This window comes from Streptomyces sp. NBC_00637 (assembly GCF_045161545.1).
GTDB lineage: Bacteria > Actinomycetota > Actinomycetes > Streptomycetales > Streptomycetaceae > Streptomyces.
Genome location: NZ_CP109046.1, coordinates 687,460 through 802,802, shown reverse-complemented (window position 1 = coordinate 802,802; position 115,343 = coordinate 687,460). Strand labels below are relative to the sequence as shown.

Annotated in this window: 97 protein-coding genes, 2 pseudogenes and 1 riboswitch (2 of these 100 only partly in view); of the genes and pseudogenes, 52 read left to right on the top strand and 47 right to left on the bottom strand. The window is 72.8% G+C overall.

Annotated elements, in window-relative coordinates; translation table 11 throughout:
- Positions 1-1,525 carry the 3' portion of an RICIN domain-containing protein gene (locus OG440_RS03445; protein WP_406005324.1) on the top strand. It extends 434 nt beyond the left edge of the window, so 1,525 of the gene's 1,959 nt are visible here — the last part of the coding sequence; the start codon falls outside the window, past its left edge; the stop codon is at positions 1,523-1,525.
- 92 nt (positions 1,526-1,617) lie between these two features.
- A complete protein-coding gene (locus OG440_RS03440) occupies positions 1,618-1,749 on the top strand; it encodes a hypothetical protein (RefSeq protein ID WP_406005323.1) in 132 nt (43 codons plus the stop codon).
- A gap of 142 nt (positions 1,750-1,891) precedes the next feature.
- Here OG440_RS03440 and OG440_RS03435 read toward each other — a convergent pair whose 3' ends face one another.
- Positions 1,892-2,257: a nuclear transport factor 2 family protein gene (locus tag OG440_RS03435; RefSeq protein ID WP_406005322.1), complete on the bottom strand. Its 366-nt coding sequence runs from the start codon at positions 2,255-2,257 to the stop codon at positions 1,892-1,894.
- Between the two features lie 170 nt (positions 2,258-2,427).
- Here OG440_RS03435 and OG440_RS03430 point away from each other — a divergent pair, with 170 nt between their 5' ends.
- Positions 2,428-2,724, top strand: a complete 297-nt coding sequence (locus OG440_RS03430) for a hypothetical protein (protein ID WP_406005321.1) — start codon at positions 2,428-2,430, stop codon at positions 2,722-2,724.
- A gap of 67 nt (positions 2,725-2,791) precedes the next feature.
- On the opposite strand, the gene OG440_RS03425 is transcribed toward OG440_RS03430, so the two are convergent.
- On the bottom strand, positions 2,792-4,546 hold the full coding sequence (locus tag OG440_RS03425) for an ABC transporter ATP-binding protein (RefSeq protein ID WP_406005320.1): 1,755 nt from the start codon (positions 4,544-4,546) through the stop codon (positions 2,792-2,794).
- A gap of 173 nt (positions 4,547-4,719) precedes the next feature.
- Here OG440_RS03425 and OG440_RS03420 point away from each other — a divergent pair, with 173 nt between their 5' ends.
- The 3 genes from OG440_RS03420 to OG440_RS03410 all read left to right on the top strand — a co-directional run bounded on the left by OG440_RS03420 (position 4,720) and on the right by OG440_RS03410 (position 7,543).
- The gene (locus OG440_RS03420) at positions 4,720-5,805 is read left to right on the top strand and encodes an S-(hydroxymethyl)mycothiol dehydrogenase (RefSeq protein WP_406005319.1); all 1,086 of its coding nucleotides are present in this window, start codon (positions 4,720-4,722) and stop codon (positions 5,803-5,805) included.
- Positions 5,805-6,434 (top strand): MBL fold metallo-hydrolase, encoded by a 630-nt coding sequence (locus OG440_RS03415; protein WP_406005318.1) that lies wholly within the window; start codon positions 5,805-5,807, stop codon positions 6,432-6,434. Before OG440_RS03420 ends, OG440_RS03415 begins: the two co-directional genes overlap by 1 nt.
- A gap of 194 nt (positions 6,435-6,628) precedes the next feature.
- On the top strand, positions 6,629-7,543 hold the full coding sequence (locus tag OG440_RS03410; RefSeq protein WP_406005317.1) for an SDR family oxidoreductase: 915 nt from the start codon (positions 6,629-6,631) through the stop codon (positions 7,541-7,543).
- A gap of 4 nt (positions 7,544-7,547) precedes the next feature.
- Here the strand turns inward: OG440_RS03410 and OG440_RS03405 are convergent, their stop codons facing one another.
- Positions 7,548-8,084, bottom strand: a complete 537-nt coding sequence (locus OG440_RS03405; RefSeq protein WP_406005316.1) for a hypothetical protein — start codon at positions 8,082-8,084, stop codon at positions 7,548-7,550.
- 277 nt (positions 8,085-8,361) lie between these two features.
- Positions 8,362-9,753, bottom strand: a complete 1,392-nt coding sequence (locus tag OG440_RS03400) for a pyridoxal phosphate-dependent decarboxylase family protein (RefSeq protein ID WP_406005315.1) — start codon at positions 9,751-9,753, stop codon at positions 8,362-8,364.
- Between the two features lie 257 nt (positions 9,754-10,010).
- Here OG440_RS03400 and OG440_RS03395 point away from each other — a divergent pair, with 257 nt between their 5' ends.
- Positions 10,011-10,706 carry a L,D-transpeptidase family protein gene (locus OG440_RS03395; RefSeq protein WP_406005314.1) on the top strand — a complete coding sequence of 232 codons (696 nt, stop codon included), beginning with the start codon at positions 10,011-10,013 and terminating at the stop codon, positions 10,704-10,706.
- Positions 10,707-10,790: 84 nt separating this feature from the next.
- On the opposite strand, the gene OG440_RS03390 is transcribed toward OG440_RS03395, so the two are convergent.
- Genes OG440_RS03390 through OG440_RS03375 form a run of 4 tightly spaced genes read right to left on the bottom strand, consistent with a single transcriptional unit; the run spans position 10,791 to position 15,285 of the window.
- On the bottom strand, positions 10,791-11,993 hold the full coding sequence (locus OG440_RS03390; RefSeq protein ID WP_406005313.1) for a Gfo/Idh/MocA family protein: 1,203 nt from the start codon (positions 11,991-11,993) through the stop codon (positions 10,791-10,793).
- Positions 11,994-12,007: 14 nt separating this feature from the next.
- On the bottom strand, positions 12,008-13,348 hold the full coding sequence (locus OG440_RS03385; protein WP_406011243.1) for an ABC transporter substrate-binding protein: 1,341 nt from the start codon (positions 13,346-13,348) through the stop codon (positions 12,008-12,010).
- A gap of 17 nt (positions 13,349-13,365) precedes the next feature.
- Positions 13,366-14,304: a carbohydrate ABC transporter permease gene (locus OG440_RS03380; RefSeq protein ID WP_406005312.1), complete on the bottom strand. Its 939-nt coding sequence runs from the start codon at positions 14,302-14,304 to the stop codon at positions 13,366-13,368.
- A gap of 15 nt (positions 14,305-14,319) precedes the next feature.
- The gene (locus tag OG440_RS03375; protein ID WP_406005311.1) at positions 14,320-15,285 is read right to left on the bottom strand and encodes a carbohydrate ABC transporter permease; all 966 of its coding nucleotides are present in this window, start codon (positions 15,283-15,285) and stop codon (positions 14,320-14,322) included.
- 173 nt (positions 15,286-15,458) lie between these two features.
- On the opposite strand from OG440_RS03375, the gene OG440_RS03370 reads away from it, so the two are divergent.
- Together OG440_RS03370 and OG440_RS03365 are read left to right on the top strand one after the other, a co-directional pair.
- Positions 15,459-16,619: an ROK family protein gene (locus OG440_RS03370; protein ID WP_406005310.1), complete on the top strand. Its 1,161-nt coding sequence runs from the start codon at positions 15,459-15,461 to the stop codon at positions 16,617-16,619.
- 111 nt (positions 16,620-16,730) lie between these two features.
- The gene (locus OG440_RS03365; RefSeq protein ID WP_020129024.1) at positions 16,731-16,901 is read left to right on the top strand and encodes a hypothetical protein; all 171 of its coding nucleotides are present in this window, start codon (positions 16,731-16,733) and stop codon (positions 16,899-16,901) included.
- A gap of 64 nt (positions 16,902-16,965) precedes the next feature.
- Here the strand turns inward: OG440_RS03365 and OG440_RS03360 are convergent, their stop codons facing one another.
- The 3 genes and pseudogenes from OG440_RS03360 to OG440_RS03350 form a co-directional block, all read right to left on the bottom strand.
- A complete protein-coding gene (locus OG440_RS03360) occupies positions 16,966-18,357 on the bottom strand; it encodes a S1 family peptidase (protein WP_406005309.1) in 1,392 nt (463 codons plus the stop codon).
- 119 nt (positions 18,358-18,476) lie between these two features.
- Positions 18,477-18,764, bottom strand: a pseudogene (locus tag OG440_RS03355) (SAM-dependent methyltransferase); the annotation flags it as partial.
- 107 nt (positions 18,765-18,871) lie between these two features.
- Positions 18,872-19,906, bottom strand: coding sequence for a hypothetical protein (locus OG440_RS03350; RefSeq protein WP_406005308.1), 1,035 nt, complete (start codon positions 19,904-19,906; stop codon positions 18,872-18,874).
- A 24-nt stretch (positions 19,907-19,930) separates the two neighbouring features.
- On the opposite strand from OG440_RS03350, the gene OG440_RS03345 reads away from it, so the two are divergent.
- Both OG440_RS03345 and OG440_RS03340 read left to right on the top strand, forming a co-directional pair.
- Positions 19,931-21,109 carry a MalY/PatB family protein gene (locus OG440_RS03345; protein ID WP_406005307.1) on the top strand — a complete coding sequence of 393 codons (1,179 nt, stop codon included), beginning with the start codon at positions 19,931-19,933 and terminating at the stop codon, positions 21,107-21,109.
- A gap of 259 nt (positions 21,110-21,368) precedes the next feature.
- Positions 21,369-21,749 carry a PPOX class F420-dependent oxidoreductase gene (locus OG440_RS03340; protein ID WP_406005306.1) on the top strand — a complete coding sequence of 127 codons (381 nt, stop codon included), beginning with the start codon at positions 21,369-21,371 and terminating at the stop codon, positions 21,747-21,749.
- Between the two features lie 64 nt (positions 21,750-21,813).
- Here OG440_RS03340 and OG440_RS03335 read toward each other — a convergent pair whose 3' ends face one another.
- From OG440_RS03335 to OG440_RS03320, 4 genes are all read right to left on the bottom strand, one after another.
- A complete protein-coding gene (locus OG440_RS03335; protein ID WP_406005305.1) occupies positions 21,814-24,600 on the bottom strand; it encodes a hypothetical protein in 2,787 nt (928 codons plus the stop codon).
- Positions 24,601-24,868: 268 nt separating this feature from the next.
- Positions 24,869-25,282 carry a Zn-ribbon domain-containing OB-fold protein gene (locus OG440_RS03330; protein ID WP_406005304.1) on the bottom strand — a complete coding sequence of 138 codons (414 nt, stop codon included), beginning with the start codon at positions 25,280-25,282 and terminating at the stop codon, positions 24,869-24,871.
- 223 nt (positions 25,283-25,505) lie between these two features.
- The gene (locus OG440_RS03325) at positions 25,506-26,228 is read right to left on the bottom strand and encodes a TetR family transcriptional regulator (RefSeq protein WP_406011242.1); all 723 of its coding nucleotides are present in this window, start codon (positions 26,226-26,228) and stop codon (positions 25,506-25,508) included.
- A 133-nt stretch (positions 26,229-26,361) separates the two neighbouring features.
- Positions 26,362-27,255 carry a bifunctional methylenetetrahydrofolate dehydrogenase/methenyltetrahydrofolate cyclohydrolase gene (locus OG440_RS03320; RefSeq protein ID WP_406005303.1) on the bottom strand — a complete coding sequence of 298 codons (894 nt, stop codon included), beginning with the start codon at positions 27,253-27,255 and terminating at the stop codon, positions 26,362-26,364.
- A gap of 142 nt (positions 27,256-27,397) precedes the next feature.
- Here OG440_RS03320 and OG440_RS03315 point away from each other — a divergent pair, with 142 nt between their 5' ends.
- Complete coding sequence (locus tag OG440_RS03315; protein ID WP_406005302.1) at positions 27,398-28,228, top strand: hypothetical protein; 831 nt, start codon at positions 27,398-27,400, stop codon at positions 28,226-28,228.
- Between the two features lie 57 nt (positions 28,229-28,285).
- A complete protein-coding gene (locus OG440_RS03310) occupies positions 28,286-29,098 on the top strand; it encodes a peptidoglycan-binding protein (RefSeq protein ID WP_406005301.1) in 813 nt (270 codons plus the stop codon).
- Positions 29,099-29,326: 228 nt separating this feature from the next.
- Here the strand turns inward: OG440_RS03310 and OG440_RS03305 are convergent, their stop codons facing one another.
- The 6 genes from OG440_RS03305 to OG440_RS03280 form a co-directional block, all read right to left on the bottom strand.
- Entirely contained in the window at positions 29,327-31,660 is a 2,334-nt protein-coding gene (locus tag OG440_RS03305; RefSeq protein ID WP_406011241.1) for a SpoIIE family protein phosphatase, read from the bottom strand.
- Between the two features lie 148 nt (positions 31,661-31,808).
- Positions 31,809-32,189, bottom strand: coding sequence for a hypothetical protein (locus tag OG440_RS03300; RefSeq protein WP_355702841.1), 381 nt, complete (start codon positions 32,187-32,189; stop codon positions 31,809-31,811).
- A 313-nt stretch (positions 32,190-32,502) separates the two neighbouring features.
- Positions 32,503-33,426: a MurR/RpiR family transcriptional regulator gene (locus tag OG440_RS03295; protein WP_406005300.1), complete on the bottom strand. Its 924-nt coding sequence runs from the start codon at positions 33,424-33,426 to the stop codon at positions 32,503-32,505.
- 99 nt (positions 33,427-33,525) lie between these two features.
- Complete coding sequence (locus tag OG440_RS03290) at positions 33,526-35,184, bottom strand: phospholipid carrier-dependent glycosyltransferase (protein WP_406005299.1); 1,659 nt, start codon at positions 35,182-35,184, stop codon at positions 33,526-33,528.
- A 94-nt stretch (positions 35,185-35,278) separates the two neighbouring features.
- Entirely contained in the window at positions 35,279-37,195 is a 1,917-nt protein-coding gene (locus tag OG440_RS03285) for a phosphatase PAP2 family protein (RefSeq protein ID WP_406005298.1), read from the bottom strand.
- A gap of 236 nt (positions 37,196-37,431) precedes the next feature.
- Positions 37,432-38,340 (bottom strand): BadF/BadG/BcrA/BcrD ATPase family protein, encoded by a 909-nt coding sequence (locus OG440_RS03280; protein ID WP_406005297.1) that lies wholly within the window; start codon positions 38,338-38,340, stop codon positions 37,432-37,434.
- Positions 38,341-38,662: 322 nt separating this feature from the next.
- On the opposite strand from OG440_RS03280, the gene OG440_RS03275 reads away from it, so the two are divergent.
- The 6 genes from OG440_RS03275 (at position 38,663) to OG440_RS03250 (ending at position 46,890) form a co-directional block, all read left to right on the top strand.
- Positions 38,663-39,796 (top strand): ROK family transcriptional regulator, encoded by a 1,134-nt coding sequence (locus tag OG440_RS03275; RefSeq protein WP_406005296.1) that lies wholly within the window; start codon positions 38,663-38,665, stop codon positions 39,794-39,796.
- 278 nt (positions 39,797-40,074) lie between these two features.
- Positions 40,075-41,397: an extracellular solute-binding protein gene (locus OG440_RS03270; protein ID WP_406005295.1), complete on the top strand. Its 1,323-nt coding sequence runs from the start codon at positions 40,075-40,077 to the stop codon at positions 41,395-41,397.
- A 120-nt stretch (positions 41,398-41,517) separates the two neighbouring features.
- A complete protein-coding gene (locus tag OG440_RS03265; RefSeq protein WP_406005294.1) occupies positions 41,518-42,429 on the top strand; it encodes a carbohydrate ABC transporter permease in 912 nt (303 codons plus the stop codon).
- Complete coding sequence (locus tag OG440_RS03260; protein ID WP_406005293.1) at positions 42,426-43,328, top strand: carbohydrate ABC transporter permease; 903 nt, start codon at positions 42,426-42,428, stop codon at positions 43,326-43,328. The genes OG440_RS03265 and OG440_RS03260 overlap by 4 nt, the downstream gene beginning before the upstream one ends.
- A 2-nt stretch (positions 43,329-43,330) precedes the next feature.
- Positions 43,331-45,052, top strand: coding sequence for a hypothetical protein (locus tag OG440_RS03255; RefSeq protein ID WP_406005292.1), 1,722 nt, complete (start codon positions 43,331-43,333; stop codon positions 45,050-45,052).
- A 5-nt stretch (positions 45,053-45,057) separates the two neighbouring features.
- Positions 45,058-46,890 (top strand): hypothetical protein, encoded by a 1,833-nt coding sequence (locus OG440_RS03250; protein ID WP_406005291.1) that lies wholly within the window; start codon positions 45,058-45,060, stop codon positions 46,888-46,890.
- A gap of 166 nt (positions 46,891-47,056) precedes the next feature.
- Here the strand turns inward: OG440_RS03250 and OG440_RS03245 are convergent, their stop codons facing one another.
- Positions 47,057-47,698: a nucleoside/nucleotide kinase family protein gene (locus tag OG440_RS03245; protein ID WP_406005290.1), complete on the bottom strand. Its 642-nt coding sequence runs from the start codon at positions 47,696-47,698 to the stop codon at positions 47,057-47,059.
- 65 nt (positions 47,699-47,763) lie between these two features.
- On the opposite strand from OG440_RS03245, the gene OG440_RS03240 reads away from it, so the two are divergent.
- The 4 genes from OG440_RS03240 (at position 47,764) to prcB (ending at position 52,314) form a co-directional block, all read left to right on the top strand.
- Positions 47,764-48,159, top strand: a complete 396-nt coding sequence (locus OG440_RS03240; RefSeq protein ID WP_406005289.1) for a YybH family protein — start codon at positions 47,764-47,766, stop codon at positions 48,157-48,159.
- Between the two features lie 93 nt (positions 48,160-48,252).
- Positions 48,253-49,023: a beta-phosphoglucomutase family hydrolase gene (locus OG440_RS03235; protein ID WP_406005288.1), complete on the top strand. Its 771-nt coding sequence runs from the start codon at positions 48,253-48,255 to the stop codon at positions 49,021-49,023.
- Positions 49,020-51,362, top strand: a complete 2,343-nt coding sequence (locus OG440_RS03230) for a glycoside hydrolase family 65 protein (RefSeq protein WP_406005287.1) — start codon at positions 49,020-49,022, stop codon at positions 51,360-51,362. The genes OG440_RS03235 and OG440_RS03230 overlap by 4 nt, the downstream gene beginning before the upstream one ends.
- A gap of 88 nt (positions 51,363-51,450) precedes the next feature.
- A complete protein-coding gene (prcB, locus tag OG440_RS03225; protein ID WP_406005286.1) occupies positions 51,451-52,314 on the top strand; it encodes a proteasome subunit beta in 864 nt (287 codons plus the stop codon).
- A gap of 61 nt (positions 52,315-52,375) precedes the next feature.
- Here the strand turns inward: prcB and OG440_RS03220 are convergent, their stop codons facing one another.
- Positions 52,376-53,284, bottom strand: a complete 909-nt coding sequence (locus tag OG440_RS03220) for a sigma-70 family RNA polymerase sigma factor (protein ID WP_406005285.1) — start codon at positions 53,282-53,284, stop codon at positions 52,376-52,378.
- An 82-nt stretch (positions 53,285-53,366) separates the two neighbouring features.
- Between OG440_RS03220 and OG440_RS03215 the strand changes: the two genes are divergently transcribed.
- On the top strand, positions 53,367-53,816 hold the full coding sequence (locus tag OG440_RS03215; protein ID WP_406005284.1) for a carboxymuconolactone decarboxylase family protein: 450 nt from the start codon (positions 53,367-53,369) through the stop codon (positions 53,814-53,816).
- Positions 53,817-54,003: 187 nt separating this feature from the next.
- On the opposite strand, the gene OG440_RS03210 is transcribed toward OG440_RS03215, so the two are convergent.
- Both OG440_RS03210 and OG440_RS03205 read right to left on the bottom strand, forming a co-directional pair.
- Positions 54,004-54,972 (bottom strand): hypothetical protein, encoded by a 969-nt coding sequence (locus OG440_RS03210; RefSeq protein ID WP_406005283.1) that lies wholly within the window; start codon positions 54,970-54,972, stop codon positions 54,004-54,006.
- Between the two features lie 11 nt (positions 54,973-54,983).
- On the bottom strand, positions 54,984-56,456 hold the full coding sequence (locus OG440_RS03205; protein WP_406005282.1) for an APC family permease: 1,473 nt from the start codon (positions 56,454-56,456) through the stop codon (positions 54,984-54,986).
- Positions 56,457-56,782: 326 nt separating this feature from the next.
- On the opposite strand from OG440_RS03205, the gene OG440_RS03200 reads away from it, so the two are divergent.
- Entirely contained in the window at positions 56,783-57,244 is a 462-nt protein-coding gene (locus OG440_RS03200) for a DUF5709 domain-containing protein (RefSeq protein ID WP_406005281.1), read from the top strand.
- A gap of 31 nt (positions 57,245-57,275) precedes the next feature.
- Here the strand turns inward: OG440_RS03200 and sthA are convergent, their stop codons facing one another.
- Together sthA and OG440_RS03190 are read right to left on the bottom strand one after the other, a co-directional pair.
- Positions 57,276-58,679, bottom strand: a complete 1,404-nt coding sequence (sthA, locus tag OG440_RS03195) for a Si-specific NAD(P)(+) transhydrogenase (RefSeq protein ID WP_406005280.1) — start codon at positions 58,677-58,679, stop codon at positions 57,276-57,278.
- Positions 58,680-58,745: 66 nt separating this feature from the next.
- Positions 58,746-58,952 (bottom strand): hypothetical protein, encoded by a 207-nt coding sequence (locus OG440_RS03190; RefSeq protein ID WP_355702865.1) that lies wholly within the window; start codon positions 58,950-58,952, stop codon positions 58,746-58,748.
- A 146-nt stretch (positions 58,953-59,098) separates the two neighbouring features.
- Between OG440_RS03190 and OG440_RS03185 the strand changes: the two genes are divergently transcribed.
- The gene (locus tag OG440_RS03185; RefSeq protein ID WP_406005279.1) at positions 59,099-61,342 is read left to right on the top strand and encodes an MMPL family transporter; all 2,244 of its coding nucleotides are present in this window, start codon (positions 59,099-59,101) and stop codon (positions 61,340-61,342) included.
- On the opposite strand, the gene OG440_RS03180 is transcribed toward OG440_RS03185, so the two are convergent.
- A complete protein-coding gene (locus tag OG440_RS03180) occupies positions 61,299-62,390 on the bottom strand; it encodes a PP2C family protein-serine/threonine phosphatase (RefSeq protein WP_406005278.1) in 1,092 nt (363 codons plus the stop codon). The genes OG440_RS03185 and OG440_RS03180 overlap by 44 nt on opposite strands.
- A gap of 237 nt (positions 62,391-62,627) precedes the next feature.
- Between OG440_RS03180 and OG440_RS03175 the strand changes: the two genes are divergently transcribed.
- Positions 62,628-63,515 carry a GNAT family N-acetyltransferase gene (locus OG440_RS03175; protein ID WP_406005277.1) on the top strand — a complete coding sequence of 296 codons (888 nt, stop codon included), beginning with the start codon at positions 62,628-62,630 and terminating at the stop codon, positions 63,513-63,515.
- Between the two features lie 194 nt (positions 63,516-63,709).
- Here OG440_RS03175 and OG440_RS03170 read toward each other — a convergent pair whose 3' ends face one another.
- The 4 genes from OG440_RS03170 to OG440_RS03155 form a co-directional block, all read right to left on the bottom strand.
- Positions 63,710-64,600 (bottom strand): Gfo/Idh/MocA family protein, encoded by an 891-nt coding sequence (locus OG440_RS03170; RefSeq protein ID WP_406005276.1) that lies wholly within the window; start codon positions 64,598-64,600, stop codon positions 63,710-63,712.
- A gap of 137 nt (positions 64,601-64,737) precedes the next feature.
- The gene (locus OG440_RS03165) at positions 64,738-64,965 is read right to left on the bottom strand and encodes a hypothetical protein (RefSeq protein WP_406005275.1); all 228 of its coding nucleotides are present in this window, start codon (positions 64,963-64,965) and stop codon (positions 64,738-64,740) included.
- Positions 64,966-65,095: 130 nt separating this feature from the next.
- A complete protein-coding gene (locus tag OG440_RS03160; protein WP_406005274.1) occupies positions 65,096-66,475 on the bottom strand; it encodes a diaminopimelate decarboxylase in 1,380 nt (459 codons plus the stop codon).
- A 188-nt stretch (positions 66,476-66,663) separates the two neighbouring features.
- A complete protein-coding gene (locus OG440_RS03155) occupies positions 66,664-68,484 on the bottom strand; it encodes a PucR family transcriptional regulator (RefSeq protein WP_406005273.1) in 1,821 nt (606 codons plus the stop codon).
- Between the two features lie 250 nt (positions 68,485-68,734).
- Between OG440_RS03155 and OG440_RS03150 the strand changes: the two genes are divergently transcribed.
- The 14 genes from OG440_RS03150 to OG440_RS03085 all read left to right on the top strand — a co-directional run bounded on the left by OG440_RS03150 (position 68,735) and on the right by OG440_RS03085 (position 87,843).
- Complete coding sequence (locus tag OG440_RS03150; protein ID WP_406011240.1) at positions 68,735-69,655, top strand: dienelactone hydrolase family protein; 921 nt, start codon at positions 68,735-68,737, stop codon at positions 69,653-69,655.
- A gap of 245 nt (positions 69,656-69,900) precedes the next feature.
- Entirely contained in the window at positions 69,901-72,870 is a 2,970-nt protein-coding gene (locus OG440_RS03145; RefSeq protein ID WP_406005272.1) for a LuxR C-terminal-related transcriptional regulator, read from the top strand.
- Positions 72,871-72,978: 108 nt separating this feature from the next.
- Positions 72,979-74,373 carry a helix-turn-helix domain-containing protein gene (locus OG440_RS03140; RefSeq protein WP_406005271.1) on the top strand — a complete coding sequence of 465 codons (1,395 nt, stop codon included), beginning with the start codon at positions 72,979-72,981 and terminating at the stop codon, positions 74,371-74,373.
- A 437-nt stretch (positions 74,374-74,810) separates the two neighbouring features.
- The gene (locus OG440_RS03135) at positions 74,811-75,713 is read left to right on the top strand and encodes a hypothetical protein (protein WP_406005270.1); all 903 of its coding nucleotides are present in this window, start codon (positions 74,811-74,813) and stop codon (positions 75,711-75,713) included.
- A gap of 80 nt (positions 75,714-75,793) precedes the next feature.
- Positions 75,794-77,992: a glycosyltransferase gene (locus OG440_RS03130; protein WP_406005269.1), complete on the top strand. Its 2,199-nt coding sequence runs from the start codon at positions 75,794-75,796 to the stop codon at positions 77,990-77,992.
- Positions 77,989-79,284, top strand: coding sequence for an acyltransferase (locus OG440_RS03125; protein ID WP_406005268.1), 1,296 nt, complete (start codon positions 77,989-77,991; stop codon positions 79,282-79,284). Before OG440_RS03130 ends, OG440_RS03125 begins: the two co-directional genes overlap by 4 nt.
- A 362-nt stretch (positions 79,285-79,646) precedes the next feature.
- Positions 79,647-80,429 (top strand): ABC transporter ATP-binding protein, encoded by a 783-nt coding sequence (locus OG440_RS03120; protein ID WP_406005267.1) that lies wholly within the window; start codon positions 79,647-79,649, stop codon positions 80,427-80,429.
- Between the two features lie 2 nt (positions 80,430-80,431).
- On the top strand, positions 80,432-81,394 hold the full coding sequence (locus OG440_RS03115; protein WP_406011239.1) for an ABC transporter ATP-binding protein: 963 nt from the start codon (positions 80,432-80,434) through the stop codon (positions 81,392-81,394).
- Positions 81,391-82,287: a branched-chain amino acid ABC transporter permease gene (locus OG440_RS03110; RefSeq protein WP_406005266.1), complete on the top strand. Its 897-nt coding sequence runs from the start codon at positions 81,391-81,393 to the stop codon at positions 82,285-82,287. Before OG440_RS03115 ends, OG440_RS03110 begins: the two co-directional genes overlap by 4 nt.
- Positions 82,280-83,392, top strand: coding sequence for a branched-chain amino acid ABC transporter permease (locus tag OG440_RS03105; protein WP_406005265.1), 1,113 nt, complete (start codon positions 82,280-82,282; stop codon positions 83,390-83,392). Before OG440_RS03110 ends, OG440_RS03105 begins: the two co-directional genes overlap by 8 nt.
- On the top strand, positions 83,389-84,666 hold the full coding sequence (locus OG440_RS03100; protein ID WP_406005264.1) for an ABC transporter substrate-binding protein: 1,278 nt from the start codon (positions 83,389-83,391) through the stop codon (positions 84,664-84,666). The genes OG440_RS03105 and OG440_RS03100 overlap by 4 nt, the downstream gene beginning before the upstream one ends.
- A gap of 169 nt (positions 84,667-84,835) precedes the next feature.
- Entirely contained in the window at positions 84,836-85,696 is an 861-nt protein-coding gene (locus OG440_RS03095) for an aldo/keto reductase (protein ID WP_406005263.1), read from the top strand.
- A 26-nt stretch (positions 85,697-85,722) separates the two neighbouring features.
- Positions 85,723-87,492: an ABC transporter ATP-binding protein gene (locus OG440_RS03090; protein ID WP_406005262.1), complete on the top strand. Its 1,770-nt coding sequence runs from the start codon at positions 85,723-85,725 to the stop codon at positions 87,490-87,492.
- Between the two features lie 105 nt (positions 87,493-87,597).
- Positions 87,598-87,843: a DUF5133 domain-containing protein gene (locus tag OG440_RS03085; RefSeq protein ID WP_406005261.1), complete on the top strand. Its 246-nt coding sequence runs from the start codon at positions 87,598-87,600 to the stop codon at positions 87,841-87,843.
- Between the two features lie 64 nt (positions 87,844-87,907).
- Here the strand turns inward: OG440_RS03085 and tgmB are convergent, their stop codons facing one another.
- The 3 genes from tgmB to OG440_RS03070 all read right to left on the bottom strand — a co-directional run bounded on the left by tgmB (position 87,908) and on the right by OG440_RS03070 (position 89,613).
- A complete protein-coding gene (tgmB, locus tag OG440_RS03080) occupies positions 87,908-88,894 on the bottom strand; it encodes an ATP-grasp ribosomal peptide maturase (RefSeq protein ID WP_406005260.1) in 987 nt (328 codons plus the stop codon).
- 16 nt (positions 88,895-88,910) lie between these two features.
- The gene (gene tgmA, locus OG440_RS03075; protein ID WP_406005259.1) at positions 88,911-89,102 is read right to left on the bottom strand and encodes a putative ATP-grasp-modified RiPP; all 192 of its coding nucleotides are present in this window, start codon (positions 89,100-89,102) and stop codon (positions 88,911-88,913) included.
- Between the two features lie 223 nt (positions 89,103-89,325).
- Positions 89,326-89,613, bottom strand: a complete 288-nt coding sequence (locus OG440_RS03070; protein WP_406005258.1) for a DUF1232 domain-containing protein — start codon at positions 89,611-89,613, stop codon at positions 89,326-89,328.
- Positions 89,614-89,840: 227 nt separating this feature from the next.
- Here OG440_RS03070 and OG440_RS03065 point away from each other — a divergent pair, with 227 nt between their 5' ends.
- Entirely contained in the window at positions 89,841-90,851 is a 1,011-nt protein-coding gene (locus OG440_RS03065) for a hypothetical protein (protein WP_406005257.1), read from the top strand.
- Positions 90,852-90,883: 32 nt separating this feature from the next.
- Here OG440_RS03065 and OG440_RS03060 read toward each other — a convergent pair whose 3' ends face one another.
- The 6 genes from OG440_RS03060 to OG440_RS03035 all read right to left on the bottom strand — a co-directional run bounded on the left by OG440_RS03060 (position 90,884) and on the right by OG440_RS03035 (position 98,559).
- Positions 90,884-93,004, bottom strand: coding sequence for a xanthine dehydrogenase family protein molybdopterin-binding subunit (locus OG440_RS03060; RefSeq protein ID WP_406005256.1), 2,121 nt, complete (start codon positions 93,002-93,004; stop codon positions 90,884-90,886).
- Positions 93,001-94,041, bottom strand: a complete 1,041-nt coding sequence (locus tag OG440_RS03055) for an FAD binding domain-containing protein (RefSeq protein WP_406005255.1) — start codon at positions 94,039-94,041, stop codon at positions 93,001-93,003. The genes OG440_RS03060 and OG440_RS03055 overlap by 4 nt, the downstream gene beginning before the upstream one ends.
- 66 nt (positions 94,042-94,107) lie before the next feature.
- The gene (locus OG440_RS03050; RefSeq protein WP_406005254.1) at positions 94,108-94,668 is read right to left on the bottom strand and encodes a (2Fe-2S)-binding protein; all 561 of its coding nucleotides are present in this window, start codon (positions 94,666-94,668) and stop codon (positions 94,108-94,110) included.
- Positions 94,669-94,790: 122 nt separating this feature from the next.
- Positions 94,791-95,978, bottom strand: coding sequence for a hypothetical protein (locus OG440_RS03045; protein WP_406005253.1), 1,188 nt, complete (start codon positions 95,976-95,978; stop codon positions 94,791-94,793).
- A 434-nt stretch (positions 95,979-96,412) separates the two neighbouring features.
- The gene (locus OG440_RS03040; protein ID WP_406005252.1) at positions 96,413-97,051 is read right to left on the bottom strand and encodes a hypothetical protein; all 639 of its coding nucleotides are present in this window, start codon (positions 97,049-97,051) and stop codon (positions 96,413-96,415) included.
- Positions 97,052-97,122: 71 nt separating this feature from the next.
- The gene (locus OG440_RS03035) at positions 97,123-98,559 is read right to left on the bottom strand and encodes a DUF1996 domain-containing protein (RefSeq protein ID WP_406005251.1); all 1,437 of its coding nucleotides are present in this window, start codon (positions 98,557-98,559) and stop codon (positions 97,123-97,125) included.
- 191 nt (positions 98,560-98,750) lie between these two features.
- On the opposite strand from OG440_RS03035, the pseudogene OG440_RS03030 reads away from it, so the two are divergent.
- The 6 genes and pseudogenes from OG440_RS03030 to msrA all read left to right on the top strand — a co-directional run.
- Positions 98,751-98,885: pseudogene (locus OG440_RS03030) on the top strand (acyl-CoA dehydrogenase); the annotation flags it as partial.
- The gene (locus OG440_RS03025) at positions 98,882-99,958 is read left to right on the top strand and encodes an enoyl-CoA hydratase/isomerase family protein (RefSeq protein WP_406005250.1); all 1,077 of its coding nucleotides are present in this window, start codon (positions 98,882-98,884) and stop codon (positions 99,956-99,958) included. The pseudogene OG440_RS03030 and the gene OG440_RS03025, both read left to right, overlap by 4 nt.
- Positions 99,959-100,046: 88 nt before the next feature.
- Positions 100,047-100,201, top strand: a riboswitch (cobalamin riboswitch).
- A gap of 35 nt (positions 100,202-100,236) precedes the next feature.
- Positions 100,237-100,458 carry a CbtB-domain containing protein gene (locus tag OG440_RS03020; RefSeq protein ID WP_020129103.1) on the top strand — a complete coding sequence of 74 codons (222 nt, stop codon included), beginning with the start codon at positions 100,237-100,239 and terminating at the stop codon, positions 100,456-100,458.
- 22 nt (positions 100,459-100,480) lie between these two features.
- Positions 100,481-101,245, top strand: a complete 765-nt coding sequence (locus OG440_RS03015; RefSeq protein WP_406005249.1) for a CbtA family protein — start codon at positions 100,481-100,483, stop codon at positions 101,243-101,245.
- A gap of 196 nt (positions 101,246-101,441) precedes the next feature.
- Entirely contained in the window at positions 101,442-102,530 is a 1,089-nt protein-coding gene (locus OG440_RS03010; RefSeq protein WP_406005248.1) for an FAD-dependent oxidoreductase, read from the top strand.
- Positions 102,531-102,721: 191 nt separating this feature from the next.
- Positions 102,722-103,234, top strand: a complete 513-nt coding sequence (gene msrA / locus OG440_RS03005; protein ID WP_406005247.1) for a peptide-methionine (S)-S-oxide reductase MsrA — start codon at positions 102,722-102,724, stop codon at positions 103,232-103,234.
- 135 nt (positions 103,235-103,369) lie between these two features.
- On the opposite strand, the gene OG440_RS03000 is transcribed toward msrA, so the two are convergent.
- Entirely contained in the window at positions 103,370-104,716 is a 1,347-nt protein-coding gene (locus OG440_RS03000; RefSeq protein ID WP_406005246.1) for a jacalin-like lectin, read from the bottom strand.
- A 293-nt stretch (positions 104,717-105,009) separates the two neighbouring features.
- Between OG440_RS03000 and OG440_RS02995 the strand changes: the two genes are divergently transcribed.
- Positions 105,010-106,590 (top strand): protein kinase domain-containing protein, encoded by a 1,581-nt coding sequence (locus tag OG440_RS02995; protein WP_406005245.1) that lies wholly within the window; start codon positions 105,010-105,012, stop codon positions 106,588-106,590.
- A gap of 110 nt (positions 106,591-106,700) precedes the next feature.
- Here OG440_RS02995 and OG440_RS02990 read toward each other — a convergent pair whose 3' ends face one another.
- On the bottom strand, positions 106,701-107,168 hold the full coding sequence (locus OG440_RS02990) for a MarR family winged helix-turn-helix transcriptional regulator (RefSeq protein ID WP_406005244.1): 468 nt from the start codon (positions 107,166-107,168) through the stop codon (positions 106,701-106,703).
- Between the two features lie 61 nt (positions 107,169-107,229).
- Here OG440_RS02990 and OG440_RS02985 point away from each other — a divergent pair, with 61 nt between their 5' ends.
- Positions 107,230-107,991: an alpha/beta fold hydrolase gene (locus tag OG440_RS02985; RefSeq protein ID WP_406005243.1), complete on the top strand. Its 762-nt coding sequence runs from the start codon at positions 107,230-107,232 to the stop codon at positions 107,989-107,991.
- Between the two features lie 252 nt (positions 107,992-108,243).
- Positions 108,244-108,729 carry a roadblock/LC7 domain-containing protein gene (locus tag OG440_RS02980; RefSeq protein WP_406005242.1) on the top strand — a complete coding sequence of 162 codons (486 nt, stop codon included), beginning with the start codon at positions 108,244-108,246 and terminating at the stop codon, positions 108,727-108,729.
- Between the two features lie 81 nt (positions 108,730-108,810).
- Here OG440_RS02980 and OG440_RS02975 read toward each other — a convergent pair whose 3' ends face one another.
- Positions 108,811-109,437, bottom strand: coding sequence for a hypothetical protein (locus OG440_RS02975; protein WP_406005241.1), 627 nt, complete (start codon positions 109,435-109,437; stop codon positions 108,811-108,813).
- Between the two features lie 208 nt (positions 109,438-109,645).
- Here OG440_RS02975 and OG440_RS02970 point away from each other — a divergent pair, with 208 nt between their 5' ends.
- Positions 109,646-111,331 (top strand): serine/threonine-protein kinase, encoded by a 1,686-nt coding sequence (locus OG440_RS02970; RefSeq protein ID WP_406005240.1) that lies wholly within the window; start codon positions 109,646-109,648, stop codon positions 111,329-111,331.
- A gap of 93 nt (positions 111,332-111,424) precedes the next feature.
- On the opposite strand, the gene OG440_RS02965 is transcribed toward OG440_RS02970, so the two are convergent.
- The 3 genes from OG440_RS02965 to OG440_RS02955 all read right to left on the bottom strand — a co-directional run.
- Positions 111,425-112,387 carry a DUF1152 domain-containing protein gene (locus tag OG440_RS02965; protein ID WP_406005239.1) on the bottom strand — a complete coding sequence of 321 codons (963 nt, stop codon included), beginning with the start codon at positions 112,385-112,387 and terminating at the stop codon, positions 111,425-111,427.
- 133 nt (positions 112,388-112,520) lie between these two features.
- Positions 112,521-113,885 (bottom strand): FAD-dependent oxidoreductase, encoded by a 1,365-nt coding sequence (locus tag OG440_RS02960; protein ID WP_406005238.1) that lies wholly within the window; start codon positions 113,883-113,885, stop codon positions 112,521-112,523.
- A 132-nt stretch (positions 113,886-114,017) separates the two neighbouring features.
- Positions 114,018-115,343 carry the 3' end of a SpoIIE family protein phosphatase gene (locus tag OG440_RS02955; RefSeq protein ID WP_406005237.1) on the bottom strand. It continues 1,371 nt past the right edge of the window, so 1,326 of the gene's 2,697 nt are visible here — the last part of the coding sequence; its start codon lies beyond the right edge, outside the window; the stop codon is at positions 114,018-114,020.

Here is a 115,343-nt window from a genome sequence, read left to right as displayed (position 1 = left end):
CTACTACTACCCGACCGGGCGGCCCGCGGCCCCCGGTTCCGGCAGTGAGGGCCACTACGACCAGGACATGCTCCAGTTCTCGCAGTGGGGCTTCGACTTCGTGAAGGTCGACTGGTGCGGCGGGGACGCCGAGGGCCTCGACGCGGCGACCGCGTACACGGCGATCAGCGCCGCCGTCTCCAAGGCGACGGCCGCCACCGGCCGTCCGCTCACCCTGTCCATCTGCAACTGGGGCTACCAGAACACCTGGAACTGGGCCCCCGGTCTCGCCCCGATGTTCCGGACCAGCACCGACATCGTCTACTACGGCAACAACCCGTCGATGACGAACCTGCTGTCCAACTTCGACCAGGGGCTGCACCCCACCGCGCAGCACACCGGGTACTACAACGACCCCGACATGCTGATGGTCGGCATGGACGGCTTCACCGCCGCCCAGAACCGCACCCACATGAACCTGTGGGCCGTCTCCGGCGCCCCGCTGCTGGCCGGCAACAACCTGGCCACCATGAGCACCGAGACCGCCGGCATCCTCAAGAACCCCGAGGTCATCGCCGTCGACCAGGACGCGCGCGGCCTCCAGGGCGTCAAGGTCGCCGAGGACACCACCGGACTCCAGGTCTACGGCAAGGTCCTGTCCGGCACCGGCAAGCGTGCCGTGGTCCTGCTCAACCGCACCTCCGCCGCCCAGAACATCACCGTCCGCTGGTCCGACCTGGGCCTGACCGGCGCCTCCGCCACCGTCCGCGACCTCTGGGCCCGCGCCGACGTCGGCTCGTACGCCACGAGTTACACGGCGAGCGTCCCGGCGGGCGGCTCGGTGATGCTCACCGTCACCGGCGGCACCGAGGCGTCGGGCAGCACGTACACCGGCACGTCGAGCTTCTCCGGCGTGGTCGCCGGGAACACCGGCCTGAAGGTCGTCGACGTCGCCTACACCAACACCGCCTCCACGGCCCGTACCGCGACGCTGAAGGTCAACGGCCAGACGGCGACGACGGTCTCCTTCCCGCCGACGGGCTCCGCGCAGGGCACGATCACCCTCCAGGTGGCCCTGTCGAAGGGCTCGGCCAACACGCTCGCCTTCACGGGCGCCCCGACCCTCGCCGACATCACCGTCAAGCCGCTCCCCGGCGCGAACGGCGCCCTCGTCGTCGGCAAGCAGTCCGGACGCTGCCTGGACCTGTACAACAGCACCGTCACCAACGGCACCCAGGCCGAGCTGTGGGACTGCAACGGCGGCTCCAACCAGGCCTGGACGTACACCTCCCGCAAGGAACTCGTGGTGTACGGGAACAAGTGCCTGGACGCCTACAACCTCGGCACCACCGACGGCACCAAGGTCGTCATCTGGGACTGCAACGGCCAGAACAACCAGAAGTGGAACGTCAACAGCGACGGCACGATAACCAACGTCAACGCGGGGCTGTGCCTCGACGCCAACGGGGCGGGCACGGCCAACCGCACCCCGATCGTGCTCTGGACCTGCGGCACCGCCGACAACCAGAAGTGGACGCTGACCTGACCCTCGGGGCGGGGGCCCGACCCGGGCCCCCGCCGCTCGTCCCGGGCGCAGCCGCCACCCACGGACGGCGGGGAACCGGCGAGGACGTCTCCGTGTCCGTCGTTCCCGTCTGCGCCGGTACGGCGGTGGCGCCGGCCGGGCTGGGCACGGTCGTCCGGCGCCTCGGGCGGATCGCCGCCGAGGACGCTCCGTCCGGCCCGGGGAGCGCGTCCGCGCGGGCCTGAGACCGCCTTCACCGCGGCCGACGGGGGCAGCGGCGCGGAGCGAGCCGGAACGTGGCCGCCCCCGTACCGCCCGTACCGTACCGCTCGTGCCGCAAAGGTCCAGGTCAGACGAGAAGTGACCTGGACCCCGCGGTCTTTCTCCCTACTCGTCCCATGCCTGGATCATGGTCTGCTCGACGATCTTGCCGTCCCGCAACGTGATCATCGACTCGGCGAGGACGCGCACGCCGTCCGCGTACCGGCAGGACTCGCTGAAGGCGGCGCGGTCGCCCTGGACGATGCACTCCTCCAGCTTGTGCGTCATGTCCCGGCTGTAGACGTCCTCGAGCATCCGGCCTATCTCGTCCCGGCCGTGCAGCACGGTGGGCCGGCTGGGCTGGGAGTTGTGGTCGATGACGTGTATCTCCGCGTCGTCGGCGTAGAGCGACAGCAGAGCCGTCGCGGTCTGTCCCTCCACGCCTCGGCGCAGGGTTTCGGTGTCGAAGGCGGAGCCTGCCGCGGTGCCCATGGTGACCTCCTCCGAGGGCCGCGGCCGAGCGGAGGTCGAACCGTCCGACCCTCACCTTCGAGGCTCCTCCGGCAGGCCGGACCAGGCAAGCGCAGCCGGTTCCTCCGCCTGTCGGGTGAGCGCCGTCGCCCACCCGTGTCCGCGAGGCCGCCGTGCGCGTTGCTGTAGGCATGATCTCCACTCGACGCATCGCCGCTCTCGCCGCTCTCGCCGCCGGGGTCACAGGCCTCGCGGCGCCCCTGGCGAGCGCGGCCGAAGCCCCGGCCACCGGCCAACTCAACCCGATGGCCGTGCTGGACTCGGTCGCCACGAGCCAGATTCCCGCGGAGTACCGGGCCGACCTTCCGCCGGTCTCCCGGCAGCTGGGCGAACTCAACAAGGTCGGTCAGCTCCAGCAGCTGAACGAGCTGCACCAGATCACCGACCTCGCCGCCCCTGTCACCGGACTGCTGCCCGCGGTCGGCTGAGCGTCTCACCTCGCCCCGTGGGGGCCGTCCGGAGGCCCGGGCGGCCCCCACGCGCGTCCGCCCCGGTTCACTCGACCGTCGCCAGGAACTGCGTGGCGGCCAGCTCCGCGTAGAGCGGGTCACCCGCCACCAGCTCGCGGTGCGTCCCCACCGCGCGCACCCGGCCCGCGTCCATGACGACGATCCGGTCGGCCATCGTGACCGTCGACAACCGGTGCGCGACGACGAGGACGGTGGTCGTCCGGGCGACGTCGGCGACGGTGTCGCGCAGGGCCGCCTCGTTCACCGCGTCCAACTGCGAGGTCGCCTCGTCCAGGAGGAGAAGTCTCGGGCCGCGCAGCAGCGCCCGGGCGATGGCCACCCGCTGCCGCTCGCCGCCGGACAGCTTCGTCCCACGATGACCGACCAGGGTGTCCAGCCCCTGCGGCAGCCGCTCGACCAGCCCTTCCAGACGGGTCGTCTTCAGGACGCCCCGCACCGCGTCGTCGTCCGCCGACGGATTTCCCAGCAGCAGGTTGTCGCGCAGCGAGCCCGACAGCACGGGGGCGTCCTGTTCGACGTAGCCGATGCAGGAGCGCAGCCGGGACAGCTCCCAGTCCGCGAGGTCGCGCCCGTCGAGGGCGATCGTGCCGGACTCGGGGTCGTAGAACCGCTCGACGAGCGAGAACACCGTGGTCTTGCCCGCGCCCGAAGGGCCGACGAACGCGGTCATGCCCCGGGCCGGCACGGTGAACGTCACCCCGTGGTGGACGTACGGCAGGTCGTCGGCGTACCGGAACCGGACGTCGGTGAAGTCCAGCGAGGCCGGTCCGGCGGCGGGCGAGGGCAGCGGCTCGGGCCCGGACACCGGCTCGGCGGGCAGCCGCAGCGCCTCCTGGATGCGGCTCAGGGCCGCCGAACCCGTCTGGTACTGGGTGATCGCGCCGACGACCTGCTGGATCGGCGACATCAGATAGAAGACGTACAGCAGGAACGCCACCAGCGTGCCGATCTGGATGGCGCCCGTCGCGACCCGCGCCCCGCCCACCGCGAGGACGGTGATGAAGGCCGTCTGCATCGCCAGGCCGGCCGTGTTGCCCGCGGCCGCCGACCACTTGGCCGCGCGCACGCTCTGCCGCCAGGACTCCTCGGCCGCCGCGTGCAGGGTCGCCTCCTCACGGTGCTCGGCGCCCGACGCCTTCACCGTGCGCAGGGCGCCGAGCACCCGCTCCAGCGAGGCGCCCATCACGCCCACCGCGTCCTGCGCCCGGCGGCTCGCCCGGTTGATCCGGGGCACGATCACCCCGAGGACCGTCCCCGCGCACAGGATCACGGCCAGCGTGACCCCCAGCAGCACCGGGTCGACCAGGCCCATCATCACGACCGTGGCGGCCAGTGTGAGCCCGCCGGTGCCGAGGCCCACCAGCGAGTCGGTGGTCACCTCGCGCAGCAGCGTCGTGTCGGAGGTGATCCGGGCCATGAGATCGCCGGGCTCGCTCCGGTCGACGGCCGTGATCCTCAGCCGCAGCAGATACGAGGACAGCGCCCGCCGCGCGCCGAGCACCACCGACTCGGCGGTGCGCCGCAGCACGAACGAACCGAGCGCTCCCACCGCCGAGTTGGCGACGACCAGTGCGGTCAGCGCGAGCAACGCGCCCGAGATCGACCGGTCGTGGCCCAGGTCGTCGATCAACTTCCGTGCCACCAACGGCAGGAGCAGCCCGGTGGCGCCGGTGACGAGCGACAGCGCCGCACCCGCCAGCAGGGACCGGCGGTGTGGCCGTACGTAGTCGAGCAACAGTCGCCACGGGGGCCGGCCGCCGGCGGTCTCTGCGATGGTCACGGGGCTCCTCGGGAGGTCGGGTCGCAGGCCTCAGGCTACGTCGGCCGCCGCGCCGGACGGCCGGGAAGGGCGTGTTCAGGGCGGGCGTCGGCCCTGCCGCCCGTGCTCCTACCGATCAGTCACGCGTAGGGTCGGCAGCGGGACGGACGACCGCCGACGAAAGGGGCAGCACCATGCCGCAGGAAGTGCGCGCAGTGATCGCGCCGGGGAAGAACGAGCCGGTACGCGTGGAGACGATCGTGATCCCCGACCCCGGTCCCGGCGAGGCCGTGGTGCAGGTGCAGGCCTGCGGGGTCTGCCACACCGACCTGCACTACAAGCAGGGCGGGATCAACGACGAGTTCCCCTTCCTGCTCGGTCACGAGGCGGCGGGTGTGGTGGAGTCGGTCGGTGAGGGCGTCACCGACGTCGCGCCGGGCGACTTCGTGATCCTGAACTGGCGCGCGGTGTGCGGGCAGTGCCGGGCGTGTCTGCGCGGCCGCCCCTGGTACTGCTTCGACGCCCACAACGCGAAGCAGCGGATGACCCTGACCGACGGCACCGAGCTGTCCCCGGCTCTCGGCATCGGGGCGTTCGCGGAGAAGACCCTGGTGGCGGCCGGGCAGTGCACCAAGGTCGACGCGTCGGTGTCGGCCGCCGTGGCGGGGCTGCTGGGCTGCGGGGTGATGGCCGGCATCGGCGCGGCGATCAACACCGGCAACGTGGGCCGCGGCGACACGGTCGCGGTGATCGGCTGCGGCGGGGTCGGCGACGCCGCGATCGCCGGGTCGAACCTGGCCGGCGCCGCGAAGATCATCGCCGTCGACATCGACGACCGGAAGCTGGAGACCGCCCGGAAGATGGGCGCCACCCACACGGTCAACTCCAAGGAGACCGACCCCGTCGAGGCGATCCGTGAGCTGACCGGCGGCTTCGGCGCGGACGTGGTGATCGAGGCGGTCGGCCGTCCGGAGACCTACAAGCAGGCCTTCTACGGCCGCGACCTCGCGGGCACGGTCGTCCTGGTCGGTGTACCGACCCCGGAAATGAAGCTCGAACTGCCCCTGCTGGACGTCTTCGGGCGGGGCGGCGCGCTGAAGTCGTCCTGGTACGGCGACTGCCTGCCCTCGCGCGACTTCCCGATGCTGATCGACCTGCACCTCCAGGGCCGGCTGGATCTGAGGGCGTTCGTGACCGAGACCATCCGACTCGACGAGGTGGAGCAGGCGTTCGAGCGCATGCACCACGGCGACGTGCTGCGTTCGGTGGTGGTGCTGTGATGGCCGCGCGCATCGAACGCCTCGTCACCTCGGGTCGGTTCAGCCTCGACGGCGGCACCTGGGACGTCGACAACAACGTGTGGATCGTCGGCGACGACCACGAGGCGATCGTCATCGACGCCGCGCACGACGCCGAAGCCATCCTCGCCGCCGTGGGGGACCGCCGGCTGACGGCCATCGTGTGCACCCACGCCCACAATGACCACGTGTCCGCCGCGCCGGCCCTCGCCGACGCGACCGGCGCCACGATCTGGCTGCACCCCGACGACCTGCCGCTGTGGAAGCTCACCCACCCGGACCGCGAGCCCGACGCCCATCTGGCCGACGGCCAGGTCATCGAGGCCGCCGGCACCGACCTCACCGTGCTGCACACTCCCGGGCACGCGCCCGGCGCGGTCTGCCTGCACGACCCCGGCCTCGGGGTCCTCTTCAGCGGCGACACCCTCTTCCAGGGCGGCCCGGGAGCCACCGGGCGCTCCTACTCCCACTTCCCGACGATCATCACCTCGATCAGGGACCGGCTGCTCGCCCTGCCGCCCGAGACGAAGGTGCTGACCGGACACGGCGACGCGACGACCATCGGCGCGGAGGCGCCGCACCTGGAGGAGTGGATCGCCCGGGGGCACTGAGCCGCGAGGGCGACCGCGGTCCGCGCTCCACCGGGTGAGGACCGCGGACACGCCGGGTCAGAACCGCGGCCCGCGCCCGACCGGGTGACCCGGCGGGCAAAAGCCGACAGGAGATGTCCGGCTTCCGCGCGATCCTCGTCCACGCCATCGATCCTCGATGACGACACCGACGGAACACGCGCAGGAGGTCGGACATGTCCGGTCCGCTGGAAGGCAAGGTCGCCCTGGTCGCCGGGGCGACACGGGGTGCGGGACGCGGCATCGCCGTGGAGTTGGGGGCGGCCGGCGCCACCGTCTACGTGACGGGACGCACCACCCGCGCACGACGCTCCGAGTCCGACCGCCCCGAGACGATCGAGGACACCGCCGACCTGGTCAGCGAGGCGGGCGGCCACGGCATCGCCGTGCCCACCGACCACCTCGACCCGGCCCAGGTCCGCGCCCTCGTCGACCGGATCGCGGACGAGCGGGGCCGCCTCGACGTTCTCGTCAACGACATCTGGGGCGCCGAGCACCTCTTCGCCTGGGACACCCCGGTCTGGGAGCACGATCTGGACAACGGCCTCCGGCTGCTCCGGCTCGCCGTGGAGACGCACGCGATCACCAGCCACCACGCCCTGCCGCTGCTGCTGCGCCGGCCCGGCGGACTGGTCGTGGAGATGACCGACGGCACCGCCGAGTACAACCGCGACACCTATCGCGTGAACTTCTTCTACGACCTCGCCAAGACGTCCGTCCTGCGCATGGCGTTCGCCCTCGGTCACGAACTCGGGCCACGCGGCGCCACCGCCGTGGCGCTCACCCCCGGCTGGCTGCGGTCGGAGCTGATGCTCGAACAGTTCGGCGTACGCGAGGACAACTGGCGGGACGCCCTGGAGCGCGTCCCCCACTTCGCCATCTCGGAGACACCCCGCTACGTCGGCCGGGCGGTCGCCGCCCTGGCCGCCGACCCCGACGTCACCCGCTTCAACGGCCGGTCCCTGTCCAGCGGGGGCCTCGCCCCGGTGTACGGCTTCACCGACCTCGACGGCAGCCGCCCGGACGCCTGGCGCTACATGGTCGAGGTGCAGGACCCCGGGAAGGCGGCGGACACCACCGGCTACCGCTGAGCGCTCAGGCGTCGGAGGGCGGAGAGGTCGGCCAGCGCGCCGGGTGCCCCGGCGGCAGGGCGAGATCCTGTCGTACGGCGGTGTAGTAGCCCTCGCGGCCGGCCCGCTGCCGCTCCAGCAGTTCCTGCCAGGCCCGCGGATCGTGCGTCCCCTCGCGCATGAAGCGCTCCATGTCCATGACCGTGGTCACCCAGGTCCGCGCCCGCTCCACCACCTCCCGGCTGCCCAGCATGATCAGCGCCTCTCCGGCCGGGTCGCGCCCGTCGGTCGCCTCCGCGAGCAGCGGCTCGGCCTGCACGGGGGACAGGGGGTGGGGGTGCGGGTCGTTGCCGAGATGGGAGGCGACGCGGTAGGTCAGGTTCACCGACTTCTTCAGGGCCCGCGCGTAGTCGGTGTACACGGTCAGCCGCCGCTCGTCCCACCGTGCCGCCGTCTCGCGCCGGAACCTGGCCCCGTCGCTGCGCACGATCGCCAGATACGAGCCGAGGGCGCCGACCACGACACCGATGAGAGCCGGGAGTTGCTGGAGGAAGGCGGTCATCTCCGCACGGTCTCCGTCCTGTTGACGTGGTGGAGCCGCTTGACGGCCCCCGCAGATCTTTTCACCTGTCCTGCCCGGGGGCGCCGGGCAGCAGGCAACCGTGGTGCACACCCCCGCCGAGCCGGCCGCCTCACCCCGGCGCGTCGGCGACTTCCGCGTCCCCTTCTCCGCCACCGCGCTCAGCCACCTGCGGTGCCGACCGAGCCAGGTCGCCGTACCCCTGGTCGCGGTGACCGCGCCCGCCGTGAACTCCCGCGACGGCGCGGACCGGCGCCGGTCAGCCGGACAGTGCCGCGGTGAGCGCGCGGAGCACCCGCTCCCCGTCCTGCGATGACGTACGCCAGTTGCTGAACGCCGCCCGCAGCGCCGGCACCCCGCCGTACACCGTCGGCGTCAGGAACGTCTCCCCGGACGCGGCCACGGCCTCCGCGAGCGCGCCGACCCGTTCCTGCGTCGGGTCGTCGGCGAGGGTGAAGCAGACGACGTTCAGCCGCACCGGGGCCAGCAGCCGCAGCCCGTCCAGCGCGGCGACACCCTCGCCGAGCCGGGTGGCGAGCCCCGCACAGCGCTCGACGATCTCGCGGTGCCCGGCCCGCCCGTAGGCCACCAGCGAGAACCAGGCCGGGAGCGCCCGCAGCCGCCGGGAGTTCTCCGGCGTGAGATGGACGAAGTCGGGCTCGCCGGTGGGCAGCCCGAGGTACGGCGAGGCGTTGTGGAAGACCCGTACCTGGAGGTCGCGGCGGCGGGTGAACTGCACGGCCGCGTCGTACGGCACGTTGAGCCACTTGTGCAGGTCCACGCAGACCGAGTCGGCCGCGTCGAGCCCGTCGACGAGGTGGGCGTAGGCGGGGGAGAGGGCGGCGAAACCGCCGAACGCCGCGTCCACGTGCAGCCAGAAGTCGTACCGCTCCTTCAGGGCCGCGATCGCCCGCAGATCGTCGAAGTCGACGGTGTTCACCGTGCCCGCGTTGGCCACGACGATCGCCGGCCGTCCGTCCAGCGCGGCCAGCGCTGATGCGAGCGCGTCGACGTCGACGGCCTCCCGGTTCCCGGGCAGCACGGGCACCTGCCGCAGCCGGTCCCGGCCGACGCCCAGTACCGAGAGCGCCTTGGCGACGCTGGAGTGCGGGCTGCCCGAGAGCACGTCCACGGGCCCGAGCGCGGCCGCTCCCTCGCGGGACACGTCCACTCCCAGCCGCTCGCCCAGCCACTCGCGGGCGACGGCGAGACCGACGGTGGTGGAGACGGTCGCGCCCGTCACGAACGCCCCGCTGTGCGCCTCGCCCAGCCCGAACAGCTCACGCAGCCAGGTCACCGTCTCCCGCTCCAGCGCCGCCGCCCACGACCCGCCGGCCCCGGAGACGTTCTGGTCGTACGCGGCGGTCAGCCAGTCGCCGGCGACCGACGCGGGAGTGGCGCCGCCGGTGACGAAGCCGAGGTAGCGGGGCCCGGCCGAACCGGAGAACCCGGGAGCCCAGTCCTCGGCGAACCGCGCCAGAGCGCCCTCGGCGCCGGTTCCCGTGTCGGGCAGGGCCGCGCGGCCGGGCGGCGGGTCCCGGCGGACCACGGGCCGCTCGGCCAGCCCGGTGAGCTCACGGGCGGCGACGTCACGGGCGGACTGGAGGAGCTCGGGAAGCCGGGAGAGATCGTCGGCGAGGTCGCGATGCATACGGGAAACCTAGGGCGGGAGTACCAGGCGGCGCCCGATCCAATCGGAGGGAAGTGGACCGGACGCCGTGCCGATCGCATCGATCACCCGATCATCCCGAACCGCCGGGATGAAACAGGCATATCAGGCATTCCGGTCGTCGGGGAGCACGGTAAGTTCACCGTTTCGTCACAGCTCGACCCGGCCTACAACCGATGCCCGGGGACAGCTGTCTAGAGGGGAGAGATCGCAACAACTGTGCCAGGGAGAGGGCAGCCATGGGGGACATACGCAGACGAGGTGCGGTCGCGCTGGGGCTCACCGGCCTCGTCGTGCCGCTGACGGTGGCGCTGGGCGCGGCGCCGGCGCAGGCCGCGAGTTGTACGACGACGGCCGGGCCGTACCAGAAGCAGGTGGAGAAGTTCCTCGGCCGGCCCGTCGACGGCAAGCAGTCGACCACCGACTGCAAGGCCATCCAGGCCTTCCAGAACAAGCACGGCATCACCCCGAACATCGGCTACGCCGGGCCCGTCACCTGGGGCGTGATGGACCTCATGAACAAGCAGAAGGCGGTGGGCACCAAGCCCAACAAGGCCGGCAAGTGCCCGACCAACAAGGGCCGCATCGCCTGCGTCAACCTCACCCTCCAGATCAGCTGGATCCAGGACGGCAGCAAGCTCGTCTACGGGCCCGTCCCGGTCCGCACCGGCCGCAACGGGTACGAGACCCGCACCGGTCTGAAGAAGATCTACTGGCGGCACATCGACCACGTGTCGAGCATCTACAACGTGCCGATGCCCTACAGCCAGTTCTTCGACGGCGGCCAGGCCTTCCACTCGGTCGGTCTGAGCATGTGGAACCCGCCGGGCTCCCACGGCTGCGTCAACATGACCACCACGACCGCCAAGAAGTACTGGTCGCTGCTGAAGAACGGCGACGACGTCTTCGTGTACGGCCGCAAGCCGGGCACCTGAGCCCGGTCGGGCACCTGAGGCCGGCCGGGCCCCGGGTCCGCCCGGGGTGGCTGACGTGGCGCGGGCGCCCGGCCGTCCCGGGCGTCACGCCCCGGGCGCGTCCCCGAAGTCCGGGATCTCCAGCCTGACCCCGCCCCGCCGCGCGGACTCGTGCGCGACGATGCCAGGCAGGGTGTAGCGGGCCGCGACCCAGGCGTTCACGGACGGCAGCGTACGGCTGCCGACCGCGGTCACGAAGTCGTCCACCAGGAAGTGGTGGCTGCCCTCGTGCCCGTTGTGCAGCTCGTCGAACTCCCGCGGCAGGCGCGCGCGGTCGTGCACCGGCGCGGAACCCGAGGTGAAGGCGGCCCGCAGTTCGGGCGCGACGTGCCGGAGCGACGGGTCGTCGGGGGACAGGGTGGGCTTGGGTTCGAGCAGCTCGCTGATGTCCTTCACCCCGTTCTTGTCCTGCCACAGCGCCACCGTCGCGAGCTGCTCCATGCTCGCCTCGGTACCGAAGAAGCGGAACCGGGACTCGCGGATGTGGGACGGGTATCCCACCCGCCGGAACTCGTTGGTGCGGAACGAGCCGCCGCCCGCGACCTCGAAGAGCGCGGTGGCGTTGGAGAAGTCGTTGTCGAACCGGCTGACCTCCTTGTCGAAGACACCGTCCCCCCGCTCGTCGACGACACCGATCGCCGACACGCTCACCGCGTGCGTCCCCCAGGCACCCAGGACACCGCCCACCGAATGCGTCGGGTAGAGCAGCGGGGGATAGCTGGCGGTCGCCTTCCAGTCCTCGCCGCCGCTGTACCGGTAGGCGTCGTAGAAGCCGAGGTCCATGTCGTGGACGTAGTCGCCCTCGGCGTAGAAGATCCGCCCGAAGGCGCCTTCCGCGATCTGGTTGCGGGCGTGCACGGTCGCCGGGTTGTACTGGCTGGTCTCGCCCATCATGTACGTCAGCCCGGTGGCCCGTACGGCGTCGATGATCGCCGCGATCTCCTCGGCGGTGATCGCCATGGGGACGGCGGAGTACACGTGCTTGCCCGCCGCCAGGCCCTGCAGAACCAGCGGACCGTGGGTCCAGCGCTGGGTGAAGACGGCGACCGCGTCGACCGCCTCGGACGCCAGCATCGCCTCGTAGGAGGGGAAGGTCCCGGTCAGGCCCACGTCGGTGGCGAGCCGCTCGGCGCGTTCGGGCAGCAGATCGGTGACGTACACGTCACCGACGCCGGGATGGGCCAGGAACAGCCTGGCGAACTGGCCCGAGAACTGTCCGGCACCGACGATGCCGAGGGAGAACGTCATGGGGGGCGTGCCCTTCACTGGTCGAGAATCAGGTTGATCTGGCTGTTGGTCCGGTCGAGCCCGCTGACGGGCTCACCGTTGGCGAAGATGTCCTGCATGGCGGGGTGCATGAGCGCGTACACGTCGGCCGCGTTGCCGGTGATCGGGTAGGAGAAGGTGGCGAAGTCCTTCTTGTCGGCGATCGGTTCGGTGAACGCGCCGACGTCGATGCCCTTCTTCTCGTACGCCGCCACCGCGGCCTTCGTGCCGTCGGGCGTCGCCGGGAAGACGATCCCGTAACTCCCCACCGTTCGCTGGCACTCGTCCGAGGCCAGGTAGGCGACCCACTTCTTCGCCCCCGCCTTGTTGCGGGCGTTCCTGGTGATCGAGTCGGCGAGTCCGTTCATCATCGTGGCGCGCTTGCCGGTGGGGCCGGCGGGCGTGACGGCGGTGCCGATGTCCAGGCCCTTGAATCCGGCGTACGACGAGATCATCCACGCGCCGTCGAAGGCGGCGGCCGCCTTGCCCGCGGCCACCTGGGTGTTGGCCTGGTTGGACTGTGAGTTGTAGTCGGTGAAGGGTGCCATGTAGCCCTTTTTCGCCAGCCCGAAGTACCACTCGACGACCGACTGGAAGGTCTTGCTGTCGTACCGGTATTTGGTGCCCCAGCGCTGCCGGTCCGTGTAGGTCCAGCCGGCGGAGGCGGTGAAGGTGCTCCACTGGGTCTGGCCGTCGCCGTCCCCGCCGCCGTTGGTGGCGAGGCCGTACACCTTGACGTGCCGCTTGTCGAAGCCGGCCTCGTCGCCCCGCCTGCCCCGGTCGTCGACGGTGAGGTGCGCGATCGCCTTCTCGAAGGTGCCGCCGTCCTTCGGGTTCCAGGACAGGTCGTTCAGCTGCTCGGCGGTCAGACCCGCGTCCTTCGCCAGCGCGCGGTTGTAGAAGAGGGCCACGGTGTCCCAGTCCTTGGGGGCGCCGTAGCGCCGGCCGTCCTGACCCGTCCAGTTGGCGCCGAGCCCGGGCTGGTAGTCGGCGTCGTCGATGCCCAGGTCGTCGAGCGGTTCCAGCACCTTCAGGTCGGCGAACTGGCCGAACTTCTGGATGTGGTCGGTGAACACGTCCGGCTCGGTGCCCGCGATGAAGCTCGCGGTGAGCTTGGTCCAGTAGTCGTCCCAGCCCAACTGGGTGATCTTCACGCTCAGTCCGGGGTTCTGTTTCTCGAAGCCCTTCGCGCACGCCTCGTAGGCGGGCTGCTGGTTGGCGTCCCACAGCCAGTACGTCACCGTGTTCGCCGACGAACCGGAGCCCCCCTGGGCGCAGCCGCTCACCAGGGACAGCCCGAGGACCCCGGCCAGTGCGGTGACCGTACGTGTCCGCATCCGCATGTGCGCCCCCATTACTTGATCCCGGTGAAGCTGATGGTGCTGACGATGCGGCGGGCGAAGAACCCGAAGAGCACGAGCATGGGCAGGGCCGCGATGAGCGTGGCGGCCATCAGCCCCGACCAGTCGGTGCCGGTCTGCGGGGTCTGCGCCCGGAAGATGGCCAGCGCCACGGTGAGCACCCGTGAGCCGTCGCTGTAGGACACCATCAGCGGCCAGAAGTAGTCGTTCCAGGAGGTGATGTACGTCAGCACGGCCAGGGTCAGCACCGGCGTGGACGCCATCGGCAGCAGCACCCGGAAGAAGATCCGCACCTTCCCGGCGCCGTCGAGCAGTGCCGCCTCCTCGACCTCCCTCGGGACGTTCATGAAGAACTGCCGGAGGAAGAACACGGCGAACGGCGTCATGAACATCGTCGGCAGGGCGATCCCCAACAGGGAGTCCACCAGGCCGAGTTCCTTGATGAGGACGAAGTTCGGCAGCAGGGTGAAGATGGCCGGGACCATGAGGCCGGCGAGGAACAGGGCGAACACCTGGTCCCGGCCGCGCCAGCGGAGGCGGGCGAAGGCGTAGGCGGCCATGGCGGAGAAGAAGATCTGGCAGACGGTGACGAGCGTCGAGACGACCACGGAGTTGAGCAGATAGCGCCAGAACCTCAGCCCACCGCCCGCACCGCCCTGGGCGATCGCCTCCTTGGTGGACTGCAGGCCGAGCGCCCGCTCGAAGCCACCCGCGCTCGGATCGACCGGGAACGGACTGCCCGGGCTCGCGGCGAGCCCGGAGTTGGTGGACAGCGCGGTGCGCAGGATCCAGTAGAACGGCAACAGGGTGACGAGCATGATCAGGGCCAGCACCGCCCAGGCCACGATCCGCCCAGGGGTGGGCCGGCGCCTGACGCGCCGTACGGGTGTCGCCTGGGGTGCGGGTGCCGTCGGGACGGTCACAGCGGACATGTCGACTCCTCCGGCTCAGCCGAGGTCGGTCCGGCCGGCTCGGGTGAGCCGGTACTGGACGAAGGTGATCGCGCTGAGCACGACGAGCAGGGCCACCGACATCGCGGAGGCGTAGCCGAACTGGAAGCGGCCGAAGGCGGCGCCGTAGATGTAGTACTGGAGCACGTCGGTGGCGTCCGCCGGGCCGCCCCTGGTCGTCACGGCGACGGTGTCGAACACCTGGAACGAGCCGATGACCGTCATGATCAGCACGACCGCCAGCACCGGACGCAGCAGCGGCATCGTGATCCGCCAGAACATCCGCCACTCGCTCGCGCCGTCCACCTTCGCCGCCTCGTACATGTCGGTCGGGATGGCCTGGAGACCGGCGAACAGCAGCAGCGCGGTGTAGCCGACGTGCCGCCACACATTGATCAGGGCGATGGTGGGGATCGCCCAGGTCTCGTCCGCGAGGAACGGGATGCGGTCGAAGCCCAGCGCCGCGACGATCTCGTTGCCGATGCCGAGCTGGGTGTCGAGGATCCAGAGCCAGACGATGCCGGCGACGACGTTCGACATCAGATACGGCGTGAGCACGATCCCGCGCAGCACCGCCGACCGGGTCAGCCGCTGGAGCAGGACGGCGATCGCCAGCGCCGAGACCGTCTGCACGCCGATGTTGATGGCGACATACACGAGGGTGACCTTGAGGGAGCTCCAGAAGATCGGGTCGTGCACCATGCGCACGTAGTTGTCGAAGCCCACCCACTCCGCCGGTGTGAGCAGGTTGAAGCGGGTGAAGCTCAGGTAGATCCCGCGCAGCGTCGGCCAGAGCAGGAAGACCACGAACCCCAGCAGGGCCGGCGCGATGAACACCGCGGCGAGCCGTCCGTCACCGCGGCCCTCGCCCGCCGCCGTACGGCCCGTCCTCGACTTGGTCACCGGCCCCTCCACGACGGCCGGTGGCAAGCGCGACGGAGGACTGCTGGAGGCGATGGTCATCGTTGGGACTCCCTTGTCCGTGGCGGCTCGTCCGCTCACTTACTTTTGCGGCGAAAGAATCCAGCCGTCAAGAGGTCGGCTGACATCTTTTGTGACGGCTGTAACGCCCGTATGGTGACCTTGATAGTTCCAAGACGAAAAGAAATCGGCACTCGTGTGGGAGTCTGACCCTCATGACCACAGGTACCGCCAGCTGGCTGCCGCTGAGCCCGGGGGAACGCTCGGTCGCGATCGAGGTGCTCGTCCACGGGCCGCTCTCGCGCACCGACCTCGCGCGGCGGCTCGGCCTCTCCGCCGGCAGCCTCACCCGGCTGACCAAACCGCTGATCGAGTCGGGACTGCTGGTCGAGGTGCCCGACGGCGGCATCGCCATGGAGACCCGGCAGGGGCGCCCCTCGCAGCCGCTCGACGTGGTCGCCCAGTCCCGGTCCTTCATCGGCTTCAAGATCACCGGTGACATGGTGTACGGCGTCGTCACCACCCTGCGCAGCGACATCGTCGCCCGTCACGACCGTCCGCTCCGCACGCACGACCCCGACGAGGTCGTCGCCCTGCTGGGGGAGATGACCGACGAACTGGCCCGCGCCCATCCCGGCCTCGCGGGGATCGGCATCGGGGTGGGCGGACGCGTCGAGGGCCGCACGACGGTCGGGGAGTCGCCCTTCCTGGGATGGCGGGACATCCCGCTGGCCGCGCTGGTCGAGGAGCGCACCGGACTGCCCGTGGTCCTGGAGAACGACGTGGCCGCCCTGGTGGAGGCCGAGACCTGGTTCGGCGCCGGGCGCGGGCTCGACCGGTTCGTGGTCCTCACCATCGGCGCGGGCATCGGCTACGGACTGGTCCTCTCCGGCCGGCGGGTGCCCTGTGTCGAGGAGGACGGCGGCTTCGGCCGGCACTGGATCATCGACCCAGGCGGCCCGCTCACCCCCGACGGGGTCCGCGGCAGCGCCGTGTCACTGCTGACCATCCCCAGCATCCGCTACCAGGTACAGGCCGCCACCGGCCGGGAGTACGCGTACGAGGAGATCCTCGCCCTGGCCGCCGCAGGGGAGCCGATGCCCGCCCGCGTCATCGACGAGGCGGCCCGCGCGCTGGGCACCCTGATCGCCCAGATCGCCAACTTCGTCATGCCGCAGAAGATCCTGCTCGCCGGTGAGGGGGTCGGTCTGATGGACGTCCGCGAGGCGACGGTGGAGGCGGCCGTCCGGGCCCACCGGCATCCGCTGGCCGTGCCGGTGGCCCTGGAGACCAAGGTGTCGGACTTTCACGACTGGGCGCGCGGCGCCGCCGTACTGGCCATCCAGGTGCTGGTCCTGGGGGCGGCGGAGGGATGAATTGTGTTCAGGGGGTTGACAGATGGACGTGATCAGCAACACGTCCGGTATGTCCGCTTTATTCGTGATGACTCACGCGGCCTTCACTTCCGAAGCCGTAAGCTTCACGCCATGTCCACCACTGTTGAATCCCTCTCCGAGCGATCGGCCGCAGAGGTCAACGAGGAGATCCGGGCCCTGTGGCTCCGGTCGGGCGGGACACTGAGCGTCGAGCAGCGCGCGGAATACCAGCGGCTCGTCCTGGAGTGGGCCGCCGCTCCGTCCTCCGTCGAAGCGGCCTGACGACCGACCCGGCCGCGGGGCCGCCCGACAGCGGCGCCCCGCACCGGGTACATCCCCCCAGCCGTCACCCCCATGTCGCCGAGTAGTACCGCTGGTACGCCTTGCGGTCCTGCTCGGCGCGGATGTACCGGGTCGCGACGAGAGCGACCATGCTGCCCGCGATGACCAGCAGACCGGGGCCGATGTTCCGGGGATCGGTGAGCTTGGCGGCGAGCGTCTCGCTGACACCGGTAGCCGTCACGGGCGTCGTGGTGCCCGGCGAGACCGTGCCCGGGGAGAGTCCCGCCTGGGTGGAGGAGGCGGACGGCGCGGGGTCGGCGGAGGCCGTGGAGGCCCCGGCGTTGTCGGAGGGCGCGGCCACGATGAGCTGCACGCCGAGCTGCTCCAGCGCCTTCGTCACCGGCTGGAAGAACGTCGTTCCCCCGGTCGTGCAGTCGCCGCTGCCGCCCGAGGTGATGCCGAGCGCGATGCCGTCGGAGAACATCGGGCCGCCGCTGTCGCCCGGTTCTGCGCACACGCTCGTCTCGATGAGCCCGCCGACCGTGCCCTCCGGATAGTTCACGGTCGCGTCGAGACCGGTGACCTCGCCGTCGCGCAGCCCGCTGGTGCTGCCGCTGCGGAAGACCCGCTGACCGACGGCCGCGTCCGCCGTGCCCGTGATCCGCACCCCGTTGCCGTTGCCGATGGCGACCACGTCGGCGCCCGCGCCGGCCTCGCCGCTCGCGTACTGCACCAGGGAGAAGTCGCTGCCGGGGAAGTTGGAGTTCACCGTCTGGCCCACCTGCTGCTTGGCCTGGTTGTCGGCGAACCAGGTGGACCCGGTGGGTCCGCAGTGTCCGGCGGTGAGGATGAAGTCGTTCGACCCGTTGGTCACGTTGAAGCCGGCCGAACAGCGTCCGCCGGTCGACAGGATCGGCTGGGCGCCGTTGATCCGGGTGGTGAACTCGCCGGTGGTGCGCTCCATGCGCACGAAGCTGCCGATGCCGGTGGCCGTCCGCGTCAGCTGCGACCAGTCGGTGGCCGACACGGTGCTGTCGCCCTGCACGACGACCTGGTTCGTCCGGTAGTCCGTCACCCAGGCGGTGCCGGGCACCCTGGGCGCCGAACGCAGCGTCTCCGCGGCCGACTTGAGCTCGTTCATGCTGTGCGGGACGACCTTGGCCTCGGCGCCCGCCGCCCGGACCGTGTCGGCCGTCTCCTCGTCCGTGACGGCGACGACCGGGCGCCCGTCGGCACCGAGCCAGGTGCCCGCCGTGCGCGCGGTGCCGAGCGTCCTGACGAGGGCCGCCCCCGGATTCGTGACGACGGACTCGGCCGCGCTGCGCGGCCCCGTAGCCGTGCCGCCCGGCTCGCTCGCCATGGCGGCCTGCGTGACCATGGCCCCTCCCAGGAGGAGTCCGCCGACGGCCGCCAGCCGTGTCACTCGCCGGACGGTCCGTCGTCGTACATGCCTCATGTCATGGCTCCCGAAAACCCGAACGCACGGAGTCAACACCGCGGGGCGCTCCGGTCGTTGAGTGCCCTCACCTCCATACGGGCGAGGACCCCGCGGCGTTCAGCGCGGAGGTGATCACATCAGCGTTTGCGTGCCACCCCGCCGAACATCGCGACCTCCTCCGGTTCGGCCCCGCCCGCGACGCCGTCCGGACGCCAGCGCCAGCAGGACACCACCCCCGGTTCCAGCAGCTCCAGGCAGTCGAAGAAGCGGGCCACGTCCTGCGGGGTGCGCTGGGTCAGCTTCGGCGTGCCGTGCTCGTTCCAGAACGCCACGGCCTCGTCCACGTCGGGCATCGCCGGGCTGGTGACGGTGTGCGACAGCACGAGACGGCTGCCGGCGGGCAGCCGGTCGACCGGGCGCCGCACCGATACGCGGGTACGACGACCGGGCGGCCGCGTCGACGGTCGGCGCGTACTCGGTCACGGGTCGGCCCCGGTCCGCAAGGGAGTGACGGGAATCACCAACAGGCAATCTAGACCGGCGAGTTGAGTGGCGTGGCCCGTCCCCCTGATTCCGTCGCGGGACCGAGCCGCGCCCAGCTTCGCTCGTCGCCCCACACGGCCGCCGCGCCGGTGTACGGACGCAGCAGAGCGGTCAGCGCGGGGTCGCCGCGGCCGTTGAGTTCGTCGGAGGCGATCCGGCGGGCGATACCGGCCAGGAAGTCGGCGAGCTGCACGCGTGCGTCGAGCCGCGAGACGACGAGCCGGAGCCCGGCCAGGCGGATGCCCCGTACCCGGGCCGCGTCCTCGATCCAGGCGATCCGCTCCGGGGTGAGCATGTTCTGCCGGTCGTGCGCGAGCCGGACGGGTCGCCCGCCGGCGCTCCAATGGGCGGCCGTGTGCAGGATCGAGGGCAGCAGCGGGTTGAGGACCGGGGTCAGCACGAACGGCCCGTTCTGAATCGCGGCCCGGTAGGCGAGGGCGCGCGAGCGTTCCTCCGCGAGCCGGGAGAGGGTATCGGCCACCGCGGTTCCCGGATACCGTCGGCGCAGTTCCCCGAGTGTGCGGACGAAATGCCCGACAGGCGCTTCCGGTTCCCCTTCGTGGCGCACCCACAGCAATTGGTTGGCCGCCTCCAGGAATCGCCGCCAATCCGCTTCGGAGAAGGTCCGCCGCCCGTCCCGGAACAGCGGGACGGCCGCCTCGGCGTCGTCGAGCAGCAGGTCGGCGGCCCGGTCCACGACGTAGAAGGCCTTCTCGACGAGGTGCACATGGGCGTGCCCGTACAGCGGGCCCGAGGGGGACAGGAGCCATTCCAGCACTGCCCGGTGTTTCTCCCGGAGCAGATGGTTCGCCTTGTACTCCTCCGCGGGTGAACGGATCCGGTTCCGGATCTCCTGTACATGTCCGGCGGCGGATTCGGCCGACAGCAGCACACTCGCGTGGGCGAACACGTCCGTGTTTCCGCCCGTGAGGTTCTCGCCGTCCGAACCCGATTCGTCGCAGGCGATCTCCGGGATGCCACCGGCGTCCGCCACGGCTGTCCCGTTCACGTGATCCCAGGTCACACCACAGCCCCCTATCTTGTGCCCATGACCAGCATCCCGCACGAGACGCCCGGTGAACCGAACCCTTTACAGGCCCTCACGCTCGACCGGCTGCGACGTCGTACGAGCATGAAGTGGCGTACCCACCCGGCGGACGTCCTCCCGCTGTGGGTCGCGGAGATGGACGTGCCCCTCGCAGGACCGGTCGTCGACGCGGTGACGCGGGCCATGGCGCTCGGCGACACCGGCTATCCCGCGGGCACGGCCTACGCCGAGGCACTGGCCCGGTTCTCCGCGAAGCGGTGGGCCTGGGACGGACTCGCGGTCGAGCGGACGGCGATCGTGCCCGATGTGATGTTGGGCGTCGTCGAGATGCTGAAACTGGTGACGGGCCCCGGCGATCCGGTGGTCGTCAACCCGCCCGTGTACCCGCCGTTCTTCCAGTTCGTCCCGCACATGGACCGGCGGATCGCCGAGGCGCCCCTCGGCGCGGACGGCCGGCTCGACCTCGTCGTACTGGAGGACGCCTACCGGCGCGCCGTCGCCGGCGGGGGCCGTGCCGCGCACCTGCTGTGCAGCCCGCACAATCCGGTCGGCACCGTGCACAGCGCGCGCGAACTGGCCGCGGTGGCGGCGCTCGCCGGGCGGTACGGCGTCCGGGTGGTCGCCGACGAGATCCACGCGCCGCTCACCGCCGCGGGAGTCGACTTCGTGCCCTACCTCTCCGTCCCCGGAGCGGGGAACGGCCTGTCGCTGATGTCGGCCTCCAAGGGGTGGAACCTGGCCGGGCTCAAGGCGGCCCTGGCCGTCGCGGGCGCCGAGGCGGCTGCCGACCTGGCCCTGCTGCCCGAGGAGGTGTCGCACGGGCCGAGTCATGTCGGCGTGCTGGCGCACACCGCCGCCCTGAACGAGGGCACGGGGTGGCTGGACGCGCTGCTGGCGGGCCTCGACGACAACCGGCGTCTGCTCTGCGCCCTGCTGGCCGAGCACCTGCCCGGCGTCGGCCACCGGCCGGGTGAGGGCACCTTCCTCGCCTGGCTCGACTGCCGGGCACTGGGCCTCGGAGACGATCCGGCGGCGGTCTTCCTGGAGCGGGGCCGGGTCGCCCTCAGTTCCGGTCCCGACTTCGGCACGGGCGGGGCCGGGCACGTGCGGCTGAACCTCGCCACCTCGCCGGAGATCCTCACCGAAGGCGTACGGCGGATGGCGGCCGCCCTTCGCTGAGCCGCAGGTCTTCCCGCCGGGACGCCGCCCCGCCGGAGCTCCTCCGGTGGGGCGGCGGCGTTTCCGCGCGAAGCGGGCGACAGGCACTCCAGCGTCCGTGGGTCACGGTCTCGCAAGGTCACGGCCATGTCTTGAACGCCACGCAGACGGCGGCCAGTTCACGGGTGCGGCGCAGGCCGCCCGGACCACGAGCCGAGGCTGCCGAGGTGGTGAGGCGTACGGATGCCTGGGGCGTGCGGACACGACCTAGACTGCGGGTATGGCGGAAAACGCGCTCGACCGGTTGTCAGCGGGCAAGTACCTGCTGATCACCAGCTATCGCAAGAACGGCACCGGGGTCGCCACCCCCGTGTGGGTCGTGCGGGACGGGGACACGCTCGGGGTCTGGACAGTCGCGGACTCCTGGAAGGTGAAGCGGATCCGGGCCCGCGGCGACGTTCTCGTGGGTCCCTGTGACGCCCGCGGGAACCCCACCGGAGAGCAGATTCCGGCCACCGCCGAGATCTGCGACGCGCCGACCACCGCCCGCTATCGCACCCTGCTCGCCCGCAAGTACGGCGTCATGGGACGTCTCACCCTGCTCGGCAGCCGACTCCGCCGGGGGCTGGACGGAACCGTCGGGATCCGCGTCAGGCTGTGAGCCCAAAAAGCGGAGAGGGGCCCGGACCGCGAGGTCCGGGCCCCTCTCGGTCAGGGCAGGCGCCCTATGACGCGTCCACCACCGTCCCGGTCGGCACCGGCCGGTCCGGCAGCGGCTCGGCGTTGTCGTCGGTCAGCGCGAGGCGCATCGACTCGGCCGGCTCGGCCACCTGGTCCTTCACCGTGGGCACGGTGAAGTCGACGCCGGTGGTCCCGGCGGGGATGTTCATCCAGACCCACAGGTTCGCGTCCGACAGCGGACGTTCCGGGTCGGGCGCGTCGCCGGAGTGGTCCAGCAGCCACTGCGGGTCCACGTCCTTGGTGGACAGCTCGGCGCCCTCGGTGACCGGGAGCACCCGGACCGGCTGCCAGAAGTCCACGTCGGCGGTCTCGGAGAGCGTGATCCGCCAGCTCAGCGCCTCGCCCTCGGTCACGCGGTCGGCGACCGGGGCGAGGGTCACCTCCGGCGCCGGGTCGTCGTTCTGCACCGTGACCCCGCCCCGGTAGGAGCCGACGACCGCGCCGCGCACGGCCTTCACGAGGAGGTCCCGCCTCACGTCGTAGGCGAAGCGGGTGTCGCCCTTCACCTCGACCGGCACGTCGATCGGGGTCCTGCCGGGCCGGACCGTGACCACCTTCTCGGTGGCCTCGGAGGTCTCCGGATCGACGACGTAGAAGCGGACCTGGCCGGTGCCGTGCCCGGACACCCGGACCGGGACATGGTAGGTACGGGTGCCGGAGTCGCCCTCCTTGGCCGTGATCCGGCCGATGTCGACCCGCGGCAGTGCCGCCGCCCGGACCGCCGGAGTGCCGGGCGCCCAGCCCCAGGCGTCCATGAGCCAGGCCTGCCCGGATCCCGAACGCGGAGTCAGCGTCAGGGACTTGACGTGCCCGAGGTCGAGACCCGCCCGGGTCGCGGCGGTCAGCGGGACCCGCAGTTCACGGGCCCAGTACGAGGCGGTGCGGTCCGAGCCCGGCAGGCCGTCCACCGTGACCCGGCCGAGCGTGGCCCGACGGCCGGCCTTGTCGGTGACGGAGACGTCCAGCTCGGTGCCGGTGGTGTTCGGCGGCACGAAGACGCGCAGTGCCAGGCTCCTGGCCCCGGCGAGGGACACCGGAGCGCGGGAGGCGATCTTCGCCGGAGTGCCCGGCGCGGACCACTTCAGCGCGACCGCGCTCTTGCCGGAGTCCTTCTCCAGATCCCACCAGCCGAAGTGCGGGGACATCCCCGTGGCATCGGCGCCCAGACACGCCCTGGCCGGATCGGTGTCCGCCCAGCACACCCGCCCGCCGGTCACCTCGACGCCTCCGTCGGGCACGAAGCCGCCCGTGCGGCGGGCACCGACCGCGTGCGTCAGGACGCGGGCCGGGTCGGCGGACGGCGCGCGCTTCCCGGTGCCGTCGAGCAGCGGGCGCGCCCGGTCGTCACCGGCGACGAACAGCCGGGCCGCGGCGGCGATGTAGGTCGCGCCGGCCCGGTGCTGCTGGTCGGCGGTCAGCCGGGTGGGGGCACCGGTGGAGCAGACCGGGTCGGGCTGCTGCGCGTCCGGGTCCTCCCAGAAGTCGTCGAAGGAGGGCGCCACGGCCTTGCCCGGCGTCCACTCGGTGTTGAAGAAGTTGTGGTTGGCACCGACCACGTAGACCGCGCTGTGCAGGGCCGTGCCGTTGCTGATGCCGCGCGTCCCGTCGAGGTACGTCTCGCCCTCGAGGTCGGCGACGTCGCCGTCGCAACCGGGCAGGATGGCCGCGGACGGGACGTCGGCGACCGGATTCTGGCCGAAGACCGTCGGTCCGATGAGCACGGTGCCGCGGATCTTCCAGCGGACCGGGCCCCGGTAGCCGTCCTGCGCGGCGGGCGGCGGGTACAGGCTGTCCAGCGCGGCGCGGTTGACGCCCTCGCCGCCGCGCGAGTGGCCGACGAGCAGGACGCGGGACAGGTCGGCCCTGGCCGCGTCGGGCACCGACGCCGGGGCGTGACCCGGGTGGGCGGACCAGTCGGCCCATGTGGCGAGGTGCCGGCGCACCAGCGAGGAGCGCGCCTGCGCACCGCCGTCCTCGGCCTCCCCGTCCTGGCCGTTGATGCCGTTCGCCGAGATCGAAACCGTGACGTAGCCCTGTGAGGCGAGGAGTTTCTGGTCCTGGAGGTAGCCCCGGTAGCTCGGGATCGACTTCTTGCCGGCCGGGCAGGGCCAGGAGATGTCGAATTCGTCGCTGCCCGGCTGGTAGCAGGTGGTGTGCCGGCCGTGCAGGAACAGCGCGAGCGGCCGTTTGCCGGTGGCCCCCTTCGGCGCCACCACGACCGCCCGCATCTCCACCGGCTGGGCGAAGCCCGGCAAGGTCACCGGGGCGAGGTCGTACTCGCCGCTGACCGTGCGGTACGCGCCCGGTCTGCCGGGGTCGACGGAGTTGGCCGCCGCGGGTGCCGGCGCCTGAGCCGGGGGCTGTGCGGTCGTGGCGAGTCGCCGGCCAGGGGCGGATCGGTCGGCGGCCGCGTCCAGACGGCGTCCGCCGGCCAGTACCCGCAGGTCTGTGAGGGGGGCGTCGCCGACCTCGTCGAGGGAGAGCCGGAAGGTGCGGTCGTCCCTCCCCGCCTCGGGTACGCCGAGCAGTCGGTCGCCCGAGCGGAACTCCACGCGGGCGTCGCCGGGCGGCACCGCGGTGGGCGACCGCCACACCAGCTCACGCGCGGTTCCCTCCCCGCCGATCTGCCAGCCCCGTGGCAGTCCGCTGTCGGCGGTGGTGGTCAACGGTCTTGTGTCGGACGGCTGTCGGGCTTGTGCCAGTCCCGGTGTTCCCGCCAGGGCCGCGAGGGCGGCCACGGCGGTGACACCTATTCGCCGGGCACGGATCAAGGTCCACTCCTCAACGCTCGGAGCGCGGGGGCCCCGTCCGTATCGGGAGCCCCTCGCGCCCCGAAGGAAGCGAATGCACCTCTGTGGGTTGCCTGTGACCGGGAATCGGGTCGGTGGAGCGCACAGATCCGGACAGGAAACCGGGGACGCCCTCCGTTGCGGAAGCAGGTCGGGGGCGCACCGGCGGTCGTGCGCGACCGCCCGCGCCCGGCTGCCGATCGACGTGAGCGCGGCGGACCGGGAAGTCGGGGACTGGTGCCTGTGGTGCCTAGTGCCAGGCCCGATACGGCTCGTCGAGGAGCTGGAAGACCGGTTCGCCGCGTACCGGGTCCTTGACCGTGGACAGCCGGACGCGGTCGCCGCTGTGGATGCCGATCAGCGGGCCCATCACCCGGCCGCGGACGACGAACCCCTCGGCCATCTCGACCAGGGACACATTGCGGGCGGCGGGGGTGTTGCGGTTCACCACCGTCGCGTGGCGGACCGTGCCGGCGCCCTCGCTGCGTTCCGTGCGCAGGTCGCTGCCCTGACACACCGGGCACAGCAGCCGGTGGTACATGGCGGTGCCGCACCAGGTGCAGCGCTGGAAGAGGATCGTGTCGCCGTCGGCGCTCGCGCGGTCGAGGACGCCCGCCGCGGAGCCGGCGACCTGCTGAACGGCGTTTCCTGAGTAGTGGTACACGCGGGTCAACTCCCTGCACTCGGCCGGAATCCACGTGCCCGGCTCACCCGTGCACGCACGTGCCCGGTCAGCCGTGCCGCCGTGCACGCCCACAGAGTATGGCACTCAGTGCCACTCGTAAAGGCACTGCGTACCCACAATCTTGCGGGGGTTCCACGGTGGTTCGGCGAGGGTTCGGCGTGGGTCGGTGGGCGGCCGGGGAAGCCGGGCGAGGGGCGGGGGTTCAGTCCCGTCCGAAGGCCGTCTCGATCTCCTGGACCACCCGCCACAGCGGTGCCCCGCGGCGCGAGACCACCACGACGACGTCCTCCTGCGGCTCCTCGCCGGGCGCCGCCGGCGACGACGGGAGAGCGGGGAACGCGGGACGCGCCGTGGGCGCCGGAGTCGCAAGGGGCGCGCCGAACGCCGACTGCACGTACGCCAGCGCGTGGTCGACGGTCGCGCTCGCGTCGCCCTGCCCGTCCGAACGCAGCCAGGAACGCAGCGCGTTGTTGTGGGCGGCGACCACCGCGGCCGCGATGACGTCGGCTTGCAGATCGCCGCCGGGCCGGTCGTGGAAGCGGCCGCGGAGGTACTCGGCGAGGGCCCGCTCGTAGCGCCAGACGACCGACAGCTCGTACGCCCGCAGGCCGGGGACCTTCTTGGTGAGCCGGTAGCGCTGCACGGAGAAGGAAGGGTTCTCGGCGTACATCAGCAGGACGAGCCGGGCGGCGTCGCAGACGCGTCGCACCGGCTCGTGTTCCCCGCCGCTCGCGGCGAGGAAGGCCGTCATGTCGGCGAGGCACCGCTCGTGGTCGGGGAAGACCACGTCCTCCTTGGAGGGGAAGTAGCGGAAGAAGGACCGCCGGCCGACGCCCGCCAGGGCCACGATGTCGTCGACGGTCGTCTGCTCGTAGCCCCGCTCCAGGAACAGCCGGAAGGCCGCCGCGACCAGGGCGTCCCGCATGGGCGGTTTGGCCGCCGCCTTGTGAGTGGCGCTCATGGACGCGAACGTAACACCTGAGCGGCACCGATGGCACTCGGTTCCCTCTGCCGGGGAACCGAGTGCCTGGCGAGTGTTCCGGCGCCGGGTTCCGGTGTCACATCCGCTCGGCGGCCTCGACCACGTTGGTCAGCAGCATCGCCCGCGTCATCGGCCCGACCCCGCCGATCGGCGGCGAGAAGGACCCGGCGACGTCGCTCACGTCGGGGTGGACGTCGCCGAGGATGCCCTCGACCGTGCGCGTCAGGCCCACGGACAGCACCGTCGCACCCGGCTTGATCCAGTCGGGCCTGACCAGGTGGGCCACTCCGGCCGCGGCCACCACCACGTCCGCCTCCCGGGCGTGCGCGGCCGTGTCCTGGGTGGCCTCGTGGCACAGGGTCACCGTGGCGTGCTCGGTGCTGCGGGTCAGCATCAGGCCCAGTGGCCTGCCCACGGTGACGCCGCAGCCGATGACGCAGAACTGCTGGCCCGTGATCTCCACCCGGTTGCGCCGCAGCAGGTCGATGATGCCGCGCGGGGTGCAGGGCAGCGGCGCCGGGATGCCCAGCACCAGCCGGCCGAGGTTGGTCGGGTGGAGTCCGTCGGCGTCCTTGACCGGGTCGATCAGCTCCAGCACGGCGTGGGTGTCGATGGAGGGCGGGAGCGGGAGCTGCACGATGAAGCCGGTGCACGCCGGATCGGCGTTGAGCCGCAGGACGGCGGCCTCGACGTCGGCCTGGGAGGCGTCGGCGGGGAGTTCCACGCGGATCGAGGCGATGCCGACCTGCGCGCAGTCGCGGTGCTTGCCGCCGACGTAGGAACGGCTGCCCGCGTCGTCGCCGACGAGGATCGTGCCGAGCCCCGGGTGGATGCCGCGTTCCTTCAACACCTGGACGCGGAGGGCGAGTTCGCTTTTGATGTCGGCCGCGGCGGCCTTGCCGTCGAGCAGTGTTGCGGTGGTCACGGGAGTCGACGAGCCCTTCGGGAGGAAAAACGACGGTCCTGTCATCGTACGGCCCAGCCGCCCGCCGTCCCTCGGGCGTCCCGGCGGTCGCGGGGGCCCCTCGGGTCGCGGCCGCCCGGTGCCGGACCGCCCGCGCACCGTCTGACGTAACCTTTCCGCACCCTTCGACCGTCACCGGGAGACCCGCATGTCCGCCGCCCGCCCCCGTCTCCTCTACGTCACGGACCTGGCCTATCCGGCGCGCGGGCGCCGCTACGGCGACGAGGACGTCTTCCTCACCTCCCGGCTGCGCGCGGAATTCGACCTCGCGCTGTGCCACCCGCTGGACGCGGCCGCCCTGATGCGTTCCTTCGACGGCGTCGTCGTCCGCAACAGCGGCCCGGTCCTGGGCTACCGGAAGGAGTACGAGGCCTTCCGGGAGCGCGCGCTCCACGACGGCGTACGCGTCTACAACCCGCTCACGGGCCGCGCCGACATGGCCGGCAAGCAGTACCTCCTCGATCTGAGCGCGGAGGGCCACCCCGTCATCCCCACCGTCGACCGCCCCGAGGACCTGCACCGGCTGCCCGAGGCCGACCGGTACGTGGTCAAGCCCAAACTCGGCGCCGACTCCATAGGGCTGCGGATCGTCCCCGCCGACGCGCTCCCCGCCCTGGCCGACGGCTCGGTCCTGGTCCAGCCGTGTGTCGACTTCGCCTACGAGGTGTCCTTCGTCTACGTCGACCACGACTTCCAGTACGCCCTGTACGCGCCGCATCCCGACCGCCGCTGGCAGCTGGAGCCCTACCGGCCGACCGTGCGGGACCTGGAGTTCGCCCGGCGCTTCATCGACTGGAACGGCCTCGCGCACGGCGTCCAGCGCGTCGACGCCTGCCGGGCCCCCGACGGGGAGTTGCTGCTGGTCGAACTGGAGGACCTCAACCCCTACCTGTCCCTCGACGCCCTGGACGAGGACGGACGGGACGCCTTCGTCGCCGCGCTCACCCGCTCCCTGCACCGCTTCCTCGTCGCCGGCTGAACCCGCCCGCCGGTCCGCCCGTATCTCTCCTGGGGGACCCACGGGAGGGAGACGAGCGTGCCGACACCGGAGGAACCCGGAAAGCCGCACGAACGCCCGGTCCTGGAACCCATCCGGGTCCTGCGGCCGCGCAACACCGACGCCCTCGCGGAGCTGTTCCGCGAGATGACCGAGCTGACCCAGGACCCCGACTCCTACGAGGCGATACCCCTGCGGCCCGAACCGGCCGCGGGCGAGGCCGAGACGGAGGAGCTCCCGCCCCTGGAGCCCCGCACCGCGACCATGGCGAGGGCCACTCCGGCGCCCCACGGCGGCCGGGACTGGGCGAGTGAGCACGAGCGCCCCCGGCCCCTGCCCGGCGACGGCCCCGGCGGACGCCGAGGCGCGGCGCGGGAGCGGGGCGGAGCCGCGGCCGGTCCGAGGGCGGACGGCCCGCGGGGGCGCGCCCGCGCCGGGTCCGGTGCGGGTCTGCGACGCGGCGCCGTCGCGGTCGGCGTGTGCGCGGCCGCGCTCCTCGGCTTCGCCGGCGCGCTGCTGCTGCCGGGCCGGGGCGGCGAGGCCGCCGCGCGGACACCCCCGTCGACAGCGGCCACGCCCACCCCGACGGTCACCGAGGCAGCCGACCCCGACGGAGCCGGCACCCTGCGGGAGGGGGACAGCGGCGCCGAGGTGACCGACCTCCAGCAGCGCCTGCTGCGCATCCCGGACGTGTACGACGACGGCCCCGTCGACGGCCGTTACGACACCGTTCTCACCGAGGCCGTGGCGCGTTTCCAGCTCTGGTACGGCATCCGCGGCGACGAGAGCGGCGTCTACGGGGACGACACCCGCCGCGATCTGGAGTCCCGTACCGCCTCGGCCGGCGGATGACCGGGCAACGCCGCGGGCAACGCCTCGGAAACAGGCCGGGGCCGGGAGTGTGGCGCGTGTCACCATGGGCGGCGGGTCGGCGCGCGTTCGGCACCTCGACCCGTCGAGCCGAAAGCCGTCCGCATGAACGTCTCCCGCGTCCCGGGTCTGGTGCTGCCCGTCGTGTTCCTGCTGGCCGTCGTCGTCGGCGCGCTGTGGTACTGGCGGCACCGCGACGACTGAGCCGTCCTAGCGCTCGCCGTCCTCCGGCACCCGGATGTCGAGCACGCACACGTCGTCGCGTCCGTCGGGTTCCAGCGTCGCGCCGAGAAGCTTTTCCAGCGGGGCGAGTCCGGTCCCGGGCCGGGGCGCGGCGGCTTCCGCCAGCCGCTCCAGGCCGCGGTCGATGCTCTCGGAGGGCCGCTCCACCAGGCCGTCCGTGTAGAGCAGCACCTGATCGCCGGGCTCCAGACGGACTTCCGCCGCCTCGTAGCGGGGGCTGTCGGTCGCGCCGAGCAGCATCCCGAAGGGACGCTCGAGGTAGCGCGCCTCACCGCCGCGCACCAGCAACGGTGGCGGGTGACCGGCCTGCGCCCACTCCAGCCGCCGTTCGCGCGGGCTGTAGCGGGCCAGCACCATGGTCGCCGAACCGTGCGGGTCGCGGGAGTGCAGCAGCAGGGCGTTGAGGCGGCTGAGGGCCCCGGTCAGCGACGAACCCGTGATGACCATGCCCTTGGCGGTGAACCGCAGCAGAGCCATCGAGGCCACGGCGCCCATGCCGTGCCCGGCCACGTCTCCCACCACGAACAGGGCGTCGCCGTCCGGCAGTTCGATGGCGCTGAACCAGTCGCCGCCGACGCTGAGGCCCGACTGCGCGGGAAGGTAGGCGATGTCCACGCGCAGCCCTGCCAGGCGGACGGGCTGCTTCGGCAGGGGCAGCAGCGCGTCCTGCAGCCGGGCGGCCACCAAGCGCTCGGCCTCGAGCACTCCGTGCTGGGTGAGCATGGCCCGCTCGCTCGCGACGAGCGCGAGTTCGGCGCTGCGCTGCGCGGTGAGGTCCTGCACGAAGCCGTGCACCTCGACGGGCGTGCCCTGGGCGTCCGAGACGGCCTCGGCGACCACTCGCAGATGCCGGATCCCGGCCCGGGTGACGATCCGGAACGGCACGTCGCACGGCCGCCCGTGCCGCACCAGCTCGCCCACGACCCGGGCGAGCATCGGCAGGTCCTCGGGGCAGGCGAGGCGCGGCAGCCCGGAGAGCGGGACGACACCCTGCGCGGCGTCGCGCTCGAAGATGCTGAAGACCTGGGCGGACCAGCTTCCCTCGCCCGTGTCCAGGTTCCAGTTGACCCAGCCGAGGTTGCCCAGCCGCTGCACGTCCGCCAGGCGCTGTTCCTGCCGGTCGGACGGATCGTGCCGGACCCAGCTCACGACCAGCCCGTCGCCCGACCGCATCACCCGCGCCGAGTAGGTCGCCAGCTCGCTGACCCCGGACACGATCTGCTGCCGGGCGAACGGCTCGCTCTCGTAGGTCTGTTCGCCGTCCAGTACTGCGAGACACCCCTCCCACAGCGGATCGTGGGCGACCTCCGGCCAGCACTGCAGAAAGCGCAGGCCGACCAGCTCGCGTCCGCTGCGGCCCACGGCGTCGGACGTCACGCTGGTCGCGGCGTCGACGCGGAAGTCCTCGACGTCCCCCGACGCGCCCCGCAGCGGGGCGAGGAGCACCGCCGCGACGGGCAGCCGGTCGAGCACCGTCTGCACGGCGTCCGCGACCCCGCCGCCGGCGGGGTGCGGCCGGGTGCCGAAGGTGCGCAGCGGGCCCGCGCAGAGCTGGGCGACGGCCAGCAGGTGCTCCCGTACCAGCGGCGTGAAGGCGCCCTCGCGGTCGCGCAGGATCCCGAGCGCGATGTCGGCCGACTCGCCGGTCACCACGGGCAGCCAGGCTCGGGACGGCCAGCGCTCGGGCGGGTCCCCGATCAGCTGGTACCGCTTGCCGTCCTCCCGGAGGTCCTCCAGCCAGCGCGGCTGCCCGGCGGTGAGCGCGTCCAGCGCGGCGATCCCGCTGACCGGCGGCACCCGGCTCCACTGCTCGGCCAGCGACTGCTCGATGCCGGCGTGCCCGGTGAGCTCCAGCCCGCCGCCCGGCCGCCGCGCGAAGATCACCACGGCGGCGGCGCCCACGTCTGGGGTGAGCCGGTCCAGCAGGCACCGGGCGAGATCGTGCGCGGTCCCGACCCGGACGAGGGCCCGGCTCAGCCGGCCGAGGGCGGCGGCGTCGATCTCGTCGGGCGTCGGCCTGGGCGCGGTCCTGCGTGCGGGGGGTTCGGGCGGGGCCGGCTCGCAGGCCCCGTGGGGTTGTGCGGACAGTGCGCCGAGGCTGATCCAGCACTCCTCGAGCAGGGTCCGTTCCCCGGCCTTGGCCCGTCGCTGGAGCTCCTCCTGCGCGGCGTCCGGCGAGCAGCCGAGCTGGGCCATCACCGCGCCTTTGGCGCGCTCCAGCACGGCCGCGGTGGCCGCCAGATCCTGTAGCCGGTCCATCTCCGCGCGCTGGCGAGCGACGACCCGGGTCAGTGCCGCCATGTCGGGCACGTCACCGGACGGAGCGGGCAGGGCGGGTTCGCTCGTCACGCTTCGAGCATGGCACATGGGGGAGACTTCGATCGCGGTCTTGCGGCAACGCTCCCGCCAGGCGTGATACCCGCCGGGGGATCCGAACGGATCTTCCCGTTCAGCGTCCGGAGCTCTGCTCGACCAGGGCCTGGGTGACCGCTCGGACGCTGCGGGCGATGTGCTGCAACTGCATGACCTCGGCCGCGTACATCTTGATCGTGTGCTCGATGACCGACTCGGGCAGTCCGAGCCGGGGCAGGTCGGCGCGGGCGGTCTGCAGAGCGGTGCGGGCCACCCGGACCTCGTTCTGGACCTGGATCTGCGCATGGCGGGCGAGCAGGACCGGGTGGCGCAGCAGCGCCGGGTAGCTCGCATAGCGCGCGGGCACCAGCTCGCGCAGCCACTTGGCCGCCGAGCGCTCCCAGTCGTAGCTGCCGGGAGTCTTGACCTGGCACGGCCAGTCCGAGCTGATGCGCGTCGTCGTCAGGGTCATGATCATCGCTTCCGGTGTTGGCGTCGTGACGGTGGTCCGACGGTTCGGGGCGGCCCCGGCCCAGGGGAAGACCGGGGCCGCCACGGGCGCTCGCGCAAGCGATGCCCCGAGCACCCTGGGCGCCGACGCGGGTAGGGGACGGCGGCTTCGGATGCCCGTACATGAGCCCTTGCGGGCGGATGCGGCCGTGAGCAGTATTTATATATGCCGACCGCTTTGCAAGACGTATGAAAACATTCATGCGCGGAATGCCCGCAATGATCCCTGTGTGAATTACCGGGGGAGGGGGGTGCGGTGCGGTAAGGCCTTCGGAGGGCTGTCACTCACGCAGGAAGAACTGGTGCTGCTCGGCGATCTGCTCGTACTCCTCGAGCCGCGCCTGGGTCCGTTCGGGGCCCGCGTCGGTCATGGCCTGGAGCAGCGCCGCTGCCATCACACCGGGGGCGGCGTAGGAGTCGAAGACCAGACGGGACCCGGTGCCCGTGGCGAAGGTCGCGTCCGCCTCGTCGGCCACCGGCCCCAGCGCCAGGTCGGTGATCAGCGCGACCTTGAGGCCGGCGCTGCGCGCGACCCGCACGGCGGTCAGCGTCTCGTGCGCGTGCCGTGGCATCGAGAACGCCAGTACCCAGGTGCCGCCCGCCTCCCGGGACTGCAGCAGCGCGTCGTAGGCGACGCTGCCGCCCCGGGTCACCAGCCGGACGTCCGGGTGGACCCGGCGGGCGGCGTAGGCGAAGTACTCGGCGAGCGAGACCGAGATCCGCAGCCCCAGGACGGTCAGCGGCGTCGACTGCGACAGCTTGCGGCCGACGTCGATGACCCGGTCCGGGTCGGCGAAGTCGCGCCGCAGGTTCTCCAGGTTCTCGATCTCCGCCTCGACCGCCGCCTGGAGCTCGTTGCTCCGGTTCACCTCGGCCGCCGCCGGACCACCCGCCAGGGCACCCAGCGCGATCGACTGGAGCCTCTCGCGCAGCGCGGGATAACCGCTGAAGCCGACCGCCGCGGCGAACCTGGTCACCGACGGCTGACTGACCCCGACGCGGTCCGCGAGGTCGGTGATCGACAGGAACGCCGCCTCGGTGATGTGCTCGATCAGATACTGGGCGATGCGCCGTTGCCCCGGTGACAGATGGGGCCCGTCGAAGAGCGCCCTGAGCCGGGAGGTCGGGGACACCTCCGTCTCCGGACCGGTTCTGCCCGAGGTGATCGCGGATGCCTGTGCGCGTGCCTGTTGCGGCGATGGCACCGGTGCGCCTCCATTGTCTTCCACGGGCTCAACATACTTCAGGGGTCGTGCCCGGCAGGGTGGGCGAAGACGCCCCCTCGCACACCTGGTGATCGTGGATTACCGCCGGTACAGCGTGATCGAGTGGCCGACCTCGTCGACCGGCCGGCTGGTGCGCAGCAGCACGCCCAGCCCGCCCCTGGACTCGGCGACCGCGGAGTCCGACACCACCAGCAGCCCGTGCACCTCGTCCGGCGGGACCCGCCGGGGGTCGGAGGACTCGATGCCGTAGTAGGCGGGCACCCCGCTGCCCTTGTACACGAGCCACACGTGTTCGCCCCGGTAGCGGTCGTGCAGCCGGTCCGCCAGCCGTCCCAGGTCCTGGCCCCAGTCCACGTTGGAGTCGTGCAGCCGCAGATGCGTCTCGGCCGGTCCGCCGAACGCCTCGTTGGAGTACGGCAGGTAGGAGGGGTACGTCCGCAGCGAGCTGACGGCGACGAACGCGGCGAGCGCGACCACGACCACCGGGGCCCGGCGCCGGCGCACCGTCAGGACGCACCCCGCGGCCACCGCGAGGAACATCGGCAGGAAGACGGCGTACCGGGTCCCCAGGTCCCGCGACCCCGTCATGGCCGAGGCCAGCAGCACGGCGGCCGGGACCAGAACGTACGGCGCCGCGGGCCGCAGCCGGCGCAGCACGAGCATCGCGACCGCCCCGGCCGTCCACAGGGCGAGCATGCCGAGCGGCGTCTTCACGACCAGGGCGACCGGCAGGTAGTACCAGCGGGCGCCGGAGTACCGGTGCCCGAACAGGAAGCCCTGCCACGACCGGTTCTCCAGACCGAACTGGATCCGCATACCGTCCCGGTACGCCTCGGGGAAGGGCAGCAGCCGGACCAGGTGCCCGCGCAGGCCGTGCACGACGGGCACATGGGTCGCCCCGGGATCCCAGCGCAGCCGCGGATCGACCGCGAGATACGCGGCCCAGACGAAGGCCACGGCGGTCACCGTCACGACCCCCGCCGCCAGCAGCGCCCGCCGGGCGTCGCGGGGCCGCCGCGCGCACACCGACAGCGCCGCCAGGGCCGCCAGCACGGGGACCGCGGGCAGCGTGCTCATCTTCGTGGCCAGTGCCGCGCCGAGAGCGGCCCCGGCGAGCGGCAGGTACCGGCGTGCCCGGCCGGCGCGGGCCCGCCACAGCAGCCACACCGAGGTCAGCAGGAAGCCCGCCGCCGGGACGTCGAGCGTCGCCAGCGAGCCGTGCGCGACGACGTCGGGGCAGAACGTGTACAGGGCGAGCGCCGTCAGCGCGGGGACAGGGCCGGCGAGGTCACGGGTGAAGGCGAACACCACCAGGCCGAACAGCAGGGTCAGCGCGATCACCGGCAGCCGGGCCCACAGCATCAGCCGCCAGGGGTCGTTGCCGGACTCGTACAGGAGGTGCCGGCCCGCCGCCTCCTGGGTGCCCGTGAACGCGGGGTCGACCTGCGGGCCGGCGAAGGCCACGCCGACGGCGACGACGAGCTTGCCGAGGGGCGGGTGCTCCGGGTTGAGGCGCACCCGGTGCTCGTGGAGGTAGCCGGCCGCCGTGGCGACGTACACCGGCTCGTCGATGGTCGGGGTCTGCCGTACCGCCGTGGTGACCATCGCGACGGCCATCTGGGTCAGCAGGACGGCCACCAGGACCGGGACGAGCAGGCGCCGGCGGGCCGACGACGAGGGCCGCGCCCGCTTCGCGTCGGGGGTGGTCTCCAGGACCGGGTGAGGTTCGGTTGCCATCGTCCGTCCTGCGGTGACACCGGCCCGGTGGCTGCCGGAGCCGGTGCGCGGCCGCCCGGAGGGCTCGGCGCACCGGCTCCCGCCGCGCGGGTGTCTACCGCTTCAGGAGTCGTACCGACAGACCGTCTGCCGTGTACACGGGTACGGCGCGCAGGTGGTCGGAGTTCAGCTCGACACGGTCGAACCGGCCGCGCAGCGCCGCGGCGTCGATCACCGGGACCGTCGTCCCCGCGGCCGGCGGCCGGTCGGCGTCCAGGCGCAGCGACAGCACGGCGCCCCGCTCCAGCCGGACCCGCCCGGACACGGTGAGGACGGGCCCGTGGTGCCCGCGCAGCGTCAGGTCGAGGGCCGCGCCGGACTCCTGGAGCCACGCGCCCCGCACCCGCACCGGCGCGCCCGCGCGCAGCGTGCCGCCGGTCAGCCGCACGTCGCCCTGACCGAGGGCGTTGGCGTGCCCGGCGACGAGCACGCCCTCCTCCACCATCGTGCCCCCGCGGTAACGGTTGTGCCCGGTCAGGGTGAGCGTGCCCGAGCCGCGCTTGGTCAGGCCGCCCTCGCCGTCGATGTCGTGGCGCCAGGCGTCGGCCGCGTCGAAACCGCCCTTCGACGCGTCCAGCGTGACCGTGACGTCGGAGTCGAAGGAGCCGTACCCGTCCGCCGCGGCGAACAGGTTCAGCCGGCCCCACTGCTCGAAACCGTCGAGCAGGACGTAGCCGGAGGGCAGCGCGGTGGTGCGCAGCACGTCGCGGCGCTGGGCGGCCGTCAGGTACGGCAGCCGGGTCTCCAGCAGCACCTCGGCGCCCTTGGGCACGGTGAGCGGCGTGCTGCGGCCCTCACGCTCCAGGACGTAGGTGAGGCGGGGCTCGTTGGCCCGCGCGTTGGCCTCCCGGTCGGCGTACGCGTCCGAGGCGTCGGAGTGCGCGTAGGCGCCGAGGGTGTCGGCGGTGGTGCCGGTCTTCTCGGTGAAGTAGGCCAGTGCCTGGGCGCGGGCGGCCGCCTTGAGGTCGGCGTTGGCCGGGTCGGCGAGCGCGGCGGCGGCGAGGGCGGTGGCCATGATGCGGCCGCCGAGGACGTCCACGGTGGAGTGCATGCCGGAGACGATCCGCGTGTGGCTCAGCTCCAGGGCGCGGGTCACCAGCTCCTGGAACCGCTCGGGCACGGCGTACGCGAAGGCGAGCGACGCCAGGTGGAAGGCGTTGGTGTGCCCGCTGGGGAAGCCGCCGTCGTCGGTCGCCGAGGTGCCGCGCTGACGCAGCAGCTGCGGGACGACGACCACCTTCGAGTCGTACACCGGGAAGCCGAGGGCATCGGTCCTCCCGGTGTCGACGACCTCGCTGTTCTCGTTCATGCGCCACGGGCGCGGGTACTGGAAGGCGTACTTGCCGGGGTTGCCGGAGGCGAACGGGCCGCGCACGGTGTCGACGAGCTTGGCGACCTGGCCGAGCTCGGAGGTGTAGGAGCCGGCGCCGACGGCGGATCCGGCGGGCGCGTCCGCGGGAACGGCGTCGCTGATCGTGGTGGCGGGCGTCGTGTCCGGCGCGCTGGTGATCGAGGTGACGGCCTTGGCGCCGCTCTTGTACAGCTCCGTCAGGGGGCCGAGGCCGGCGATCATCGCGTAGCTCTGGTGCTGGCGGTCGTAGACGAACGCCTGCCGGCCCGCGGCCTCGGTGCGCGAACGGGTGATCGCGATGCAGTAGCGCATGTTGGCGCGCAGTATCCCGGGCCGCAGCGGGGTGCCGGTGTTCCAGGCGGCGCCGGTCTTCCACACCTGGGCGAAGCCGCCGAGGATCCGCACCACGGCGTTGGTCTCGGGCGTGAGGTTCGCCGTGATGTTCGTCTTGTAGTCGTCGACGAACGGCAGCGCGCCGGTGGCGGCCTTGGCGTCGGCCGCGCCCAGCCAGGAGACGAGTGTCGGGGCGGCCACCAGGGCCGCCGAACCGGCGAGGGAGCCCTTCAGGAAGCGCCTTCTGTTCACGGCCGAGGGGGTGGACTGCCCGGCGGATGACGGCATGAGTGTGCCTCTCTCGAGTTCTTCGGCCGTGCGGCCGGTAACGACGTGCGGGGATACGACGGTGCTGTGTGCGGAGATACGTGCGGGGGTACGTGCGAGCGGCTGCGGCCCGGCCGTGTTCTCGACGGCGTGTGCCGGAAAGCGCGTACGAGCGAAGATCTACGGCCGGGTCGTGTCGCGTCCGCGATGGCCCGGCGACCAGTGCGTGTCCTGCGGGTGAACGGGAGAACGGCGCCTCACAGGAGCGAGCGCGCCAACGCCACCGCGCCCTCGACCGGCGCCACGGTGAGCGGCCTCGGCCGCGCCCCGGGCAGCGCGTCGGCGAGCGCGGAGGTGAACGCCTCGTAGAGCGCCGGCTGGCCGAGCACCGTGCCGCCCGCCACCACGACGTCGTCGACCGCGACACCGCGGGCGGCGAGACGGGCGACGAGCGCGGCGAGCGCCGTACCTGCCTCGGCGATCACGGAGCGGGCGAGCGCGGAGCCGCCGGCCGCGGCCGCGAAGACGGCGGGGGCGTGCCGTCCCCACTCCGCGGAGACGTGCGAGGCGCTTTCGAGTGCCGCGCCGAGGGCCGGGACCTCGGGTACGCCGAAGGCGGCGAGGAGGCCCAGGGCCAGAGCCTCGGGTTCCTCGCCGCGGTCGTGCGCCGCCCACACGGCCCGGGCCGCCTCGCGGACCAGACCGGCGGCGCCGCCCTCGTCGCCGAGGACCGCGCCCCAGCCGCCCACCTGGACGGGGTCGCCGCAGGGCGGCCGGCCCACCGCCACCGAGCCGGTGCCGGCGACGAGGCCGACGCCCTTGTCCAGTCCGGCGGCGGGTACGAGCAGTTCGGCGTCGCCCACCACCCGCGTGGGCACACCGAGGGAGAGCTGAAGGGCGTCGCGGATCCGCGCGCACTGGCGTGGTGTCTCGCAGGCGTGCGCGCCCACGGCGACCGCGGCCGGACGCGCGCCCTCGGGCAGCGCCTCGCGGACGAGGCCGGTCAGCAGGCGTGCGGCGGCGGCCGGATCGTGCGGCCGCCAGCCGGTACTGGCGCGGACGTGGTCGGCCACGACGGCGTCGCCCGTGAGGGCGCGGAGGTGGGTCTTGGTGCCGCCCACGTCGACGCCGACCACGAGGGGGCCCGAAGGGGGAGAGTCCTGCACGGATCCTCTTTCGTCGTTGCTGCGTCGAGCTGCGACGGCGGGCGAACCGTGCCGGGGGAGATGGCGGATCGGTGAACTAGGGAAGCCCCGGGACGGGCTTCTGACGAGCACGGCAGGCGAGTACCGTGAAGTTCGTTAGGAAGTTAACTAACGAAGTACAGTGCGTCAAGAGTAATCGCGCACTCGACCGTCCAGGCTCCCGTCCGGGCCGCCGCGGGACGGCAACGCGCGACGTCGGAGCATCCCATCGCCGCAGCCCGCCGAGACGATCGGCCCGGGCTCGCGGCCCTGTACCCGTGTGGGGGAAACTGTGGAACTCGACGTGGCGGAAGCCCCCCGCCTGACCGAGAGCGCGAGTGCGGTGTTCGCCGTGCTGGCCCAGGCGGGCAGCGCGACCCGGCCGCGGCTCGCGAGCCTGGCGGGCCTGTCCAAGCCGACGGTGTCCGCCGCCGTTGCGGAGCTGGAGAGCGCCCGGCTCGCCACGCACTCCGGCACCGCCTCCAGCGGCACCGGGCGCTCCGCGGCCGTCTACTGTCTCGGGCCGGCCGCCGGCGCCGTGCTCGCCGTCGACCTCGGCCCCGCCCTCACCCGGGTCCGCGCCTGCGCCCTGGACGGCTCCCCGCTCGCCGAGGCGACCGCCTCCCGCACGGACGCCGCCGACGCCGTACGCGAGGCGCTCACCGCGCTGCCCGCCGGCATTCCGCTGCGCTCCATCGTCGTCGCCGTGGGTGACGTCGCGGCGCGGGACCGCCAGGGCAGCGGTATGCGCCCCGCGACCGAGAAGGCGGGCCCGGTCTTCGACGCGATGGCCGTCGCGCTGCCGCCCGGGGTGCCCGTCCACCTGGAGAACAACGTCAACTGCGCCGCGCTCGCGGAACTGCACGAGGGGGCCGCGCGCGGCCGGCACACCTTCGGCTATCTGCGGATCGGCGTGGGTATCGGCCTCGGCATCGTCGTCGGCGGCTCGGTGCTGCGCGGCTCGAACGGCGCCGCCGGAGAGCTGGCCCGGTTGCCCTACCCCTGGGACGACGGCCGTGAGCCGCGCCAGGAGGCCCTGGAGGAGTACATCGGCGCACGTTCCCTGCTGCGCCGCGCCGCGGCGGCCTGGCAGCGCGCCGACGGGCCCTGCCCGCGCACCACGGAGCGGCTCTTCGCCCTCGCGGGGGAGGGGTGCGCCCCGGCCCGCGAGGTCGTCGGCCGCCATGCCGCGGACGTGGGCCGGCTGGCCGCCGCCGTGACCGCCGTGCTGGACCCGGGCCTGATCGTGCTGGGGGGCAGTACGGGCGCGGATCCGCAGCTCCTGCCCGGCGTGCGGGCCGAGCTGGCGCGGCTGAGCTGGCCCACCGACGTGGTCAGCAGCACGGTCGGGGATTCCGGCACCGTCGCGGGTGCCGCGCGGCTCGCCGTCGCCCGGGGAGTCCAAACCGTGACCGAGGCCGCGCGGGTCAAGGATTGACGGCCCGCGACTCGGTCTGCCAATGTCCGGACAAGCGCTTTCTAAGTCGGTCGGGACACCGGCTTGGGTTGAGCATCCCGCCTGTACGTGACGTACGGGAGCCGCACGAGGGCGTGCTTGTGCGACGACGGCCTTCATGGCCGGGGATCCAACCCGTCGAGGCGACGCGGCCGGGCGAGGCCGACGCCATCGGAAAGCAACCCTTCCTGCAAAATGCACCCGTGCCGCCTCGGTCGGCGCCGTGCTCCGTCCCCTACGACGAAAAAAAGGGATCGAAGATGACCACTGTGGGTGTGCGGCGCTCCAGCCGACTCGGCCGCGGCGGCATACGCCGCCTGGTTCCCCTCGCTGCCGGGGCCGCGGCAGGTGCCCTGCTTCTCTCCGCCTGCGGATCGGGATCCGACTCGGGCGGGACCTCCAAGTCGCTGACGTTCTGGATCTCCACGGTTCCGGGGCAGGACGCGGGCTGGAAGAAGATGGTGGCGCAGTACAAGAAGGAAACCGGCGTCAACGTCAAGCTCGTCAACATCCCCTACGACGGCTACACGACGAAGCTGCACAACGCCGCGCAGGCGAACTCCCTGCCCGACGTGGCCGCCGTGCCGGCGCTGGACCCGATCTGGTCGAGCAAGCTGATCGACCTCAGCTCCATCGCCAACAACAAGACCAACAAGATCAACGCGAACTTCGTCGCGAAGGACTCGTCCGGGAAGGTGCTGTCCATCCCCTCGGACGTCACCGCGTCCGGCCTGTTCATCAACAAGTCGCTCTTCGAGAAGGCCGGCGTCGCCGTCCCGACCTCGCCCTCGAACACCTGGACCTGGACGGACTTCATCAAGGCGGCGGACACGGTCCGCGAGAAGACCGGCGCCAAGTACTCCCTGACCTTCGACCAGTCGCCCTCCAGGCTCCGTGCCATGGTGTACGAGATGGGCGGGCAGTACGTCCACGCGGACTCCTCCGGCAAGTTCTCGGTGGACGCGGCGACCAAGAAGGCCGTGAACACCTTCGTCGGCTGGAACGACGACAAGACCATGCCGAAGTCGGTGTGGACCAGCGGCGCCGACCCGTCGGCCATGTTCCAGAGCGGTGACGTGGTCGCCTACTGGTCCGGCGTGTGGCAGGTCGCCTCCTTCGCGGACAGCATCAAGAAGTTCGAGTGGGCGAGCGTTCCGACCCCCGCCCAGCCGGTGCAGGCCAGCGACGTCAACAGCGGCGGCATGACGGTGGGCTTCAACAACAACGGCGACGCGGCCGCCGCCGCGACGAAGTTCCTGTCCTGGCTGTACGAGCCGGCCCACTACCAGGCGCTGTGCGAGGCGTCCGGCTTCCTGCCGGTCGAGAGCGGTCTGAACCCGAAGTACCCCTTCACCTCCGAGGCGGCACAGGCGGCGTTCAAGCTGTACAACGAGTCGATCCCGCTCTACGCCCCGATCTCCGGCTACTTCAGCGGCGCGCAGACGAACTGGGTGCTGAAGGGCAAGAGCCTCACCGAGGACCCGACCAAGACGGAGCTCGGCAAGGCGATCAACGGCCAGCAGTCGGCCGACAAGGCCCTGGAGAACATCGTGGCCGGCTACAACCAGCAGGTCGGCGGCTGATCGTGGGCCCGAAGGCCGGGCGGCGGGGTCGAGACACCGCCGCCCGGCCCGGGCGCCCGCACCATGCCGGGCTCATGGCGTGAGCCCAGGAATCCATTCCACCAGCACGGAGTCAGGAAGATGACAAAACGCGCCTCGGACGTGTCCGCGAGCCCGCCCAGGAGACGCAGCAAGTACATTCTTGCGCCGCTCGTCCTCATCGCGGCCAATGTCGTGCTCTTCTCGCTGTTCTTCGTCTGGCCGGCGGTGATCGGGCTCGTCTACTCCTTCACGAACTACACGGGCGTGGGGGCGTTCCAGTTCATCGGACTGGACAACTACCACAACCTGTTCGGGGACTCCACCTTCTACGACGCGCTGACCCGGACGCTGCTGTACGCCGTGCTCTTCGTCCCGCTGAACTTCGCGGTCTCGCTGCTCACCGCCAACCTGCTGGTGAGCAAGCACGCCAAGGGCGCGTCGGTCGCCCGCGTCGTCTTCTTCATCCCGTGGCTTCTGTCGCCCATCGTCGTGGGCGTCCTGTGGCGGTGGCTGTTCGGCGAGAACTTCGGACTGGTCAACTACGTCATCGAGAAGCTCGGCGGAAGCGCCGTTCCGTGGCAGTCGAACGCGGACCTGTCGTTGATCGTGGTCGTGATGGCGGCGTCCTGGGCCTGGACGGGCTTCTCGATGCTGCTCTTCATCGCGGCGATCAAGAACGTGCCGGTGTCGTACTACGAGGCGGCCTCGCTCGACGGCGCCGGCCCCTGGCGCCAGTTCTTCAGCATCACGCTGCCGAGCATCGCGCCCACCTCGTTCATCGTCATCCTGCTGAACACGATCAACGCGATGAAGGAATACCCGGTGTTCGTCGCCCTCAACAACGGCGGCCCCGGCACCTCGAACAACCTTCTCGTCCAGTACATCTACGAGACCGGCTTCAAACGGGGCCAGATCGGCTACGCGAGCGCCGCGTCGTTCGTGCTCATGCTCATTTTGATGGCCGTCGCGGTCGTCCAGCTGATCGTCAACCGGCGGGTGGAGAACCGATGACAACCACAGACATGCCTCGCCCCGTCGACGCCGATCCCCGACGGTCCGTCTCCAAGAAGCGGTCGCGCAGAGCGGGCAGCGGCGGGTTCCGGCGGGCGGTGGCCCCGACGACACTGCTGTGGATCCTGGCGTGCCTGTACGGGATGCCGGTGCTGTGGTTCATCCTCAGCTCCCTGAAGCCGGCCAGCGACCTGTTCTCGTATCCGCTGACGCTGATCCCGCACAACCCCACCCTGTCGGGTTACCTGACCGCGTGGCGCAGCGCCAACTTCTCCCAGTACTTCGTCAACACGGCCATCGTGTGTGTGATCACGACGATCCTCACGGTGGGAGTCAGCTGCTGCACCGGGTACGCGCTGGCCAAGTACGACAACAAATGGCTCAAGGCCTTCTTCATCTGCATCCTGGCCACCACCATGCTGCCGTCCGAGGTCATGCTCGCCCCGGAGTTCCTGGTGGTCCGCAACCTCGGCCTCTACAACTCGTTCGCCGGCATCATCCTCCCGGCCGTGCTCACCGCGACCGGATGCTTCATGTTCCGCCAGTTCTTCCTGACGGTTCCCGACGAACTCGTGGAAGCCGCGCGCATCGACGGCGCCCGCGAGCTGTCGATCTTCCTGCGGATCATGGTGCCGCTCTCCCGGCCCATCATGCTCACCCTCGCGATCCTGTCCTTCCAGTGGCGGTGGAACGACTACATCTGGCCGCTTCTGATGCTCAACGACCCGAACAAGTTCACGGTGCAGATCGGCATCCAGAGCATCGTCGGCGCGCAGAACATCAACTGGTCGGTCCTGCTCGGCGCCTCGGTCATCTCCATGATCCCGCTGATCGCCATCTTCCTGGTCTTCCAGCGCTACGTCATGGGCGCCGACATCAACGCCGGACTGAAGGACTGACCGTGCCGAGCCCGCTCGACCACGAGTTCGTCGGCGCGGTGGCCGCGGCCGCCGACCGGTCGGCCGTCCCGATGGCGACCGTGCCCGACGAGGAACCCGTCGGTGTGCCGCACCGCGGTCTGGCACGGCGGGTGAAAACCCTGATCGCGGCATACCGCTCCCCGGACTCGGCACTGCACGGCAGCGCACAGGCGGTCGCTGCCGCGATGACCCACCTGCGCGCCCTGCGGGCCGTGCAGACGCCTTCCGGCCTCTTCGCGGGCGGCGACAACGTCCAGTCACCGCCGGACTCCGCGTTCACCGTCAACGACGTGTGCGACGCGTACGTCCTCGCCGCCGCCGCGGGACCGGAATCGGCCGAGGTGACGGCCGGGCTCGCCGAGATCGCCGGCGCCGCCACCGCCAGTCTCCTGACCGGTGGCGTGCACACCCCGAACCACCGCTGGGAGCTGAGCGCCGCCCTCGCCCGACTGCACCGGTCCTTCCCCGACGACCGACTCCTCGACCGCGTCGAGGAGTGGCTCGCCGAGGGCGTCGACATCGACGCGGACGGCCTGTACTCGGAACGCAGCGCCGTCTACGCGTCCATCGTGACCAACCCGGCGCTGCTCCTGCTGGCCGAGGCGCTCGGCCGGAGCGACCTGTCGGCCGTCGTCGAACGCAACCTCGCCACCACCCTGGACCTGATCAGACCGGACGGCACGGTGGAGACCCTCCACTCGCGGCGGCAGGACCAGAAGCTCACGTTCGCCCTGTGGCCCTACCTGCCGCACTACCGGCTCCTCGCGATCCGCACGGGCCGGGGCGACTTCGCCCGGGCGGCACGGCTGGCGGCCGCCCCCGGCATCGACGACCCCGACCTGCTCGCCCAGACTCTCCTCACCCCGGACCTGAGCCGCGAACTGCCGTCCCCGCACGCGGAGAAGCTGCCGCGCGCCCGGTACCTAGGCACCGCACGCCTGGCGCACCATGCCTCGGCCACCGCGCACACGGTGGTGTACGGCGGCTCCGACGTGCCCGAGCACCGGCGCATCCGCTCGGGCCTCGCCTGCAACCCCACCTTCCTCCGCCTGTTCGCCGGTGCCGCCGTCCTCGACGCGGTCCGCCTCTCGCGCGGCTTCTTCGACCTGGGCCCGTTCCGCGCCGCCGACATGGAACGGCTCGCCGATCACCGGTACCGGCTCACCCAGCGCCTGACAACCGCCTACTACCAGCCGCTCCCGAAGGACCACAGGCGCGACGACGGTGCCTACCGCCTGGTGGACGAGGGCCGCTTCTCCGCGGCGATGGCCTTCCCGGACCGCCCTCAGGACGAGACCTCCCACACGACCCGAGTCGAGGTCGACCTGCGGGAGGACGGCGCCGACCTGCGGATCGACATCGGCGGCCCACCGGTGCCCTGGGCCCTCGAACTGACCTTCCGGCCGGGCGGAGTGCCGGAGGGCGCCGTACCGATCGGCGACGGACGCTGGTGCCTGACGACCGGGCCGATGACCTACCGGGTCGGCGACGACGAGATCCGGGTCGAGGCCGCCGTCGAGGCAGGAGAACCGCTCGCCGGGCCGGACCGGACCGAGGTGCTGCGCTACGACCCGGGCCAGGACTACACGGTGGTCGGCGGCACCGACGCGACGACCGGGAACCGCGTCTACCTCGGCGGGCACGGACCACAGACACTGACGCTGGCATTGCGCGCCACGACCGTCCCAGGCACGAAGGGCTGATCTCCTTGCACCTCCCACGCCAGCTCGCGCCGCTGCACGACCTGCCGGACACTCCGGAGGCATACGATGCCGTGCTCGCCGACGTCACCGAGCAGGCCCTCGCGCGCCTCACGCCCGAGGGCAGCCTCGAACACCCCGACTGCGTCGACGACATCGGCGACACCTCGCTCGGCATCACCTCTCTGCTCGCGTTCGCCTGGCAGCGGAGCAAGGACCCGCGGCTGCCGGAGGCGGTGCACCGCAGCCTCGCCTTCCACCTGCGCGAGCGGGTGTACCAGGACGACAACCCGGGCTATCCGAACCTGCGGGTGCGCGGCTGCGGACTCCCGTACGCCCGGTACACCCTGGCGGCCGGCGCCCACCCCATCGGCGACTGGCCGAGCACGGTGTGGGCGCTGCTCCAGGCCGTGAACGTCCTCGACACCGCCGAGGGCCTGGTGGCGGACGACCAGCGCGCCGAACTGCTGGAGGTGGCACGCGGCTACTGGAGCTGGCTGACCGAGGCGACCTTCTTCAACCCCCAGGAGGCGGGCAACCAGGCGATCGGCTGCGTGGTCGGCGGCCTGATGCTGGCCCGGCATCTCCCGCCGGAGGACGGCGAGCAGGTCCGCGCCCGGGCCCTCGCGCTGTACGCCGACGAGATCCGCGCCCACCGGGTCCGCGACCGGGGCGCCCTGCTGCCCCCCGAGCACGGCGGCGCCTACGACAACAACTACGGCCCGATCTCCCTGTCCTTCCTCGCCCAGGCCCACCGGGTCAGCGGCGAGGAGGTCTTCGCCGAGGACGGCGAGGCCCTCGCCCGCTATCTCGACGCCCGCCTCACCGGCGGCGGCTTCGACAACGGCGGCCCGCGCTACAGCGAGCAGCACTCCGCCTTCGAGTCCGTCCTCGGCCTGCGCTACTTCGGCGCCCGGATCGGCGCCGACCTCGGCCGCTACCGGGGCGACAGCCGCTGGGCACGGCACGCCGTCAAGGCGGACGGCGGGGTGGACGGCCACTTCGCGTGGATGCTCGTCTGGCAGATCCAGGACACCACGCGCTGGCATCGCGAGCCGTCCACCGCGACCGCACGCCACCAGCTGCGCTCCGGCACGGTCTCGGTGGCCTTCGACGACCGGATGACCCCGGCGGTCGTCGAGGCGGCCGGGGCCTACTACCTGGCCGCCGCCGTCCACCGCCAGCACGGCTTCGGACCCGTCACCGACGGCTTCCTGCTGTGCCGGCCCATGGGCGAGGTCCGGGTCCGCGACGTCCGGGCCGACGGCCTGACGGCCAAGCTGGTCACCAAGCCGGTCGTCGGCCGCGACCACGTCCTGCGCAGCGTGCGCTCCCTGTACGTCACCGACGGCGCCACCCTGTGGACGACGGTCGCCGTGGAGCGGCTCGACGGGACGCCGTACCTGCTGGCCGGCCTGCCGTACGCCGAGGACGACGGCGACCGGGTCCGGCGCACCGCGGACGGAGCCGTCTCCTCGCCGGGCGGCCTGCGCCTCACGCACCCGGGCGCGGAGGGCGCGGAGCACTTCGACGCGCGCGCCGAGCTCACCCAGGAGCAGGCCGCCTTCGCGCTCGCCGTCGACCCGCGCGGCTACGGCAACCCCGACGAGGGCTGGCGCCACCTGGTCGACTCGACGGCATTCGAGGCGGGACCGCTGCCGGACGCGCCGGACGACCTGCACGTGTTCGCCGTACGCCACGGCTCGGCGGAGCCGTTCACGGCGTCGGTCGCGTGGGCCGGGGAAGGCCTGACCGTACGGACCGACACCTTCACGGCCGTCCTCGGACCGGACGACGCGCACGGCGAACCGACACTGACACTGCGCGCCGTCAGCGGCTGAGGGGCGTCCGCGGGGCGTCCGAGGGGCGGCCGTGGGTGCCCCGCGCCGCGCAGATCCTCGTCATCCGGTGTCACCCGGCGTCATCCGGCGGGAGACACGTGCGTCCGCCGGAGGCGAGGACGCCCGCGGACCGACATCGATGCGGGGACGTGGCGTCCGGCGGCCGTCAGACGAGCGGGGGCACCGACAGGTCGGCCCTGTCCTTCGTGGCCGCCACCAGTTCGGCGTTGCGCTGGTCGGTCCTCAGCACCCAGGCCACCGCCTCGGCCCGCGGTTTGCCGAACTCCTCGTGCCGGGCGACCAGCCGGCGCACGCGCTCGTCCTCGTCGCTCTCGCAGAACCACACCTCGTCCAGCGCGGCGCGCGCCCGTGCCCACGCGCCCGTGCCGAGGAGGAGGTAGTTGCCCTCCGTGACGACCAGCCGGGCGCTCGGCGGAACCGGCACGGCCCCCGCGACCGGCTGCTCCAGCTCCCGCTCGAAGCCCGGCGCGTAGACGATGTCCTCGCCGTCCGTCTCCTCCCGCAGGCGCCGCAGCAGGGCCGCGTAGCCGGCCGCGTCGAAGGTGTCGGGCGCCCCCTTGCGGTCCCGGCGGCCGAGGCGGTCGAGTTCGGCGTCGGCGAGATGGAAGCCGTCCATCGGGACGTGCGCGACCCAGGGCTCCCCGGTGCCGTTCAGCTCCCGCACCAGACGCTCGGCGAGCGTCGTCTTGCCCGCGCCCGGGCTGCCGGCGATGCCGAGGAGCGCGCGCCGGCGGCCGTCCCCCGCGAGATCACGGGCACGGACCAGCAGATCGTCGAAAGTGAGCACACAGCAGAGTGTCGCAGTCTCCTGGAAGGAGACCCCACGGAGATCCGTACCGAGAGGAGGCGACCGTGTCCGACGACGAGACGCAGATCCGCACCCTGATCACCCGCTGGGCCGACGCCGTCCACCGGGGCGACCTCGACACCGTCCTCGACCGGCACGCCGAGGATCTGGTGATGTACAACGTGGCGGAGCCGTACGAGGGCATCCGGGGCCTGGCCGCCTACCGGGCCACTTGGCCGCCCTTCTTCAGCTGGCAGGCCCAGGGCGCTCGCTTCGACCTCGACACCCTCGACGTCACCGCAGGTCACGACGTCGCCTACGCGCACGCCCTGCTGCGCTGCGGTACGCCCGAGGAGCTCGCCGAGTGTCCGGGACTGCGGCTGCGGATCACCTTCGGTCTGCGCAAGCGGCACGGCCGCTGGCTCATCGCCCACGAGCACCACTCCTTTCCGCACGACTGACACGACCCACCCGACGGACCCGGCCGCCCCGACCGGCCGGATGTGGCGCGCGACACACCGGTGAGGGGGCCGATGTGGGGGAATCAGGGGCGTATGACGTCGACGCTCGGTCTCCCCGAAACGATCCAGGCCTGTCTGTTCGACCTCGACGGGGTCGTCACCCGAACGGCCGTGGTGCACGCGGCGGCCTGGAAGGAGACCTTCGACGCGTTCCTGTACACGCGCGGGGGCGACGACTTCCGGCCGTTCGACGAGGCCCACGACTACGGCGAGTACGTCGACGGCCGCCCCCGCGCCGACGGCGTCCGCACCTTCCTCGCCTCCCGGGGCATCGAACTGCCCGAGGGCGAACCCGGTGACCCGCCCGACGCGGCGACCGTCCACGGGCTGGGCAACCGCAAGAACGAACTGCTGCTGGAGAAGATCCGCGCCCAGGGCGTCGAGCCGTACGACGGCACCCTGCGCTACATAGCGGCGGCACGCGCGCGTGGTCTGCGGACGGCGATCGTCTCCTCCAGCGCCAACACCCGCGACGTACTGCGCTCGATCGACGCCGAGCAGCTCTTCGAGGTACGGATCGACGGGGTCGTGGCGGCCGAGCGGAACCTCCCGGGCAAGCCCCGCCCCGACACGTTCCTGGCCGCGGCCCACGACCTCGGCGTCGAGCCGTCGAGGGCGGCCGTCTTCGAGGACGCGCTGGCCGGGATGGACGCGGGCCGCGCCGGGAACTTCGGGTACGTCGTCGGCGTCGACCGCGTCGGGCAGACCGACGCGCTGTACACGCACGGCGCGGACATCGTGGTGAAGGACCTCGCGGACCTCGCGGACCTCACGGACGGCGTCGACGGGGGAGGGCGGGCGTGATCACGGACCGGTCCTACGCCGTCGAGCCCTGGTGCGTGCGCGAGACACGGCTCGACCTCGACGTCCTGGCGCAGAGCGAGTCCGTCTTCGCGCTCTCCAACGGGCACGTCGGCTGGCGCGGCAACCTGGACGAGGGCGAGCCGCACGGGCTGCCCGGCGCCTACCTCAACGGCGTCCACGAACTGCACCCGCTGCCGTACGCCGAGGCCGGCTACGGCTACCCGGAGTCCGGCCAGACCGTCATCAACGTCACCAACGGCAAGATTCTCCGGCTGCTCGTCGACGACGAGCCGTTCGACCTGCGCTACGGGCGGCTCGTCGCGCACGAGCGGGTGCTCGACCTGCGGCGGGGCGTGCTGGAGCGGACCTGCGAGTGGACCTCGCCCGCCGGGTCGACGGTCCGGGTGCGCTCGACCCGGCTGGTGTCGCTCACCCAACGGGCCGTGGCCGCCGTCGCCTACGAGGTGGAGGCCGTCGGCAGCAGCTCCCGGGTGGTGATCCAGTCCGAGCTGGTCACCAACGAGAGCCTCCCCGACCCGAACGGCGACCCGCGCGCGGCCCGCGCCCTGAAGTCGCCGCTGGAGCCGGAGGAGGACGTGGCCGTCGGCTGTCGGCTGCGGCTCGTCCACCGCACCAGGCGCAGCGGGCTGCGGGTGGCCGTGGCCGCCGACCACGAGGTCACCGGCCCGGACCGGACCACCGTCGACAGCGAGAGCAACGTCGACGTCGCCCGGCTCACCGTCACCTCCGTACTGGAGCCCGGAGAGCGGCTGCGGGTGGAGAAGCTCGTCGCGCACGGCTGGTCCGGCGCCCGCTCCCGGCCCGCGATGAGCGACCAGGTGGAGGCGGCCCTCGCGGCGGCCGGACACAGCGGCTGGGCGGGTCTCCTGGAGGACCAGCGCGCCTACCTCGACGACTTCTGGTCCCGCGCGGACGTGGAGGTCGACGGCGACGAGGAGATCCAGCAGGCCGTCCGCTTCGCCCTCTTCCACGTGCTCCAGGCCGGCGCCCGCGCCGAACAACGCGCCATCCCTGCCAAGGGGCTGACCGGGTCCGGCTACGACGGCCACGCCTTCTGGGACACCGAGACCTTCGTGCTGCCCCTGCTGACCTACACCGCGCCGGGCGCCGTCGCCGAAGCCCTGCGCTGGCGGCAGAACACCCTGCCCGCCGCCCGCGAGCGGGCCACCCAACTCGGCCTGCGCGGCGCCGCGTTCCCCTGGCGGACGATCGAGGGCTCGGAGGGCTCGGCGTACTGGCCGGCCGGAACGGCCGCCTTCCACGTCAACGCCGACATCGCCGACGCCGTGGTCCGGTACGTCACGGCGACCGGGGACCGGGACTTCGAGGCGGCCACCGGCGTCGAACTCCTGGTGGAGACCGCCCGGCTGTGGCGCTCGCTCGGCCACCACGACGCGCACGGCACCTTCCACATCGACGGCGTCACCGGACCCGACGAGTACAGCGCGGTCGCCGACGACAACACCTACACCAACCTCATGGCCCGGGCGAACCTCCTCGCCGCCGCCGACGCCGTGGCACGGCACCGGGGCGAGGCCGCCCGGCTCGGCGTGGACGAGGAGGAGAGCGCGGCCTGGCGGGACGCGGCCGAAGCGGTGCACGTGCCCTACAACCACGAACTCGGCGTGCACGAACAGCACGCGGGCTTCACCCGCTACCAGCAGTGGGACTTCGACGCCACCCGCCCCGACCAGTACCCCCTGCTGCTCAACTTCCCCTACTTCGACCTGTACCGCAAACAGGTCGTCAAGCAGGCCGACCTGGTCCTGGCGATGTACACCTGCGCGGACCACTTCGACGAGGAGCAGATCGCCCGCAACTTCGCCTACTACGAGCCGCTGACCGTCCGCGACTCCTCCCTCTCGGCCTGCTGCCAGGCGGTGATCGCCGCACAGGCCGGCCACCTGGGGCTGGCCTACGACTACACGACCGAGGCCGCCCTGATGGACCTGGCCGACCTGGAGCACAACACCCGCGACGGGTTGCACATCGCGTCCCTGGCGGGCACCTGGATGGCCCTGGTCGCCGGCTTCGGGGGGCTGCGCGGTGACAGCGAGGGCCTGCGGTTCGCCCCGCGGCTGCCGGAGAGGCTGAGCCGGCTCGCCTTCAGCGTCCAGCTGCTCGGGCGCCGCCTGCGGGTGGAGATCGGCCCGGACAAGGCCGCGTACACCCTGCTGTCCGGCTCGCCCCTGACGATCCGTCACCATGGCGATCCCGTGCTGGTCAACGGCGACGGCCCCGTCGTACGCGCCGTCCCGCCCACCCCGGACCGGCCGGCCCCCCGGCAGCCCCCGCACCGGGGACCGAACACCCGCTGAGCCCCGGCCGGCGGCCGGCGGTGTGTTTCCCGGCCGCCGGGCGCTGGTAGGTAGTGGGGTGTCCCGGGCGTCGGCGAGGGGAAGCGGCATGGCGGAGGGCGGGCACGAAGGGCGGCTCGCGGACGAGTTCCTCACGGCGGGCGGCTCGTCGTTCAGCGACTTCCTGGCGGCGCACCGCCCCGAACTGCTGCCGACGCGCGGCCGGTTCGCCGGCGGCGTCCGCGCCGCCCCGGACGGCTTCCCGCACGGGACGACGGTACTGGCCCTCGTCTACCGCGACGGCGTGCTGCTCGCCGGCGACCGCCGGGCCACGATGGGCAACCTCATCGCGCAGCGCGACCTGGAGAAGGTGCACCCGGCGGACGACCACACCGCCGTCGCCTTCGCCGGCACCGTCGGACTCGCCGTGGACATGGTGAAGCTGTACCAGGTCGAGCTGACGCACTTCGAGAAGGTCGAGGGCGTGCCCATGACCCTCGGCGCCAAGGCGCGCAGACTGGCCACGATGATCCGGCAGAACCTCGACCAGGCCATGCAGGGCCTCGCCGTCGTCCCGCTCCTCGCGGGCTACGACACGGCCGCCGCCCCGAGGGCCGGGGGCCGCATCTTCAGCTTCGACGTGGTGGGCGGCCTGTACGAGCAGACGCCCTTCCACGCCGAGGGCTCCGGATCCCCCTACGCCCGCGGGGCGTTGAAGAAGCTGTACCGTGCCGGCATGTCCCGGCGCGAGGCGGCCCTGGCCGCCCTCCACGCGCTGTACGACGCGGCCGACGACGACTCGGCGACCGGCGGCCCCGACATCGGCCGCCGTATCTTCCCGATCGTCTCGGTCATCACCGAGGAGGGCTTCGAGCGGCTGCCCGAGACGGAGACGGAGCAACTCAGCCACGAGATGGTCGAGCAGCGCCGCGGCAGGCCGGACGGTCCGCACGCCACCGAACCGCACGCGTAGCGGACGACGGCCGTGGCCCGGCCGGGTCCACGCGGGGGACGGGGCCCGGCCCGACCGGACCTCACCCGGGTTCCGGCAGGTCCATCGCGGCGAGCCTGGCCGCACCGGTCACGATCGTGATGTCGGTGATCCGGCCGTCGACGACGGTGAAGGCCATGACGGAGAGCGGAGAACCGTCCTCGCGCCAGGCCACGAGCCCGGGAAGGCCGCCCACGAGCACCGCCCGCCCCCGCGCCGCCGCACCGGCGGACAGTTGCGCGCCGGCCGCGACCCGGGTGGCGCCAAGGGTGACGATCATGCCGTCGGGGGTGTCGACGGCCAGACGCACCTCGGGGTCGAGCACGCGCAGCAGCCCCTCGAAGTCGCCCTCGCGGGCCGCCGTCAGAAAGGCCTGGACGACCTTCCGCCGCTCCTGTCCGACGATCGTCGACATCTCGCCCGCCCGCACTTTTCGGCGGGCACGGCTGGCGAGCATTTTGGTGGCGGCGGTGGACTTGCCGAGTATCCGGCCGATCTCGTCGAACGGCACCGCGAACAGGTCGTGCAGCACGAACGCCAGCCGTTCGCTCGGCCGCAGCGACTCCAGGACGACGAGGAGGGCGTCGCCGACCGAGTCGGCCAGCACCGCGTCGTCCTCCGGGGCGGGGCCGTCGTCGACGGTCACCAGGAGCTCGGGCGGCATCCCGTCGTCGTAGGACGCCTCGGGGCGGGTCCGGCGTGCTCGCAGGATGTCGAGGCTGATCCGGCCGACCACCGTGGTCAGCCAGCCGGCGAGGTTGCCGATGGCCGCCGTGTCCTGGCGCGAGAGCCGCAGCCAGGCCTCTTGGACCACGTCCTCCGCGTCGGCGTGCGATCCGAGCATGCGGTGGGCGACCGCGCGCAGCCGGTCGCGCTCGGCCTCGAACACCGCGAACGCCTCCGCCGCCGGGTCTGCCGGGTCCGTCGGGTCCTTCGGGGTGGTGTCGGACATGTTGTTACCTTCCCTGGCTCTGCTCCGTCATGAGGATGACGGGCCTGCGAGGGCACAGGTAACCGATGAAGGAGCGGCATCGATGGAAGCACGCATGAAGAGCCCGGCGAATCACGACGTCATCACCGCGATCCAGCACCTCGTCAAGGCGATCCAGGCGGGGGGAGTCGACCCGCGCCTGCTCGAACTGGTCCACCTGCGGGCCAGCCAGATCAACGGATGCGGCCCGTGTGTGTACGCCGGTGTCGAGGCGGCGAAGAAGCACGGAGAGACCGACCGGCGGCTGCACAGCGTGGGCACCTGGCGCGAGACGCCCTTCTTCACCGACGAGGAGCGGGCGGCGCTCGCGCTGACCGAGGCGGCGACCCGGATCCAGGACGGCGCGGCGGGCGTGACCGACGAGATCTGGGACGCCGTCGCCGACCACTTCGGCGAGGAGCAGTTGTCCGCGATCATCCTGGAGATCGCGATGACCAACTTCTTCAACCGGATCAACCACACCATCCGGGAGCAGGCCGGCAAGACCTGGTGAGCGGGCACGGGGTGCGCGCTCATGGGCCTCGGCGTACCGCCCGGTGAGCCCGCCCCGGAGGACGGGCTCACCGCCGCCGGATCTCCGTGGTGACCCTCCGTCACCCGTGACGGGCGTGCGGCCACCGGGCGCCGGGACCCCGCCGGTTGCCGCGCGCCGGGTGATCGCGCAGCCGTGCGGCGGGGAGTCACCGGTCTGCGTCGCGCACCCCCCACTCCTTGCGCCGTCGGGCGATCTGCTGGACCGGATCGCCGGTGTACGACCAGGGCGTACGGGTCACCCGGTGGCCGAGGATCCGCAGCAGCGGCGTGGCCACCTCCGCGATACCCGCCGAACACGCGGCGTGGGCGAGGTAGTTGACGTCCCGCAGCTCTCCGGGTGCGACGTGGTCCTCCTTGCGGCCCATGATCCAGCGTTCCCAGGTGCGGCGGACGTCGCTGACGGCCCCGTCGTTGTTCCAGTGCTGGCCCAGGCCCACCGCGGTGGAGCGGTCATCCCGGGTGTCCAGGGCGTGGCGGAACTCCTCCACGCGCGCGTACTGCACCAGCACCGGCAGCGGACAGCCCGGCGGGGCCGAGCCCGCCGCGTCACGGGCGAAGTCGTACATCAGCCCGTGCGAGCCGTGCCAGCGGGCGGAGTAGTAGTGCAGCACCTGGAGGTGCCCCTCCATGCTGTACGGATCCCGCTGGTGCAACTCGTCCCACCAGCGGGCCAGTTCCCGGCGGCGCACCCCGGCCGGATAGAGGCGGGCCACCGAGATCAGCGAGGTCCACGGCGTCGGGTCGTCCGGATACGCCTCCGCGGCGGACAGGCAGGCCAGCACCGCGCCGTCGATCCGGGTCTGGTCGATCGGCGCGCCTCGGCCCGCGGTGATCGCCAGGTTGAACGCCCGGGCGGTCTCCGTGGCCGCTCGCAGGACCAGCGCGTCGGCACTGTGCGGTTCGGCGGCCAGCCAGGTCTCCACCGTCGAACTGCCCGCGCAGGCCTGCGCCAGCAGCCGGACCCGGTGACCGCGGGCGAGCCAGTCGGGGCCGGTGGCGCGCAGCAGGTCCCGCGGGCCCTGCCAGCGGCCGATGACGATGTCGTGCCGGGTGGAGGAGAGGGGAGCGTCCCCGCAGTCGGGGTCGAAGTCGGGAGCGAAGCGGTCGCGCGCCATCAGGTCCCCTCTCAGAAGTCGGTGGACAGACCCTCGTGGCCGGCGGAGTGCGCCGCCGGGAGGCCCTCGGGCACGTAGCCGGCCTCGACGGTGCGCGAGGCGTCCAGCCGGGCGGGCCGGTAGTAGTCGCTGCCCTGCCGCCAGTACCAGAGCATCGGCACCAGTCCCACGGCGAGCCCGCCGATGCCGATGGCGACCGCCGCGGGGTCCAGCTGACCGAGCGACTCCACGAAGATCCAGAACATGAACACGGCTCCGAACAGCGGCCACAGCCCGCCCAGGAGGAAGTCGGAGGGGGACTTCAGCAGGGTCTTGCGGTACGCGACGACCGCCGCCAGGCCCGCCAGCCCGTAGTAGATCGCGATCTGGAGCCCGATCGCCGAGATGGCGTCGGCGAGGATGTCGCCCACCGAGCCCAGCGCGTTGGAGGCGACGAACAGCACCAGCGCCACCCCGCCCACCACCGCGATCGCCACCCAGGGGGTGTTCCAGGTGCGGTGCACGCGGCCCAGCGCGGACGGCATCGTACGGTCCCGGCCCATCGCGAACAGCGAGCGCGTGACCTGGATCAGGGTCGTCTCCAGGGTGGCCACGGTGGACAGCATCACGGCGACGATCAGCACCTTGCCGCCCCAGCCCGGCCACACCTCCTCGCCCAGCGCCGCCAGCACGTTCGCGCCGTTGTCCTCGATCCGCTGCGAGCTGAGGATGACGTTCACCGCGATGGTGAAGACCTCGAAGAGGAGGAAGACGATGCCCACCCCGATGAGTCCCGCGAGGCCGGTCGTACGGCGGCTGTTGCGGGTCTCCTCACTGAGGTTGCTGGTCACGTCCCAGCCCCAGTAGTAGAAGGCGGCGACCAGTGCGCCCGACGCGAAGCCGGACACGCCGTCGAAGTGGCCGAATCCGAGCCAGGACCAGTCGAACGGAAGCGAGTTGTCCGTGTGGAAGAGGGCGAGCACCGCGAACAGCGCCAGGATCGCCAGTTCCACACCCGACATGATGAGCTGCGCGCGCACGGTGAGCCGGGCCCCGCCCAGCACCACGGCCAGCATGATCAGGAACCAGGCGGCGCCGACGACCGTCGACAGCGCGGTGTTGTCGGCGAGGCCCTCGTCGAACAGGGCGAGCGTCATCGACCCGGCCGGCAGCGATCCCGCCACCATGAAGATGGTCGCCGAGATCACCAGCGCCCACCCGCTGATGAAGCCCAGGAAGGGATGGAGCGTGCGCCCCACCCAGGAGTAACTGGCGCCCGCGTTGACGTCGATCCGGCTGAGCCGGCTGAAGGCCAGCGCGATGCCCAGCATCGGTATCGCGCAGTACAGCAGCGCCGCCGGTCCGGCCAGTCCCACGGCGCCGGCCAGAACGGCCGTGGTGGCGGCGATGGAGTAGGCCGGCGCGCTGCCGGCGACCGCCATCACCACCGTGTCGAAGGTGCCCAGGACGTTCGCCTGAAGGCCTCTTCCGGTGCTGTTGCTCATGGTTGCGCTGCTTTCCGTCGTGCACGCCGCCCGGGCGGGGACGACCCGGCGGCCATGGGGGGTGGATGGAGCGCCGCCGCGCGTCGAGAGGGGTGACCTCGGAGAACGTCGGCGGGGAAAGCGCGGAGGGTACCGTTCCGGCACTGCGTGGGCGGACGGTCACACCGAGTGTGCGAGTGACTATAGCCCTAACGATTGAGGTTTCAAGATTGACCTGTGGGTAATCTCCGCGGCCGCTCGTGCGGGTGGCATGTGCCGCGATTGGAGCGGGCCGCACGGGAAACGCGGACGGGGAGACAGCACCCCCGAACGGCGAGGAGGAACCCATGGGTACGGAGTCCGAGGCGATGGGCGACGACGTCTACCAGCCCACCGGAACGAACGAGGAACAGCAGGACGCCGCTCCGCTCGACCTCCAGGACGCCGTCGGCGAACGCACCTACGACGACACCCTCGACGAGGGCTACTCCCCGCCGGAGAAGCCGCTCGGGGTGACCAAGTACGGCACCACCGCGGCCGAACAGCACGAGGGCGAGAACCTCGACCAGCGCCTCGCCCAGGAGGTGCCGGACGTGTCGGAACCGGCGGGCGACGACATCGGCGACCTCCCCGACGGCGAGGGCGAACCCGTCGATCCCGAGGCCGGTGACCGGCGCGCGGGCCGGCTGGTCGCCCCCGACGAGGGCGCCCACCCCGACGCCGTCAAGGAGGAGATCGCCCGGGACGTCGGCATCGACGGCGGGGCCGCGGGCGCCGAGGAGGCCGCCGTCCACATCGTCGAGGAGTGAACGCCGCCCGGTTCCGCCGCCCCGTCGCCGCTCAGTCCCCGATGCGGTCCAACTGCCGCAGCCGGTTGGTGGCGTCGAGGGCGGCGACCTTGTACGACTCCGCCAGCGTGGGGTAGTTGAACACCGCGTCGACCAGGTAGTCGACGGTCCCGCCGCAGCCCATCACCGACTGCCCGATATGGATCAGCTCGGTCGCCCCGGTGCCGAAGCAGTGCACCCCGAGCAGCTTCCGGTCCCCGGGCGAGACCAGCAGCTTCAGCATGCCGTGGGCGTCGCCGATGATCTGGCCCCGGGCCAGTTCGCGGTAACGGGCTATGCCGACCTCGAACGGCACGCTCTCCTCGGTGAGCTGATCCTCGGTCCGCCCCACGAAGCTGATCTCCGGGATCGTGTAGATGCCGATGGGCTGGAGGTGGTGCATCTGCCCGACGGGCTCGCCGCACGCGTGATACGCGGCCGCGCGGCCCTGCTCCATCGCCGTCGCCGCGAGCGCCGGGAAACCGATGACGTCGCCCACGGCGTAGATGTGCTCGACCGGGGTGCGGTAGTGCTCGTCGACCTCGATCCGGCCGCGCCGGTCCGCCGTCAACCCGGCCTTGCCCAGGTCGAGATCGTCGGTCAGGCCCTGCCGGCCCGCCGAGTACATCACCGCGTCCGCCGGGATCTTCTTGCCGCTCTCCAGGACGGTCAGCGCGCCCCGCGCATGCCGTTCCACGGCGGCGACGGTCTCCCCGAAACGGAAGGTCACCGCCAGGTCCCGCAGGTGGTACTTGAGCGACTCGATGACCTCGACGTCGCACATGTCGAGCATCCCGGCCCGCTTCTCCACCACCGTGACCTTGCTGCCCAGCGCGGCGAACATGGACGCGTACTCCATGCCGATCACACCGGCGCCGACGATCACCATCGACTGCGGAACCCGCTCGATCGTCAGGACGTTGTCGGAGTCGAGGATGGTCCGCCCGTCGAACTCCACGCTGTCCGGCCGCGCAGGCCGCGTCCCGGTGGCGATCACGACGTGCTCGGCGCCGATCAGCCGCTCCTGCCCGGTCACCTCGCGCAGCGCGACGGTATGGGGATCGACGAACCGGCCGGTACCGGCGAACAGCGCGACGTGGTTGCGGGACAACTGGCTGCGGATGACGTCGATCTCACGCCCCACCACATGCTCGGTACGGGCCGTCAGATCGGCGACGGTGATGTTCTCCTTGAGGCGGTAGCTCTGTCCGTACAGGTCCCGCTGGGTGAGACCGGTGAGATACAGCACCGCCTCGCGCAGCGTCTTGGAGGGAATGGTGCCGGTGTGGAGGGAGACCCCGCCGACCATGTCGGGGCGGTCGACGACGGCCACCCGGCGGCCCAGTTTGGCCGCGGCGATGGCGGCCTTCTGACCGCCGGGACCTGATCCGAGGACGAGCATGTCGAAGTCGGGCACCCTCCCGAGTCTGGCAGCCACAGGCCCCGACGCGAAAGGGTGAGCCCCGATCCTCCTGGTCGCTCGCTAGGGAAGCAGCTTCTCGATCGCGCTGGGGCCCTCCTCGGCCAGCTTGCGCCGCGCCCACTCGAGGTTGCGCGGGGTGATGTCCCGGCCGGTGGCGAGGACCATGTCCTCAGGCGACACCTCGGTGCCGGTACGCGTGTGGAGCAGTTTGTCGGGGGTGGCGCGGTCCGGGGAGGGCTGGGCGGCGCCTGGTTCTGACGTCGGCATGGTGTCTGCTCCTCGCGTCCGAAGGGAGGCTTCGGCCCGGTGCGGTCATCGGGTCCACTAACACCATTCATCCTGGAGCCGCACCCTGCAATCCGATCAGCCCGGACCGAGATGCCGGGAAGATCGGTCCGACGTGTAATGACGCTATGGCACCCACCACCGCCGGCACCCCGCGCCGCGGGGCACTGCGCAGGCTCGGCGCCTGGTGCGCCCGTCACTTCCTGATCGTCATCATCGCCTGGCTCGTGGCCGTCGTCGCCCTCCAGGTGGCCAACCGCTCCGTCGGCGGCACCTACGAGGACGACTTCCAGCTGCCGGGCGTGCAGTCCACGGACGGCCTGGACGTCCTGAAGGAGCACGACCCGCAGGCCGGCGGCTACAGCAGCCAGATCGTCCTGCACGACGACCAGCCCGTGAGCACCCTGAGTTCCCCGCTGTCCACGGCCGTCGGCGACCTCCAGAAGCTCCCCCATGTGCTCAGCGCCCAGAACCCGCTCTCCGTCACGTCCTCGAAGGTCGGCCCGGTGTCGGGCGACGGCAAGACCGCGTACGTCACCATCCGCTTCGACGTGCAGCCGTCCACCCTCGGCGACGACTACCTGAGCGGCGTCGACAAGGCCGTCCAGCCGCTGCGGGCGGCCGGCGCCGACGTCGAGTACGGCGGTTCGCTCGGTGAGCTCGCCCGGCCCGCCGCGAACGACCGGATCAGCGAGGTGATCGGCTTCGCCGTCGCCATCGTCGTCCTGCTCGTCGGCTTCGGCAGCGTGATCGCGGCCGGACTGCCCCTGGTCACCGCCCTGATCAGCGTGGTCGGCGGCCTCGCCTCCCTCGGGCTGCTGGCCGCCGCCTTCACCTTCGCCACCGTCTCGCCGACCCTCGCCACCATGATCGGACTCGGCGTCGGCATCGACTACGCCCTCTTCCTGACCACCCGGCACCGGCAGAACCTGATGGACGGCGCGGATCCCGCCGAGGCCGCCGGACACGCCAACGCCACCAGCGGTCGCGCCGTGCTGGTCTCCGGCACCACGGTGATCATCGCGCTCTTCGGTCTGTACGCGTCCGGGGTGTCCTTCATCGGCAAACTCGGACTCGCCGCCGCCGTCACCGTCGTCACCGCCGTCATCGGCGCCCTCACGCTCGTTCCGGCCCTCCTCGGGCTCATCGGCAGACGCATCGACCGCTACCACGTCCGCAAGCCGGTCGCCGAGACCGACGCCGCACCGGGCGCCGTCCCGCACGGCACCTGGCACCGCTACGCCAAGCGCGTCGAGCGCAGGCCCTGGGAGTACCTGGGCGCCGGCGTGGCCGTCATCGCGATCCTCGCGATCCCGGTCTTCTCCATCCAGCTCGGTCACATCGGCGACGGCGCCGACCCGACCTCCTTCACCGACCGGCGGGCCTACGACCTGATGACCGACGCCTTCGGACCCGGCTCCAACGGCCCCCTCACCGTCGTCATCGATCAGACGTCCGTGCCGTCAGACAAGCGCTCCGACCTCTCCACCCAGGCGCAGAAGACGCTGAGCGCGGTGTCCGGCGCGGCCACGGTCACCCCGCTGACCCCCACCAGCGACGGCGACGTGCTGCTCGCGACCGTCTACTCCCAGCAGGCCCCGCAGGACGCGAGCACCACCGACCTCACGAACCGGCTCGTCGACGACACCCTCCCCGACGCGGTCTCCGGCTACGACGCCAAGGGCTATGTCACCGGCACCACCGCCGCCCAGGTCGACTTCCGGGACATCGTCGCCGCCCGGCTGCCCCTGATCATCGGCGTGGTCGTCCTCCTCGCCTTCCTGATCATCCTCGCCGTGTTCCGCGGGCTCCTCGTCGCGGTGAAGGCCGCCGTCCTCAACGTCCTGTCGATCACCGCCTCGTACGGCGTCGTCGTCGCCGTCTTCCAGTGGGGCTGGGGCGGGCCCGCGCTGGGCGTGCACGGTGACGTGCCCATCGAGAGCTATGTGCCGATGATGATGTTCGCGATCATCTTCGGCCTCAGCATGGACTACGAGATCTTCCTGCTGTCCCGGGTGCACGAGGCCTGGCTGCGCACCGGCGACGCCAAGGACTCCGTCGCCCACGCCCTGGAGATCACCGCCCGGGTCATCACCTGCGCGGCCCTGATCATGGTGAGCGTGTTCGCGGCGTTCATCATCAGCGACAACATCGTCGTCAAGATGCTGGGCCTGGGCCTCGCCGTCAGCGTCCTGATCGACGCCACCGTGGTCCGGCTGCTCATGGTGCCCGCCGTCATGACCCTGCTGGGCGCGCACGCCTGGTGGACGCCGCGCTGGCTGGACCGGATCCTGCCGCACATCGACGCGGAGGGCGACGCGGAGACCCTCAGCGGTCCGCCCGACCCACCGGCGCGAGCACGAGCATCGTGACGTCGTCGCGGACGGCGGGGCAGTGGCCCAGGACGTCCGTCCACACCCGCTCGGCCGTCGCCGCCGGGTCGGCGCCGGCGGCCAGGGCGGGCAGCCGGTCGAGCAGCGGGTAGAAGACACCCGCGGCGTCCCGGGCCTCCGAGACGCCGTCGGAGGCCAGGAAGAGGCGGTCGCCGGGGCGCAGCGGCAGCACGTGCGCGGTGAGCGGGGCACCCTCGGGGAGGCCGAGCCCCAGGGGTGTCCACGGGACGACGTCCAGCTCCGTGGCCGTGCCCCCGCGCGGCAGCACCGGCGGGGGATGCCCGCAGACGACGACGCTCACGGCATCCGCGTCCGGCGTGAACTCCAGCAGGACAGCCGTCGCGAACAGTTCCGCGTGCGTGACCCGCGCCGAGTCCACGGTCAGCCGCCGGTCCAGCCGGGCGGCGACCCGCGCCAGATCCGGCTGGTCGAGCACCGCCTCCCGGAACGCCCCCAGGAGCGAGGCCACCGTCGCCACCGCCGCCAGTCCGTGCCCCTGGACGTCCCCGAGCACCGCCCGCACCCCGTGGTCGCTCGTCCGGACGTCGAAGAAGTCACCGCCGACCAGCGTCCCGCGCTGCGCCGCCCGGTACAGACCGGCGCAGCGCAGCGGCCCCACCCGCTCGGGGACCGGTGGCACGAGCGCGTTCTGCGCGGCCTCGGCGATCGTGCGTTCCGTGTCCAGCTGGGCGTCCCGGCGGCGGCGGACGAACGCCACGAACACGCTCAGCACCGCGACGAACGACACCGTCAGCACATCGGTCCGCCCCGGCTGGTCGAGCTGGAACGCGGGCAGGTTGAGCATCACGACCACCGTAGCGCCGAGCAGCGCGGTCGCCGCCGGACCGTAGGACAGCACCGCCAGCGGCGGGATCGCGCCCAGGAGGAACCCGATGTCCAGCGGCTCGGGGCTGGCCAGTGTGGCGGCGCAGACGCCCGCGACGAGGAGGAGCGGCAGCGCCCGCACCCAGCGCGGCGGCGGCGCGCCCCGCAGCCAGCCCCGCCGGTTCCCGTGCAGCCGTCCCACACCCACACCCCCACGCTCCACCGTGGTCGGGGCGGCCGCACCCCGAAAAACCGGTGGCGGTGAGCGAAGGGGATCCCCTAGCGTGTGATCGCACGCCCGGACACCCACGGAAGGAGGCGAGCGCCATGAGATCCACCTTCATCCCGCGCTCCCGCTCCGTGACCCCGGCGTGCCGCGTCTGACCCTCGTCCGACGCCCCCGGGAGCGCACCACGCCGTACGCGACCCGGAGGAATCCGTGACCGATCTGGTCATCCGCGCTCTCGACGAGAGCGACGCCCATCTGTTCGACACCCTGCCCGACCCGCTGCACGCCGCCGACGCCTTCGGCAAGATCACCTACCGGCCCGGCTGGAGGCGCGTCGCCCTGCGGGACGGCCGGGTCGTCGCCCGCGCCGCCTGGTGGGGCGGGCCCGAGGACACCGAACCACTCGTGGTGCACTGGTTCGACTTCGCCGACGGCGAGGAGGAGGCCGCGGCCGAACTGCTGCGCACCGCCCCCTGGCAGGTCGGCCTGGAACTCGTCATGCCGGGCGGCTGGCGCGACGACCCCGCCATGCGGGCCGCCGCCGACGCCCGGCACGCCGCCGCCGGCGCGGCCGGCCACACCCCGCTGGTGGAACGCTTCGTTTACCGCTGGACCCCGGAGTGCGGACTGCCCGACCGGCCCGGCCGCCTGCGCTACGCCCCCGAACCGGACGACGCGGTGTTCTTCGACGCCCTGCGCCGCATCCACTCCGACACCCTCGACGTCCACGCCCGCAAGGCCATCGAGGAAGGGGGCCTCGACCGGGCCGCCCAGGAGGAGATGGACTTCTTCCGCTGGTGCCCGTCACCGCGCGAGTGGTGGCAGGTCGCCCGTACCCCGGGAGGAGAACTGGCCGGCATCCACATCCCGGCCCACAACCCCTCCGGACCCTGCGTGGGCTTCATCGGCGTGCTGCCGGACCACCGGGGTCACGGCTACGCCTACGACCTGCTCGCCGAGTGCACCCACTATCTCGTCGAGCAGGGAGCCGAGTTCGTCGCCGCCGCCACCGACCAGGGGAACTTCCCGATGGCGGCACACTTCGCGAAGGCCGGTTATCCGATCGTGCGCGAGCGCGTGAACTTCGAGATCCGCTGACGCCTGCGCCGGGGGCTCGCACGGACGGCCGGCCGAGCCCCCGGTACCGGTCACGCCTTACCGGATCTCCGCGACCTCGGCCTGTCCGCCGTCGGTACCGCCCGGGACATGGGCATGCCCGCCGACCTGGGGTTCTGATCGAGCGGACGGTACACCACCGGGTGTGAAGGCGCCGAGGTCCGGAACGCGGGGCGTCAGTGGGCTCCGTCCTCCAGCAGGGCCTCGGCGTCGGCCAGGATCTCCGTGACCCGCAGACCGAACGCGGCGTCGCAGGCGTGGGGGCGGCCGTCACGGGCCGACGCGAGCAGTGCGTCGGCGGCCCGGGTGAGGGCGCCGGCGGCGTCGTCGCCACCCTGGGGGAGCCGGGTCACCCCGGCCGTGCCGCGCAGCTCCAGGCCCGCGCCCGTCGCCGCGGGCGGGGCCGTCAGACTGAGCGTCAGTGTGCTGGAGGCGCCGCCCGCATGGTCCAGGACCAGGTGGACGGTGTCACGGGGACCACGGGCCGCGGCCGTCACCCGGCGGACGTCGCCGAGGACCGGCAGCAGCACGGAGAGCGCGTGCGGACCCACGTCCCACAGGGCACCCTTCTCACCGCGCCAGGGGGTGGCGAAGGGGTGGTCCTGCGTACCGTGGAACACGTCGCCCAGCCACTGCGCGTGTCCCGTGAACCACCCGCCGGTCTCCGCCTGTTCCGCGATCCAGGCACCGGCCTCGGGCACGAACCGGGTGGTGAAGAAGACGACCGAGGCGACCCCGGCCTCCCGCGCGGCCCGCACCACGGCCCGCGCTCCCGCCGCCGTCGCGGCGACGGGCTTGTCGAGCAGGAGATGACAGCCGGCCCCGGCGGCCCGCACGGCGAGCTGCGCCTGGACGTCCGGCGGCAGCGCGACGGCCACCGCGTCGACGTCCGTGAGCAGGGCGTCCACGTCGTCGTAGGCCCGGGTCCCGTGCCGGTCGGCGAGTTCCTTCGCCGCCTCGGGCCGCCGGCCCCAGACACCGACGAAGTCGAGCGCGTCGTGCGCCTCCAGTACGGGGGCGTGGACCATCCGGGCCCAGGGGCCGGTGCCGAGCAGACCGATGCGCATACCGCTGACTCTCCCTGATGCCGACCGACGTGACGGGTGACGTCCTCACCGGGGCGCCGACTCCGTCCGCGAGCCTCGCACACCGCCGTCGTCGCAGACACCCCGGCCGGGTAGCGCCGGCCGGCAACCCCGGGCCGTCAGGCCGCCCGGACCTCCGCCGCGCGGGAGTCGTCCGCCGGCGGGGCGGCGGAGGTGCTCGGGACCAGCCGGAGATGGCGCCTGCGCCCGGCATGGCGCCGCTTCGCCCGGACCGGCGTGAGCAGGCGTTCCTCGACCCGGTCCATGACCGCCAGCAGCACGGACAGCAGCGGCAGCATCAGTACGGCGACCCAGAGCACGGTTCTCTCCTCGGCAGGCGATGCCATGCCGGGTGCTCCGAATCGGGCCGCTGATGCCTGCCGGGCGCGAGCCGGCGCGAGCCGGGCCCGCGCTGCGGCCCGCCCGGCGCGCGCCGACGCCTGCCGGGAGCGGGCCACGGCACCCGTCGGCCGCCGGTCAGGGCCGGGGCGGCGGCGCGGGACCCGTCAGCAGGGCGTCCGCCTGGGCCAGGCCGCTCTCCGCGGAGATCTCCCGCACCGTCTGCGCGGACCGGATCGTGGCGAACGCGACCTGGCCCTCCTCGCATCGGTAGCCGTACACGGCGGGCCTCGGCAGGCTGTTGTACGACCAGTGCGCCGAGAAGTAGTACCCGCCCGTGTCGTGCAGGACCACCAGGTCCCCCTCGGACAGGGCGGGCAGCGGCCGGTCGTGCGCCACGACGTCCCCGGCGAAGCAGAGGGGCCCGGCCACGTCCTGCCGCACGAGCGGCGTCCGCTTGGGGGTGCCGTCCGGGCCGTACGCGGACACCCGCAGCGGCCAGGCCTCCGGCATGAAGACGGTACGGGTGGCGACCTGCCCGCCGGCATGGGTGAGCGCGACCCGGCGGCCGCCGGCGTCCTTGACGTACTCGACGAGAGCCGCCGTGAAGCCGTTCTTCGCGATCAGGGAGCGGCCGAACTCGGTGACCACCTGGTAGCGGCCGTCCAGCAGCGCCGGTTCGGCGTCGGTCAGCGCGGCGACGTATTCCGCGTAGGTGGGCGTGACCGTGTCGTCGGCGAAGTTCACCGGCAGCCCGCCGCCCAGGTCGAGGCTGGTCACCTGACGGCGGCCGACATACGCGTTGATCTCCTCGGCCAGGCCGTGTATCGCCGCGAGGCCCTCCGCGATCAGCGGCAGGGGGCAGCCCTGCGAACCCACGTGCGCGTGCAGCCGGGTCAGCCAGGGCCGCCGCGCGAAGGCCTCGACGACACGAGTACGGGCGCCTGGGTCACGCAGGGCCACGCCGAACTTGGAGTGCGCGGTCGCCGTGCTCATCGCGCCGATCGACCCGCCGCCGACCTGCGGATTGACCCGCACTCCGAGCACCGAGGCGCAGTCCTCGGGGCGCAGGGCGTCGATCCGGTCCAGCTCGTCGAGGTTGTCCGCGTTGAGCGCGACGCCCAGCGCGAGGGCTTCCCGGATCTCCCGGCGGGTCTTCGCCGGAGAGTCCAGCACGATGTGTGCCGGGGCGAACCCCGCGTCCAGCGCCAGCCGCAGCTCGCCGGGGCTCGCCACCTCGCAGCCCATGCCGGCGTCGGCGAGCAGCCGCAGCACGGGCACCAGGGAACAGGCCTTGGCGGCGAAGGTGTGCAGGACGTCCGGCACCCGGGCGAACGCCTCGTGCAGGCCGGTGACGCTGTCGCGCACGCCCCGCACGTCGATGAAGCCGGCCAGCGGCCGGTCCTCGCCGAGCAGGCCGTCCGTGACGGCCTGCCGGACGGCGAGGGCGACGGGAGAGTCGTCGGCCGGCCGGTGGGTCGGCCCGCCGGTCCGCTGGTTCTCGGTGGGGAGCAGCACGTACTCGTCTCCTTCGGGCGAGGGAGGGTGTCACGCGGTCGGGTGACACTTCCAGACTCCTCCCGCGCCGGCCGCCGCGTCTTTGGAGATCGGGCCAAAGACAAGCGGAACCTTTGAGTACACGCACAAACAGGGGCTCGGGAATTTTCAGGGCCTCGGGTGCTCGGACGCACACGTGGTTCGTCCGCTCACGGCCCCTCGGGCGCGGCCAGCCGGGCCGCGAGGGTCAGCAGCAGCCGGGTGTCGGGATCGTCGAGGTCCACGCCGTACCGCTCCCGCACCCGGCCCAGCCGGTAGCGGAGCGTGTTGGCGTGCACGACCAGGCGACGGGCAGCCTCGGGGACGTCACCACCGGCGTCGAAGTACGCGGCCAGGGTCCGCACCAGTTCGCCGCCCGCGGCGAGGTCCGCGCGGATCAGGTCGTGGACCGGCCCGTCGCCGGACTCCCACACGGGACGCGCCGCGTCCAGGATCCGCAGCACCTCCAGCGCCGCGCCCGCACCGGCCGCGTCGGCGTACCGCGGGGGCCGGTGCCGTCCGGCGGCCGAAGCCCGCGCCTCCCGCTCCCGCAGCGCCCGGACGACGAGCCCGGCCCGCCCGTACGACAGGTCGGCGCGCTCGGGGGTGACGACCGGGCCGACCCCCAGCCACACCGCGGGTGAACCCGGCAACGTCGAGACGACCGCGTCCAGGTCGCGCACGACGCCGAGCACGGCGGTCGCGTGGTCCACCTCGGCGGCGTCCCCGATGAGGAACAGCGCGAGCCGGTCGCCGTCCCGCAGGGTCCCGGTGCCGGGCCGGTGCGCGGCGATCTCCAGGGCGAGGACGTCCAGGGCCCGGTCGTCGGCCCGTTCGGGGCCGGGCCGCCGCTCGGCCACCACCACCGCGCACGACGCGTCCGGGGACAGCCCCAGCGACCAGGCGTGCGTACGCCGGTCCCCGAGACCGTGCAGCAGACCGCGCAACGCCGCCTCCCGGCGGTGGGCCGTACCGCTCTCGCTCAGCCGCTCGCGCACCAGCAGCGGAGCGGCGAGCCCGGCGGCCGTCCGCAGATGACGGGCGGCGTCCGGGGCCAGGGCGGCGCCGTCCGCGGCGGCCCAGATCGAGCCGAGCACCTCGCGGCCGCTGCGCACGGCGACGACCAGCCGCTCCGGGTCGTCGCCGTCGGCGGGCCGGTGGATGACGTCCTCGGAAGTCCACAGGGCGCGCAACAGCCCGCTGCGCCGCAACTCGGCGACCCGCCAGTCGGGCACCCGGCCGCCGAGGATGACGGTCCGGCGCAGCGGGTCGGCGCCGGGACCGGTGGCCGAGTGGGCCAGGACCCGCAACCGCGTGTCCTCGATGGTGATCGATCCCTTCACGTACGCCGCGACCCGCGCCGCCAGGACCGCGAGGGAGGGCGCCGTCTCCGGGCCCCGGAGCGCCCCGGAGTCGTCGGCCCGACCGGCCCGGACATAGGACAGCGCCGACCGCAGCAGCGCGGCCGCCTCGGCCCAGCCGGTGCCCTCGGCACGGGTGAGCAGGGCGACACCGGTCTCCCGGGCCGCCTCCAGCGCCCCGACGGCTCGCGGACCGGCGCCCGGCGGGCCGGTGACCTGTGGACCGGTCACCCGCGCATCGGTCCCGTGCGAGGAGGTGACCTGCGGATCGGTGATCTCCTGGCCCGTGCCGCCCAGGACCACGGCACAGGCGCCCCGCCGCGCGGCCTCCCGCACGGTTCCGGCGTCCGCGGGGGCGCCCACGGCCAGCAGCAGAACGCCCGCGTCCGCCCGACGGCGCGGATCCGGACCCGGCCCCACGCCGTCCGGACCGTCGGTGCCGTCCGGGATGTCGAGGTCGTCCAGGGAGTCGAAGTCGTCGAGGTCGTCCAGGCCGACGGCGATCCGCCGGACGACGGTGTCGGGCGCGGCCGGCGCGTACAGCAGGCGTACGGCGTTGCCGTCCTCGAAGGACAGCAGGGACCGCAGCGTCGCCGTGACCTCCCGCGGGGACGGATCCTCCTCGTTCATCGTCCGGCGCTCCCGCCCCTCGTCCCTGCGACGCACCCCGTGTGCGCTCTCCGACGATAGGCCGCCGGGGCGGCGCTGCCGGCGCACCGGGCCCCGCTCCCGGTCGCCTCCGGTGAGAAGCCACGAGACCGGTGAACTCGCCGATCCCCCCGCACCCCTCCGGCCCCGACAGTGGCACCGCCAGTCCAGCGGCGGCGCCCCCCCCCCGCGGCCCGCCCGACCGAGAGGACGACTCGTCGTGCAGCATCACATGCGCACCGGTGTGGCCCCCCACGCCTCCACCGGCTCCCCCCACCGCAGATCCGGACGGTTCGCCCGGCTCGCGACGGCGGTCGCCGCCGTCGTCGGCCTCACCACGCTCAGCGGCCCCGGCGCGCACGCGGCGGACAACCCCTACGAGCGGGGTCCCGCACCCACCACCGCCGGCATCGAGGCGCCGCGCGGGCCCTACGCGGTGTCCCAGACCACCGTCTCCTCGCTCGCCGTCACCGGCTTCGGCGGGGGCACGATCTACTACCCGACCAGTACCGCCGACGGCACCTTCGGCGCGATCGCCGTCTCACCCGGCTACACCGGCACCCAGTCGTCCATCGCCTGGCTGGGCCCGCGGCTGGCTTCCCAGGGCTTCGTCGTCTTCACCATCGACACCCTCACCACCCTGGACCAGCCCGACTCCCGCGGCCGTCAGCTGCTCGCGGCCCTGGACCACCTCACGCAGGTCAGTTCCGTCCGTAGCCGCGTCGACAGCGGCCGGCTCGGTGTCATGGGCCACTCGATGGGCGGCGGGGGCAGTCTGGAGGCGGCCAAGGCCCGGCCCTCGCTCCAGGCGGCGATCCCGCTCACACCCTGGGACCTCGACAAGACCTGGCCCGAGGTCGTCACACCCACGCTGATCGTCGGTGCCGACGGTGACACGGTCGCTCCCGTCGCCACCCATGCCGAGCCGTTCTACGCCGGCCTGCCGTCGTCCGTGGACCGCGCCTACCTGGAGCTGAACAACGCCACCCACTTCACCCCGAACTCGTCGAACACGACGATCGCGAAGTACGCCATCTCGTGGCTGAAGCGCTTTATCGACAACGACACGCGGTACGAGCAGTTCCTGTGCCCGCTGCCGCAGCCGAGCTCGACGATCGACGAGTACCGGGGCAACTGCCCGCACACGTCCTGAGCGGTGTGAGGGGAACCGGGCCGCTGCCGCTGCCGCTGCCGCTGCCGCTGCCGCTGCCGCTGCCGTCGCCGTCGCTGTGCCCGTGCACGCGGCGCGGCGGCGGCCGTTGGGACCCGGCACAAGGCGTGTCACGCCCGTCCCCCGCGAACCCGCTGGTGACGGGCCTCGAACGGCCCGCACGGCCGTCGTCGCCGGCCCGGTCGCACGGCTTCCCCGTTCCGTTACCCGTACGTAACGTCACGGGGATGACGGGACAGACGACCGCGGGCGGCGGCGTGCGGGTGGTGACCGGTGAACCCGGTTGCGGCCGCACGGCGTTCCTGGCCCGCGCCGCCCGCTCGTACCCGGCCGCGCGCGTGGTCGGTGTCCGGGCCGACCCGGCGGCGCCGGCCGTACCCCTCGGGGGTCTGCGCGCGCTGCTGCGCGCCCTCGGCGCACCGGTGGGCCTGTCGTCCGCCGACGGGCAGCCCGCCGCGGTCCTCCTCGACGCCTTGCGGGCGGCCTCCGCCGGTGCGCCGCTGCTGGTGTGCGCGGACGACGCGCACCTGTGGGACGCCCCCACCAGGGAAGCGGTGGGACGCGCCGCCGAGTACCTGCGCGGGAACGGCCGGGTGAGCGTGCTGCTGAGCGTGTCCGGACACCGCCCGGTCGACCGGGAGTTCGCCGCGCTGCCGGTCGTCCGCGTCGACCCGCTCTCCCCGGCGGACGCGGCGAGGCTCCTGGACGAGGCGACGGGCGGGGCCCTCGAACGGGCGGTGTGCGACGCACTCGTGGACGCGTCCGAGGGCAGCCCGGCTCTGCTGCTGGCCATGGTCCGGCGGCTGTCGCCCGCTCAGATCCGCGGCCACCGGGCGCTGCCCGGCCCGCCGGCCGACGCCGAGCTCCTGACCGCGCTGGCCGGCGGCTTCCTGACCGGGTTCACGTCCGCGCAGGAGGATCTGCTGCTGACGGTCGCGGCGGCCGTGCAGGACACGGACGACGCGGACGACGCGGACGACACGCAGGCCACCCGGATCGGCCTGGCGCTCGCCCGGACAGCGGCGGAGCACCTGCGGGCGACACCTCCCGGCACGGAGGACCCGCGGGCGAGGCCTCCCCGCAATGAGACCCCGTCGCCCCTCGATCCGCTGCCCGAGGTGCTTGTCGTGGTCGACGGCGAGGCCGGCTTCCACAGCGATCTGGTGCGCCGCGCGGTGTACGCCGGCGCGGGTCCCGAGCGGCGCCGTGCCGCGCACCGCGCGCTGGCCAGGGCGCTGGAGGACGTGGGAGTCACCGGGCTGCACGTCCTGCTGCACCGGGCCCGGTCCACCGCCGTGGCCCGACCGGAGACGCTGACCGAACTGGCCGCGGCGGCAGGGGATCCCGCCACCCCCCGGAGCCTGCGGTGCGCGGCGTACACCCACGCCGCCGGGTCGGCCGAGGACGGTACGCGGCGCGCGGAGTGGTACACGGCCGCGGCGGAGCAGGCCCTGCTCGGCGGCCGCACGCACCGGGCCGTGCGGCTGCTCGACAGGGCCCGCGACAGCGCGGCGCCCATGGCGCTGCGCGGCCGCGTCGAGCTGGTACGCGGCACCACGATCCTGCACGACGGCCCGGTCGACGAGGCCCGCGCGTCCCTGCTCCTGGCGGCCCGCCTCCTGACGGCGTCGTCCCCGCGACAGGCCCAGTCGGCCCTGCTGGCGGCGGTGGACGCGGCCTGGGCGGCGGGCGACGCCCCGGGCTGCCTGCACCTGCTGAGCGGCGCGGACGGCTCCGCGGATCCCGTCGCGCGGCTCGACCCCGGGCCGTACGGAGACTTACCGGCGCACCGGACGGAGCCTCCTGGGTCCCAGGAGCCGTCCGGGGCCCAGGGCGGGCCGGCCAACCGCAGTGTGCCGTTCGGCACGGGCGGCAACCCGGTGGTGCGTGCGGACCGCGACCCGGTGGCGCGCGAAGGCGCGAGCGCCTTGGTGCTCGCGGACGGCAGCCCCGTGTCGCGTGGTTATCGCTCCGGTGTCCGGGCCCTGCTCGAAGGGCGGTTCGCACAGGCGGCGGAGCCGCTGCGGCGGCTGGTGGCGGACGCGGAGGCAGCGGGCGGCACGGCGGGCGCGGCCGCCGCCGACGAGCCCGACACGGCGCTGCGCGCGGCCGCCGCGGCCCTGCTGCTGGGCGACCTCGCGGCCGCCCGTCGCGCCGGGGCGCGGGCCCTGGCCGCGGCCCGTACCCCGGGGGCGGCCGCGGCTCTCGCGCGGGCCCGGGAGTACCTCGCCTACGCCGAACTGCGCGCCGGACGGCACGCGTTGGCCAGGACGCACGCGGAGGAGGGGTTGCGGGCCGCGCACCGCACGGGGCAGCGCAACACGGCGGCCCACCAGCACGCGGTCCTCGCCCTCGCCGCGTCCATCGAGGGCGCCCCGGAGGAGGTCGCCGCCCACGCGGACGCCGCGCTGGCCACCGCCAGGCGGCACGGCCTCGTCCAGGCCGCGACGCTGGCGGAGTGGGCGGTGGCCCGCGCCGACCTCGCCCGCGGACGTCCCCGGGAGGCCGCGGACCGGCTCGGCCCCCTCGTGCGCCCGGGGCCGCGCAGGGGGCACTTCGCGGTGTGGATGCTCGCCGTACCGTGCTTCGTGGAGGCGGCCGCCTCCACCGGACGGGCCGACGAAGGCGTCACCGAGGTCGTCGAGGAGTTCGCCCGGTGGGCCGGGTTCGGCGCCGACCTCCAGGCTCCCGCCCAACTGACGCGTTGCCGTGCGCTGTTGGCCCCGGCGGACCGGCCCGACGCCCTGTACCGCCACGCGCTCGACCTGCACGACACGGGCGGCGGCGGCGACTTCGAACGGGCCCGCACCGAACTGCTGCACGGCAAGTGGCTGCGCAGGCGCCGCCGGCTGAGCGAAGCCCGCGACCGCCTCGGCGCCGCCCTGGTCGCCTTCGAGCACTGCGGCGCGCGGGCCTGGGCGGACCAGGCCCGGGCCGAACTGCGGGCGGGCGGCGTGGCGCCGGGAGGCGGAGGCGGGCCGATGGGGCTCGGGCCGGGGCTGGCCGGACTGACGCCGCAGCAGCTGCGGATCGCCCGGTGCGTCGCCGAGGGTGCCACCAACCGGGAGGTGGCGCTGACCCTCTCGGTCAGCACGCGAACCGTCGACTACCACCTGCGGAAGGTCTTCGCGGCGCTGGGGGTGCGCTCCCGCGTCGAACTGGTGCGGATGGTCGAGAAGGCCGGACGGGAGGGTTGATCGACCGGAAAACAATGGTGCACACCCCTAGGGACCGACCGGACGGTATGCCATCCTTCGTGGCAGGACGAGTCGGACGGCCGAACACTGCCCCGGGGGAGGACCGCCATGCATCAGGCTCTACGGTCACGGACCGTGTTCCGCCCCGCTTCCGGCGCGCCGTCGGCGCCGGGAGCCCGGCCGCATCCGCAGCACGTCCGGTCGCTGATCGACGCCGACGCCCTGCGGGTCCTGCACCGTGCCGCGCGGGTGCTCCTTGCGGACCTGCCCGATCTCACCGACCGGCTGGTGGCCGCCCTCCAGGACCAGGAGCCGGCCTACCGCGCGGCCGTGACGAGCGACCCCGCCGCCACCTGGCAGGAGGTGCACCGCTCGCTGCGGCACAGTGTGGCCTCGCTGATCGACCCGCGCGGCAGCCGGGACGCGGCCCGCCGGTGTTCGTGGAAGATCGGCGCGACCCGCGCGGAACAGGGCCTTCCGCTGGATGCCCTGCTGCACGCCTTCCGACTGGGTGGGTCCCTGGTGTGGCAGAGCCTCATCGAGGAGACCTGTCACACGGCTCCCGAGGACGTGCGACTGCTCGTGCACATCGCGGCCGACGTGTGGAACTTCGTCGACGAGCACTGCACCCTCGTCGCGGACGCCTACCGGCAGGTCGAACGGCAGCTCGCCTGGCGGCGCGAGAACAGGCTGCGGGTGCTGGCGGGCGCCCTGCTCGACGGCGCCAGCCGGATCGCGGACCTGCCCGACACGGCCCAGGCGCTCGACCTCCCCGAAGAGGGACGGTACGTCGTGGTGGCGGTGACGGCCGGGTGTCCTTCCGACGCCGCCGGGGCCCGGGCCGCCCATGGCCGGGGCAGGCGCGTGTACTGGCACACGGGAGCGAAGGCGGACTACGGCATCGTCCTCCTGGGCGAGGGAGACGGCGAGGGCGGGATCGGGGTCGAGGGCGGGGCCGGGGCCGAGAGCGGGACCGGCGGTCCGGACGCCGCTGCGCCGTACCCGCCGTCAGCGGTCCCGTCGCCCGCCGTCGCATCGTCCGGCGTCCCGTCGACCGCCGTCCCGCCGGTCTCCGGCAGTGCGAGGACGGGCGTCAGCACGGCCGTGTCCGGACTGGCCGCGGTCGGGGACGCCCGCCGTCTCGCGGACATCGCGTTGGACATGTGTCCGCCGACGGGCGGCGCGATCCGGCTGACCGAGCACCTCCCGGCCGCGCTGGTGGTCTCCACCCCCGACCTGGGTACGGCGCTGGTCGAGCGGGTGCTCGGACCGCTGGGCGGCCTGGAACCCGCCGACGAGGCCGTTCTGCTCGACACCCTGGCCACCTGGCTGGCCTGCGACGGCTCCGCGCAGCGGGCGGGGGAGCGGCTGTACTGCCACCGCAACACCGTCCTCAACCGGCTGCGGCGCTATGAGCAGCTGACGGGACGTTCGCTGTCCCGGCCGGCCGACCTGGTGGAGATCAGCCTCGCCCTGACGGCGCGCGGTCTGCGCACCCGCTGATGGCCCATTTCACGCAGCAATATCGGGACATGCGCCTGATGGCCTGAATGGTCGATCGGTCGGGCATGCGTGAGCTGCGTACGTCGTCCGTCCTGTGAGATGGGTCTGCGTCCCGGCCGCATGGTCGTGCGAGGATCATTTTCAGTCACCATCGGCGGACCAATTTCTTCACACTTCCGACACAAATTTCACGCTTTCACTAGGTGAGTTATAGTCACCGTCCAAGCATCAACTATTTGGGGGGCGCTCGGACCAGGTGGGGGCTTGGTTCGGTCGAGGTGCACCTGGCGTCGTCTGCGCACCCCCGCAGTGGTCTCGTGGGGGTTCGGTAAGTGGAACATTGGCTGGATGAGGCCCAACCCGAAGGGCAGTCCGGTGCATCCGGGCCCGACGGTGACCTGTTCGCCGGGCACAGAACCGGCATTCAGTCGAGGGCGGTGCGAGCCGGGAGCTTCTGGGAGGCCGCGGACCGGACCGGCCCGGCGCGCACCGCGGCGACGGCCCCCTTCCTCGACGGCATCGGCACCGAAGCGCCGGCCCCCCTGTCCGGTGGCATCGAAGCGCCGGCCCTCCTGTCCGGTGGCGTCGAGGCCTCGGCCCCTCCGTCCGGTGGCACGTCGGTGTACCCGGACTCGGACCCCTTCTTCGCGGACGCCGACGCTGCCGATCCCATCCACGACGCGGACGAACTGACGGTGCAGCTCGCGGGCGTCGACCCGGCGTCCACGGCCGGCGCCGCCGGCGGCCGGACCGGGTCCCAGGACGGCACCGGCACCCCCGTCTTCGTCGACGAGTCGGGCCGTCGCAGTCGCCGGTTGCGGCTGCTCGGCGTGGCCGTCGGCGTCGCCTGCGCCGTGTACGCCCTCGTCATCGTCGCCACCCTCGTCTCCGGCAACTCCAGCGCACCCTGGCTGCCCCTGCCGGGACTGGGTGACGACACGCCCGCCGGGAAGGTCGAGACCTCGTCCGTGCCGTCGGTCTCGTCGAGCCGACCGGGCTCGGGCAGCGCCGCGCCGGACCCGGGTTCGTCGGAGTCGTCGGACTCCGCCGCGCCGGTGTCGGCCACCGCGGGCGGCGCCACGGACGCGGTCGGTGCCAGTGCGAGCCCCGGTCGGGCGGCGGCGTCCACGCTGCCCGAGGCGTCCAGCGGGACGACGCCCGTGAACCCCACCGCCACCGCCACCGCGTCCGCGCCTGCTGCCTCGGAGTCCGCCGTCGCCTCGCCCGAGGCGAGCCAGCCCGACAGCGGCGGGAGCGACCCCTCGCCGAGCGCCGGCGACGACACCGGCGGCACGGGCGAGACCGGCGGCGAGGCGAACTCCGCGGGGTCCGCCGACTGACGCGTCGTCCGCCGACCGACGCCCCCCGCGCGCAGCCCCGCTCACGTCACTTCCTGTCCCGTTCTGGAGCACACCTTCCGATGGCATTCCCCGCCCGCCGCCGCAGGGCCGCAGCCGCGGCCCGCGACAGCGCCGCCCGCCGCCGCGTATCGATGCGTTTGATGCTGCCCAGCCTCGTCCTCGTCGCCATGATGGCGATGCTGATGGTGCGCGGCTACGTCCACAGCGAGATCCTCGCCGACCACCGCGTCCGGACCGAGGCGGCCACCGACAAGGTGCCCGACGAGATCCTGGACGGCGGCCCGGTCATCGACAGCCGCAACGGCCGCAGCACCAGCCGCGACGTGCCCGACCACCGGCTGGTCCTGACCTTCGACGACGGCCCCGACCCCGAGTGGACCCCCAAGGTCCTGGACGTGCTCAAGAAGCACCACGCACACGCCGTCTTCTTCGTCACCGGCACCATGGCCTCCCGCTACCCGGACCTGGTCCAGCGCATGGTCGACGAGGGCCACGAGGTCGGCCTGCACACCTTCAACCACCCCGACCTGTCCTTCCAGTCGAAGAAACGTATCTCCTGGGAGTTGTCGCAGAACCAGCTCGCCCTGGCCGGCGCCGCCGGCATCCGCACCTCGCTGTTCCGGCCGCCGTACTCGTCCTTCGCCGACGCGATGGACGACAAGTCCTGGCCGGTCACCGAGTACATCGGCTCGCTCGGCTATCTGACCGTCGTCAACAACACCGACAGCGAGGACTGGAAGAAGCCCGGCGTCGACGAGATCATCAGGCGCGCCACCCCCAAGGGCGGCAAGGGCGCGATCGTCCTGATGCACGACTCCGGCGGCGACCGCCACCAGACGGTCCAGGCGCTGGACCGGTTCCTGCCCGAGCTGACGTCCCGCGGCTACGCGTTCGAGAACCTCACCGAAGCCCTCGGCGCGCCCAGCGCGCACACCCCGGTGACCGGCCTGGACCTGTGGAAGGGCAAGGCGTGGATCTTCCTCGTCGGGGCCGCCGAGAACGTCACCGGGGTCCTGGTGGTCGGCCTCGCGGCGATCGGTGTCCTGGTCATCAGCCGGTTCGTGCTCATGCTGCTGCTGTCCGCCCTGCACGCCCGCAGGGTGCGCAGGCCCGGATTCAGCTGGGGCCCGCCGGTCACCGAACCGGTGTCGGTGCTGGTTCCGGCGTACAACGAGGCCAAGTGCATCGAGAACACGGTCCGCTCGCTGATGGCGAGTGAGCATCCCGTCGAGGTGCTCGTCATCGACGACGGCTCCTCCGACGGCACCGCGCTGATCGTGGAGGCCATGGGCCTGCCGAACGTCCGGGTCGTCCGGCAACTCAACGCGGGCAAGCCCGCGGCCCTCAACCGGGGCATCGCCAACGCCCGGCACGACCTCATCGTGATGATGGACGGCGACACGGTCTTCGAGCCGTCCACCGTCCACGAACTGGTGCAGCCGTTCGGCGACCCGAAGGTCGGCGCGGTCGCCGGCAACGCCAAGGTCGGCAACCGCGACTCGCTGATCGGCGCCTGGCAGCACATCGAGTACGTGATGGGCTTCAACCTCGACCGCCGGATGTACGACGTGCTGGGCTGCATGCCCACCATCCCCGGCGCGGTCGGCGCCTTCCGTCGCACGGCCCTGGAGCGGGTCGGCGGCATGAGCGACGACACGCTCGCCGAGGACACCGACATCACCATGGCGATGCACCGCGACAACTGGAAGGTGGTCTACGCGGAGAAGGCGCGCGCCTGGACCGAGGCCCCGGAAACCATGCAGCAGCTGTGGTCCCAGCGCTACCGCTGGTCGTACGGCACCATGCAGGCGATCTGGAAGCACCGCCGGGCGGTCTTCGAGCGGGGCCCCTCCGGCCGGTTCGGCCGCGTGGGCCTGCCGTTCGTCTCGCTGTTCATGGTCCTGGCCCCGCTGCTGGCCCCGCTCATCGACGTCTTCCTGCTGTACGGAGTGGTCTTCGGCCCGACCCAGAAGACGGTCGTGGCCTGGCTGGGCGTCCTCGCCGTCCAGGTGGTGTGCGCGGCCTACGCCTTCCGTCTCGACCGCGAACGCATGATCCACCTGATCTCGCTGCCCCTCCAGCAGATCCTCTACCGCCAGCTCATGTACGTCGTGCTGCTCCAGTCCTGGATCACCGCCCTCACCGGCGGCCGGCTGCGCTGGCAGAAGCTGCGCCGCACCGGTGCCGTCGAGGCGCCGGGCGGCCCGGCGCCGCTTCAGCGCACCGGCGGCACCAACGACCGGAGGCCTGTCGCATGACCCAGGGTCACCCGACCGGGACGAACGCGGGGGCCGAGCGGACGCCGGCCTTCGGCATCCCCCGGCAGCCGACCGAACGAGCCCTCGCGGAACCGGCCGCCACGGCAGTGGTTGCGGCCGGGGCCGCGGGCACGACCGCCGTGGCCGCGAAGAAGCCGGGACGCGACCGCTACCTCGACCTGCTGCGCACGATCGCCCTTGTCCGGGTGGTCGTCTACCACCTGTTCGGCTGGGCCTGGCTCACCGTGCTGTTCCCGTCCATGGGCGTGATGTTCGCGCTGGCGGGCTCGCTGATGGCGCGTTCGCTGAAGCGTCCGCCCCTGGGCGTGATCCGGGACCGCGTCCGGCGACTTCTGCCGCCGCTGTGGCTGTTCGGCGCGACCGTGCTGACGCTGATGTTCGCGGGCGGCTGGAACCCGCCGGACGACCCGGACCACGGGGGCACCCTGGGCGTCGTCGAACTGCTCAACTACGTCGTCCCGCTCGGCGCGCCTCCGTTCCCGTGGGACATCGGCTCCAAGTCCGGCCTGCTCGAGAACACCTGGGCGGTCCAGGCGGCGGGTGTGCTGTGGTACCTCCGGGCGTACCTGTGGTTCGTGCTCGCCTCGCCGCTGCTGCTGTGGGCGTTCCGCCGAGCGCCCTGGGTCACGCTGTTCGCGCCACTGGCGCTGACGTCGGTGGTGGGCACGGGCCTGGTCTCCATACCCGGCGAGACCGGCAACGCGGTCGGCGACTTCGCCGTCTACGGCAGCTGCTGGGTGCTGGGCTTCGCCCACCAGGAGGGGCTGCTCGCGCGCATACCCCGCTACGCGGCGGTCTCCGGCTCGGCACTCGTCATGGCGTTCGGCCTGTGGTGGGCCTCGGGACACCTGGGCCCGGACGGCTGGGACCTCAACGACATCCCGATGGCCCAGGCGGCCTGGTCCTTCGGGTTCGTGGTGATCCTGCTCCAGTACTCGCCCTCCTGGCAGGAACTCCCGCGCGCACTGGCCCGCTGGGACAGGCTGATCACGCTGTCCAACAACCGCGCCGTCACCATCTACCTGTGGCACAACCTGCTGATCATGGTCACCGTCCCGATCATCGACCTGGCGTACGGGCTCCCCTTCATGGGCAGCGGGCGCGCCACCGCGGCCCTCGACTCCTCGTACATGCTGTGGATGTTCGTCCTGGTCTGGCCCCTCATCGCCCTGATGATCCTGGCGACCGGCTGGATCGAGGACATCGCGGCGAAGAGAAGTCCGCGCCTGTGGCCCGACGGCCGCAGGAGCAAGGCGCGACGCGCGAAGTAGCAGACCGGTGACATCCGTCCGGCACCGATGACCCCCGGACGAGGTCGCACCGACGACCACGGGTGCCGCCGCCGCGCGCGACGGCACCCGTGGCGTTTCCGCGTCCCGCGCGGCCGGCCCGCACCGACGCCGGCCATCACGGGCGGGCCCGCTCCCGGGTTCGGGCCGCGCGCCGGGCCGGCCCGCCTCCCCGGGCACCCGCGGCCCGTTCCCCTGGGCACCCGCACAACCCCGCCGACCTCCCGTTGGGGCGGCGCAGCGACCCCGCCTCCGTGCCTGTACCGCCCCTCCTCCGTCGTGCTGTCGTGAGCTCCCCTTCCCACGAAAGTCCGTGCCCGCCGGCACGGATCCGAGGAGCCGCGATGCCCGCAGTACCCCCGCAGGAGCGGCCCGCGCTGCACGTCGAGGATCTCGACGTGACGTACGGGCGGGCCTTGTCAGCCCTGCGCTCCGTGTCCCTGACCGTCCCGCACGGCGCGGTCGTGGCGCTGCTCGGCGCCAACGGCGCCGGCAAGTCCACGCTGCTGCGGGCGGTGTCGGGCACCCTGCGCCTGCACCGCGGCACCGTCACCGCCGGCCTCATCCGCTACGGAGACAGGGTCCTGGACGGCCGTGACCCGGTGGCGGCGGTACGGGCCGGCGTCGTCCAGGTCCCGGAGGGCCGCCGGGTCTTCGCCGGCCTGACCGTGGAGGAGAACCTGCGAGCCGGTGGCCTCGGCCTCGGCCGACGGGCACCCGAGCAGGTTCGCGAGGCCCGCGACCGCGTGTACACGCTGTTCCCCGTGCTAGCCGAACGCGGTCGGCAGGCGGCCGGACTGCTGTCCGGGGGAGAGCAGCAGATGCTGGCCATCGGCCGGGCGCTGATGGCAGCACCCCGGCTGCTCCTGCTCGACGAGCCCTCCCTCGGCCTGGCCCCGCGCATGGTGTTCCGGATCGCCGAGGTGATCCGCGAGATCAACGCCCAGGGCACGGCCGTCCTGCTGGTCGAACAGAACGCGGGGATGGCGCTGTCCCTGGCCGACCACGCCTACGTCCTGGACGTGGGCGAGGTCCGGCTGTCCGGCCCGGCCGACGACCTCGCGAGCACGGACGCCGTACGGCGCCTCTACCTCGGTGACGACACCGGCGACCAGGGGGCCGCGTGAGCCTGCGCCCCACCGCTGCCGCCGCCCCGGACCGTCCCGCGGCGGCACCGCCCGCACTGCGGGTCCGGGACGTGACCGTGCGCTTCGCCGGCCTGACCGCCCTGGACGCGGTGTCGTTCACCGTCGCCCCGGGTTCCGTGCACGCCCTGATCGGCCCCAACGGTGCCGGGAAGTCCACCTGCTTCAACGTCCTGTCGGGCCTGTACCGCCCGGCGTCCGGGCAGGTCCTGCTCGGCGACGAGCCACTCACCGGACTGGCGCCCCACCGGGTCGCCGCCCTCGGCGTGGCACGCACCTTCCAGAACATCGTCACCACCGAGGGCACCGTCGCCGACAACCTCATGCTGGGCCGGCACGTCCTCTCCCGCGCGGGCTTCGCCGCGACCGCCCTGCGCCTGCCCCGGGCGGTGCGCGAACAGCGCGCCCACCTGGCGCGGGCCCGGGAGATCGCCGAACTCACCGGGCTGGCAAGCCGTTTCGACGCACCCGTCGCCCTGCTGTCGTACGGCGACCGCAAACGCGTGGAGCTCGCCCGAGCGCTCTGTCTCGAGCCGCGCGTCCTGCTGCTCGACGAGCCCGTGGCCGGCATGAACGGCGCCGAACGCGCCCGCACGGCCGAGGTGATCGACATCGTCCGCGCCGAACTCGGGCTGTCCGTCCTGCTGGTGGAGCACGACATGGGCCTCGTGATGCGTCTCGCCGACGAGGTCACGGTGCTCGACTTCGGCCGGTGCATCGCCCAGGGCACCCCCGACGAGGTCCGCCGCCACCCCGAGGTGCTGCGCGCCTACCTCGGCACCCCCGGGGAGGACACGACCCCGGGGGAGGACACCACCCCCGGGCAGGACACGGCCCCCGGCGCGGACACCGTCTCCGCACCACGCACCGGCCCAGCACAGGACACCACCCCAGCACAGGGCACCGCCCTCGAAGAGGTAACCGACTCCGAAGGGGACCCCGTATGACCGCCCTCCTCGACAGCATCCTCACCGGGCTCGCGCTCGGCTCGGTCTACGCACTGGTCGCGCTCGGCTTCGTCGTGATCTTCAAGGCGTCGGGCGTGCTCAACTTCGCCCACGGATCGCTGCTGCTGTTCGGCGGCTACCTCGTCGCCGTCCTCCACGACGACCTCGGCTTCGCCGGCGCCCTCGCGGTGTCCGTCCTGGCGACCGCGGCGCTCGCCGGAGCCCTCGACCGGCTGCTGCTCCAGCGCGGCGACCCCGACCCGAAGGCCGCCCATGTGCAGACGATCGTCACCATCGGCGTGGACATCGTCCTGCTCACCGACCTCTCCCGGCGCATCGGCGGCGACCTGCTGACCCTCGGCGACCCGTGGGGCGACTCGGTGACCCGCCTGGGCTCGGTGACCGTCGCCGACAGCCGGCTCGCCGCGATCGCCGTCTCCGCGGTCGCCATCGGCGCCGTCTTCGCCCTGTTCCGCTTCACCCCCTGGGGTCTCTCCCTGCGGGCCGCCGCCGAGGACACGGAGGCGGCCTCCCTCATGGGCATCCGCCTGAGCCGGGTGCGCATGCTCGCCTGGTGCCTGGCCGGCGCGCTGGCCGCCCTGGCCGCCGTGTTCCTCGCCGCGTTCCCCGCCCCCGGGCTGGAGAGGACCACCGGCCAGATCGCCCTCAAGGCCTTCCCCGCGGCGATCCTCGGCGGCCTGACCTCCCCGCCCGGCGCCCTGGCGGGCAGCCTGCTGATCGGCCTGACCGAGGCCCTGGCCGCCGGCTACCAGTCCGAACTGCATGTACTGGGCGAGGGATTCGGCGACGTCGCCCCGTACGCCGTCATGGTGGCCGTCCTGCTGGTGCGGCCCACCGGACTGTTCGGCGCGAAGGGGGCGGCTCGTGTCTGAGCGGATCCCCAAGGGCGCCGTCGTACTCCTGGCCGCCCTCCTCCTGTGCGCGCCGCCCTTCTACCTGGACGCCTTCTGGCTGCGCATCGGCCTGTTCTCGATGGCCGCCGCCATCGGCGCCGTCGGCCTCGGCCTGCTCACCGGCACCGCGGGCCAGCTCTCCCTGGGGCACGCCTTCTTCCTCGCCGTGGGCGCCTACGGCTACACCTGGCTGGCCGGCGAACCCGGCCCCGGACTCCCGACCGCGCTCGCCGCACTCCTCGCCGTGCTGCTCGCCGGGGCGGCGGGCGGACTGTTCAGTCCCGTCGCCGGGCGGGTGCGCGGCATCTACCTGGGCGTCGCCACGCTCGCCCTGGTCTTCCTGGGCCACCACGTGCTGCTCACCGCCGACTCCGTCACCGGCGGGTTCAACGGCCGCTCCGTGCCCCCGCTGAGCCTCGGCGGGTTCTCCTTCACCGACGACGACCCGGGACTCGTCGTCCTCGGCGTGCCGTTCGGCGCCGAGGAACGCCTGTGGTTCCTCGGCCTCGCCCTGCTGGCCGGCACCTGGTGGACCGCGCGCGGCCTGCTGCGCGGACGCCCGGGGCGCGCCCTCGCGGCCCTGCGCGACAGCGAGACGGCGGCCGCGGTGATGGGCGTCGACATCGCCCGCCACCGCTCGGCGGCCTTCGTCGTGTCGTCGATGTACGCGGGTCTGGCGGGCGTGCTGCTCGCGCTGGCCTTCCGGCGCGTCGTCCCCGACTACTTCGGCCTGGCCCTCTCCGTCGACTACCTGGCGATGATCGTGATCGGCGGTCTCGGCTCGGTGGCGGGGGCCGCCGCGGGCGCCGTCTTCGTCACCGCGCTGCCCCTGCTGATGACCCGTTACGCCGACCAGCTGCCGCTGGTGACCACCCCCGGCACCACCGACGGCGGGGTGGGCCCGACCGAGGCGGCCCGCTACCTCTACGGCACGGCGATCGTCCTGGTCCTGCTCTACGCCCCCGACGGACTGCGCGGTGTCACCCGCCGCGTCCGCACCCGACTGCGCCGCGCCTCCCCGGCCCCGGCGCCCGCCACCCTCCCCTCCGCCTCCGCCGTCCGAACCAAGGAGCCCACCCCGTGAACCGCACGCACCACAGACACCGCGCCCCCGCAACCCTCCTCGCCGCCGCGCTCGCGGCCCTGCTCGTCGCGGCCACCGGCTGCAGCTCCAAGGCGGACGGCGACAGCGGCTCCGAGAGCGCCGACGGCGTCAAGTCCGGCCCGGGCGTGACCGCGAAGACCATCAGACTCGGCGCCCTCACCGACCTGACCGGCCCCTACGCCACCCTCGGCAAGAGCATCGTGCAGGCCCAGCAGATGTGGGCCGACGAGACCAACGCCGCCGGCGGCATCTGCGACCGCAAGGTCGAGATCGTCGTCAAGGACCACGGCTACGACGTGCAGAAGGCGGTCACCGCCTACGCCGACCTCGCCCCGGACGTGGTCGCGCTGCCGCAGGTCATCGGCTCGCCGGTCGTCGCCGCCCTCCTCGACGACATCGAGAGCGACCACCTGCTCACCTTCCCGCAGGCCTGGGCCGCCTCGCTGCTGGGCAAGGACTCCGTCCAGGTCATGGGCACCACCTACGACGTCGACATGATCGCGGCCGTCGACTTCCTCAGCCGCACCAAGGGCCTCGCCAAGGGCGACGCCATCGGCCATGTGTACTTCGAGGGCGACTACGGCGCCAACGCCCTGGAGGGTTCGACCTGGGCGGCCGAGCAGGCCGGGCTGAAGATCGTCCCGCAGAAGATCAAGGCCACGGACACGGACCTGACCGCCCAGGTGTCGGCGCTCGGCAAGGCGGGCGTGAAGGCCGTCCTGATCAGCGCGGGACCCGCCCAGACGGCCTCCCTGGTCGGCGTCGCCGCCTCCCGCGGACTGAAGGTCCCCGTCGTCAGCAGCGCGCCGGGCTTCGCGCCGCAGCTGTTGAAGACGCCCGCGGCACCGGCCCTGGTGGGCCTGCTGAACGTGGTCAGCGCGGCGCCCGCCGTCAGCTCCGACCTGCCCGGGGTCCAGAAGATGGTGACCGCGTACGGCAAGAAGTACCCGGCCTCCCCGGTGGACTCCGGGGTGCTGTCCGGCTACAACGCCGCCCAACTGCTGGGCGCGGACCTGAAGAAGGCCTGCGCGGCCGGCAGCCTCGCCCGGGAGGACGTGGTCAAGGCGCACCGCGCGCAGAAGAACGCCGACACCGGACTCGGCTCCCCACAGGACTTCTCCGACGTCTCCCGGCCCGCGGCCCTGTCGACCTACGTGCTCAAGCCGGACGCGAAGGCGGTCGGCGGCCTGGTGGGGGTGGAGGACGCGCACCAGGCGCCGGGCGTGACGGAGTACCTGGCGGGCCGCTCCTGACCCGCACTCCCGTGATTCAGCGGCCCCACTGCTGAATGCGTTCGCTTATCTCCATTGGACCCGCGGCCGACGGCGGGGCCAGGCTGGAGGACGTCCGGTGCACCGCGATCACCTCCCGGTGCACCGGACTTCCCCCTGCCCGCGCGCATCCGAAAGAGGTCGCGAGCCCATGCAGACCCGCCGTATCGGAGACCTGGACATCAGCGCGATCGGCCTCGGCGCCATGCCGATGTCGATCGAGGGACGACCGGACGAGGCCCGGTCCCTCGCCACGATCCACGCCGCGCTGGACGCCGGTGTCACCCTGATCGACACCGCCGACGCCTACCACCTGCACGCCGACGAGGTCGGCCACAACGAGACCCTGATCGCCAAAGCCCTCGCCGGCCACGGCCGCGGCCGGGACGTCCTGGTCGCCACCAAGGGCGGCCACCTGCGCCCCGGCGACGGCAGCTGGACCCTCGACGGGAGCCCCGCACACCTCAAGGCCGCCTGCGAGGCGTCGCTGCGCCGGCTCGGCGTGGAGGCCATCGGCCTGTACCAGTTCCACCGCCCCGACCCGCGGATCCCGTACGCGGAGTCCGTCGGCGCGGTCCGGGAGCTGCTGGACGAGGGCAAGATCCGCGCCGCCGGCATCTCCAACGCGAACGCCGAGCAGATCCGGCAGGCGAACGACATCCTCGGCGGGCGCCTGGCCGCCGTACAGAACCAGTTCTCCCCGGCCTTCCGCTCCAGCGAGCCCGAACTGCGCCTGTGCGACGAGCTCGGCATCGCCTTCCTGCCGTGGAGCCCCCTCGGCGGCATCTCCCGCGCCCGCGAACTGGGCTCCGCCTACGCGCCGTTCGCCCATGTCGCCGAGGCCCACGGGGTCAGCCCGCAACGGGTGTGCCTGGCCTGGATGCTCGCCGCATCACCGGTCGTGGTGCCCATCCCCGGCGCCAGCCGCCCCGAGACGATCCTCGACTCCCTCGCGGCCACGGACCTCGTCCTCACCGCCGGTGAACTCGCGGAGCTGGACGCCGCCGTCTGACACGACCACCGGGAGGACCGCCGTCCATGGCGTCGCCGTACGAAAGACCGCTCGACCACCGCTACCGGGGCGAGCACCCGATCCGCACCCTCGCCTACCTCCTGCGCGCCGACCGGCGCCGCCTCGCCGGCGCGGTCGGCGTGTTCACCGTCAAACACAGCCCGGTCTGGCTGCTGCCGCTGATCACCGCGTCCATCATCGACATCGTCGTCCAGCACCAGCCGGTCGGCAGACTCTGGACGAGCACCGGCGTCATCCTGTTCATCCTGCTGGTCAACTACCCCCTGCACCTCCTCTACGTGCGGCTGCTCTACGGCAGCGTCCGCCGTATGGGCACCAGCCTGCGGTCCGCGCTGTGCACCCGTATGCAGCAGCTGTCCATCGGCTACCACTCCCGGGTCAGCGCCGGCGTGCTCCAGGCCAAGGTGGTGCGGGACGTCGAGACCGTGGAGCAGATGGTGCAGCAGACCGCCGAGCAGGGGCTCGGCGCGCTCACCGTGCTCACCGGCGGCCTGGTCATCATCGCGGTGCGCACCCCCGAGTTCGTGCCCGTCTTCCTCGTCGTCGTGCCCGTCGCCGCCGTCCTCGTGGGCCGCCTGCGGGCCCGGCTGCGCAGCCACAACGAGGACTTCCGGCACGAGGTGGAGACCCTCTCCTCGCGCGTCACCGAGATGACCCGGCTGATCCCGGTCACCCGCGCCCACGGCCTCGAGGGCAAGGCGCTGCGCCGCATGGACGGCACCCTCAGCCGGCTGCTCACCTCCGGGATGCGACTCGACCTGCTCAACGGCCGCTTCGGCTCCCTCGCCTGGGTGCTGCTCAACGTGATCGGGGTCCTCGTCCTCACCGGCGCCGCGCTGATCTCGTACTACGGCGTCTGGGGCGTCACCGCCGGCGACGTCGTGATGCTGAGCGCCTTCCTGACCACCCTCACCAACTCCACCACCACCCTCACCGGCCTGGCCCCGGTCATCACCAAGGGCCTGGAGTCGGTGCGGTCGGTCGGCGAGGTCCTCCAGGCGCCCGAGCTGGAGGACAACGAGGGCAAGTCCGAACTCACCACCCTGCACGGCCGCGTGACCTTCGAGGACGTCGGCTACGCCTACGACAGCGGCAGCCGGGCGGTGCGCGACTTCACCCTCTCCGTCCGGCCGGGGGAGACGGTCGCCCTCGTGGGGGCGTCCGGCGCGGGCAAGTCCACGGTGCTCAGCCTCGTCATCGGCTTCATCCGGCCGACCGCGGGCCGGGTGCTGCTCGACGGGACCGACATGGACACCCTCGACCTGCGCACCTACCGCAGGTTCGTGTCGGTGGTGCCGCAGGAGTCGATCCTCTTCGACGGCACGATCCGCGAGAACGTCGCCTACGGAATGGAGGACGAGGCCGACGAGGAGACGGTCCGGGCGGCCCTGCGCGACGCCAACGCGCTGGAGTTCGTCGACCGGCTCCCCGACGGTCTGCACACCCTCGTCGGGGAGCGCGGGGCACGGCTGTCGGGCGGGCAGAAGCAGCGGCTGGCCATCGCCCGCGCCCTGATCCGGGACCCGAAGGTGCTGGTCCTGGACGAGGCGACGTCCGCGCTCGACACCCGCTCCGAGGCGCTCGTCCAGCAGGCCCTCGCCCGGCTGCTGCGCGGCCGCACCACCTTCGTGGTGGCGCACCGGCTGTCCACCGTGCGCGGCGCGGACCGGATCGTGGTGATGGGGGAGGGGCGGATCCTGGAGACCGGCACGCACGACGAACTCCTCCACCGGGGCGGCGCGTACGCGGAGCTGCACAGCGGGCAGGTCGCCTGAGCGCAGATGGCCGGAACATGACCCCGGCGGGTGACATTTCCGTCCGCCGTGCATGATTCGCCCAGGCCCGGGCACACGCAGCGCAAACAGGAGAGAGGAGCGCTCGTGATCGTTCCGGACCCGAGGGTCGCCAGGACGTTGCTGACCCGGTACGCGACGCTGAGGATCGCTCAGGCGGAATGGGACAGGCCGCAGACGGCTCGTGAACTACAGGACGTGACGTACACCCTGTGCGTGCTCATGGGTACGCCCGACGTCCGCGAGGCGGTCGCCGCGGCGGACGCCCTGCTCGAGTCCGCGGCGGCGGCGCCCGCGCGGGACCCGGAGAGCGGGCTGTCCCTGGCCGTCTGAGAACGGCCCCCAGCCGGACCCGGCACGGCGGTGCGCCCGGTGGCGCCCGCCGCGCCCGGACGTCTCACGAGGCGGTGGAGCCGCACCGGTCGGCCCGCCGGGCATCGCGCTCCGGGGGCTCTCCGGCCAGCCACTCCGCGATGGTGCGGGCGATCGGCTGCCCGGTGTCCACTTCCACGAAGCCGAACTGACCCGATTGATTGCACTCCAGGAACCACCACGTCCCGTCGGCGTCCTCGGCGAAGTCGAAGGCGCCGTAGACCAGTTCCGCCTCCCGCAGATACCTGCGCACGGCCTCGGCGAGACGCGGCGGGACGTCGGCGGGGCGCCAGGGCGTGGTGGAGGGCGAGTAGCGCACGTCCACCACGTCGGGGTCGCCGCCGGGGGTCGTCTCCTTGCGGGCGGCCAGCATGCGGTCGCCGACCGCGGTCAGCCGTATGTCGGCCCGCTTGGCCACCCGGCGCTGGAGCAGCGTCGGACCGTAGGCGACGGCGGCGAAGTCCGCGCCGGGCGGGACCCGGGTGGTGGGCACCGCCCGGGGTGGATCCTGCGGATGCGCCCCGGAGACCGGCTTGACCACCAGGTCCGGGTAACGGTCCGCGAACTCGCGGGCCGCCTGCGGGAACGTCGTCACGATGGTGGCCGGTACGGGCAGCCCGCTGAGCTGCGCCAGCCGCAGCTGCCAGGGCTTGTGCCGGGCGCGCTGGGACGCGTCCGGGTGGTTCATCCAGCGTGCGCCGGTGCCGCGGAGCATGCCGTACAGCGCCTGCGAGGCCTCCTCCGTCAGCCACGCGGACGGCTCGGCCGCCCGGGCCGCCGCCGCGCCGGGCCGCCGGACCCACACCGACCGCAGCCCTTCGAGGCTCACCAGCCGTCCGGCGGACGACAGGTGGCCCCGGAAGGCGCCGTGCACGTACTCGCCGGAGAGCGCGACGGAGTGGGTCAGGTCGGCCGGGTCCAGCCGGACGACGGGGACGGCCGCGGCGTTCAGGTGCACGACCACCATGTCCGCCGTGACGTCCTCTTCACAGGTAAGGATGAGCACGGTCATTTTCGTCGGCCCGTGTTCAGTCGTCGAAGTGGGTCTTGGAGCCCGCCGTCGAGGTCGTGGTCCCGAGTTCTCTCAGGAGGGCGTGGTCACGAGCGGCGATCCGGCCGTCGAAGAGTACGTTCAACTGCATTCCGGGGTCATAGGCGTACGGAGTGCTGTACTCCAACTCGGCCGCTGGGCGTGCGTAGTTGAGCGTGAACGGTTGCATCGTCTCTCCCTCGTCGGTACTGCCTCGATCAAGCGGTGCCGCTGTGCGACGTCACTCGGGCCCGCTGCCTGTTGCCGGATAGGTGGGTCCTTCAGTCACTTATACGAATCGAACGGGTGGTTGGTTTCCTTACTCTCCGTGATCATCGCGCGGTCGGGTGCCGAACAGGGCGCGGAGCAGGGGAGATCGGGTCGAGCGGAGGTGAAAACCTCTTCCCGGACGGTCAGTCGGGGAGCCGCTCGGGAGCGTCGTCGGGGGTGCGGCGCAGGGAACGCAGGGCCAGCAGGAGGACACCGATGTCGTCGAGGTAGACGGGGTCCGGCAGGACGTCGGTGGGGAGCACGAAGTACAGGACCGCACCCCAGAACACCCAGCGCGGCCCGGTCGGAAGCCCGGCCCGCCTCAGGCCGCGACGGGCCCGGACCAGGCGCACGAACATGGCGGCGGCAACGGCGAACACCGCCACGGCCACGAGCACCGCGACGACGACGAGCGTGGTTGGCGCATCCACGGGCCCTCCCATATGGTCCGTCGCGCGGCTTCTGCCCTTACCCGGTTTCCCCGCCTGCCGTTTCCGGATTCCCCTTTCCGGCGGGAATACCGCATCGGACGCGATTCACACGGCTGCCGCGCCCGAGTGGCGGAGCCCGCCGGACGGCCCCTGTAATGGGCAGGGTCACGTCGCGTGTCGCATCTCGGGGGTGCAGGGGCGACCGCACCCTCCAGAGAGAGCTCAGCATGATCACCCGCTCCACCCGGTCCGTCACGGACCGTACCGTCCCACCCTTCGCCGACACCTCCGCCGCCACCGCGGTGCCCCCGGCTCCGCCGACCGCCTCCGCGCACGGGCCCGAGGCGGGCCCGCCGGGCGAGACCGGCCCCGCCTACCCCGACCCCGTCGACGGTCTCCTCCACGCCGCGGCGGCCCACCGGCCGTTGGAGGACGTCGCCCGGCTTGTCACCCTGCTCGAACAGTCCGAGGGAGGCGTGGACGCGGCGGCCGGGGTGCTGCGCGTGGTCGGCACCGACCGGCCCCTGGAGGACGTGCCCCGGCTGGTGAGCGTGCTGTCCCGGCCGCCGCACCACGCGGAGCACGCCGGGCACATGATCCGCGCCGCGGCCGAGAGCCGCTCCGTCGAGGAGGTGATGGAGCTCGCCGAGCGGCTCGCGCGCCAGCGGGCGGGGCTCGTGGCGCCGCCGTCGTCCGTCCCGCAGGGCGAAGTGCCGCCCACCGCGTCCCCCGCCGACCCGGCCGACGGCGACCTCCGGCCACAGGCGCAGGCACGGCCGCAGCCGCCGGGGCAGCCGCCTGGGCAGTCACCGGACCGCTCGGGACCGGTCGTCGTGCCGTGGACGGTGTGGGCCACCGCGGTGGCTCTGGCCCTGTGCGCAGCCGCGCACGTCCCCGTGCACCACGACGGTGCCTCCGCGGCCGGCCTCGCGGCCACCCTCGTGCAGGCCGCCGCCTGCCTCCTGTCGGTCCTGCTGGTGGCCCTGCTGCTGGTCCGCCGGCCCACGCCGGCGCTGCTCGTGGCGGCCGTACTCGTGCCGGCGGCGCTCGCCGGCGCCCAACTGCTCGTCGGGCGCGTCGAATGGACGGCAGCGTCCGGGATCACGGAGGCGACCCTCGCGCCGTCCTGGCTCACCGCGACGACGGCCGCAGCAGCCGCGCTGACGGCGCTCCTCGCCCTCCTCGCGTGTCTGCGCGGCGGGCGGCGGGCGCCCGCCGCGCCGGGCACCCCGGACTGACGCCTGCTCCGGCGGCGCCGCCCGGCGGCGACTCAGCCGCTCGGTGCCGGGGGCTGAGGGGCCTGGTTCTCCAGCAGACCCGTCAGCACCCGGTCGGGGGTGAGCGGCGGTTCGCGGAAGCGGACACCCGTGGCGTGGTGCACGGCGTTGCCGATGGCGGCCGCCGTGCCCACGATGCCGATCTCGCCGATCCCCTTGCCGCCCACGGGGTTGAGGTGCGGATCGTCCTCGTCGATCCAGTGCGCCTCGATGTCCGGTACGTCGGCGTGCGCGGGCACGTGGTAGGCCGCGAGATCCGACTCGGTGAAGTCGCCGAAGGCGGCGTCCAGGGTGCTGCCCTCGGTCAGCGCCATGCCCAGGCCCATGGTCATCCCGCCGACGAACTGGGAGCGCGCGGTACGGGGGTTGAGGATGCGCCCCGCCGCGTACACCCCGAGCAGCCGGCGCACCCGCACCTCCCCGGTCACCGTGTCCACGGAGACCTCCGCGAAATGTGCCCCGAACGCGTGCCGCGCGTAGGGGCTTTCGGCGTCGGCCGCGCCCTTGGTGTCGGCGCGGACCTCCAACCCCTCCGCAAGCAACGGACCCTGACGTTCCGCCAGCTGCGCGGCGAGCCGTACACAGCCCTCGTGCACCGCCCAGCCCCAGGAGGCGGTACCCGAGGAGCCGCCTGCCAGCGGGGCCGCCGGGAGATCACTGCTGCCCACCCGGATCCGCACCCGCTCCAGGGGCACCCCCAGGGCGTCCGCCGCGACCTGCGCCAGGACCGTGCGGGCGCCGGTGCCGATGTCCGCGGCGTTCACCTCGACGAGGAAGGACCCGTCCGGCAGGGCACGCACCGCCGCCCTCGACGGATACGCCTGCACCGGGTACGTGGCGGCGGCCACGCCCGTCCCGAGGAGCAGCGGGCCGGCGGAGCGCGTTCGGGGGCGGTGGTCCCGGTCGGACCACCCGAACCGGCGGGCGCCCTCCCGCAGGCACTCCACCAGGTGCCGGCTGCTGAACGGCTTGCCGCTGTCCGGTTCGGTGTCCGGTTCGTTGCGGATCCGCACCTCGACCGGGTCCATCCCGAGCGCCTCGGCCAGTTCGTCCATCGCCGACTCCAGGGCGTACATGCCCGGCGCCTCGCCGGGCGCCCGCATCCACGACGGCGTCGGCACGTCGAGCCGGACCACGCGGTGCAGGCTGCGCAGGTTCGGGGCGGCGTACATGACGCGGGCCGGGATGGCGGCGTACTCGACGAACTCCTTGACGCGGGACGTGTACGTGGTCACCTCGTGCACGAGCGACGTCAGCCTGCCGTCGACGTCCGCGCCCAGGCGCAGCCGGTGCAGGGTGGACGCGCGGTGGCCGACGGAGGTGGGCATGGCCCGGCGGGGGAGGACCACGGTGACCGGGCGGCCGGTGTGCCAGGTGGCCATCGCCGCGAGCACCACGTCGGGCCGGGGCGTGCCCTTGGACCCGAAGCCACCGCCGACATGCTCGGCCACGACCGTGATCCGCTCCTTCGCCAGCCCGAACATCGTGCCGAGCACGGAGCGCACGACCGTGGTGCCCTGGCTGGAGGTGTGCACCGTGAGCCGTTCACCGTCCCAGTGCGCGGTGCTGGCGTGCGGCTCCATGGGGTGGTTGTGCAGCGGCGGCACCCGGTAGCCGGCGTCGACCCGCACCTGTGCGTCGGCGAACGCGCCGTCGGGGTCGCCCAGTTCCCGTGCGCCCGGGAACGTCCCGCCGACCTTCTCGGGGACGTACGCCTGCGGGTGCGCGGCGGTGAGCGTGACGTCGTGCTTCTCCTCGGCGTAGGAGACCCGTACGGCGGCCGCGCCGGCCCGGGCCGCCTCCGGGCTCTCGGCCACCACCAGGGCGACGAACCAGCCCCGGTTCGGCACCTCGGAGTCCTGGAGCACGGCGAGGGTGGCGTCGTCCCCCGCGGCGAGGCGGGGGGCGTTGCGATGGGTGAGCACGGTGACGACACCGGGCAGCGCCGACGCGGCGGAGGCGTCGATGTCGGTCACCCTGCCCCGCACGATCGTCGCCGCCACGGGGCGGGCGAACAGCCTTCCGGGAAGGGGCTGTTCGGCGGCGTACCGGGCGGTTCCGGTGACCTTTTCCCGGCCCTCCCTGCGCTCGGCGGGAGCGCCCACGGCGGTCATGAGTCCTCCACGTGCGGTCGAAGCCCCTGCGCTCCGGGCCCCTGCGATCCGGGCTCTCGCGGTACGAGTCGAGTCAGGACGTCGACGGCGAGGTTGCGGGCCAGCGGCACCTTGTACGCGTTGTCGCGCAGCGGCCGGGCCTCGGACAGCTCCAGTTCGACGGCGCGCTCGAAGGCCGCCCGGGTGGGAGCCGTGCCCAGCAGCGCCGCCTCGGCCCGCCACGCCCGCCACGGGCGGTGTGCCAGTGCCCCGAAGGCGATCCCCGCCCGCGCGACGACACCGTCGGTGACCTCCAGGACCACGGCGACGGAGGCCAGCGCGAAGGCGTACGAGGCACGGTCGCGCGCCTTGCGGTAAGCGGACGGCAGTCCGGCCGTGGCGGCCGGCAGCAGAACGGCGGTGACGAGCTCGCCGGGTTCGATCACGGTGTCCCGCTCCGGCTCCGCCCCGGGCAGCCGGTGGAACTCGGCCGCCGCCACCCGGCGCACGCCGGCCGTGCCGTACAGCTCGACCTCGGCGTCCAGCGCGGCCAGCGCCACCGCCATGTCCGAGGGGTGGGTGGCGATGCAGTGGTCGGAGTGCCCGAACACCGCGTGATCGCGGTGCACGCCGTTCCGGGCGGCGCACCCGCTGCCCGGCTCGCGTTTGTTGCACGGCTTGGAGACGTCCTGGAAGTAGGGGCAGCGGGTGCGCTGGAGTAGGTTCCCGCCGGTGGTGGCGGCGTTGCGCAGCTGGCCCGAGGCGCCCGCGAGCACCGCCTGGGAGAGGACGGGGTAGCGGTCCCGGACGCGCGGGTGCGCCGCGAGGTCGCTGTTGCGCACCAGGGCGCCGATCCGCAGCGACCCGTCCGGCAGCTCCGTCACCTCGTCCAGCGGGAGCCGGGTCACGTCGACGAGGGCGGTCGGCCGTTCCACGCCCAGTTTCATCAGGTCGACGAGGTTCGTGCCGCCGCCCAGATAGCGTGCGCCCGGGTGTGCGGCGTAGGCCTCGGCGGCCTCCGCGAGACTGCCGGCCCGTACATAGGCGAAGGTGTCCACCGGATCACGTCCTCTGGTTGCCCCGGTCGCGGTTGCCCCGCTCGTGTCGTCGGGCCGCCGGCCCGGTCATGTGCTGCCCGCGCCGGTCACGTCCTCGACCGCGTCGACGATGCGCGGGTACGCGCCGCAGCGGCAGAGGTTGCCGCTGAGCCGTTCGCGGATCTCGTCGCGGTCCAGCGCGACGGGCCGTCCGGAGGGCATCGCCGGGTCCGTGACGTGCGAGGGATGGCCCGCCTCGGCCTCGGCGAGCGCGCCGACCGCCGAGCAGATCTGTCCGGGCGTGCAGTACCCGCATTGGAAGGCGTCGCGGTCCAGGAAGGCCCGCTGGAGCGGATGCGGCTCCTCGCCGTCGCCGGACAGGCCCTCGACGGTCGTGATGTCGCTGCCGTCCAGGGTGACGGCGAGCAGCAGACAGCTGTTGACGCGCCGCCCGTCGACGAGGACGGTGCACGCGCCGCACTGGCCGTGGTCACAGCCCTTCTTCGCTCCGGTGAGGTCCAGATCCTCCCGCAGCACGTCCAGCAGCACGCGTCGGTGGTCGACGGTGAGGGTGTGCGGCTTGCCGTTGACGCGCAGCGTCGTGTCGGATCGGTGGGGCGATGACCGGGGGCCGTGCTCGGTGCCCATGTCCTGGTCCCTTCCGGGGCGGTGCGTGGTGCCGTGGGGACCGCGTATCCAGAGTGGGGCGGGTGACACGTCCCGGGAGGAGGCAATTCGGGCTCGGGCGCCTGTCGGCCGCCCACCTGCGCCTATCGGCCGGCTGCCTCGGGGTCGTCGCCGCCGGAGGCGCCCGTGGCACCCGTGACCGCTGTGGCGCCCGTGCCGCCGGTGATGTGCCCTTCCTCCGGCGACTCGTCCCGAGGCCGGGGAGCGGCGGGCGCCGACGGGCGCAGGCCCTTCGTCGTCTCCTTGAACCGCTCCAGGGTCCGGCCCAGCTGCTGGAACGGCGAGCCGCTCTTGCGGACCGGCGCCTGCCGCGGTACCCCGGCCTCGGCGGCCGCCTCGCGGTACGCGGCCAGCGCCTCGTGGGCGTGCTCGGCGGCCTCCCGGTACAGGTCCCGGGACTCCGTCATCGCCTCCAGCGCCTCCTTGTACATCGCCACGAGCTTGCGCTCCCGCGCGAGCTCCTCCTGCGGGGTCAGCAGCTGCCACTCCTCCCGCAGCGCGGTGAGCGCGGCGTCGGCGTCCTCCGGCAGCGGCCTGGGCAGCGTGGCGAAGCGCCGTACGGCGTCCAGCAGCTCGGTGGGATGGGTGCCGTCCAGGAACACGCTGCGCACCGAGTAGTCGGCGGCGTCGTAGTCGGCCGGAGCGGGAGCGCCGGGCAGCACCAGCGCACCGCCGCGCGGCAGCTCCACCCCGGCCTCCTTGAGGGCCCAGTTCACGGTGCGCAGCTGGTGCGGGGCCGCGCGGTGCTCGACGACCCGGTGATGCAGGCCCGGCGGCAGCAGGGGGACGAGCGACCGCCGGCCGCGCTCGTCGGGGGTCATGGCCTCGTGCACGAGGAGGTGGACGGTCCAGGTGTCCCGCAGGGCGCCCCGGAGCACGCGCCGCAGCTCCTTCTCGTCCGCCGGGAGCGGATTGGTGGCCAGGAACCGCTCACCGGTGACGGTCTCGTTGCCCCACGGCGTGTCCGCCTCCCAGGACCAGAACATCTCGGCGGGCGACGGCCACCGCTGGTCCCACGGCCGCTCGGCCTCCGCCGTCAGCGTCCATTCCTGGCCCGGGCCCGCCCACTCGGCGAGCCTCAGCCGGGCACGGACGGTCACCTCCTCCGCGACCAGCCACCGGGCCTCGAAGGCCGTCTCCCCCTCGGGGGTGTCGGTGTCGGGCAGCTCCGTGAAGTCCTGGACGGTCTCGGCGTCCTTGAGCGCCTGAAGATGCCTGCGCAGGACGTCCGGAGCGGCGGGGCCGGTGTGACGGCCACGGGTCTGCCACACCGTGGAGGGCGTCGTGGGCAAAACGGTCGCGGAGATGAGTGTGAGTCCATTCGTGAGGGCGGTGACGACGTGGCGACGGCGTGCGAAGGCCAGTATCACTCGCCGCGGGGGGTGCGCGATCAAGCGGGTCGGTGGCGCGGCCGCCCGGAGGCGTCCCGCCGGCATGCCCCTTCCCCGGTGCGACACCGGTCACGCGTCCGGATCCGGCCTCCGCGCCGAGGACCGGTGCGGGGGTGTGCGCCACTCGTACGGGGTGTGCGCCGTTCACCACGGTCGACGCCTCCGCACCCGTGGGCCCGCCGGTCCCCAGGCCCGAGAATCGGAACCGGTGGACAGGGCTCGCCCACCATCCGCACAGGGGTGAGCCCTGTCCTTCACGACGTCGCCGGGAAGGCCCGCGGCGCCGGGGCCCGGGGGAAACCCGGGCCGCCGGCTCATCCGGCGCGGAGGGCCCCGCGTTCCGCCCGGGCGCGCAGCGGGAGTGATCCGCCCCTTGCGACCCCCGCGGTGAGCAGGGCGAAGCCCAGGGCGAAGCCGAGCATGGTCCACACGCCCCGGGGCCAGAAGATGTGGCTGTCCCTGAAGGACCAGCCGGCCACCAGAAGCACCACGGTTCCGGGCAGGACCCGGGCGCCGTGCTCCGGGTAGAGGGCGACCGCCGTGGCCACGACGGCGACGACGAGGGCGTAGGCGCCGACCTGCCCGAGCGACTCGCCCGTGTCGTAGAGGGGGTACTTGAGCGGGCCGATGCTCGCCGTCCCGGCAGCGTGCTCGACCGCGGTCCCCGCCGCGATGCCGGCCACCGCGTCCAGGCCGGTGTAGAAGGCCGCGTACAGGAACGCGCTCACCCAGGCGACCACCGTGGCCAGGCCGGCGAGGTCCGGTCGGGGGCGGCGCCGGAGAGGGACGAGGAGGCCGACCGTGAGCAGCGGGAAGACCGGCAGCAGTGCGATGTGCAGATGTGTCCAGTCCGCGGCTGTCGCCCTGGACAGGCCGTGCGGGTGGGCGGCGCCCGCCGCGGCCAGCAGAAGGGGCGCAGCGGTGACGAGGGCGATGTTCCGGATGGTCGACACCTCGCGATCGTAGGCGCGTCACGTCACGTGAGGCGGCCGTGTAAGGGCTTCGTAAGATCTTGTGAGTCGGTTCAGCCGCAGCGGCGACCCGAGTTGATGCAGGAGACCGCCTGGTTCATGAGCCGGTCGCTCATGACGTTGATGAAGTCGTTGTGGTCCGTGACGGCGCTGTGCCGCTGTCCCTGGAAACCGTCGACGGCGAAGTCGGGTGCCGCGGGGGCCCTGTAGGTGAGCCGCATGGTCAGCTGCGGGATGGCCCTGAAGCCCCGGGCGCAGTTGCCGCCCGCGTCGGCGAAGGCGACGTGGCTGCGGTGATCGGCGCTGTCGACGTTGCGGCCGTCCCAGCAGCTCTGGAAGGCGAAGCTGCGGACCACCTTGCTGCCGGCGGGACAGATCGGGTACTTGTCGGTGAGCTGCACCCTGTTCTCGAAGCCGGTGCAGCTCCAGTGGGCGTTGGCGTTCTTGGTGCCGTTCGTGAAGGCCTTGGCGTCACCGGTGATGATCCGCAGGAAGCGGGGCATCGCCACGACCTTGCCGGTGGGGCTGCCCTGGTAACTGATCGAGACGGTCGCGGGCACCAGGATGGCTCCCTTGTTGCCCTCGGCCCCACCGCCGAGGGCATGGGCGTCGGGGCCCTGACGGGTGGTGTCCCGCAGGACGGGCCAGTAGTACGCGGACCGGTCGCCGTTGGTGCATGAGGTGCCCTGGGCGCTCAGGGACTCGTTCGTCGAGTTGAAGTCCACCTTCCGGTTGCCCACGTAGTCGTGGACATGGTGTGCCCCGTTGCTGACACCCGGAGCCACGATGTCGTTGTCCGAGTTGTGCTGTCCCTGTTTGTTCACTCCGCACCGGGAGATGAACGCTCCGGTCGAGGCGCCTGCCTGCCGGCGGACCCTGGGCACGTTCGGGGCCACCTTGGTGATGTCGACGAAGTCGGCCGCGGTGGGCCCGTCGTCGCTCCGCTCCGCGGCACCGGACCCGTTTCCCTGCTGTCCGGCGTCGCTTCCCTCGCCTCCGTCGCCCGGTGCGCCGCCCGGGCTCCGGCTCGCGGCCCCGGCCCCGGACGGATCGAGGCCGAGGGTGCAGGCGGCGAGGCCCTCCAGCCCCGAGGGCTTGGCGGCCACCCGCCCGATGGCGATGGCGATCCGTTCGATGGCCGCCGCCCTCTTGCCTTCGAGGGGGCCGAGGATCGCGTTCTGCACGAAGTTCGGGCCTCCCTCCCCACGGGTGTCCACCAGCCGCCGGTCGGCCTGCGCGGTCTGTCGGTCCAACAACTCCAGATTCCGGTCCACTTCGGTTCGCGCCTGCCGGGGAACGGCAGGCAGTGCGCCCTTCACGTCCGGGCAGCTGATCGTCCGGGCGGACCGCGTCGTGGGGGCGGCGGCGGTGACGTCGGACGCGTTCGCGGCGTAGTTCACGGCCACGAGACCGCCGCCCCCTGCCAGCAACGCCGTGACCGCCAGGATGGCGTTGCGGCGGCTTCGGCCGCGCCTGTGATCTGCTCGCATGAGGACTCCCGATTTCACGATGTGGTTCTCGGCTCGGCGGCGACGCGCGTCGCTCGTCGGCCGGGGAGCCCTCAGCCTCACCCAAGTCGGTTCTCCGCAGCCCTTGTCGAGGCCGTGCGTCATGGACACGTAAGAACTGTGCGCGGCGGCCGTGACACCGTCGCGTCGGGTCGGCTTCCCACGTCGGCGGCGGGGGCCGGCGCTACCGCGGCCACCACGGAGCAGGGAAGATCGTCCCTGACCTGTGTGCCCGGCGGATCCTGGAAGGAAGCAACGAGATCATGCACGTCCATGTGGCCCGTGGCCTGACGGAGGTATCCGGATGAACGACGTCGAGGACCCCGTCCTGCTGCACACCGCCGGCCGGGCCGGCCACATCACGCTCAACCGGCCGAGGGCCATCAACGCCCTGAACCACGCGATGGTGCGCCGGATCGACGAGGCGCTGACCGCCTGGGAACGCGACCCGGCCGTCGAGACCGTCGTCCTCTCCGGCGCGGGGGAGCGCGGCCTGTGCGCGGGCGGCGACATCCGCGCCGTGCACGACGACGCCCGCGACGGCGACGGCACCGCGTCGGCCGCCTTCTGGCGCGACGAGTACCGCCTCAACGCGCGCATCGCCCGCTGTCCGAAGCCCTACGTCGCCCTGATGGACGGCATCGTGATGGGCGGCGGTGTCGGCGTCTCGGCGCACGGCGGCTTCCGGGTGGTCACCGAACGGTCGAGGATCGCCATGCCCGAGACCGGCATCGGCTTCGTGCCCGACGTCGGCGGCACCTACCTGCTCGCCCGCGCGCCGGGCGAACTGGGCACCCATCTCGCCCTGACGGGTGCGCAGATCGGCGCGGGGGACGCGGTGTCGTGCGGACTCGCCGACCACTTCGTACCGTCCGCCTCGCTGCGCGACTTGGTCGACGACCTCGCCGACCTGCCCGTACGGGAAGCCCTGAACCGTCATGTACATCCCCTGCCGGAAGGGGAGTTGGCCGGCCGGCGGGAGTGGATCGACTCCTGTTACGCGGCCGGCACCGTCGAGGAGATCGTCCGACGGCTGTTCGCCCACGGCGACCCGGCGGCGAAGGAGACCGCCGAGATTCTGCTGACCAGGTCGCCCACCACGCTCAAGGTCACCCTGGTCGCCCTGCGCCGTGCCCGGCGACTCTGCACGCTGGAGCGGGTGCTGGAGCAGGAGTACCGCGTCTCCTGCGCGGCCCTGACCACACCCGACCTGGTCGAGGGCATCCGCGCCCAGGTCATCGACAAGGACCGCAGGCCGCGTTGGTCGCCGGCCACCCTCGCCGAGGTCACGGAGGCCGACGTGGAGCGCTATTTCACCCCGCTCGGCGAACGTGAACTCCGGCTCGCCGCAACGGACATCACCGGGGAGGCCGCCGGGTGAGCGGAACCGGCGCGGCGGGCGCGACCGGCGTGGTGATCCGGGCCACCCCGCCGTGGAGAGCGGCATCACGGCAGGTGGGGCGGTATTGGCCGACGGCCCGACACGCGGTACCGTCGCTCTGATATCGACGACGGCGAGACGGAAGCCGGTGAGAATCCGGCACGGTCGCGCCACTGTGGACGGTGCATCCCGTAAGGGAGCGCATCGCGAGTCAGACCCGTGGCCGTCGTCATGTGCACCACCGAGATGGGACGCGAACTCCCAGAGGAGGTCTTGCCATGGCGCAGCATGTCGCCCAGCCGACTACCACCACGCCCGTCGTACCGGCCAAGTTGCCGTTGAAGGACATCGCCCCCTGGGCGGTCTTCTTCGGTGTCCTGATGCTCGTTCTGCTCTACTTCGTCGGCGCGGAGCAAGGCGCGACCGCCGTCGTCTCCGGCGAGGACGTTCACGAGTGGGTGCATGACGCACGCCACCTGCTCGGCTTCCCCTGCCACTGACGAGGGGAACCCCAGCACACCCATGAACTCCGCAACGGTAAGAAATCTGCTCGTGCGGGGCATGCTCGCCGGCCTCGCCGCCGGCGTGCTCGCCCTGATCGTCGCCTATTTCCTCGGTGAGCCGAACGTCGACAGCGCGATCGGCTTCGAGGAGTCCCACGCCTCCGCCCACGCACACGAGCACGAGGTCGAACTCGTCTCCCGCAGCCTCCAGTCCACCGCCGGCCTCGCCACCGGTGTGCTGTTCTACGGGGTGGCCTTCGGCGGCATCGCCGCCCTCGCCTTCTGCTTCGCCCTCGGCCGCACAGGCCGCTTCACCCCGCGGGCCACGGCCCTCCTGCTGGCGGGGACCGCCCTGCTCGCCGTGTACGTCGTGCCGTTCCTGAAGTACCCGGCGAACCCGCCCGCGGTCGGCGACGGCGACACCATCGGCAAGCGGACCACGCTCTACTTCCTGATGATGGTGCTCAGCGTGCTCCTCGCGGTGGCGGCGGTGATCGTGGGCAAGCGGCTCGCACCGAAGCTGGGCACCTGGTACGCCACCGTCGTCGCCGTCCTCGGCTTCGTGCTCGTCATCGGGCTCGCCTACGCGTTCCTGCCGGCCGTCGACGAGGTGCCGAGCGACTTCCCGGCGGCCCTGCTGTGGCGGTTCCGCCTGTCCGCCCTCGCCATGCAGGTCACGCTCTGGGGCGGCTTCGGCCTCGTCTTCGGCGAACTGGCCGAACGGCTGCTGCACCCCGCGCCCGCCACGCTGAGCGCGGGCACCCCGGCGGTCGCCCCACGGTGACCTGACCGGCAGAGCGATACGCCGAGGGGGCCCACGGAACCGTCCGGGGGCCCCCTCGCGTTCCCGGGCCAGGAGGGTCGGCGGCGCCCGGACCTGCCCCGCCTGGAACCCGAGGATCCGGTCGCCCTTACGATCGAGTGGGCAGCCAAGGCCCGCGGTCCGCTCGCGGGCACCCACTGGATTCCCGGGAGGGACTGTGATCGCCGTCGTCGGCGCCGGGCTCATGGGCGCGGCCACCGCCTGGCAGCTGGCCCGCAGGGGCCACGAGGTCACGCTCGTCGATGCGTACGACGTGGGCCACCGAAACGGCAGCTCGCACGGCAGTTCGCGGATCTTCCGGCGGGCCTACGCCGACCCCTTCTACGTACGGTTGACCGGACTGGCGCACGAGCGGTGGCGGGAGCTGGAGGACGACGGCTCGACCTCGTTGCTGCGTACGACCGGCGGGCTCGACATGGGCGAGGACCGCGACCCGAAGGCGATCGCGGACCTGCTCGGGGCGGCCGGCGTGCGCCACGAACTCCTCGGCCCGCGAGCCGCCGCGGAACGCTGGCCGTACATCCGTGTCACCGGTCCGGTGCTCCACCACCCGGAGGCGGGCGTGATCAACGCCGACGACACCGTCGCCACCTGCGTACGGCGGGCGATCGCCCACGGGGCGCGGGCCGTGTTCGGCACCCGCGTCATCGGCATCGACGTCCGGGGGAACGCGCGGGTGCGCCTGCGCACCGACGACGGCCGCGAGATCGTCGCCGACACGGTGGTGATCGCGGCCGGTGCCTGGCTGCCCGAAATCGGACTGCCCTTCGCCCTGCCGCCGTTGGCGGTGACCCAGCAGCAGGTCTTCCACTTCCGGCAGCGGGACCCCTCCGTCGAGTGGCCGACCCTGGTCTGGGACGGGGAGCTTCAGCTGTACGGCCTGCCGTCCGGAAGCGACGGGGGCCCGCTGCCCGCGGTCAAGGTCGCCGAGCACGACCGTGGGACCCCGGCCACCGCCCGCACCCGCAGCGGGGTGGCCGACCCGTCGTCGCGGACACGCGTGAGCGGCTTCGTCCGCGACCGCCTCCCGGGCCTCGAACCCGACCCGGTCGCCGAGGCGACCTGTCTCTACACCACCACCCCGGACGAGGACTTCGTCCTGGACCGCCACGGCCCCTTCGTCGTCGTCTCCCCGTGCTCCGGGCACGGCGCGAAGTTCACGCCGCTCATCGGCGCGATGGCCGCCGACCTCGCCACCGGCCGCGTCGAGCCCCTTCCCCGCTTCCGCCTGGGACGCGCGGCCTAGGGCGGTCGGCAGGCGGGGCCGCCTTGACGGTGGCGGAACCGTTGCCCGCGCCCGAGGCGGCCGGGCCGATCGCGTGGGTGCGGAATTGTTCAGGCCTCTCACGTGCTGTTGTATCCACGAAGGCTGGGTCGTCCACGGTGTGCGCGCGAGCAGCGCGAGGGGCCGGGGCGAGAGAGACGGAAGGTGCTGAGATGGCAACGCAGACGCAGAGGGCCGTGCTGGCGGGCGGATGCTTCTGGGGGATGCAGGACTTGATCCGCAGGCTCCCGGGGGTGACGGCGACCCGGGTCGGATACACCGGCGGTGACGTGCCGAACGCCACCTACCGTCACCACGGCACCCACGCGGAGGCCATCGAGATCCTCTTCGACCCCGAGCAGACCGACTACCGCACGCTCCTGGAGTTCTTCTTCCAGATCCACGACCCGAGCACCGCGAACCGCCAGGGCAACGACATCGGCCTCAGCTACCGCTCGGCGATCTACTACGTGGACGACGAGCAGAAGCGGGTCGCCGAGGACACCATCGCGGACGTGGACGCCTCCGGACTGTGGCCGGGCAAGGCCGTCACCGAGGTCGAGCCGGCAGGCCCCTTCTGGGAGGCCGAGCCGGAGCACCAGGACTACCTGGAGCGTTACCCCGACGGCTACACCTGCCACTTCCCGCGCCCGGGATGGCGGCTCCCGGCCCGCACGCAGGGCTGAACCGTCCCGCCGACGGCACCGTCGCTCCACCGTGCCGGAGGCCGATGCCGGGCGGCGTCCATCGGGGACGCCGGCCGGCGCGCCACGCGGCGACGGCACTGAAGGCCGTCGCCGCGTGGCGTGTGCGCGGGCCGGTCAGCGCTTCGTGTAGAGGAGGCCGAGCTTGTCGATCTCGTCGCCGGAGCGTCCGTGGAAGCCGGCGACCTGCCACCCCGACGGCGCGGTGCGCGTCACGCAGTCGGACGTGGTGGTCCCGCCGGCCAGGCTCCTGCCGAGGCTGGTGTCGAACCTGGCGTAGAAGATCCGGGTACGGCCGTCCTTCTGGCCCTGGCACAGCCGGGCGGAGGTGATGTATTCCCCGCTGCCCAGGGTCAGGGACGACAGGGTGCCTCCGGTGCCGCCGTGGGTGAGCACCCGACCGTTGTCGAGCGTCAGGCCGACGCCGTCGACGCGCGAGCCGCCGCGCAGCGAGAGGCCGGTGACCCGGGCGCCGGCCGGCACGGCGTCGATGTCGGTGTAGTAGTCGCCGTGCGGACCGCCGTACTGGTCGCTGAGCTGGAAGTCCGCGTTGCGCGACCAGGAGAAACCGACCGCGATGGGGTCGTGGTCGGACAGCATGAGACCGTCGTCCGTGAGGAACGCGGCGTGTTCGTTGCGGTAGGACGTGGCATCGAGCGACACGAGTTTGCTGCCGCGGTAGAGGACCTTGTCGACGACCTCGCAGGTGTCGGGCACGGTGGGCCCGCTCTGGTCGCAGACGAGGGCGTCGCTGCCCTTGGCCGGCGGGGTGCCGCCGCGGATGAGTTGCACCCAGGCGTCGGTCAGTCCGTTGGCGGCGGCGAACTCGGCGATGGTGTCGCCGGTGCGGGTGTAGCGGGTGTTGGTGTCGCCCATGACGACGACGGCGTTGCCCGCCGAGTGCGTGGTGATGAAGCCCGTCAGCTGAGCGAGGTTGTCGGCGCGCGCGGTCAGGTCGCCGTCGTTGGTGCCCGCGTTGGTGTGCAGGTTGTAGAAGTCGACGTAGACGCCTTCCGCCAGCCGCTCACGCATGAAGGTGAAGCCCTTGGGTGTCAGGCAGTCACCGGAGTCGAACTGGCAGGAGTTCCAGTGCGCCCGCTCGAAGTCGTCGGTGTCGTAGGGGAGTTTGGACAGCGTGTTCAGCCCGCTGCCGATGCCCGCACCCCCGCTGGTGGGCGTGCGGTAGGCGTGCGAGGTGTCCCCGGCGTAGAGATGGGCGTGGTAGTTGAAGTCCTCCTCGACGTGCACGATGTCGTACGGCGCGAGGCGCTGACCGATGGCCGTGGTGCTGGACTCGCGGGGAGTCGACGCGCTGGAGAGGATCTCCGGCAGCCCCGCGACGTTGTAGGTGAGGGCACTGAAGGACCCGGAGACCGGGTCCGCGGCAGCGGCGGGTGAGGCGGTCGCGACGAACCCGCCGCAGGTGACGGCCGCGGCCACGAGGCAGGTGAGAAGACGGCGCATGAGGCGGTACTCCTGTGAAGTGGGGAGGGGCAGCGGGAACTTACCGCCGGTAACGCACTTCTGTCGCCGCCTCTGCCGGGGGAGATCAAAACTTGACCGCGTGGTCTGGTCCAGGACGCGCGGGAGACACCTCGCCGCGGCTCGGCTCGCTCCCGGCCACGTGGGCCGAGCGATCAACGGTGGTTCCGTCCGGCATACTTGCGAGCGCGGAGCCTGCTCACCAGCGGGCGAGCCACGGTCCAGCGCGCGGGTCCGAGCGCTGATGCACACTTCACTTCCGGGGAACAGCCGTCATGAAAAACCTCCAGCCTTCGGACCCGACGTCCATAGGCGGCTATCCGATACTCGGCCGGCTCGGTGCGGGCGGCATGGGGCAGGTGTTCCTGTCCCGGACGGGTTCGGGACGGATGCTCGCGCTCAAGACGATCCGCGACGATCTCAGCTCCGAGCCGGGGTTCGAGGAGCGGTTCGCCCGCGAGATCCGCAACAGTGACCGCGTCCGTTCGCCGTGGACGGTGACCGTCGTGGACTACAGCGCCCCGGGCCAGCACCCGCAGTGGCTGGCCACCGAGTACGTGCCCGCGCCTTCGCTCGCCGACTGGGTCGCGACCCACGGCCCGCTGCCCCGGCCCGCGCTGCTCTCCCTCGCCGCCGAACTGTGCGGCGCCCTGCAGGCCGTCCACCAGGCCGGGCTCGCGCACCGGGACATCAAGCCGGGGAACGTCCTGTTGGCACGCGACCGGCCACGGCTGATCGACTTCGGTGTCGCACGGGCCGCCGACGACAGCCGGCACACCCGCCTCGGCGTCTCCGTGGGGTCCCCCGGCTATCTGGCACCGGACCAGGCCGTCGGCGGGGTCGCCGCCGAACCCGCCGACGTGTTCTCGCTGGCCGCCGCGCTGGTGTATGCCGCGACCGGACACGGCCCCTTCTCGCGAGCGGGCGAACAGATTCCCGCGGCCACCCTGATGTACCGAGTGGTCCACGAGGAACCCGACCTCACCGGCATCCCCACGGAACTGGTGCCGCCGCTCACCGCGTGCCTGGCCAAGGACCCGGCCGCGCGTCCGACGGCGGCCCGGCTGGCCGGATGGCTGGAGGAGAGGGGCGGCCGGCTCGGGCGGTGGCCCGACGAGTGCCCCACCGTCCTCGCCGGAGAGCTGACCGAGACCGAGCACGCGGCGCGCACCCTGGTCGACCTCGCCCAGGACACCACCGCCGCCCCCGCCGGTCAGGCGTTTCCCCTGGCCGCGAGGTCCGACACCCTTCTCACGGTCCCGGCGGCGCCCGGCCGGCGCCGTCGACGCGCGTGGCCGGCGGCCACGGCCGTCGCGGCGGTCGCGGTCGTGGTGGCCGTGGTGGCCGCCGTCCACTTCGGTACACAGCGGTCCTCGGCCGGCTCCTCCTCGGCCGGCTCCTCCTCGTCCGCACAGGGACGGCCGTCCGGCTCCGCCGCCCCGGAGACCGCGGGCGGGACTCCGTCCGCCTCGGCCCAGGAGCCCCAGGAGACGCAGCAGGCCCAGGAGCCCCAGGGGGAGGGCGCGGCAGCCAAGGTCATGACGGCCCCGTTCGAGCTGGCCGCCGGACAGTCCGCGGTGGCCGGGGCCCGGACTCTGATCATGCAGCAGGACGGCAACCTCGTGATCTACGACGAGGGCGGCAAGGCGCGCTGGGCCGCGATGACCAGCGGCGAGGGCAACTCCGCCCGCTTCCAGGCGGACGGCAACCTGGTCGTCTACAACAGCGGCGGGCAGCCTCTGTGGGCCTCACGGACCGGCGGCCACGAAGGAGCGGTCCTGGTGTTCCAGACCGACGGAAACGTCGTGATCACGTCCGGCGGCACGGTCCTCTGGGCGGCGGGAACGAACGGCTGACGGACGCCGGCCGCGAGGAGGGGCCGGTCGCCCCTCTCGCGGCGTCCGCGCCCTGGTCGCTGCCGACGAGCGGTCCGCCCGTGACGGCCGCCGTCCCCGTCCGCACACTTCTAGCGCTTGCTGTCGCCTTCGGGTCGCACACGGTTCTGAAGGCCGCTGTCGCCTTCGGGCCGTTCCTCGATCTTCCGCAGCAGTCCCAGCAACGCCTCGCGCTCCTGCTCCGTCAGCCCCTCGAAGCACTCCGCGAGCACCGACTCGGCCACCTCGTGGCCCGCCTTCAGCACCCGCTCCCCGTCGGAGGTGAGGTGGTGCTCGAAGCGTCGGCCGTGCCCGGGGCGCCGGTCCACCAGTCCCTGTGCCACCAGTCGTCCCGCGAGCGTGCCGAACGCCTGCTCGCTCTGGAACGTCGCCGCCGCCAGTTCCCGAGCGCTGGCGCCCGGGGTGCGGCTGATCGCGCGGAGCGCGTCCCACTGCGCGAGCGTGCTGCCGACGGACGCGAGCCGGCTGTCGAGTGTGCGGTGCTGGCGGTACTGGGCGGCCTTCACGGCCCTTCCGAGGATCTGCAGTTCGACGGGCATGCTGCCAGGCTAGCATCCTGACTAAGCTTGCTTATATAAACATCCTTAGTTACTCCTGCTCATGACTTCGGAACCGACACTCACCACATCCGGCCCCGCGGCCGGCCGCCCCGTCCTCGTCCTGCACGGCGGTGGTGGTCCCGCCACCGTCGCCCCGATCGCCGAGCACTTCGCCGTCACCGCCCCCACCCTGCTCCCTACCCACCCGGGCTGGAACGGCACCCCCCGGCCCGACGGCCTCACCCGCGTGTCCGACCTCGCCGACGCCTACCTCCGCCTCCTGCGCGACCGCCAACTGTCCGACGTCCTGGTCGTCGGCTCCTCGCTCGGCGGCTGGATCGCCGCCGAACTGGCCGCGGCCGACACGCAGGGACTGGTCAGCGGGATCGTTCTGATGGACGCGGTCGGCATCGAGGTCGACGGGGAGCCGATCCGGGACTTCTTCGCGCTCGACGCGCGCGGCGTCGCCGAGCACGCCTACCACGACTCCCAGCGCTTCTACGTCGACCCGGCGACCGTCCCGGCCGAACGACTCGCCGCCTTCCAGGGCAACATGGCGGCCCTGCGCGTCTTCTCCGGCGGCCCCGCCATGAGCGACCCGACCCTCCGTGCCCGCCTCGCGGCCGTCACCGTCCCCACCCTCGTCGTGTGGGGCGAGAGCGACGGCATCGCGACCCCGGCCTACGGCAAGGAGTACGCCGCGTCGTTCCCGAACGCCCGTTACGAAGTGGTCGCCGAGGCGGGGCACTTGCCGCATCTCGAACAGCCGGCGCGCACCTTCGCGCTGCTCGACGACTTCGCCGCGGAGACCGGACGCCACTGAAAGGCCTGGCGAGGGCGCCGGGCCACCGACCCGTCGTGGCCCCGCCGGGCGGAAGGCTCCTGGCCTGCGACGACGCAGGGGGAGTGTCAGGGTTCGGCGGCGACTTCCCCTCACGCGGCATGTTCCAACGGAAAATGCCGGAGCCATCGCTTCCGGTCGCCGCTTTCCGTAGCCTCAGGAGTATCCGAACCACCGCGCGCCGCACCGCACGTGAACCGTCTCAGCCGACAACGCGCCGAAGGGGCAACGGTCATGGCCGTCGAGACCGAGGTTCTGAACGAACTCCGCCGGTTGCGCACCCGTGTGCCGGAGCTGACGGGGGCGCTGGCGGCCGGTGCCGACGGCCTCGTCCTGGCCGAGGACATGCCGGACGTGCAGCCCGAAGGACTGGCCGCGCTCACCGCCGCGGCGCTCGGCGTCGGACGTCGGATGGTCGACCTCGCCGCCCGCGGCGAGTTCCGCGAGCTGCTGGTGCGCGGGGCCGGGGGCTACCTCGCGACGTACGCGGCCGGGCCGACCGCCGTCCTGACCCTGCTCGCCGACGACCGGACGCCCATCGGCCGGCTGCACCTGGAGGGGCGGCGCAGCGGCGCGCGCATCGCCGCACTGCTGGCGGCGCGGTCCATGGACGACGCGCCCGTCGTCCATGGCGGCGGACCGCCGGCTCCGCGGTTCCGCGGCCGGATCCTCGGCGCCCTGCCCGTCCGTATCCCGCCGCAGTCCCGATACGAGTCCTGACGGACCAGGGGCCTGGCGGGCTCTGGTGGGTCCCCGTGGGCGCCGACGAGTTCCGGAGGACTCCGGCGTGGGGTGGAGCGCCTACGATCGGGTCGGCCGTCCGCGTCGTCCGCCGAGTCCGCGCCGTGGTCCGCCGTCCCGTTCCGGGCCCGCACCCGCGCCCGACGAAGGGGCGCTGAACCCGCCGGGTACGAGACGCGGTGGCCCGACCGTCGGCGTCGGCGTCGCCGGTCCGCTCGGAGCCGGGCCCGTGCCCGCCCCCCGGCCTGCCTCCAGGCCCGTGCCCGCGCCCGGTGCCGGATCCGGAAGACGGGGCGGGGGCGGCGCCGCACGGGTCAGTACCCGTGCGTGGGGCAGCAACGGGGCGCAGGCGGCGCAGACTTCGCTGAGGGTCCACACCTGGCCGACCGCCGGATCGTGCCGCAGGACCAGGACGACCGAGCCCGCGCACGCGACCCGGGTGTCCTCGTGCAGCGCGCACCGCTGGCGACGGCACCAGCAGGCGGCGTCGTGATGCACCGCCGCCGCTCTGGCGTGCGCGGCCGCGTGGGCCACGGCGAAACGCCGCACGGCCGCGAGGTCCCGGGAACGCGGCGGCATCACGCAGGCCGAGGAGCAGGTGACCGACGCGGTGCGGTCGCGGTGCCCGACCACACGGATCGTCCAGCAGCGGCCCGGACGGCGGGCCGACGGGGCGTCAGGGTACATAAGAGCCAAAGCACATGTCCTTCGTGGGGGAGGTTGACGAGCGAGTCGGGAGCGGTCCGGGAAGCGTCCCGCACGGCCCGGCGGAAGTGACCTCGCTCACAGCATGCCCGTGGCCCGCGCGGACCATTCACGCTGTGCCCCCTGCGGCCGTCGCACGGCCTGTCGGTCCGGCGCACGGCCTGTCGGTGCGTACCCCTAAGCTCCCTCCATGAGCACAGCGGAACCCCACAGACGCGTCGTCGACGGCCGTTTCGAGCTGGTCGGGCGACTCGGCGGCGGAGGCATGGGCCTGGTGTGGCGGGCCCACGACCTGGCACTGCGCCGGGACGTGGCCGTCAAGGAGGTGCGGCCCCCGGATCCGGACCTCGCCGAGTACGACCCCGAGGGCGCGCGGACGCTGCGCGAGCGCGTCCTGCGGGAGGCCCGCGCGCTGGCCCGCGTCCACCACCCCAACGTCGTGACGATCCACCACATCGTCGACGGCGGCGAGAACACGTACCCGTGGATCGTGATGGAACTGGTCGAGGGGGGCTCCCTCCAGAACCGGCTCGACCGGGGTGTGATGACGCCCGACGAGGCCGCCCGCCTGGGCCGCGAGGTGCTGTCCGCGCTGCGCGCCGCGCACGCCGTGGGCATCGAGCACCGCGACGTGAAACCCGCGAACGTCCTGCTCCGGCCCGACGGGCGACCCGTGCTCACCGACTTCGGTATCGCCGCCGTCCGGGAGTCCGCGAGCCTCACCGCCACCGGCGCCGTCATCGGCTCGCCCGACTTCATGGCGCCGGAACGGGTCAGCGGCAAGGAGGGCGGTCCCGCCGCCGACCTCTGGTCGCTGGGGATGCTGCTGTACGTCGCCGTGGAGGGCCACCATCCGCTGCGCAGGGCCGGCACGCTCGCCACGCTGGCCGCCGTGCTCGGCGAGGACGTGCCCGAGCCGCGCCGGGCCGGACCGCTGACCGACGTCCTCACAGCGCTGCTCGTCCGGGATCCACAGGCGCGCCCCGACGCGGCGGAGGTCGACCGGATGCTCGCGGCCGCGGCCGGGGACGCACCCGGCCCGCCGCGGCCGACGCCGCCGTCGGCCCAGCACGCCCCGCAGACCTCCTACCCTCTCGCCCCGCCCGCGATCACCGACGGCACCCCCGTCCCGCCGCACCTCCCCGTCCCGCCGCTTGCGCCTGCGGCCACCACCGCCCCGACCCGAGGACGCCGTAGCCGTGGCGCGGCCGTCACGGGAGCCGTCCTCGGCACGGCCCTGGCCGGCGTTCTGGTGTGGACGCTGCTCCCGAACACGGACGACGGCGGCACCGGCGACGCGGCCACCCCCACGCCGTCCGTGTCGCGGAGCGCCCGGCAGGCGTCCTCCGGCGGCTCGTCGGACGGCTCGTCGGACGGTTCGGCGGGCGGCTCCTCGGGCGGGGTCGCGGCCGCGGAGAAGGTCGACCTGCTCAGCGAGAAGGGCCTCGAGGCCACCGTGGCGAAGCTGACCGCCGCCACGGGAGGGGCGAAGGTCACCAGCCTCGTGGTGTACGGGGAGTACGCCATCGCCGAAGCCTCCGTCGCCGGCCATCCGAAGCTCTACGACCGGTACACGTACCGGGGCGGCGACGTGGCGGTGAAGGACGGGCCGAGCGGCAGTGTCACGAACGGCGCGATCCCCGTCGACCTGGACGTCTACGACTGGGACGCCGTGCCCGCGCTGCTGGCCAGGGCCACGAAGGTGCTGGGCATCCCCGAGCCGACGAGCCGCTACCTCATGATCAACCCGGGCTCCACCGTCTTCGACAGCGAGCCCACCATGAGCGTCTATCTGTCCGACGACTACGGCAGTGCCTACCTGCGGGCCGACGTGCGAGGCCGGGTGATCCAGACCTACCCGCGCGACGACGGCTGACTCCCGGCCGCCTGTTCGACGGCGCCCTGCCGAGCCGTGCGGGCGATCGAAAGCCGGTGCACGGTCGTCCGCACGGCATCGCGGCCGCACGTCTCAGTGGGGGAAGGCGCGCGGTTGCCGCAGCCGGGGGAGTCCGTCGCGGAACTCCTCGATGCGGGTGCTGATCTGCCGCATCAGGACCGTGCCGTCGAGACGGTCGAGGTAGAGGTTGCGGCGGGCCAGGCCGGGCGCGTCGACGCAGAAGTACAGGGCCATGAGCGGATTGACGAAGAGTTCGCTGTCCTTGGTCCGCTCGGTGAACCGTACGTTGCCGAAGGCGCCGCGTACGGCGGCGACGGAGCCGTTGACGATGCTGGGGTGGTCCGGGGTGCGGGCCTGCGCGTCGGCGACGGCATCCAGATAGAGGGCACCCTCGGGGCTCTGGTGCGACAGCGAGAACGCGCCGAGGTAGGCGCCCTCGCGGTCCAGCGCGGCCAGGTTCTCCAGGACCAGGGAGTGGTTCACCCCGTGGTACGCGTCCACGCCGAAGCCGAGACAGGCCACCAGCCGGTGGGGGACGTCGTCGAGGCCGTGCACGGCGGCCAGGCTGGCCATGTCCTCCTCGGGCGTGCCCAGCCCGTGCTCGTCGCCGCGCATCAGGATGTCGGTCCCGCCGTCCACCAGGACGATCGCGTCCACCCCGCCCAGGTGGTCGAGGAGGGCCCGGTAGGCGTCTCGAAGCGGTTCCACTCCGGTGCGCGGGAAGGCGTACACCGTGGCGGGGAGGTCGTGCCGGTCGAGCCAGCGGACCAGGGTGCGCTCGGGGAAGTAGTCGCCGCGGGTGGGGAGGTCGGGGTGGACGGCCGCGACGTCGGGCTGGAGCCAGACCTCGGTGGGCAGCCCGTGCAGGTCGGCGAAGGAGAGACTGGCCAGATGGACCTCCTTGCCCGCCGAGCGCAGGGCGAGCGCCAGCGGCAGGCCCGCGTACACGTCGAAACCGCCGCCCGCACCGGCGACGAGCACCCGGCGCGCGTCGCGCAGCCGGGTGAAGAGGGCGGGCTCGTGGAGGGAGAACACCCCGGGACGCTAACAGGCGTCGAACACGCGACCCAACAGGATTACGTCAACCGCCCGCGAGCCTGGGCGGGTTGGGGTTCGGCCGACCGGGGCCGTAGCGGCCCGACGTGGCGACCGAACCCCGCGCCCGGGACTACGCGCCGCTCTCCCGCAGCATGTCCTCACGCTCGACGATCTTCACGCGCTCGCGGCCCTGCGGCTCGCCCAGCGCCTTCTCGGCGGCGTCCAGCTTGTACCAGCCCTCCCAGGTGGTGAAGCGGACCTCGCGCTCGGCGAGGAACGCCTCCACGGCGGTCGGCTCGGGCGAGGCGGGCGTGTGCAGCCGGCCGTTCGCGTGGTCGGCCAGCAGGTTCGACACCGTCTCGTTGGCGTCGCCCTTGGTGTGGCCGATGAGGCCGACCGGACCGCGGCGGATCCAGCCCGTGACGTAGGTGGACTGCAGGTGCTCGCCGGACTCCTGTATGACCCGGCCGCCCTCGTCGGGGACCGTGCCCGAGTCGAGGTCCCAGGGCAGCTTGGGGAGCTTGTCGGAGAGGTAGCCGACGGCGCGGTAGATCGCCGTGACGTCCCAGTCCTTGAACTCGCCGGTGCCCTTGACGTTGCCGGTGCCGTCGAGGGCGGTGCGCTCGGTGCGCAGACCGACGACCTTGCCGTCCTCGCCGAGGATCTCGGTGGGCGACTCGAAGAAGTGCAGGAACAGCTTGTGCGGGCGGTCGCCGACGTCGCGGATCGCCCAGTTCTCCAGCGTCTTGGCGACCATGTCGGCCTGCTTGTTGCCGCGCCGCGTGGCGATGGAGCCGTCGTCGTAGTCGATGTCCTCGGGGTCGACGATGACCTCGATGGTGGGGGAGTGGTCGAGCTCCCGCAGCTCCATCGGGGAGAACTTCGCCTGCGCCGGGCCACGGCGGCCGAAGACGTGGATCTCCAGCGCCTTGTTGGCCTTGAGACCCTCGTAGACGTTGGCCGGGATCTCCGTCGGCAGCAGTTCGTCCGCCGTCTTCGCCAGGACGCGGGCCACGTCCAGGGCCACGTTTCCGACACCCAGGACCGCGACCTTCTCGGCCTCCAGCGGCCAGGTGCGCGGTACGTCCGGGTGACCGTCGTACCAGGAGACGAAGTCCGCGGCGCCGTAGGAGCCGTCGAGCTCGATGCCGGGGATCGACATCTCGCGGTCGGCCGTCGCGCCGGTCGAGAAGATCACCGCGTCGTAGAAGGCGCGCAGGTCGTCCAGGCTGATGTCGGTGGGGTAGTCGACGTTGCCGAAGAGGCGGATCTGCGGCTTGTCGAGAACCTGGTGCAGGGCGTTGACGATGCCCTTGATGCGGGGGTGGTCCGGGGCGACGCCGTAGCGGATCAGGCCGAACGGGGCCGGCATGCGCTCGAAGAGGTCGATGGAGACACCCGGGTCGGCGGCCACATCGGACTTGAGCAGCGCGTCGGCGGCGTAGATCCCGGCGGGGCCGGCTCCGACAATGGCTACCCGCAGGGGGCGGGGCATGATCAGGTTCCCTTCGAGTGGCGACAGATCGACTCGGGGGAAGCCTAAACTAAGGCAAACCTTACCCGGTACGGGGGTCCGGTCTATGGACTCATAAGCATCATTTATGAGTGGGGCGGCGGCCGACTCCCTTCACGGCAGGGGCTGTTCGGCCCAGATGACCTTTCCCTTGGCGGTGTAGCGGGTGCCCCAGCGCTCGGTCAGCTGCGCCACGAGGAACAGGCCGCGGCCGCCCTCGTCGGTCATGGCCGCGTACCGCAGGTGCGGCGACGTGCTGCTGCTGTCGGCGACCTCGCAGATCAGGGTGCGGTCGCGCAGCAGCCGGACGCGCACCGGGGCGCTGCCGTAGCGGATCGCGTTGGTGACCAGTTCGCTCAGGATCAGTTCCGTCGTGAAGGACAGGTCCTCCAGGTCCCAGCGCGCCAGCTGCCGCACCACGGCCGACCGCACCGTGCCGACCGCCGCCGGGTCCATCGGCACGTCCCACTCGGCGACCCGGTCGGCGCCCAGCTCGCGGGTGCACGCCACGATCAGCGCGATGTCGTCGGCCGGGCGGGGCGGCAGAAGGGCGTCCAGCACGGACCGGCAGGTGTCCTCGGGCGGACCGCCGGCACCCCGCTCCAGGGCGGTGCGCAGCAGCTCCAGACCGGCGTCGATGTCCCGCTCCCGGTCCTCCACCAGCCCATCGGTGTACAGCACCAGCGAGCTGCCCTCGGCCAGCTCCAGTTCGACCGTCTCGAACGGCAGCCCGCCCAGCCCGAGCGGGAGTCCCGCGGGCACCTCGAGGTACTCCACCCGGCCGTCCGGGTGCACCAGAGCGGGCGGCGGATGCCCCGCGCGGGCGATCGTGCAGCGCCGGGAGACGGGGTCGTAGATGGCGTACAGACAGGTCGCCCCGGAGACGGGCGCGTCGGTGCCGTCGTCCGCCTCGTCCTGGTCGATCCGGGCCACCAGCTCGTCCAGCAGGCCGAGGAGCTCCTCCGGGGCCAGGTCCAGGGCGGAGAAGTTGTGCACCGCGGTGCGCAGCCGGCCCATGGTGGCCGCCGCGTGCAGGCCGTGGCCGACCACGTCGCCGACGACGAGGGCCACTCTGGACCCGGACAGGGGCAGCACGTCGAACCAGTCGCCGCCCACACCCGCCTGGGCCGGCAGATAGCGGTAGGCGATGTCCAGGGCGTTCTGTTCGGGCAGGGTGCGCGGCAGCAGGCTGCGCTGGAGGGTGACCGCCATGCCGTGCTCGCGGGTGAACCGGCGCGCGTTGTCGATGGAGATCGCGGCCCGCGCCACCAGCTCCTCCGCGAGCACCACCTCGTCCGGATCGAACGGGTCGGGCCGTTCGGAACGCCAGAAACTGACCACGCCCAGGATCAGCGACCCGGCCCGCACGGGCACGGTGATCAGCGAGTGGATGCCGAACGCCACGACCTGCTCGGCCCGTTCGAGGTCCTGCGCGAGCCA

Excerpts from the sequence above, each read along its gene's own strand:
- OG440_RS03130 (WP_406005269.1), top strand. The coding sequence starts at position 75,794 with ATGGCATTCCCCGCCCGCCGCCGCAGGGCCGCAGCCGCGGCCCGCGAC.
- OG440_RS03315 (WP_406005302.1), top strand. The coding sequence starts at position 27,398 with ATGTCCGCCGCCCGCCCCCGTCTCCTCTACGTCACGGACCTGGCCTAT.
- OG440_RS03360 (WP_406005309.1), bottom strand. The coding sequence starts at position 18,357 with ATGAGGCATGTACGACGACGGACCGTCCGGCGAGTGACACGGCTGGCG.
- OG440_RS03210 (WP_406005283.1), bottom strand. The coding sequence starts at position 54,972 with ATGGCGCGCGACCGCTTCGCTCCCGACTTCGACCCCGACTGCGGGGAC.
- OG440_RS03020 (WP_020129103.1), top strand. The coding sequence starts at position 100,237 with ATGGCGCAGCATGTCGCCCAGCCGACTACCACCACGCCCGTCGTACCG.
- OG440_RS03220 (WP_406005285.1), bottom strand. The coding sequence starts at position 53,284 with ATGTCCGACACCACCCCGAAGGACCCGACGGACCCGGCAGACCCGGCG.
- OG440_RS03405 (WP_406005316.1), bottom strand. The coding sequence starts at position 8,084 with ATGACCGCCTTCCTCCAGCAACTCCCGGCTCTCATCGGTGTCGTGGTC.
- OG440_RS03340 (WP_406005306.1), top strand. The coding sequence starts at position 21,369 with ATGGCGGAAAACGCGCTCGACCGGTTGTCAGCGGGCAAGTACCTGCTG.
- OG440_RS03065 (WP_406005257.1), top strand. The coding sequence starts at position 89,841 with ATGATCACCCGCTCCACCCGGTCCGTCACGGACCGTACCGTCCCACCC.
- OG440_RS03035 (WP_406005251.1), bottom strand. The coding sequence starts at position 98,559 with ATGCGAGCAGATCACAGGCGCGGCCGAAGCCGCCGCAACGCCATCCTG.
- OG440_RS03165 (WP_406005275.1), bottom strand. The coding sequence starts at position 64,965 with ATGGCATCGCCTGCCGAGGAGAGAACCGTGCTCTGGGTCGCCGTACTG.
- OG440_RS03435 (WP_406005322.1), bottom strand. The coding sequence starts at position 2,257 with ATGGGCACCGCGGCAGGCTCCGCCTTCGACACCGAAACCCTGCGCCGA.
- OG440_RS03205 (WP_406005282.1), bottom strand. The coding sequence starts at position 56,456 with ATGAGCAACAGCACCGGAAGAGGCCTTCAGGCGAACGTCCTGGGCACC.
- prcB (WP_406005286.1), top strand. The coding sequence starts at position 51,451 with ATGGCGGAGGGCGGGCACGAAGGGCGGCTCGCGGACGAGTTCCTCACG.
- OG440_RS03395 (WP_406005314.1), top strand. The coding sequence starts at position 10,011 with ATGGGGGACATACGCAGACGAGGTGCGGTCGCGCTGGGGCTCACCGGC.
- OG440_RS03155 (WP_406005273.1), bottom strand. The coding sequence starts at position 68,484 with ATGAACGAGGAGGATCCGTCCCCGCGGGAGGTCACGGCGACGCTGCGG.
- OG440_RS03400 (WP_406005315.1), bottom strand. The coding sequence starts at position 9,753 with ATGCATCGCGACCTCGCCGACGATCTCTCCCGGCTTCCCGAGCTCCTC.
- OG440_RS03140 (WP_406005271.1), top strand. The coding sequence starts at position 72,979 with ATGCATCAGGCTCTACGGTCACGGACCGTGTTCCGCCCCGCTTCCGGC.
- OG440_RS03145 (WP_406005272.1), top strand. The coding sequence starts at position 69,901 with ATGACGGGACAGACGACCGCGGGCGGCGGCGTGCGGGTGGTGACCGGT.
- OG440_RS03120 (WP_406005267.1), top strand. The coding sequence starts at position 79,647 with ATGCCCGCAGTACCCCCGCAGGAGCGGCCCGCGCTGCACGTCGAGGAT.
- OG440_RS03305 (WP_406011241.1), bottom strand. The coding sequence starts at position 31,660 with ATGGCGGCACTGACCCGGGTCGTCGCTCGCCAGCGCGCGGAGATGGAC.
- OG440_RS03110 (WP_406005266.1), top strand. The coding sequence starts at position 81,391 with ATGACCGCCCTCCTCGACAGCATCCTCACCGGGCTCGCGCTCGGCTCG.
- OG440_RS03320 (WP_406005303.1), bottom strand. The coding sequence starts at position 27,255 with ATGACAGGACCGTCGTTTTTCCTCCCGAAGGGCTCGTCGACTCCCGTG.
- OG440_RS03380 (WP_406005312.1), bottom strand. The coding sequence starts at position 14,304 with ATGTCCGCTGTGACCGTCCCGACGGCACCCGCACCCCAGGCGACACCC.
- OG440_RS02970 (WP_406005240.1), top strand. The coding sequence starts at position 109,646 with ATGAGCACAGCGGAACCCCACAGACGCGTCGTCGACGGCCGTTTCGAG.
- OG440_RS03390 (WP_406005313.1), bottom strand. The coding sequence starts at position 11,993 with ATGACGTTCTCCCTCGGCATCGTCGGTGCCGGACAGTTCTCGGGCCAG.
- OG440_RS03290 (WP_406005299.1), bottom strand. The coding sequence starts at position 35,184 with ATGGCAACCGAACCTCACCCGGTCCTGGAGACCACCCCCGACGCGAAG.
- OG440_RS03300 (WP_355702841.1), bottom strand. The coding sequence starts at position 32,189 with ATGATCATGACCCTGACGACGACGCGCATCAGCTCGGACTGGCCGTGC.
- msrA (WP_406005247.1), top strand. The coding sequence starts at position 102,722 with ATGGCAACGCAGACGCAGAGGGCCGTGCTGGCGGGCGGATGCTTCTGG.
- OG440_RS03200 (WP_406005281.1), top strand. The coding sequence starts at position 56,783 with ATGGGTACGGAGTCCGAGGCGATGGGCGACGACGTCTACCAGCCCACC.
- OG440_RS03375 (WP_406005311.1), bottom strand. The coding sequence starts at position 15,285 with ATGACCATCGCCTCCAGCAGTCCTCCGTCGCGCTTGCCACCGGCCGTC.
- tgmA (WP_406005259.1), bottom strand. The coding sequence starts at position 89,102 with ATGCAACCGTTCACGCTCAACTACGCACGCCCAGCGGCCGAGTTGGAG.
- OG440_RS02975 (WP_406005241.1), bottom strand. The coding sequence starts at position 109,437 with ATGTACCCTGACGCCCCGTCGGCCCGCCGTCCGGGCCGCTGCTGGACG.
- OG440_RS03125 (WP_406005268.1), top strand. The coding sequence starts at position 77,989 with ATGACCCAGGGTCACCCGACCGGGACGAACGCGGGGGCCGAGCGGACG.
- OG440_RS03365 (WP_020129024.1), top strand. The coding sequence starts at position 16,731 with ATGTCCACCACTGTTGAATCCCTCTCCGAGCGATCGGCCGCAGAGGTC.
- OG440_RS03150 (WP_406011240.1), top strand. The coding sequence starts at position 68,735 with ATGCGCACCGGTGTGGCCCCCCACGCCTCCACCGGCTCCCCCCACCGC.
- OG440_RS03215 (WP_406005284.1), top strand. The coding sequence starts at position 53,367 with ATGGAAGCACGCATGAAGAGCCCGGCGAATCACGACGTCATCACCGCG.
- OG440_RS02990 (WP_406005244.1), bottom strand. The coding sequence starts at position 107,168 with ATGCCCGTCGAACTGCAGATCCTCGGAAGGGCCGTGAAGGCCGCCCAG.
- OG440_RS03265 (WP_406005294.1), top strand. The coding sequence starts at position 41,518 with ATGACAAAACGCGCCTCGGACGTGTCCGCGAGCCCGCCCAGGAGACGC.
- OG440_RS03325 (WP_406011242.1), bottom strand. The coding sequence starts at position 26,228 with ATGCGGGACGCCCTGGTCGCGGCGGCCTTCCGGCTGTTCCTGGAGCGG.
- OG440_RS03190 (WP_355702865.1), bottom strand. The coding sequence starts at position 58,952 with ATGCCGACGTCAGAACCAGGCGCCGCCCAGCCCTCCCCGGACCGCGCC.
- OG440_RS03095 (WP_406005263.1), top strand. The coding sequence starts at position 84,836 with ATGCAGACCCGCCGTATCGGAGACCTGGACATCAGCGCGATCGGCCTC.
- OG440_RS03385 (WP_406011243.1), bottom strand. The coding sequence starts at position 13,348 with ATGCGGACACGTACGGTCACCGCACTGGCCGGGGTCCTCGGGCTGTCC.
- OG440_RS03370 (WP_406005310.1), top strand. The coding sequence starts at position 15,459 with ATGACCACAGGTACCGCCAGCTGGCTGCCGCTGAGCCCGGGGGAACGC.
- OG440_RS03235 (WP_406005288.1), top strand. The coding sequence starts at position 48,253 with ATGACGTCGACGCTCGGTCTCCCCGAAACGATCCAGGCCTGTCTGTTC.
- OG440_RS03285 (WP_406005298.1), bottom strand. The coding sequence starts at position 37,195 with ATGCCGTCATCCGCCGGGCAGTCCACCCCCTCGGCCGTGAACAGAAGG.
- OG440_RS03060 (WP_406005256.1), bottom strand. The coding sequence starts at position 93,004 with ATGACCGCCGTGGGCGCTCCCGCCGAGCGCAGGGAGGGCCGGGAAAAG.
- OG440_RS03430 (WP_406005321.1), top strand. The coding sequence starts at position 2,428 with ATGATCTCCACTCGACGCATCGCCGCTCTCGCCGCTCTCGCCGCCGGG.
- OG440_RS02980 (WP_406005242.1), top strand. The coding sequence starts at position 108,244 with ATGGCCGTCGAGACCGAGGTTCTGAACGAACTCCGCCGGTTGCGCACC.
- OG440_RS02985 (WP_406005243.1), top strand. The coding sequence starts at position 107,230 with ATGACTTCGGAACCGACACTCACCACATCCGGCCCCGCGGCCGGCCGC.
- OG440_RS03260 (WP_406005293.1), top strand. The coding sequence starts at position 42,426 with ATGACAACCACAGACATGCCTCGCCCCGTCGACGCCGATCCCCGACGG.
- OG440_RS03170 (WP_406005276.1), bottom strand. The coding sequence starts at position 64,600 with ATGCGCATCGGTCTGCTCGGCACCGGCCCCTGGGCCCGGATGGTCCAC.
- OG440_RS03025 (WP_406005250.1), top strand. The coding sequence starts at position 98,882 with ATGAACGACGTCGAGGACCCCGTCCTGCTGCACACCGCCGGCCGGGCC.
- OG440_RS02960 (WP_406005238.1), bottom strand. The coding sequence starts at position 113,885 with ATGCCCCGCCCCCTGCGGGTAGCCATTGTCGGAGCCGGCCCCGCCGGG.
- OG440_RS03270 (WP_406005295.1), top strand. The coding sequence starts at position 40,075 with ATGACCACTGTGGGTGTGCGGCGCTCCAGCCGACTCGGCCGCGGCGGC.
- OG440_RS03345 (WP_406005307.1), top strand. The coding sequence starts at position 19,931 with ATGACCAGCATCCCGCACGAGACGCCCGGTGAACCGAACCCTTTACAG.
- OG440_RS02995 (WP_406005245.1), top strand. The coding sequence starts at position 105,010 with ATGAAAAACCTCCAGCCTTCGGACCCGACGTCCATAGGCGGCTATCCG.
- OG440_RS03000 (WP_406005246.1), bottom strand. The coding sequence starts at position 104,716 with ATGCGCCGTCTTCTCACCTGCCTCGTGGCCGCGGCCGTCACCTGCGGC.
- OG440_RS03015 (WP_406005249.1), top strand. The coding sequence starts at position 100,481 with ATGAACTCCGCAACGGTAAGAAATCTGCTCGTGCGGGGCATGCTCGCC.
- OG440_RS03090 (WP_406005262.1), top strand. The coding sequence starts at position 85,723 with ATGGCGTCGCCGTACGAAAGACCGCTCGACCACCGCTACCGGGGCGAG.
- tgmB (WP_406005260.1), bottom strand. The coding sequence starts at position 88,894 with ATGACCGTGCTCATCCTTACCTGTGAAGAGGACGTCACGGCGGACATG.
- OG440_RS03420 (WP_406005319.1), top strand. The coding sequence starts at position 4,720 with ATGCCGCAGGAAGTGCGCGCAGTGATCGCGCCGGGGAAGAACGAGCCG.
- OG440_RS03185 (WP_406005279.1), top strand. The coding sequence starts at position 59,099 with ATGGCACCCACCACCGCCGGCACCCCGCGCCGCGGGGCACTGCGCAGG.
- OG440_RS03410 (WP_406005317.1), top strand. The coding sequence starts at position 6,629 with ATGTCCGGTCCGCTGGAAGGCAAGGTCGCCCTGGTCGCCGGGGCGACA.
- OG440_RS03415 (WP_406005318.1), top strand. The coding sequence starts at position 5,805 with ATGGCCGCGCGCATCGAACGCCTCGTCACCTCGGGTCGGTTCAGCCTC.
- OG440_RS03050 (WP_406005254.1), bottom strand. The coding sequence starts at position 94,668 with ATGGGCACCGAGCACGGCCCCCGGTCATCGCCCCACCGATCCGACACG.